The organism is Pseudodesulfovibrio halophilus DSM 5663, from assembly GCF_059568665.1.
In genome coordinates this window covers 113,528-224,451 of record NZ_JCANTV010000009.1, presented here as the reverse complement: position 1 = coordinate 224,451, position 110,924 = coordinate 113,528, and the positions used below count along the sequence as shown (strand labels likewise).

The following is a 110,924-nucleotide window of genomic DNA, read 5'->3' as shown; positions in this document are numbered from 1 at the left end:
CACTCCATGGACTTCCTGCTGCACGTCCTGAAGCGGAGAAATCCCAAGAGTTTGAAAATTTGTGCGCTAATTGATAAGCATGAGAGACGTGAAACAGGCGTTAAGGTGGACTTTTCCGGATTCAACCTTTCGGAAGGGTTCATTGTCGGATACGGTCTGGATTACGCTGAACGCTACCGCGAGCTTGACGGCATCTACGAACTCTCCACCGATGCCGGAAAGTAAACCGATCACCCAGAGGTGCGCGCCATGATCGTTACGTGCCCGAACTGCGAGACGAAATACAATCTGCCCGAGGATCGCATCCCCGCGGGCGGAACCAAGGTCAAGTGCTCCCGATGCAGTCACATTTTCAAGGCGGAGCCGCCCGCTTCCATGCCCGAGGAGGAAGTGGAGAACCTGCTTGATCAGGAGCCCGAAGTCGGGGCCGAAGCAGCCGCTCCGGACACGGACGACGAGTTCGACAAGGCATTCAACGAGGTGGCCGGACAGGGCGAAGCCCCGGACGATGAACCCGCCCCGCAGGAACAGCCCGCCGAAGAACCCGGGGGTGAAGCCGCCGCGGAAACGGAAGAACCCGCCGAGCACGGCGGTGACGTCTTTGCCGACGACGACATGCCTGCGGATGACGACTTCGACAGCCTTTTCGACGAGCCCGTCGGCAGTGCGGACGAAGTCTCTCCGGATGATTTCGCGAGCGAGGATGACGAGCAGCCCGCCGAGCAGCCCGCCGAAGAGCCGGAAGCTCCGGCGGCCTCCGCGCCCGAGGATGATCTGGGCGATCTGTTCGGCGACGACGAGCCGGCTGAGGCTCCAGCCCCCGGTGGTGCGCAGGCTCCCCCGGAAGACGACGATTACGCCGATCTCTTCGGGGACGACGATGAGCCGGAAGCCGAGGAGGAGCCCGCCGAAGCACCCGCCGAGGGCGATGACCTCGAAGGCGGCCTGTTCGACGAGGAACCCGAAGAAGGCGACCTCTTCGAGCAGAAGGGCGAGTCCGACGACTCCGAAGAGGAGCCCGCCGAAGGCCCGTTCGAGACCGACTTCGATCTGGACGAGTCCGAAGCCGAGCGGCAGCCCGGCGGCAAAGGAAAATGGGTCGCCATGGTCGTCATCTTCCTCATCGCAGCCGGACTGGCCGCGGGATGGTATTTCAAGGCGTGGAAGTTCTTCGGCATTGATCCGGCCTCCCTGCTTGCGGACGTACCGGTCATCGGCAGCATGTTCGACGAAGGCGAGGCCGAAGCCCCGCTTTCCCCGGAAGAGAAGATCAAGAACATCGAGCTCAAGAACGTTCGCCAGTATTACGTGCAGAACGAAAAGGCCGGGCTGGTGTTCGTGGTGCAGGGCGAGGCGGTCAACGCCTTCGACACTCCGCGTGAACGCATCGAGGTGGAGGTCTTCCTTTACGATGCCAACGGCAACGTCCTGACCTCTCAGCGGGTCATGGGCGGCAACACGCTCTCCATGTTCCAGCTGCGCGTGCAGTCCAAGCAGGAAATCGAGGAAGGGCTCGCCTCCGAGGTGGGCATCCTCTCCAACAATACGTTCCTGCGCCCCGGGGCATCCACGCCGTTCATGGCGGCCATCTTCGAACCGCCCACCGACAAGGTGAAGGAGTTCGGCGTCAAGGTCGTGGACGTGCAGAAGCCTGAATAACGTCACCCCCCCATACGTGTATCAGCCCCCCGGCCGTTGACGGCCGGGGGGCTTTTCGTGTCGCGCATCCGGTTGACATCCGACGAGATTGCGGGTGCAATCGTGGATGTACGAAAACCAATGCCAAAGGTGGTGTCCATGGCCCGTTCGAGACAGCGGCTCAGTATTCTGGTGGCCCTTGAAGACGACTACGAACGGCAACGGCTCGTGGACATGCTGGGCAGGGCCGTGTCCCGCGTTGCGGCGGCCCCTGACGCAGCCACGGCGGCGGAGCGCTTCCGGGCCGAGTCGCCCGATGTGACGCTGGTGGACATGAACCTTGCTGACAGCCACGGCAACGACCTCGTGACCCTCATCCGGCGCGAGCGTGAGGACGCCCCGCTGATTGTGGTCTACGACAGCTACAACCCCCGGCGGCTGCTGGAGGTGGTGGAGCGCAACGTGGATGCGTTCATCAGAAGCCCGGTGGATCAGGAAAGGCTTCTGAGCGCTTTGCGCCGGTGCGCGCGAAACATTTTCCTGCGGCGCAGGCTGCGTCAGGCGGATCGCGACCTGCATCGCCTGCTCGACGCGTTTCCGGCAATGGCCCTTCTGGAAAAGGAGGGCCGCGTCATTTACTCCAACCGCCCGCTGGCGAACTACTGCGGCTACGAGGACCATGAAGCCATGAGCGCGGATGGGGCCGGCCCCGGCGACTATATGGAACGCCTTGACGGCGCGGTCTACGAGGGAGGTGACGAGCGCTGGATTTCCGCCGTCACGGATGACCGGCTGGATGTGGACCATGTGGCGCACCTGGCGAACCCCGCCAACCCGGATGGGCTGCCCGGCGTGTTCTCCGTGAGTCACAGCTCGCTTCCGGGCTCCGGAATACGCCTGATAAGTTTTCACGACGTGAGCGCGCTTGAGGATGAACGGCGGCATCTGGCGGACGAGGCCTCCACCGACCCGCTGACCCGCGCCCTGAACCGACGCAGCTTCCTGCGGATTCTGGAAGAGAGCTCGGTGCGCGACAGCAACCTCTCGCTGGTCATGTTCGACATAGACCACTTCAAGTCCATCAACGATACCTACGGTCACGACGTGGGCGACAGCGTGCTGCGGGAGATATCGGCGCTGGTGCGTTCCGATATTCGCCGCTCGGACTTTTTCGCCCGCTGGGGCGGGGAGGAATTCATGGTGCTACTCCCGGCCTCGGACATGGACCGCGCGGTGGAGGCGGCCGAGCGGCTTCGCGAAGCGGTCGAGGCAACGGACTTCACCGATGTTCCACGGCGGATAACTTCCAGCTTCGGCGTTGCCATGCGCCGCCAGGGCGAGTCGTCGGACGACTTCGTCAAGCGCGTGGATCAGGCCTTGTACGACGCCAAGGAAGGCGGCCGGAACCGGGTGGTCGTGGGCTGAAGCCGAAAGGAGGACGGTGTGTTCGGCCGGAACGCCGTTTGCCGCGAAACGTACCCGCTCTGCGGAGATTGCATGGAGGGTTGAGCTTTATCGGGCGCGCAGACGGGCTGTCGGGGGTGCCCGTGAAACCGGTGTCGGCCGTTCGGCAGGTCCGCCACTCGTGCTGACGGAGGGGGCCACCGCAACGTCTCCATGAGGGGCTTCTATAAAAACCGCCGGAAGCAGGGCTCCCGGCGGTTCGTGTTTTTGCATTCTCTCTCGTCGCTATTCCGGTGCGACCCACCCCCGATACTCGCCGCTTTCGCGGTCGGGGTCAACGGACCAGCCGCGGTAGTCCTGTTCCGGGACCAGCCCCTCGAAGCGTTCCTCCTGCCCGTAAATGGGCGCTGAGAACGGGGAGCCGATGCGCAGGATGTTGCGCTGGGTGACCAGAAGCGCCTCGTCGCCGCCCACCACGCCTTGCGCCGTGGCGGTGTGTCCGCCGAGCCGGATGGGTTCCGGCAGGTCGACAAACCCCGTCAGGCAGTATGCCACGGCCAGCCCGAAGGCGAAGGGGCGGAACAGGGCGAAGAACGTGGGCATGCGCATCAGGCGGCTCCTAGCAGGCGGTCTTCAGTGCGGTGACGATGGTTTCCTGCTGCTCGGCCGTGAGGTACGGGTGCATCGGCAGGCTGAAGATGCGGTCTGCGATGCCTTCGCACACGGGCAGGTCGCCGCGCTGGTAGCCCAGCGACTTGTAGGCGGTCTGCAGGTGCAGCGGGATCGGGTAGTAGATCACGGACGGGATGTCCGCGGCCTTGAGCCTGCCCATGAGCTCGTCGCGGTGCTCTGCGGATTCGGCAAGAAGCGAATACTGGGCCCAGACCGACTCAAGTCCTTCCGGGACCGTGGGCGGAGTGACGCCCGGCACGTCGGCGAGCAGCTCGTTGTAGCGGGTCGCGATTTCGTTGCGCTTCTCGATTTCGCCGGGGAAGATGGCGAACTTCGCAAGCAGCACGGCGGCCTGCATGGAGTCGAGGCGGCCGTTGATGCCGAGGCGCACGTTGTCGTACTTGTCCTCGCCCATGCCGTGCACGCGGATGGAGCGCAGGAGCTTGTCCATCTCGTCGCTGTTGGCGAAGCACATGCCGCCGTCGCCATAGCAGCCGAGCGGCTTGGCCGGGAAAAAGGAGGTGCAGGCCACGTCGCCGTATGCCGTGGTGCGCTTGCCGTGGTAGGTGGCGCCAAAGGACTGGGCCGCATCCACGATGAGGAACATGCCGTTGTTGCGGGCGCGCTGCTGGATGGCCTCGTACTCGGCGGAAAGGCCGAACAGGTCCACGGCGATGACGCCCTTGCAGCGCAGCTTGCCTTCGTCCTTGACCTTGGCGATCTTTCGCTTGAGGTCGGCGGGGTCCATGTTGAAGGTGACGGGATCGATGTCCACGAAGACCGGGGTCGCGCCCAGCAGGGATACGGTCTCGGCAGTGGCCATGAAGGTGAACGGGGTGGTGAACACCGCGTCGCCCGGTCCGGCGCCGAGCGCCATCAGACCCATCATGAGGGCGTCGGTCCCCGATGCGCAGCCCACGGCGTGTCTGGTTCCGGCGAAGTCGGCCAGCTTGGATTCGAGCTCGGTGATTTCCGGGCCCATGATGTATTTACCGTGTTCGAGAACCGCGTCGATGCCGCTTCTCACGGCGTCTTCGACTTCGCGGTACTGCGTCTTGAGGTCAATGAAAGGGATTGACATGGATTCGGTCTCCTATTGCTTATCCGGGGTGACCAGCTTGTAGATGCGCACAAAGGGCAGTCCATCGGCCACCAGTCGGAAGTGTTTGCGTATTGAGGGGCTCTCGGGGTCGTCGCGCAGCAGCCTGACCAGCATGCTGTCGTAGGCGTCTCTGCTGAGCAGGAACGGCTTGCCCATGAGTCCGTTGATGACGAGGTGCGGCGTCTTGCGCAGCAGTCGCGACGACTGTGCGTTCATGGGATAGTAGCGGTTCTTGACCTCGCCGTCGCCCAGGATGTCGACGCTCTCGATGCGCATCCGCTGGCCGGATGCGTTGGCGATCATGCCTTGCTGGACGTTGTATCGGAACTGCGACGGGTTCGGGTTGAACAGCTCGTACTCGGTGGTTTTTCCTGTTTCGAGGTTCCAGTTGCCGAAGTGGGAGATCCAGCGCGTGAGCCGGACGTTCTTCCAGGTGACCACGAGGTACTGCGGCCGTTTCACGTCGAACTCTGCGTCGGTCTTGCCGAGTGACTCGACCATGGCCTGCGCTTCGTCCGCGCTCATGCCCTTGAAGGGCTCGAAATTTCTGGACGCGGCAAGGCGGAGCATCTGGTTGGCGCGCTTGGGGGAGGTGCTCGCCAGCGCGTAAGCGGCCGGGAAGACGTCCTCGCCTGCATGTTTGCCGCCGTCAATGGGCGGCCGGATGCCGGAGTAGTACCATGTGGCGTATCCCCAGTCCCACCATGTCCAGACGATGGCCTCCGGGTCGATGCGTTCGCGCAGGCCCATGAGCGCTTCGGCGTGAGGCTTGGTCACTACCGGAGTGGGCGGCAGGGAGCGGTAGTCCGTGTAGACCATGGCCAGCAGCGCCAATCCGACCACGGCCTGAAGGGCGGGCTGCCCCCATTTGCGGAGCCGGTGTCCGCCGAAAAGCAGGTTCCCCGCCGTGTTGGCGGCCAGTCCGATGAAGACGGCGGAGGCCGCGCCGCCGAACATGGCGAAGCGGGAGCCGAGCTGCAGCCCCATGAGCGCGATGATCAGCATCGGCAGCAGCAGGGCGGTCTCGGGGCGGAAAATGACGAAGAATACGGCGCACAGCAGAGACAGGGCGCCGATCCAGACGCTGTTGATCGAAATCTTGACGAGCACATCCGAGAGGCTGACGTCGGAGGCTTCGACAACGCTCGACATGACGGAAGGGAACTTTGCGGCCGCCGCGCCTGACGCGCCGTCGACGCTGGACACCGCCCCGAGGTAGGTGGCGACCTTGTCCAGCAGCATGATAACCGGATTGAGCGCCACGTTGGTGAGAAGCAGTGTCGTAAACACGATGAGGCCGAGGCCGAACCACCAGCGGCTGCCGAATTCCCTGAGCCGCTCCGGGATGCGGTTCGCGCGGATCATCCAGAGGACGGCGCAGGCGAGAAGAATGGAAATGACGGCCCGGGCGTAGACGGGTGACGGGGTGACAGGCGGAATCATCGGTAGCAGAGTGAGCTTTCCGAGGCCCATGCCCGGCAGTGAGGCGAGCAGGATCGCGCTCCACTCGAGCATGCCGCGCAGCCTGCGTTCGCGAACGCCCAGAACGACGACCATGATGCCGGCGCCAATGACCAGCACCGAATTCAGGAAGGCGAGGTCCTGATGCCACCAGCTTGCCATGCGCAGGAGCAGTCCCACGGCCAGCGCCGTCCAGGGAGAGGACATGGTCTCCCGCATGGGCTCCGCGTCCGCGGGCAGCCAGCTGCGGCGGAAGAAGGAGCGCCCCCACCACGCGAGGGCGAGGCCCCCCAGCAGGGGCATGAGCATGGTAAAGAGGTCGGTGTCGTAGTAGCCGAGCTTGCTGCGTTGAAAAAATCCGAAGCTCATGGCGCCGATGCAGCCCGCAACGATCCCGCCGGTGCGCCCACCGGCAAGCCATCCCCAGAGGAAGCAGACCGGGGCCACGAGGCTGGCCAGGAAAGCCGGCCCCCAGAACCCTATGTCGCCCAGCCCGATCCCCGTGATCTCGTGGATCATCCGGGTCAGCCACGCCATGTGCTCCGGTTCGTGAAAGGACACGTCGCGGGCCTTGGCGAGCCAGAAATACGAGTCGTGTGTGGAGAGCAGAAATTCCCCGTTGACCTGAAGCAAGGGGTGATCCCACATGGTCCAGAAACTGAGGCGGAGGGCGAGGGTGAGCAGGTAAAGGCCCATGCACCAGCATGTGGCCCAGAGCGCGTCGCGTTTCCAGGGGGATCGTCCGCTTATCGCGGTGTCGATGGAATGCAAGAAGCCGTTTTCCATGGGTTATCTTCCGCGTTGTTGCTGTTGGGTCGCCGGAATGTGGCGCGAGATGGGAACATTAGCCAAAAAAAACGGGTACCGCAAATCCTCTATTCCATGTCGAAAAGGCTGCGCAGGCTTGCTTCCATGCGGAAGGGCAGCTTGCCGTCCGGGGTCTCTCGCGTGCCCTCCACCTGAAAGATTGTGCCGGGAATGTCGGCCGGGTCGGCCAGCGCCGTGCCCTCTGCCCGGATGCCTACGGGCTCGCCGAGGGAAAACTCGCGGATCTGCACCATCCTGCCTTCGAATTCCCCCATGAAGGCCACGTCCCCGTATGCTCTCCCGCCCACGTTCACGGCCTGCGTGCGCACGTCCACCCAGCCCGAGGGCTTGCTGCTGCCGTCGCTCCGGATCTTGCCGGCCACGCGCACCTGCCCCTTGAGGTCGTCGGAGAGCAGGTAGCTCAGGTTCATGTCGCCTTCGAACGCGACCTTTCCTTTTTCTTCGAGCGTCAGGAAGCACTCCGCGCCGCCGGTGTCCAGCCGGACATTCCATTCGTTCAGCCCCACGCGCACGTCGGCGTGGTTGAAGCGCAGCTCGCCGGGGGACTGCACGAGGCCCACGTTCAGGCCCACGACGCGAAAGCCGGAGAGTCCGGCGCGGTCAATGGACTGCCATGACAGACGGACGTTGGGTGCCTGCTCGTCAACGGAGACGAGCGCCCGCGCCCAGATGCTCTGCCACGGGGTGAAGAGGGCGACGCCGGCGGCAAGGCCGAGAAAGGCGCAGATGAACCAACCCAGTCCCTTGAGTTCGCGGGTGCGCTTTTTCATGTGCCCCTCGCAAGGATCATGCGCGCCCGGGCAAGACCCCGCCCGCTGGAAGAGGCCTCGACTTCGAAAAACCTCGTCTGCAGGTTGGCGCGGCTGCGAATGTCGCTGAGAAATGTCGCCAGATCGGAAACCGGGATGCCGGGGAAGAAGACTTCCACGCCGTTTTCGCGTTGCAGGAGCATGGACGGGGCGAACTCGCCGTAGCCGCTCAGGATGGCGCGCACGGCCTGCGCTGGCTCGGTCCGCGCCAGCTCGCCCATGGAAGCGCGCAGCACCCGGACCTCGCGCACGATGTCAACCACGCGCTCGTACTCGGCGCGCCGCTTTTCGATGGTCTTGCCTTCAGCCCGGGCCATGTAGTTGAGCCCGGCCCACAGCATGACGAACAACACGGCCAGTCCGCAGAGCGTCATGCGGAAAAAGCGCTTCTGCGAGGCCGGGTCCCGGGTTTCCCAGAAATATTCGCGGCGGGGCATGCTATCGCCTCCCCACGGTCATGGCGAAGCGCACGGCTCCGGCGACAGGAGTCGTCCGTTCCAGTTCGAAGGTGAAGGAATCCTCTTCCTCGAGGAGTTTCATGAAACGGTCGAGGGCCTTCCTGTCGGGGATCATCTCCCCTTCGACCCGCCCTTCAAGGCCGTCCACGGTGATGGAGTAGACCTGCAGGCCGAGGGTGTCGTTGCGGCTCAGGGCGGCCATGAGGCGCAGGGGATCCAGCCCGATCTTGCGTTCGGCCTGAAGTTTTCCGGCCTCGAACTGCAGCCTGCCGAAGGGCTCGCTGCCCATGTCGTCGCCGAGCACGGAGCGGTACTCCCGTTCCAGGGCGACGTCTATGGTCGCTGACTGCGCGTTCAGGTGAAACCAGCGCACGGCCTGCCCGCCCGCGAAGAGAAGTCCCACGAGGCACAGCCACGCGAGATTGCGCAGAAATCTTCTGCTCATGGCGGCCTGCGAGACGGCCTTCCGGTGGGGGGAACTGCTCATGCTGGGGATCCGGATGCTTGTGGTTCAGCCGCCTTGCTGCGCGGCGCATGGCGGGAACATACTCCAAACACCACCGGATGGGCAAGGAACCCCTTGTGACACCGGGGAAAAACATTGCCGGACACGGGTGGCCCTGCTATGTGACGGGCATGTGCGGAATAGCCGGAATCCTCGACATCGCCCGCCGGACAGGGGCAGACGAATTGCGGGCCCGGGCGCGGCGCATGGCCGATTCCCTCGTCCATAGGGGCCCCGACGGCCATGGCCTGCATGTGGACGAGCTGCAGGGGCTGGCCCTGGCCCACAGGCGGCTCGCCATCATCGACCTGAGCGAAGCAGGGGCGCAGCCGATGCTCTCGCGCTCCGGCCGCTTCGCGCTGGTGCTCAACGGAGAGATTTACAATTTTCACCAACTCCGGGCCGACCTTGAGGCGGAGGGGGGGGCCTTCCTGCCGTGGCGAAGCGCGTCGGACACCGAAGTGCTGCTTGCGGCCATCGAGGCGTGGGGCGTGGAAGACGCGTTGCGTCGCGTGATAGGCATGTTCGCCTTCGCGGTGTGGGATACCCGCGAGCGGCAGCTGATTCTCGCTCGGGACCGCATGGGGGAAAAACCCCTGTACTGGTCCCTCGAGGGCAACCGCTTCCTGTTCGCCTCCGAACTCAAGGCGCTGACGGCGCATCCCGAGTTCTCCCGGCAGGTGAACCCGGAGGCCGTTTCTCTTTTTCTGCGCTACCAGTATGTGCCGGCCCCGCACTGCATCTGGGAGGGCGTGCACAAGGTCGAGCCGGGAACCATGCTCACGGTGTTGCCGTATGGGCAGGTGCGCACAAAGGCCTACTGGCGCCTGCACGACGTGGTTTCGCATGGCGGTCTGGAGCCGTTCGACGGGAGCAGGGAGCTGGCCGCCGCCGAGCTGGAGGAGTTGCTGACCGAAGCCGTGGGCATGCAGCTCGAATCGGACGTGCCTCTCGGCGCGCTGCTCTCGGGCGGTATCGACTCCAGCCTGATAACCGCGCTGGCCTGCAAGGTCTCCGACAGGCCGGTGCGCACGTTCACCATCGGCTACGACGACCCGGCCTTCGACGAGTCGGCGCAGGCAAGAAGGATCGCGCAGCATCTGGGGACGGAGCACACTGAGCTGATCGTTTCGCCCGACGAGGCGCTCGAGCTTCTGCCGAGTCTGCCGGAGGTGTGGGACGAGCCGTTCGCGGACGCCTCCATGCTGCCTGGCGCGCTGGTGTCCCGGCTCACCCGCGAGCATGTCACGGTCTGTCTCTCCGGAGACGGGGGAGACGAAACCTTCGGCGGCTACAACCGGCACGTCACGGCGCCGAGGCTCTGGAGCCGGTTGTCCGGACTCCCCCTGCCGCTTCGTAGGGCCGCATCGCGGGCCATCCGTTCCGTTTCGCCCCGAAAGCTCGACGGGCTCTATCATTTCTGGGAACCCCTGGTGCCCGCGTCGCGTCGCATGAACAATCCGGGCTTCAAGCTGCACAAGCTGGCGCGGGTCATGGTGCAGCCGCACCGCGAGGGGCTGTATGCCGCGCTGTGCTCCACGTGGGATCACCCCGAGGAGCTGACGGGCGTGCCCGGGCCGCCCCTTCAGGCGCAGGCCCCGGAGGGGCTCTCGTTCCGGGAGTGGATGCAGTATCAGGACTCCCTGAGCTATCTCCCCGGCGACATCCTGACCAAGGTGGACCGCGCCGCCATGGCGGTGGGACTGGAGAGCCGCGCTCCGTACCTCGATCACCGCGTGGTCGAGTTCGCATGGCGGCTGCCGGAATCCTTCAAGGTGGCGCACGGCAGGGGAAAACTGGTGCTGCGCGACATTCTGGATGCGCATGTGCCGCGAGAGCTGACGGACCGGCCCAAGATGGGCTTTGGCGTGCCGCTGGGCGAATGGCTGCGCGGTCCGCTGCACGACTGGGCGCGCGACATGCTGCACCCGAAGAGGTTGGAGCAGGGCGTGGTGGAAAACGGCGTGCCCGTGGCGCGAGCCCTGAACGAGCACATGTCCGGACGGCGCGACAACGAACACGCCCTCTGGAGCGTGCTCATGCTGCAGGCATGGCTGGACCGCTGGAACTGAATCGAACCCGTACCGAACATGCACCCATGAAGATAGCCCTCCTCGGCGGGTACGCCCCGTCCCTCATCAATTTTCGCGGTCCGCTGGTGCGGGCCATGCTGGAGCGGGGTCACGAGGTCGTGGCCATGGCCCCGCCGTATTCACCTTCCCCGGGACCGCAACTGGAAGCAATGGGAGCGAGCTATCGGGAAATCCCGCTGAACCGACGCGGCCTCAATCCCCTGAGCGACCTCGGCTCGCTGCTGGCTCTCAAGCGGGTGTTCCGGGATCTGGCACCGGACGCGGTGCTGTCCTACACCATCAAGCCCGTGGTCTACGGCTCCTTCGCCGCCAGGCTGGCGGGCGTCCCGGCCATATACTCCATGATTACCGGCCTCGGATACGCCTTCACCGAGGACGAGGGCATGAAGCGGCGGCTCATATTCAACCTTGTGCGCGGCCTTTACGCGGCCGGGCTTCGCACCAACGACGCCGTCTTCTTCCAGAACCCGGACGATCTGGCCTTTTTCCAAAAGCTCGGGGTGGTCCCTGACGCCATACGTGCCGAAGTGACCAACGGCACCGGCGTTGATCTGGAACACTATGCCTTTTCCGAGCCTCCCGCGGGTCCGCCGGTCTTTCTGTGTCTGTCTCGGCTCATCCGGTCCAAGGGCGTCAGCCTTTTCGCGGAGGCCGCGGCACGACTCAAGAAACGATTCCCGGATGCGGTGTTCCGGATCGCCGGTGCCGTGGAGCAGGGGGAGGACGGCGTCGGGCCGGAGGAGTTGCGTCGCTGGAAAGAGGCCGGAGCCGTGGAGCTGCTCGACCCCGTGGAGGACGTGCGGCCTCTGCTGACCGGCTGCACCGCCTATGTGCTGCCCACCTACTATCGCGAAGGCGTGCCGCGCTCCGTGCTCGAAGCCATGAGCACCGGCAGGGCGATCGTCACCACGGACGCGCCCGGCTGCCGTCTCACGGTGGAGGAGGGCGCCAACGGCTATCTGATCCCTCCAAAAGATGTCGACGCGCTGGAGCTGGCCATTCAGCGGATGATCGAAGCCCCGGACGCCGTGCGCGAGATGGGCCGCAAGAGCCGTGAGATGGCCGAAGACCGATTCGACGTGAACCGCGTCAACGAACACATACTCAAGACCATGGGGGCCGCATGAAGCGGGTGATGGATATCCTCGTCTCGCTGGCGGCGCTGGTCGTGTTTTCGCCCGTGCTGCTTGCCGTGGCGGTTCTGGTGCGACTGAAGCTCGGCGCCCCGGTCCTGTTTCGCCAGCAGCGTCCCGGTCTGAACGGCAGACCGTTCACCATCCTCAAGTTTCGCACCATGCTCGACGCCGAGGCCCCGGACGGCTCCATGCTGCCCGACGAGCAACGGCTGACACCCTTCGGGAAGGCGTTGCGAGCCAGTTCGCTCGATGAGTTGCCCGAACTGTTCAATGTGTTAAAAGGGGACATGAGCCTCGTAGGCCCGCGCCCCCTGCTCATGCAGTACCTGCCGCTCTACAGCCCGAGGCAGGCCAGAAGACACGAGGTGCGCCCCGGCATTACCGGCTGGGCGCAGGTCAACGGCCGCAACGCCGTGCAGTGGCCGGAACGCTTCGAGCTCGACGTCTGGTATGTCGACAACAGGACGCTGCCGCTGGACCTGAAGATACTGCTCATGACCGTTACCGGCGTGCTCCGACGCGAGGGTATCTCGCAGGAAGGGCACGCCACGGTGGAACCGTTTACCGGCAACGAACAAGCCCGCAACAAAGGAGATTCGCCATGAACGTGAAAAGAATCCTGCTCCCCGTCGACGGCTCCCGCCACTCCGACGCCGCCGCAACCAGCGCCGTGGACATGGCCAAAAGCTCCAACGCCGAAATCCTGCTGCTCGTGTGCCGCAAACCCGTCCCCAACGAACTTGGCGAGCCCAACGTGCAGTGGGTGCTCAACCACTACACGCAGGATGCGGAAAACGTGCTCTCCGCCTATCGCGAACGCCTCGACAGACAGGACGTCGTCTACCGCGACCGCATCGTCGGCGGACGACCGGGCGAAGTCATCGCCGACGTCGCCAAGGCCGAAGACTGCGACATCATCGTCATGGGCTCCAAAGGGAAGTCCGACCTTGAAGGACTCCTGCTCGGCAGCGTAACCCACAAAGTGCTCCACACCGCGCATTGCCCCGTGTTGGTTGTGAAGTGACAGGTGCAACCCCTTGTGCACGCATTTCGTGCAGAAAGTGACCCCTCTTGCACATTGCGGCAAGAGGGGTTTCTTTTATCAGTCTGAAATAATTGGCTTTGTATTTTTGGCACGCGGCGTGCTTAGTCTCAAGTAACGCGCAATCGAAGCAGGAGGTAGTATTCATGGACATGCTGAGCGCACTCGGAAACTGGTTCTGCAACGGCGGACACGGCTACGGCCATTGGGGAGGCGGCGGATTCATGTCGTCCGGCTGGCTTCCCTTTCACATGCCCTTCGGCGGCCTGATCGGTCTGTTGCTCCTTGGAACCCTGATTTTCATGGGAGTGCGCCTGTTCCGCAGTCGACAGCCTTCGCATCAGACAATCGCAATGGACGTGATCAAGCGTCGCTATGCGGAAGGCGAGATCGACGACGCCACCTACGAAAAACTTCGAGCCGCGATGAGACGATAGTTCCGTACAGAAAGACCTCTTGAGACAAGCATCCTCCTCCCGACGCCCCCGCCTGACCAGCGGGGGCGTTCCTTTTAAGGAACTACTGATCCTGCCAGACGTCTTTGACGGCTTGGGCGAGCGCGGTGACGGCGGGGTCGTCCTGTCTGTTTTTGAGGTAGGTGAAGAGAATATTGGTGGTGAAGTCGCGGTCTTCGAGGCAGAGGATGACTTTTCCGGCCTTGACTGCTGCGCGGGCTTCGTCTTCTCGCATGATGGAGAGGCCTTTTCCTGCTGCGACAAGTTGTCGGATGATGTCTTCGGAGTCGACTTCGATTCGGTTGGCCGGGTCCGTATGAAAGAGGTCCGCATTTTCGGCCAGAATGTTGCGAAACGGGCAGTGGGTGGCGGGCCAGACCCATGGGAGCTCGAGCAGTTTTTCCGCAGGGAGGCCTTCGACGCGATCTTTCCAGTGGGCGGGTGCCACGATCTGCAGGCGTGATTTCGCGAGCGATTCGGTGGCCAGGTCGTTGACGGGCAGGCCGTAGAAGACGAAGCCGGCATCGAGTCTTCTGGCGCGGACTTCCCGCAGGATGCCTTCGGTGGAGCTTTGCACGAGGTGCAGCTTCAGCTCTGGATGGCGCTCGGCCAGCAGTTCCAGAAGTTCGGTGATGCGAAGGAATTCGGAGTCGGTGTTGAGGCCTACCCTCAGTTCTCCGGATACCTCGCCGGAGAGCTGTTTGGCTTCTGCCAGCAGAACGTCTGTCTGATGCAGGATGGTGTCGGCCCGTTTGCGCAGGACGGTTCCGGCCTCGGTGAGGACCATTCCGCGCGGGGTGCGCCTGAACAGGGCTATGCCGAGTTCGTCCTCAAGGGCCTTGATGTGCGCGCTGACCGCGGGCTGGCTGGCGTATAGACGCGATGCCGCGCGGGTCAGGCTGCCCTCTTCGGCCACGGTGACGAACGTCCTGAGTTGATACAGTTCCATATTTTCTCGAAGTGTATTTTTTAGGCATCAGTTTTTCTGAAACCGTACTTCACGCATTGTAAATAGATCAAAACGTGGGTGATGCGTACTGTGCACTCGTTCTCGCTGAGGAATACAGTTGAACATACGCCGCAGCCCATTACCCTCTCCGTGGGCATACGGCAAGCTTCAAGGGAGCCGCGAACCCCTGCGAAGCGATGAAGTGGAAGCCCGTCCGGGCTTCCACTTTTCGTTTATGCCATTTACGATGCCGCTTCCACGGCTTTCTTGAAGCCATCGGCGCTGCGGCGGATGACGTCTTCACCCACGCAGAACGTCAGGCGGAAGTAGCCGGGGAACCCGAATCCCTTGCCGGGAACGGCGAGGATGCGCTCTTTGAGCAACAGTTCGGTGAAGGCCACGTCGTCGCCGCCGGGCGCTTCTGGGAAGAAATAGAACGCGCCCTTGGGCATGGTATAGCGCAGGCCCGCGTTATCGAGCACTTCGGCCATGGCCTTGCGGCGTTCGTCGTAGACGGAGATGTCCACCCCGGACCCGAGGGAGCGGTGCAGCAGACGCTGACCGATGGCCGGTGCGTTCACGAAGCCGAGGATGCGGTTGGACATGACCAGTCCGGCCAGCAGCGCTTCGGAGTCGGGCATGGCCGGGTTCACCAGTGCATAACCGATGCGTGCTCCGGCCAGACTCAGGTTCTTGGAGAACGAGGAGCAGACCACTGTGTACGGATAGAGCGGCAACAGGCTCGGCACGTCGGTATCGTCGTATGCGAGGAAACGGTAGGGCTCGTCGGAAAGCAGGAAGATGGGCCGTTCGCGGCCCTCATTGTGCTTTTCGAGCACGGCTGCCAGCTCCTTGAGGCTTTCTTCGGAGTAGACGGCGCCGCTGGGGTTGTTGGGCGAGTTGACGAGCACGGCGCGGGTCTTGGGCGTGATGGCCTTGTCGATCGCGTCGATGTCGAGCTCGAAGGTCAGGGGTTTGGCCGGGACCGGCTTGAGCACGCCGCCGTGGTTTTCGCAGTAGAAGCCGTACTCAACGAAGAAGGGCGCGGGCACGACCACTTCCTCGCCGGGGTCGAGCACGGTGCGCAGAAAGGCGTTGATCGCGCCTGCCGCACCGCAGGTGATGATGAGGTTTTCGGCCGGGACCTCGGTTCCCTGTTCGCGAGAGACGTGCTCCGCGAGGGATTCGCGGACGTCGGGATACCCGAAATTCGGCATGTAGCCGAAGGCGAAAGGCTTGTCCGCCTGATCGGCCATTTCCTTCAATCCCTGCCCCACGCTCGGCGGCGGCGGCAGGTCTGGGTTGCCGAGGCTGAAGTCGCACACGTTGTCAGCGCCGAATTCTGCCTTGAGTTCGGCACCTTTCTCAAACATTTTCCGAATCCAGGACGCCTTGTCCATGTATTCGCCTATCTGTCCGGAAACCAGTTGCATAGTTTCTCCTTCCTAGTGTTTTTTGCGTCACGGGAGGATACGGCAATTCATTTCCGGAATAAAGTGAGATTGTGCTTCTTCCTGAGGCGGAGTGGAGCGAGCCGCTCCGGAAGCGGGTCAGACGAAAAAAAGCCCCCGTCAAAGCGGGGGCTTGAATCTCGACTGGAGAGGTGAGCGGTGATTACAGCAGTACGGAAAGATCGTATGTGGAGGCGCTCTCCACTTCCGCGGTGACGAAGGTGCCGGGAGTGAGCTCTGCGCCTTCGGGAACGCTGATGTAGGTCTTGCCGTCCACCTCCGGAGCCTGAAACCATGCGCGCCCTTCATAAAGGCCCGGCCACTCGGGAGAGGCGCGCTCCACGAGGATCTCGAGTTCCTGCCCCACATATTCTTCCATCAGTTCGGCCGATATCTCCGCCTGAAGCTCCATGAGGGCGTCGCGCCGGGCTGCCTTGATCTCGTCCGGGACCTGATCCGGCATTTCCGCCGCGGGGGTGCCTTCCTCCGGCCAGTACGGAAACACTCCGACGTGATGCAGCCGGTGTTCCCGGACAAAGTCCATGAGATAATGAAAATGTTCCTCTGTCTCGCCCGGAAAGCCCACGATGAACGTGGTGCGGATGGCCGCGTCCGGGAAGAACCGCTTTACGCGCTCAAGCACCTTCTGGGGATCGCGCGAGAAGGGGCGCCCCATTCTCTTCAGAATCTCCGGATGAGCGTGCTGCAGCGGGATGTCGAAGTAGGGCACGAACGGGCGGCCCATGGTGGCAAGATATTCGAGGTTGGATTCCGTAAGCCCGGCGGGATACAGATACATGACGCGCAGCCAGTGCAACCCCTCGATGATAAGCAGCTCGTCCATCAGGTCGCGGAAGCCGTCCTTCAGCCCCAGGTCCGAGCCGTAGGCCGTGGAGTCCTGACCGACCACCACCAGCTCCGGCACGCCGGACGCCACCAGCAGGCGAGCTTCGGCGGAGAGGGTCTCGAGCGGAAAGCTGTGCTGCGGGCCGCGTATGGACGGGATGGTGCAGAACCGGCAGTTGTGCGAGCACCCTTCCCCGACCTTGAGGTAGGCGAACGAAGGCGCCGTGGAGACCCTGCGCGGCATGGTCCTGTCGGTCTCCGCCCCCAGCGCGTCGCGGATCATGTCGGACCAGCAGTCGAGCTCGTCCGTGGAGAGCCACAGCGATACCTCGGGCATCTCGTTGCGCAGCGCGTCGCGGAAGCGGCTGACGAGGCAGCCCGCGACCACCATGACCGGCTGGCGCTTTCCGGACTCGCGCGCCTCGCGCACTTCCTCCACCAGATCAAGTATTGTCTCCACCGACTCTTCGATGGCAGGCTGGATGAAACCGCAGGTGTTGACCAGAACAAGGTCGGCCTCCTTCGGTTCATCAACGGGAGTCATGGCTCCGCCGAGAGCGCCGAGCAGCCGTTCGGTATCGACGAGGTTCTTGGGACAGCCGAGGCTGACGGTATGGACGCGAACGGGTTCGCTCATGTTTCCTCCGATGGATCGCGAGTTGCGACAGGGGGTTCAGTTAAGCATTGCGCTTTCGGATACGCCGTGTAGAATGAATGCTAGAATTCTGTCAAACAGGCGGGTGCCGATGCTGGACGATACGATAACCAAAGATCTCTCTGCGGACAAACAATACTCCATAGGAGTCATTGGTGACATCCCCGCACTTCTGGCCTTCTGGGAGATGTTCCGCGATCAGGCCAACGACGCTGTGCTGCGCGAAATCGGCATAGTTGCCGCTGCCCTGCCGGGGCAGAGCGCGCTTCCGGGCATCTACGAGCAGTCTCACGGAATCCCCCTGCACAAGACATGGCAGGGCATGCTGGAAGACCATCCCGAAATCAACATGGTCATCGAGGCCACCGGCCGCCAGACCCTGCAGTCCGAGCTTCGTTCCAACCTCCCGGCCCATGTCACGCTGGTCGAACGCGACTGCGCCAACTTTTTCATCCGGCTGCTGACCTCCGACAAGATCTGGGTCGCCTGCAAGCTCGACCTCATGCACACCCAGACCATGCTCAAGACCATCATAGACCAGCTCGACGAGGAAATACTCTTTCTCGATCTGGAAGGGACCATCCTCGGCTGCAACAAGACCGTCGCCGACAGGCTGGGAAGCCCCAAGAAGGCCATCGTGGGCGGTTCCGTGGAAAAGGTCTTCGGCAAGGACGAGGCCAACGCACTCGAGAGGACGATCAAGACCGGCCAGTCCTCGGAAGCCACCGCCACGAGCGTGGACCACGAAGGCCGGGCCCATTATCACCGGATATACACATACCCGATTTCCAGCGAAGAAGGGTACGTGACCCACATTGTGGCCATGCGCCGGGACATAACGCGCCGCACTCATCTCGAGCAGCGCCTGCAGCAGTCCGAAAAGCTGGCGTCCATCGGCGAACTCTCCACCTACATCGCCCACGAAATCCGGAACCCGCTCTTCACCATCTCCGGCTTCGCCAACTCCCTGATGCGCGCCGAAGGGCTTGATGAGAAGCTTACGGAAAAGATCGAGATCATCCTCGAAGAGTCCAAACGGCTCGACAAGATTCTCAAAAGCATCATGAACTTCACGCGCCCCACCGATGCGGACGCAGAGGAGATGAACCTCAACGACGCGGTGCACAACACCATGAACGTCATGGGAATCGGTTTCGATGAAAAGAACATTCGGCTCATTCTCGACCTGCAACCGAATGTGGCCAAGGTCAAAACCAATGAGGACCAGATCCGCCAGAGCCTGATCAACCTCGTCAAAAATGCCGTGGAGGCCATGCCCGAAGGCGGAGAGCTGCGCATAGAAACAGGCATGAACAACGGCTTCGTCCGCCTGACCGTCAGAGACACCGGCGTCGGCATCCCGCCCGACAAGCGAGACAAGCTCTTCAGCCCTTTCTACAGCACCAAGGGCAAGGGCTCCGGCCTCGGGCTGGCCATGATTCGGAAGATCATGGACGAGCTGGGCGGCGAAGTGGAGCTCGTCAGCCACGAAGGCGTCGGCACCAGCGTGACCCTCAACCTTCCTCCGGTGGCCGCCGTCCCCACTGTTGCGCAAGACGACGCCTCCTAGTATGTAGGGCTCCCCTGAAACGAAGCAATCAAGGAAGCCTACACCATGGACGCAATCGTTCTCGCCACCAGAAACAAGGGCAAGATTCGCGAATTCAACATCCTGCTGGAGCCCTTCGGCCTCACCGTTCGCAGCCTCGACGAATTTCCCGAAATCGGTGAGATCCCCGAAACCGGAGACACCTTTCAGGAAAACGCCCTCATCAAGGCCCGCACCGTGGCCAATGCCACCGGCCTTGTCGCCGTCGCCGACGACTCCGGCATAGAAGTGGACGCCCTCGGCGGAGCCCCCGGCGTCTATTCCGCCCGCTTCGCCGGTCCCCAATGCGACGACCACGCCAACAACGAAAAGCTCCTCGCCGAACTCAAGGACGTCCCCGACGAGAAACGCACCGCGCGCTACCGTTGCGTCATGGCAGCCGTGGCCCCCAACGGTACCGAGGCCACCACCGACGGCTCCTACGAAGGACACATCGCTCACGAATACAAGGGCTCCGGCGGTTTCGGCTACGACGTCATCTTCATCGATCCCGAATCAAAACTGCACGCGGCCGAACTCACTCCGGAAAAGAAGCACGCCCGATCGCACCGAGGCAAAGCCATCAGAAAACTTCTCGAAGTCTGGCCCGGCTTTTGGGAGAAGGCACAGGCCTAACAGTGCCTCCGGCGGGCAGGGGCGGGAGAGGGGTAATGGGACGGACCCATCCCTTTATTTCTTGAAGCCAGATCAACCAAGGACACGGAAACGATACATCGCTTTTCCCTTGTCACCTTGCATCATAATTATGTTTTCCATTTAAGACGTCTGTAGGTATAGCCGGTGCCCCAGCAGTCCGGCCGTCGCTACACTGCTTGCCCGGTGGCACAGCCGCATCGCTGCTTTTGCAATTTATGAGAGATGGCCGTTGCAATTTCGGGCGTACGGTTTCCGCGGAGGCCTCTTCTCCGGAATAATTGCCTCAAAACAGGAAAAGCCGCCCCCAGACCGTGAACACGGCATGAGGGCGGCATCAAAGCGGCAAAAAAACGGAGTCGGAATTTGATAGGCTATTCAGCTTTCCAGTCGAATTCTTCGATGCGCTCCACGCTTTCATGAATGTGAATGTCACGGGCCTTCAACTCGCGGAACACATCCTGCGGATCAAAGGCGTACTCGGGGATAACGGCTCCGATGTTCCGGGAGCGGCCTTCGGCAATAAGTTTGACACCGATGCCCATGGGAATGCCCACGTTGCGGGTGTAGGCGCGAAGCCCCTCCCATCCCGGAACAGAACCGTCTGAGGCCGGGTGCGTATGCGTGAGGGTGTGGCGGACCTTTTCACCGTCGAGCTCTCCCTCAACCTCCACGTGCAGGGCGTACCCGTAAAGCTCGGTGGTCGTTCCCTGTTCGCTTCTCTGAAGGTAGGTGCCGATGACATCCATGACGCCGACCTCTGCATCATTGACTTTCACGGGGTCGTTTTTCATGAAACCCCACTCATACAGCGCCTTGACCAGCAGCATGTTCTTCGGGGGCCAGGTTCCGCGCACCTCGATAAGCTGCACGCCTTTGTCCTTGAGATACTCGGCCAGGGTCACGGTTTCCGAGTGGGGGATGATGTACTGCGGGTGTGTGCCATAGGGCTCCGGCAGGGCGATGTCCCTTGGTCTGGCAAACGGCGGGACCTGCTTGAATTCCCCGCCCTCGTATACGACGCGCCCCGGCAGCTCGGGATCGTACTCGTAAGTGGTGGTTTCGGTTATGGACGCCGAGAACGCAATGGGTCGGAACGCGCCGTGGCTCACGCGCACGGAGTGCACCGTATCGATGGCGTCGCAGGCGTGTTTGGCCATCATGTTGGTGGTGCCCGGCGTCATGCCGAATCCCGGCACGTGGATTTTCCCCTTCATGCGGAAAACCTCGTCGTATTCGTATTCGTCGCCGAAGCCGTTGAGGTTGATCCCGTGACAGCCCGCGCGGGCGATGCAGCGGGTGGAACGGTCGTTCAACGAGATGGTGGTGCCGTCCATGACCACGTCATAGGCGGACATGATCTCGACGGCGGCTTCTTCGTCGAAAAGGTCGACCTGCACGAAATCGGCCCGGCCGTCTCCCATGGCGGCCGCGACGTCGCGTCCGGCAGCTTCGTCGATGTCAGCTATCGTCAGTTGGAAGTCGGTATGTTCGGCTACGTCCAGCGCGGCCTCCCGGCAGATGCGGCCCGCGCCGCCGAGACAGAGAATCTTCATGCTTGCTCCTGATGGTTCCAGTACATTGAGTCCTCGACGGCACGGATCAGCGTTTTCATGCCGTCAGGGTCCACGTCGCCGATATTGCCGATGCGGAAGGTGTCCGCCGAGGTGACCTTGCCGGGATAGATGACCCAGCCGCGGTTTTTTAGTTCCCCGTAGAATCGGCGAAAATCATAGTCCGGATGTTCCGGGTTCCTGAACGAGGTGATGACGGGCGACTGCCACTGATTCGGCAGGAGGCAGAAGAAACCCAGGCGCCGCATGCCGTCCACCAGCGTCCGATGGTTTTGCGAATAGCGCTCGAACCTCGCCTGCACGCCACCCTCCGCATCCAGCTCGTCCAGCGCCTGCGAGAAGGCGCGCACCACGTGCGTGGGCGAGGTGTAGCGCCACTTGCCGTTTTTTTGCTCCATCTCGTGCCACTGGTGATACAGGTCGAGACTCAGCGACCGGGCGTTGCTCGCGCACTGTTCCAGCTTGCTCCTGCGGGCCACCACGAACCCGAAACCCGGAACGCCCTGAATGCACTTGTTCGCGCTCGAGATGAGATAGTCACAGTGCAGGTCGTCCATGTTCATGGGGATGCCGCCGAAGCTGCTCATGGCGTCGATAATGTAGCTTTTGCCGCGCTTCGCGACCTCGACACCTATCTCCTTTACCGGGTTGAGCATGCCGGTGGTGGTTTCGCAGTGCACCGCCGCCACGTGGGTGATGTCGGGGTCCGCGTCGAGAGCCTCGGCCACGGCGTGCGGCTCGGCACGCCCCGTTTCGCCCAGATCGAGCAGCCGCAGGTTCATGCCGAGGCGCTCAGCGATAAGAGCGATGCGTCTCCCGTAGTGTCCGTTGGCCACGACCAGCAGCTTGCCGTCCTTCGGCACGACCGTGCCGACGGTCGCCTCGACGGAAAATGTGCCGCTTCCCTGCATGAGCACCGCGGTAAGCCCTTCGCCGCCCGCCAGCTCCACGAGACGGGCGCGGATGTCCTGTACGATGGCGTTATAGTCATCATCCCAGGTGCACCAGTCGCGCAGCATCACGGACTTGACGCTCTTGGTGGTGGACAGGGGGCCGGGGGTCAGCAGCACGTAGGGATTGTCAGGCAGATTCTTCACGTTCATGATTCAGTCCTCATAACGGTTGGTGTCTCGTTCCGCCCCGACTTCGGCGAGGGATTCGTCGAGCGCGGCGAGGGCGCGGCGCATCTCTGCGTCACTGATCGTCAGCGGCGGGGTCAGGGTCAGGAAATTGCCTCCGGAAACCTTGAAACTCAGGCCCCGCCGCAGGCAGGCGTACAGCACGCGGTCGGCCTCATCCTCGGCAGGAGAACCGTCCTCGCGAGCCAGCTCCATCCCCATGGCGAGGCCGACACCCCGTACGTCCGCCACCAACGAGTGGCGGTCCGCGAGGGTCCCGAGCGCGGCAAGCGTTTCGGTTCCAAGGTGGCGGGTGCGCTCCAGCAGCCCGTGGTTCTCGATGTATTCCACGGCTGCAAGGCCAGCGGCACAGGCGACGGGATTCTTTTCATGGGTGTAGTGTCCCAGCGACACATCCCCGGCGCAGTCGAGTCCGCGCCGGGCCACAATCGCCGCCAGCGGGAAAACGCCCCCTCCCAGACCCTTGCCAAGGGTCACGATGTCCGGGACCGCCCCGAAATTCTCGAAGGCGTACATGGTGCCTGTGCGGCCAAGGCACACAGCGGTCTCGTCGAAGACGAGCAACGCACCGTGACGGTCGCAAGCCTCCCGCACCAGCCGCCAGTACCCCGGCGGAGGCGGATTGATAGTGGTGCAGCGCACAGGCTCCGCGATGACGCAGGCCACGTCTCCCTCTTTCTCCAGCACATAGTCCACGTACCGGGCGCAGCGCAGGTCGCATGCGGCGCAGTCGCCGCCGGGGTTCCAGATGCAGTTTCGCGGTTCTGCAGGCGGGACGTGTTCCGTCCCTGGCAACAAGGGCCCGATTCCGGAGCGGAAAAGGGCCTCACCGCCCACCGAGACGGCGTCGAGAGACGCGCCGTGGAAGGAGTCCCACATGGAGATGGTCTTGAACCTGCCGGTGGCCTTGCGCGCCAGCTTGAGGGCCATGCCAACCGCTGACGTGCCACCCGGGGCAAACAGCACCTTATCCAGATCCTCCGGGGCCAGCGCACCGAGTTTCTCGGCCAGTTCCACGGCGGGACGGTTCGTGAACCGGCGCGGGGAGAACGGCAGGCTCTCAAGCTGATGGCGCACCGCGGCCATGACATGCTCATTGGCATATCCGACCTGATGGACCGAGTTCCCGTGGAAGTCCAGAAACTCCCGACCGTCAATATCTCTCACGGTGCTGCGGGAGCACGACTCGAGAACGTCGAGGCAGGGCGTGGAGAGGGACTGGTGCAGAAAACAGTCTGCATCCCGTTCCAGCAGGTCTCTTGTCTCCGGGCCGAGCTCCTCCCGCCACCTGCGACGGTTCGGGGAGAGGTTCACGTCGCCTTCGGTGAGGCGCGGCGCATCCCTGTGTCGCATCCGATCTCCTAGGGTGCGGGGGTTTCGCCGAGGGACAGGCGCTCGTTGATGACGCGCACCAGCGCAGGGACCTCGGCCAGCGTCTGGGCCGTATAGTGGGCGCCGCCCCGCATGAAGGTTTCTTCGACCGCCTTGATGCGCTGCTGCATTTCGCCCTCAGTCATTGCGCGGTCTTCTTCGAGGGTGAGGCCCATGGCGTTTCCGGAGCGAGTCAGGCCGATGGTCCACATGCCTGCGTTGAGTCCCTCCTGTATGTCGCTAAGGGAGTCGCCCACCTTGACCATGGCTTCCATGGGGTAGACTTCGAGGTTGATGGCGTTTTGCAGGCACATCCACGGAAACGGACGGCCCCGCGGAACGTCGGTGGAAGTCACGATGGTGTCCGGAATGTAGCCTTTCTCCGCTGCCACGGGAGCGAGGACGTCCATCATGGGGCCGGTGTAGCCGGTGCACGAGCCGATTTTGAGCCCCATTTCACGAAGCTCTTTCACGGCGTCCAGCACGCCCGGTATGGGGTCGGAGTGACGCGCGATGCACTCCACCATGAGCCGCTCGGTATTGTGGTACATGACGTCGATATCAGCCTCGGTTGGGCCTGCGCCCTTGGTGAAACGCCATTTCTCCAACACTGACGGGTCCTCGCACATGGCCACGATGTGATCGCGTTTCATCAGTCCCATGGGCTTGCGGGCCTCGGCCCAGCTCACGTCCACGCCCTGATCGGCGAAGACCTGCACGAACACGGCGACCGGTCCTACGGAGCCGTAATCCACGGCGGTCCCGGCCCAGTCGAGCACAACGGCCTGGAGAGGGTCGGTATACGTTTTGTTTCGGATGAAGGTCTGCATCTGGTCTTGCTCCAGTGTCATCCCGGCAAGGCCGGGGCGAAGGTTTTAGAACATGGGCGGCCGTTTTCCACCGCCATGGAAATCATACTCCCCCCTGCGAGGAGTCGAACGGACAAATTCCCGGATTTGTCCGTACAAGCTGTTACATTTGTGCGTCTTTGACGGCTTCAGATCACCGCACGGTCCAGCGCTGGGTCCGGCGCTTCATTCCTTTGGTCAGTACGCCGTAAAGCAGCCGCACCACGATGTTGATGAATACAACCAGCACGCTCATGGCGCAGGCCGGGGCGATGTCACCCGCGTCGTCCATATTGGCGATGGCAACCGAGGCCAGCGGCGTATCCGCGGAATACAGGAAGATTACCGCAGAGACCGTGGCCATGGAGTTGACGAAGTAGTACATGGCGACCTCCAGCATGGCGGGCAGGCAGACCGGCACCGTCACCCTGAAGAACGTGACGTAGAATGGCACGCCGAGGGATTCCGATACCGTTTCGAATTCATTGTCGAGCTGTTTGAGGGCGGTGGTGGCTGTGAGAAAACTCACTGAATAGAAGTGGACGATGTTGGAAAGCACCAGAATGGCCATGGTGCCGTACAACCAGTTGAACGGATTGGGGACGGTCAGGCCGAAGACGTCCCAGCCCGGCGCGTTGAAGAAGAAGATGTAGGACAGCCCGATAACCAGCCCCGGCAGGGCCAGCGGCATGATGGACAGGAAGTAGTTCGCCTGCCGCAGGGAGCGCATGCCCCGCGTTTTTTCGATGAGGTACGCGCTGGCGAAGGTGACCGCGGTTCCGGCAAGGGCAGAGTATACGGCCATGCGGACGGAATTGAAAAGCGCCTCGTACCCGCCGCCCCCGGTGCCTCTGAATTCATAATGCCAGAACCCGAGGTCGAGCGTGTAAGGCCAGACCTTGACCAGTGAGGCGTAGATGGCCGTTCCGAAGAACCCGAGGATCAGCGCCGCGACCAACAGGCAATAGCCGAGGTACACCCCGTCCACGACCTTGTCCCGCTTCGGCACCAGCGGCACGGATTTGGCCTGAATGAGAGCCACCTGCCTGCGCTGGGCGATACGGTCCACCACGAACGCCAGCACCGTGGGCACCAGCAGCACCACGGAAACCACCGCGCCCATGACGAAGTTCTGCTGCCCGATGACCTGTTTGTAGATGTCCGTGGCGAGGATGTTGAAGTTGCCGCCCACCACCTTGGGCGCTCCGAAGTCCGTGAAGGCAAGGATGAAGCACACGAAGACAGCGCTGATCAGCCCGTACTTGATGCCAGGAATGGTTACGGTGAAGAATGTCCGCACCTTGGAGGCGCCGAGGGAATCTGACGCTTCGTACAGCCGCGCGTCGGTCATCCGCAGGGCCACCGAGAGGATCAGCATGGCCTGCGGGAAGGTGAAGATCACCTCGGAGATGATGATGCCCGTGGCTCCGTACAGGCCGATGTCGAATCCGGGGATGGCCCCAAAAAAGCCCTGCGTTATCAGCCCCTTTCTGCCGAAGAGATAGATGAGCACGATGCCGTTGAGCAGGGTCGGGGCGAACAGGGGCATCATGGAGATGCCCCTGAACGCGCCTTTGAACGGGACGTTCGTTCGCGTCAAGGCATAAGCGAAAAGAAAACCCAGACTCACCGATATGGCCGTGGTGGTCAGGGAAACGAACAGCGAATTGCCGATGGAATCTCTGAGTGATGGAGTGCTGAAGTATTCAAAATAGTTCATCAGCCCAACGAAATTCCCTTCGTTGTCCAGCAAACTTTTGGAGAGCAGCTGGAACAGTGGCAGGATCACCACCGCCACGAGCCACGCCGAAACCAGAAGGATCAATGCGCGTTTGAGCCACGTCTCGGCATCGAAGGCGACCGGAGCCAATGATTCTTTCATGGTCACGCCCGCCATGGCTACGCCTGCTCCGCATCGAAAAGGCGAACTCGCTCGGCCGGGAGCACGACCTTCACTCGCGTGTCTGGGGTCATGTTCAGCCGCCTGACCTTTTCCGCAGGCATCTCGGCGATGATGGGTGCAAACTCGGCCTGGCCGAGCGGCAGGTCCAGCGAGAGCCTGTAGATCGGTCCCCTGTATTCCACGTGCCTGACGTGAACTTCGAAGACGTTGGAGCCACTCTCACCGTTGGTGCTCACGAGCACGTCCTCGGGGCGGATGGCAGCAACGACCTCTCCTTTGGAGGAGGCCGGCGCTCTCACACGCATGTTCACCGAGCCTTTGGAGAACATCCCGCGTTCGCGGTTGTACCTGCCACTGATGAAATTCATGGAGCCGATGAACGACGCCACAAAGGGCGACTCGGGAGCTTCGTAAATCTCCGCCGGGCTGCCGTTCTGAACCAGCTCGCCGTCCTTCATCACGAGGATGCGGTCAGCCATGGTCAAGGCCTCTTCCTGGTCGTGAGTGACCATGATGGTCGTCAGGCCGAGCCGCTGCGTCAGGGCCCGGATTTCGGTCCGGAGCATGACACGAACCTGTGCGTCGAGAGCGGAGAGCGGTTCGTCGAGAAGCAGCAGGTTGGGAGACAGGGCCATGGCGCGGGCCAATGCCACGCGCTGCTGCTGTCCGCCGGAAAGCTGGCCGGGGTATTTGCTGCCCAGCCCTTTCAGGCCGACCAGCTTCAGCAGCTCGTCAACCCGCGTGTTGACCGCACGGCCGCTCTTGACGCTGCGCACAAGACCGTAGGAAATGTTGTCCCGGGCCGAAAGATTGGGAAAAAGCGCGTAGGACTGGAAGACGATGCCCACATGGCGTTTGGAGACGGGCAGATGGGAAACGTCCTGTCCGGAAATCAACACCCGTCCTTCGTCCTGTCGCTCCAAACCCGCCACCGCCCGGAGCATGGTCGTCTTGCCGCAACCGCTGGGGCCGAGAATGGAAATGAATTCGCCCTTGCCTGCGCAGAAGCTGACGTTGCTCAGGGCGGTAAACGAGCCGAAGCGCTTGGTAACGCCTTCGACGCGTAAGTAGTCTTGATTGCCGGTGGTCATGATTATCGTCACCCTTGCAGCGCCCGGCCCGGCTGAACCGCCCCGGGCGCTGCGTTTATCTTTGTCTTGTTACTTGGGGTCGCTCTTGCCGTCGTAGCGGCGGCTCCACTCCTTGAGGATCCGCTGACGGTTCTTGGCTGCCCACTCGAAGTCGTTCTTGATCATCTGGGCTTCGGGGTTGGCCGGGTACCCGTCCGGGACCGGATTGCCGCTGGGGTAGGCGGTGACCGGATAGATCTTGCCGTAGGCGTTCATCACTTCCGGGCTGATGGCCCAGTCGAGGAAGGTCTTGGCATCGGCCTTGATGGAATCTTTTTTGATCAACGCGTTGGCTTCCACGTCCCAGCCGGAACCTTCCTCGGGGAAGGTGGTTGTCACGGGCTCGCCCTTGTCCTTCTGCATGAAACCGCGATACCCGAAGGAAACTCCGATGGGGGCCTCGCCGGCGCCGGCAAGTTTGGCGGGCTTGGAGCCGGAGTGGGTGTAGCGCAGAATGTTCTCGTGCAGTTTGTCGAGGTAGCCCCAGCCCTTTTCCTCGCCCATAAGCTGGAGGATGGCCGAGACGGTCAGAAAGCCGGTGCCGGAGGATGCCGGATTGGGCATTATGATCTGCCCCTCGTATTCGGGCTTGATCAGGTCGGCGAAAGACTGCGGCACGGACAGCCCGAGGTTCTCGGCTTCGATGGTGTTGGTTACGAAACCGGTCATCCACGCCTTGATGCCTACCCAGTGCGGCACCTTGCGGCTGTCGCGCATGGAGGGGACAACCTTGTCGATGTATTTGGGAGCGTAAGGCTCCACCATGCCCGCCTGATTGCAGAGCATCAAAGAGGTGGCGGCAGTGCCCCAGACCACGTCGGCCTGCGGGTTGTCCTTCTCCGCCAACAGCTTCGCCGTGATGATCCCGGTGGAATCACGCACGATGTTGACTTCGATATCCGGGTGCGCCTTCTTGAAAAGGTCCATGTAGACGGGAATCTCGTCATCCTCGAGGGCAGTATAGACCAGAATCTCTCCGGCCAGCGCCGCGGTGGCGGTCAATGTCATCAGGGTCGCCAGTACAGCGGCGAAGATCGTTTTACAGCGGTTCATGTCCGAGCCTCCTTCGGTTGCGTATCCTTGTACTCCGCCGGACAGGGGTCCGGCTCCGTCGTGATTCCATGCATGCAGGGTCTCCCGGTCCGTCCGGAAGTTCGGCCCATGATATGCCCTCGAAAGGTTTTCAGAACAGACAACCCACGGCACTTGTCTACGCTTTCCGTAACGGTTGCGTTAACCTCGGTTTCGTCCCGGTGACGCGACGAAGAGCCCCCGTCAGAGTCCCTGATTCCCTTGGACCACGATCTCCAGCCGGTCGCCCAGAAACCGGGTGATGCCGAACTCTATGGGCTTGCCCCTGCGGTCCACGTTTACGTATTCCACAACCAAAAGCGGCTGCTTCTGGCGTAGTTTGAGATGGGCCGTTTCCTCGGCGTTGGCCATGCGGGTGCTGATGCGGCTGACTTTTCGGAAATAGTCGTGAATCCCGTACCGAGCGTAGGAGCGCGTCATGGAGCCGGTCTCCTTGAAAACGCGGATGAGGTCCTCCATGTCGGGATACGGCACGTACTGCGAGGCCACGAAGACGCGCTTGCCCTCGGCCTCACCGTACATCTCTATGTAGTTGACCTTGCTTCCTGGCGATATCTCCAGCCGGTCAGCCACGATCTCCGAGGCGGAAACAACGTCGCCATAAAGGAAGTGGCTTCGCGCTTGAAGGCTGTTCAGGCTCATGTTCTCGCTGAAACGGGTGCGGCGGCCCATCTTGTATTCGAACGGCTGCTCCAGGACCACGGTTCCGCGGCCCTGATCCGTTCGGACCAGCCCCAACTCCCGCAGCTCCTGAAGCGCGCGGCGTATGGTGTGGCGATGCACCTCGAACCGCTCGGAAAGCTTCTTTTCGGTTGGCAGAAGTTCGCCCGGATACAGCGTGCCGTGCCGTATGTCCCGGACCAGTTCCTCGCGAACCCTTTTCCAGAGCGGCTGTCTGTCTTTTGTCATTGCGTCCCTCCTTGAGCATACAAATTGCCACGATTGGTATGCCGACGAGTCATGAGAACCTGTCCCCCACGTTACAAGTCTGCGAGTATTTGCCGAACGGCTTGGCGGAATCGTCGAGACGGCATATGGGTCCCGATTCGGAGGAAGCATGATTCAGAAGACTTACACCAACGCCCGCATCGTCACCGAAAACGAAATCATCCACGGTTCGGTCCGCGTTGCGGACGGCGTCATAACAGCGATTGACAGCGGCCCATGCCGGGCTAGCGGCAGCCACACGGTAGACATGGCGGGCGATTACCTCATTCCCGGTCTGGTTGATGTCCACACCGACAGCCTCGAGCGGCAGTTCACCCCGCGCCACGGCGTCTACTGGCCCTCCGCGCTCTCCGCGGCCATGGCCAATGACGCCCTGCTCTGCGGATGCGGCATCACTACGGCGCTCGACTCCATCTGTGCCGAGGCTTTTCCGGAGGAAGAGACCCGGCGTCGAATGTTCAACGACTGCATTGCAGCGGTGACGGAAGGAGAACGGGAGGGGCTTTTCTGCTCACGTCACCTGCTGCATCTGCGCTGTGAAACCGCCGACCCTAAAACTCCCGGCATTCTCGACCGTCACCTCGACAATCCCTTGGTGAAGCTCGCTTCCCTCATGGACCACACCCCCGGGCAGCGGCAGTTTCGCGACGAAGGAAAATTCCGGGAATACCATTCGGATCAGGGCTGGAACGATGAAGAGTTTGCGGAGGTGGTCGAGAGACTCAAGCGGGAGCAGGGGAGGCATGCGCAGGAACAGCGCGCGGCGATCGTGGACAGGTGCGGCAAACTTGGTATCCCTATGGCATCCCATGACGACGCTTTCGACAGCCATGTCCGGCAGGCACTGGGCGAGGGGATCGCCATTTGCGAATTTCCCACCACAAAAGCGGCGGCCGCCACAGCCCGAGCGGCGGGCATGGATGTCGTGATGGGAGCGCCCAATGTGATTCTCGGCGGGTCTCATTCCGGCAATGTTTCCGCGCTGGCGGTATTTCAGGCGGGCCATCTGACTGTACTGGCTTCGGATTATGTCCCGGGAAGCCTGCTCCTCGCCCCTTTTCATTTGCATAGGACTCAGCGGGTTTCTCTTCCAGAGTGCATCGCCCTCGTTACTGCAAATCCGGCCCGCATGCTTGGCCTTCATGACCGCGGACGCATTGAAATTGGGCTGATGGCCGACTTCGTCCGGGTCCGGGAATACGAGAGGCATCCGATCGCACTGGAAACCATCGTCTCCGGCAAAGCCGTTCTTACACAGAGAATCTGAAAGGGGGCCAGCCAGTCACTCAGTCTCTCTGGCCGGGCCATTCTGCGGACGGGCAATGGCGGCAATAAGACACTGTCAGAAAGCCGTGGCCGTGACAGGAGTCAAAAAAAGTGCCGTGGCCCGGGTTGTCAGAGTGGTTGCGGCATGAACCGTGCGCTGTAATCCCGCTGATGGATTCATATGTGCATTTCTAGGATGATCTGTTCTAAACTCCTAAGGGCTTCCCGTCGCTTATGACCAACAACCGCCGTTTGCCGCTCCCCGCGAAGCCGCCTATGAGCTTAGGCTTTCAGAGAGGCAAATGCGGCTTGGCAGGCCAAAGGCTTTTGGGAGATTTTTAAGAACCCTTTTGCAAAAGGGTTCTCAAGCCCACGGAGGGCTCCCGGATGGCGGACAAAAAAAGCGGGAACCTTTCGGTTCCCGCTGGGATTCCACTTGTACTGCCGTCAGGTTTAGACGCAGCCGGTGGGCTTGGGCAGGCCTGCCATCTTGCAGGCTCCCTTGCCGGGTCCGGAGGGGAACAGCTCGTAGATCTGCTTCAGCTTGAAGCCGGTGACCTTGGAGAGGATGCGGACCATCGGAGCGATGCCGTTCTTCTTGTAGTAGTCCTGCAGGAAGTCGATGACCTTCTGGTGGTCTTCGGTCAGTTCCTTGATGCCTTCGGTGTCCTTGACGTAGTCCACCCATTCGGGGGTCCAGTCTTCGAAGCGCTGCAGGAAGCCGTCTTCGTCCACTTCGAAAGTCTTGCCCTGAAATTCGACAACAGCCATTTTTTCCTCCTAAAGGTTGTTACCTCGAAACAAAACCACGGGTACAACGAATAAGTCCCATGGCCGACTCCCCATGTAAACCCCGGTGAGGAAAATTTCAAGAGGAAAATGGCTATAACCCGCTCACTCCAACGAAATTGAGAGATTTCGGCATGGGGGAGTCCGGAAGGAATTCATGGTTTCGGCATGTTGTGAATCTTGCGGAATCGACCTGCGTTCGGGGTGTTGCGGAATGAGTCTTTATTTTTCGCCCGGCGGCTGATAGCTTGAGTCAAACCTGAACAGCGACGGATTTCTGCAGATGAAAGGCGTCAAGAACAAGTACAGTTTTCCTCCGGGGCGCGAGCTGCCGGTCCCGCCCGGGGCCGACTGCGGCCAGCTGCCTGTGCCCGATGATGCGGCGTGTTTCGCGATCTGGGATCGCACCGACATGCTGGAGAACATCCGCGAGCACAGCATGGCGGTGGCCGGTGTGGCGACGTTTCTTGCGCGTCGCGCCCGTGATGTCGGCATGGAGGCGAATGTCGAGGCGGTGCGCGCTTCGGCGCTCCTGCACGACATCGCCAAGACGTACTGCATCGTCCATGGCGGCAACCACAGCCAGCTCGGCGGCGCGTGGGCGGCGGAGATGACGGGCAACCCGTACATCGCATCCGGCGTCACGCATCACGTCTTCTGGCCTTTCGATCTGGACCTTGGCCGCTATTTCCTGCAACTTGCGGTGCTTTACGGTGACAAGCGGGTCACGCACGACCGTCTGGTGGACATCGACGACCGTTTCGAGGACCTGCTCGACCGTTACGGAAAATCCGATCTGATTCGTCAGCGCATGCACATCATGCACGATCAGGTCGTTGCCGTTGAGAACATGTTTTCCACCAAACTCAAGGTTGATCTGAATGAACTTACTCTTGATAGCCGGGGGCTGGTCCAGCGAGCGTGAAGTCTCGCTCTCAGGCGCCCGCAAGATACACACCGCAATGGAGAATCTCGGGCACTCGGTTCGCTTTCTCGACCCTGCACTCGAATTCGACACCATCACCGAGGCCGCCGAAGAGGCGGAATTCGCCTTCATCAACATGCACGGCTCCCCCGGCGAGGACGGGCTGGTGCAGGCCATGCTCGACGCCGTGGGCTGCCCGTATCAGGGAGCCGGGGCGGCCGAATCCTTCATGGCACTGAACAAGGCCGCCTCCAAGCAGCTGTTCCGTCGCGCCGGGATTCTCACGCCGGACTGGCAGCTGGTGACGTCGCGTCCCGACGAGTCGTGGCAATGCGAGCTTGAGCTGCCGGTATTCGTCAAGCCGAACTGCGGCGGCTCCAGCGTGGGAATGGGGCTGGTGCGCGATCCGGAGCAGCTGCTGCCCGCGGTCAACGGTGTGTTCGACCTGTGTGACGAGGCGATCATTGAGCCGTACATGCCGGGCGTGGAGCTGACCTGTGGAATGCTGGGCGGCCGCGCGCTGCCGTTGATCATGATCAACCCCAAGCCGGGGTCCGAATTTTTCGACTACGCGAACAAATACGACGCGGACGGGGCCGAGGAAATCTGTCCCGCGCCCGTGGACGACGAGGTGACCGAAGCCGTTCAGGGCATGACGCTTGTGGCCAATGAGGCCCTCGGGCTCACGGGATACAGCCGTGCGGATTTCATCCTGAGCGACGGGCAGCCCTGGCTGTTGGAGGTCAACACGCTTCCGGGCATGACGCCCACGAGCCTCCTGCCGCAGGCCGCGGCCGAGCTCGGCCTGACTTTCGAGGGACTCATCGCCGAGCTGATCCGCACCGGGATGCGGGAGCGCGGCTGATGCGGCGCAGTGTCCGGGCCGCCATGAGGGCCTATTCGCTGCTGTGGAAGGCCGCGGTTCCGTTGCTGCGCTCCAACGGCCGCCTGCGCGACGGTTGGGACGAACGCACGCTTCAGGCAGGCGCCCCCGCCCGTGCCGACGTCTGGATTCAGGCCGCCAGCGCGGGCGAGGCATATCTGGCGCGGGAGATCCTTTCGGGCATGAAGAGCCCGTGGGCCGACAGACCGCTTCGCGTGTTGTGCACCACCAACACCCGTCAGGGCCGCGACATCCTCGCCAAGCTGGCGGACGACGTGCACGGCTCCGGCGCCGGGCTCTCCGTGCAGGTGCGCATGTTCCCGTTCGATGCGCCCCGGGTCATGGGGAAGGCGCTTGACGCGGTGCGGCCGAAACTGGCGCTGTTGCTGGAGACCGAAATATGGCCGGGCTTTCTCGCGGAATGTCGCAGCCGAGGCGTGCCGGTGCTTCTCGCCAACGGGCGCATGAACCCGCGCAGTCTGGCGGGATACCTGACGTGGCCGGGCCTGTTCCGGGACCTTGCGCCGGACGCGGTCATGGCGGTCTCCGACCGGGACGCGTCGCGTTTCGGCACCCTCTTCGGCCATGGGCGGGTCTCGGTCATGCCGAACATCAAGTTCGACCGCATGGTCGGAGCGGGGTTTTCCTGTCCGGACGGCGGCGGACTGCCGGACCTGTTGCCGAAGGACGCGCCGTTCGTGGTGCTCGGCTCTGTGCGGGAGCAGGAGGAAGAGCGCATCGACGCCCTTCTGGACGGGCTGCGGCGCAGGGCTCCCCAAGCCGTGACAGGGCTGTTCCCGCGTCACATGGAGCGGCTGGAGCGCTGGCGGGAGCGGCTGGACGAGCTCGGGGCCGAATGGGTCGCCCGCTCGGAGGCGGACGGGCCGGTGAAGCCGGGGACGGTGATTCTCTGGGACACCTTCGGGGAGCTGATTCCGGCTTACTCCCGGGCAAGCGCGGTGTTCGTCGGCGGCAGCCTCGACCCGCGCCTGAAGGGGCAGAATTTTCTGGAGCCGCTGACCTGCGGGCTGCGTCCGGTGACAGGGCCATACTGGAGCAGCTTTCACTGGGTGGGCGGCGAAATCGTCGAATCCGGCCTTGTGAGTGTTGCGGGGGACGAAAACGAGGTTCTGAAACTGCTTCTGGAGGCGATTTCGGCTCCGGATGATCGTGAAGGCACGGCAAAAGCCGCGGCAGAGTACATTCGATCACGCACGGGCGGCGCGGAGGCCGTCCGCAAACGGCTTGCCCAATTCCTCATTAACGAGTAAACGGGCATCGCGCGGATGGAACCATGAGCACCTTTCCCGAATGTCACGCCATAATTCCCGCACGCTATGAATCGTCGCGGTTTCCGGGAAAACCCCTTGCGGAGATTCTCGGAAAACCGATGTTCTGGCACGTCTGGAGTCGGGCGCGGCGGTGCGAAGCCCTGACCAGCGTCACGCTGGCCACGGACGATGAGCGCATCTTCGAGGCTGCGACGCGGCACGAGGTGCCGGTGGTCATGACTGCTTCCGAGCACGCCAGCGGCACGGACCGAGTGCTGGAGGCGGCGAGAAAGATCGAGGCCGACCCGGAGTCCGTGGTCGTGAACATCCAGGGGGACGAGCCGTGCCTCAATCCGGGCATGATCGACGACCTGCTGCGTCCCTTCGGCCGCTGCCGCGCCATGGTCACCACGCTGGCCGCCCGCATGGCGCCGGATGAGGCCGACAGCCCGGACCGCGTCAAGGCGGTGGTCTCGGCGGACGGACGCGCACTGTATTTCTCGCGGGCGAAGGTTCCTTTCGACCGCGACGGTGCCGGAGGGGACTACCATCTGCACATCGGCCTGTACGCCTTCAGGATGCAGGCGCTGATGCGCTTCGGCGAGCTGAGGCCGAGTCCGCTGGAAAGACGGGAGCGGCTTGAGCAGCTGCGTTTTCTCGAGAACGGCATAGACATCCACGTGACCGAAACCGCACACGCCTGCCACGGCGTGGACCGGCCCGAAGACCTTGAGACAGTAACCGCAATCCTTGAGAGGGAATAGATGAAAGCTATCCTTGCCCTTGAAGACGGCACCATTTTTCACGGGACCTCCTTCACCGGCGAAGGCGAAACCGGCGGCGAAGTGATCTTCAACACCGGCATGACCGGGTATCAGGAGATTCTCACCGACCCGTCCTACAACGGACAGCTCGTCTGCATGACCTATCCCCTCATAGGCAACTACGGGGTGAACGATGTGGACGTCGAGTCGCTGTCCGTCAAGGCGGCGGGACTCATCGTCAAGGAGTGCTGCAAGGTCCCGAGCAACTGGCGCGCCACCTCGTCGCTGCCGGACTACCTGCGCGAAAACGGCGTGACGGGCATCGAGGGCATCGACACCCGCGCCCTGACGCGTCACCTGCGTCTGAACGGGGCCATGCGCGGCTACATCACCACCGAAGACATCACGGAAGAGGAAGCGGTGCGCCGCGCCCAGGGCCAGCCCGACATGGAAGGCCTGAACCTCGCCGACGGCGTCTCCTCCGACCGCCCCTTCGCGTGGGTGGACGGACGGCCCAGATTCTTCGAGTCCATCGATCAGGCCGAATGGCAGGGCAGCGGCCCGCGCCTCGCGGTCTACGACTTCGGGGTCAAGTTCAACATTCTACGTCTGCTGGCCGAGCAGGGCTTCGATCTCCTCGTGGTGCCCTCCAGCGCCCGCGCCGCCGAAGTGCGCAACCTGAGCCCGGACGCCATCTTCCTCTCCAACGGCCCCGGCGACCCGGCCGCAGTGGAGACCGCGGTGGAAGCGGCAAGGGATCTCACCGAAGACCACCCCGTGGCAGGCATCTGCCTCGGGCATCAGATTCTCGGCCTCGCCATGGGCGCCAAGAGCTACAAGCTCAAATTCGGCCATCACGGGTGCAACCATCCGGTTATGGACCTGACCACGCGAAAAATTGAAATATCTTCCCAAAACCATGGTTTTTGCGTAGATATAGCCGGACTGGATTTCCTTGAACCCACCCACCGGAACCTCAACGACGATACTCTTGAGGGATTCGCGCACAAGGAAAAGCCGATTCTGGCCATCCAGTATCATCCGGAAGCGGCGCCGGGCCCGCACGACAGCCGCTACTTCTTCAGCCGTTTCCGGGAAATGGTGCGCGAAAAGACGGGCAAATAGCCCGCAAGGGTCAAACAGAGGCTGGAGCCGCTCATGTCCAATTCGCTCATCAACAGCAGAAAGAAGCTGCACTCGGTCAGTTCGTCCCTGAAAAAGGGCAAGTACATGCCCGCGGTGCAGGCCGTTCGCGACGCCGTGCTCGGCATGCTCAAGGAATCCCTCATGAAGGGGGAGCGTCAGGAATTCGAACACATGATCCGTGAGGCGACCTACGCGCTGAACGCCGACGCGAACCTGCGCAAGGTCTACCCGCTGGTCATCAAGTACGAGCCGGGCAACGAGAAGGCGCTCCTGAACTCCATGAACGAGCTGCTCAAGGCGCTTCAGGAGCAGGTGACGGACGAGGCCAAGGAAGATCTCGCCGCCATGCAGAAGCGCAAGGAGAACGAGCTTCAGAAGGGGCAGGATCACCTCGACAAGGAAGAGTACGACGAGGCGCAGGCGGTTTTCGAGCAGCTGGTGAAGGAGTTCGGCACGGACTCCGACCTCAAGGCGGACATTGCCGACCGCTACCTGAAGGCCGAACGGTATCAGGACGCCTTCAAGCTGTTGGACGAGGCCCTTCGCGACGATCCCAACGCCATCTTCCTGTACAACCGCATCGGCATGGTGCTGCGTAAGATGGGCGATTTCGAGACCGCTGAAAAGTACTACCTCAAGGCGCTGGCCATCGTTTCCGACGACGAGTATCTGCATTTCAACGTGGGCAGACTCTATTACGACTGGAAGAAGTGGAAGAAGATGGGACAGGCCGCACAGCGAGCGCTGGAAATCAATCCGAACTTCAAGGAAGCGTCCAAGATGCTCCAGTTCGCCAAGAAAAAAATGGCCTAGACGGCCTTTGCCTTTCATATCGAGCAAGCGGCCGGGTCGGTTTTTTCCGATCCGGCCTTTTTCTTTTCCTTCGCGCCCCGGCTTGAGCGAATGACCGTCACAGGATACTGTGAGCCTTTGCTACAACCCGAACCACGGAGCATGACCAATGCCTGACATTCTTGCCGTGAGCGCCACGCCCAGACGGGGCGGCAACAGCGATCGCATGGCCGAGGCCATGGTGGAGCAGGCCCGCAAGGCCGGGGCAGAGGCAGAGCTGATCCGGCTGCGCGACTATTCCTTCGACTCCTGCATCGGCTGTGAAGCCTGCCGCAAGGACAAGGCCTGTACCGGCCTCAAGGACGGGTTCCAGCTCATCTACCCGCTCATTGAAGAGGCCAGAGGGCTGATTCTTGTCACCCCGGTGCATACCTACAACGTCACTGCCATGATGAAGGCATTCATCGACCGCATGTACTGTTATTACAATTTTTCCGACGGCTTCCCGCGCGAATGGTCCAGCCGTCTGGCGGGACAGGGGCGCAAGGCGGTCATTTCCTGCATCGGCGAGCAGGTGGAGGAAGAAAACCTCGGTCTTGCCATGCCCGCCATGCGCATGCCGCTGGAATCCCACGATTACGAGATCGTCGGCGAGCTGCCCGTGCTGGAAGTCTTCAAGGCCGGAAAGGTACGCGAGCGCGAGGACGTCATGGGCCGCTGCGCCCAGCTTGGCGAAACGCTTGCCAAGTCGGTTCTGGGATGATCCGCACCGAGACCGATGTCCTCGTGCTCGGGGCGGGCCTCGCCGGACTCCGCGCTGCGCAGGCGGCGCGGGAGGTCGCGCCCGAGCTTTCCGTCCTTTCGGCTTGCCTGCGCCCCGGCCCTGCGGGGTCGTCTTTTGCCAATCGCAACGATTCGCTGGGCATTCAGGTTCCGTTGACGGACGAAGAGCGCGACGCCTTTGTCGACGAGGCTTTGGCGCTCGGGGAACCCGGGTTCGTGCGGCCCGAGCTGGTGCGCATCATGGCCGACGAGGCGCGGGAGCGGTTCCGCGAACTCTGGGCCGCGTCCCTTGACTTCCGCCGCAGCGAGGGAACCCTGCAACGGTTTCCCGGCTGCGGCAGCGGCTGCCCGCGCTCCTTTGTGTTCGACGGCCTCCGGCAGGCGCACGCCAAGCTGGAGGACCGGGTGCGGATGCTCGGCGGCATGATCGACGCGGACCTCGACATCCGCGGCCTCACCGTGGAGGACGGCGTCTGCACGGGGGCATGGGGCCTCAGCGGGGAAGGTCGCACCGTCGCCATTCGCGCCCGCAGCGTGGTCATGACCCTGGGCGGATCGGCGCCGCTGTACGAACATCGCGTCTGCGGCCCGGCCAACCGGGGAATCTCGCTGGCCCTGCTCGATGGCGCGGGGTGCGACATCGCCAATGCCGGGTACGTGCAGTTTCTCTGGCATGACCGGCAGGGCGGGTACGTCAACCCTGCCGGACTCGTGAAGAACGGGCGGATCGTTCTGCATCAGGGCGCGGAGCATCATCCGGAATTCCCGGCAGAGCTGCTCGAGACCCGCTACGGCCATTGTCCCGTGTTCCCGTTCCATGCCGATGCGGCCATCGACCGCTGGCTGCTGGAGCGAGCCGAAGACGACGGATTCGTCAGGGTTCGCACACCCGAGGGAACGGTCGAGGCCGCGCCCATGGCCCATGCCGGAAACGGCGGCGCAGTCGTGGACGAGCACGGAGCCACAACGGTATCGAACCTCTACGCCGCCGGAGAGTGCGCCACCGGGATGCACGGTGCGCAGCGGCTCGGCGGCGCCATGGTGCTGGCGTGCCTCGTCTTCGGCAGGCGCGCGGGGATCGCCGCGGCGCAGCGGGCTCGTGAAAGCCGCATGCCGCAGGGGTTGCCGTCTGTGCATGCCTCGGGTCAGGATCGCGACGAGGCCGCGGAGCGGGCGGTTCGTGAAGTCATGCGCCGTCACCTCGGCCCGTTCCCCGACGGCGTGCGGGAGCTTCTTGAGACGCTCGGCAACATGCAGGCCTCCGGCGGCATGCTGGCCCGGCTCATGGCCCGCTCGGCCGGGATCATGGCGAAAAGCTACTTGACCGATGCGGTATAGTTCGGGTATCGCTCAGGCATGGCAACCAACGAGTCCCGCAGTCTCCGGTTCAGCACCTTCCAGCTACCCGAATTTTTCGGTTTCTTTTTCTTTTTTTTCTTTACCGGCACCTGCGGACCGGAGGTTGCGACTCAGGCGTAAAGACCTGAACATGACGCAAACAACGGGCCGCAGGCGACAAGCCGGCGGCCCGTTTCTTTTTGCCCCCGGCACCGCCAAGGCCCTCAAAGTACGAGGAGACTCCGATGCTGGGATTCGACACCATTGAACCCGCCGCCGCGCTCTGGCTGTGCCTTGCCGCATCCGTCTGGTGCGTGGGCTACGGAATCAGGAACTGGAACAACAAGGGGTATGAAGCCAAACCCCGAAAGCAGGAGGATTAGCATGATCTCCAAAATCATCGCCATCCTGCTGTATCTGGCCGTGGTCATGTACCTCGGCTACAAGGGATGGAAGACCACGCAGCGGCCCACGGACTACATGCTGGCCGGCCGCCGCATGTCGCCCTGGGTCATGGCCCTGTCCTACGGCGCGACCTTCGTCTCCACCTCCGCCATCGTCGGCTTCGGCGGCGCGGCCGGACTGTTCGGCTTCCCGCTGCTCTGGCTGACCTTTCTGACCATCTTCGTGGGCGTGTTCATCGCCATGGTCGGCTTCGGCAAGCGCACCCGGCGCATGGGTCTGTCCCTGAACAGTCACACCTTCCCCGAGCTGCTCGGGCGGCGTTACCGCTCCGGTTTCATCCAGCGCTTCGCGGGCGGAATCATTTTTCTCTTCATCCCCATCTACGCCGCGGCCGTGCTCATCGGCATCTCCCGGATTCTGGAGATATCCCTCGGCGTGCCGTACGAGGCCGCGCTGGTGTTCATGACCGTGCTGTTGGCGGCCTACGTCATCACCGGCGGCCTCAAGGCGGTCATGTATACGGATGCGTTCCAGGCGCTCATCATGGGAATGATGATGCTGATGCTGCTGGGAGGCACCTACTACATGCTCGGCGGCGTGACCGAAGCCCATTCCACCCTTGCCTCCATGGCGCACCTCATGCCTTCCAAGCTCCAGATAGGCGGTATGGAAGGGTGGACGCAGGGCGCGCGCTTCGGGACACCGCTGTGGCTGGTGATCTACACCACCATCGTCTACGGGGTGGGCATCGGCGTGCTGGCCCAGCCGCAGCTCGCGGTCCGGTTCATGACCGTGCACAGCGACAGGGAACTGAACCGCGCCGTGCTGGTGGGCGGCATCTTCATCCCCATCATGACCGGGGTGGCCTTCACCGTGGGCGCGCTCTCCAACGCCGTGTTCATGGAGAAGTTCGGCAAGATTTCCATCGCCATGGCAGCGGGAAACATGGACAAAATCATCCCGCTGTACATCGAGAAGGTCATGCCGCCGTGGTTCGCCGGGCTGTTTCTGCTGGGCATGTTCGCCGCGGCCATGAGCACGCTTTCCTCGCAGTACCACGTGGGCGGCACCTCCCTGTCTCGCGATATATGGGAGAACATCCGCGGGAAAGAGGCGTCCGTGGCCGCCTCGCGCTTTGGCGTGGCCGCCACGGTGCTTGCGGCGCTGATCTGGGCGTGGGTGCTGCCGCCCTCCGTCATTGCCCGGGCCACGGCCTTCTTCTTCGGCCTGTGCGCGGCGTCGTTCCTGCCCGCCTACCTGCTGGGGCTGTACTGGAAACGCATGACCAGGGGGGCGGCCGTCATCTCCATGGTGGGCGGTTTTGCCACCTCCATGTTCTGGCTGCTGTTCGTGCACCTCAAGGAGGCCAAGGTTATCGGCCTGAGCAAGTCCCTGTTCGGCGTGGATTCGCTGGCGGCGCTCGCTCCCAAGGGCTCGACCATGTGGCTCATGCAGTGGGTCGACCCCAACGTGGTCGCCCTGCCCGTGGCCATGCTGCTGGCGGTTGGCGCGGCATACGCCACACAGACAATGCAGCGAGAGCACGTGGAGCTGTGTTTCGAGAACATCCGCTAGAGATAGAGCATGCATCGGAGGGGCCGGGGTCGAAAGATCCCGGTCTTTTTCGGCCGGAATACAGCCTACGGCTTGATGCCGTTGGCGCGGTTCAGCGCCGCCACCCGCGCCAGAATGCCGAACCCGACCAGCAGGCACAGGGCCAGCACCGCACGCGTCCACAGGGCCCAGAACGCAAAGGTCGCCGCAAAGATCAGCCCCGAAAGGATCAGCCATTTTCGCCAGCCGCGCGGCATGGCGCGCAGGGCGTCTTCCAGATTCAGGCCGGCCTGCGCCAGCTTGATGAAGGCATTGTCGGCTCCGGGCGGCAGATGCAGGTTCAGAAACCCGACTCCACCGAGCCCCAGCGCGAGCCCGAACAGGGTGGATGAATGAAAGAGCAGCGCCAGCAGGAAAAAAACGCCGCCGAGCAGGTGCAGCAGCCAGTTCCACGGATTGCGGCGGTTGGCGAAGGCTCTATTCAATAACTGACGCGGCGTGAACATGTGTGGAAATGTATCGGCACGCCGTGCGTATTGCAACAGCGCGCTCCATTTTGTAGAGCATGGAAAACGCGGAGGTTCCGATGGATAAGACACTGATTTTGCGGGCCGTGTCCGAAGTGGGCGAGCTGCTCGGACTGGAAGGCGATACGCTGGCCACGGCGGAGTCCTGCACCGGGGGGCTGCTCTCCAGCACGCTGACGGATGTTTCCGGTAGCTCCCAATGGTTTCGGGGCGGCGTGGTGGCCTACGCCAACGAGGTCAAACGCGACCTGCTCGGCGTCCCCGGGGAAGTACTGGATGCCCACGGCGCGGTGAGCGAAGAGGTCGTGAAGGTCATGGCGCAGGGCGTGCAGAAGGCGGTCGGCGCAAGCGTCTCGGTTGCCGTTTCCGGCGTGGCGGGGCCCACCGGCGGCACGCCGGACAAGCCGGTCGGCACGGTCTGGATGGCGTGGTGCATCAACGGCACCGTGGTGCGCACCAAGCTCAACCAGTTCGAGGGTTCGCGCGACGAAGTCAAGGAACAGACCGTCATGCACGCCGTCAACGGCCTCATGGGCATTCTGAGGTAGCCGTGTCCGGTCAGCGAGCGTTCGTGGCCGTGGAGGTCTCCGAAAAATGCCGGGCGAGGCTGGAAAAGCTGTTGCCGGGGCTCGGCCGCGAGGTGAAGTCCCGCATGACGTGGACACGGCCGGAGAACTGGCATCTCACCCTGAAATTTCTCGGCCAGCTTGAACCGGACCGCATCACCGCCGCAAAGGACGCTCTGAAGGACGTGCCTTTCTCGCCGTTCACCGTCCAACCCGGCGGTGGCGGCGTGTTTCCCGGCATGAAGAAGCCCAACGTGCTCTGGGTCGGCCTGAATGCCGGAGGTCCAGAATGCGCCGCGCTGGCCCGTGGCATCAACGAGGCCCTTTCTCCGCTGGGATTCCCAGAAGGCAGGCCGTTCATGCCGCATCTCACGCTGGGACGCGTCAAGCTGGAGAAAGGGGATGACTGGCGCAAGCTGCTCAAGGAAGTGCGCAAGGTGGAGTGGCCGCCCTTCACCGTGCGACGGTTTTGCCTGTTCCGGAGCGTGTTGCGGCAGAACGGCCCTCAATATACCGAACTGGCCGCCTACGGTCCGGGGGGCCTCGGATGAACAACGCGCGTCTGGACGACTACGAACGCCTCGCACTGCTGGAGCACTGCTGTCAGTGGCAGCATGAGCGATACGGCGTCCGGCGCGTCCCCGCCACCATCGAGCAGATTCATTTTTATGAGCACCCCGTGCCGGAGCTGCTGGAAGACAATGTGGACTGTCTGCGAGGTCCCGGCGCTGGCGAATGCGCCCTGCGAAGCATCGCGGCGGGCGCGGTCTGGACGCTGCTGCTCGGGTTGTGGGCCGGATCGTTCGACCCGTGGCTCCTGTTCTGGGTAGGATTTTGCGTGGCGTTTCTGGTGGTGTTTCCCGTCGCCCTGATCTTTCATCGCAGGAAAATCGTTGAGGTTCGGGAGACCGACAGCTCGCCGGAGGTCGCCGCCGCGCTGGGAATGGCCTGTTTCGACTCTGGCCTGCTCCGAAGCGGCCTGCACCGGCTGGCGGACCTGCTCCTGCTGCCCGTCTGGATGTCCTACGCCGGAGCGCTGCGGATGCGCCTTGAACGCGAATACGCCGAGGCCCACGGCATGGCCCCGAGCCCGGAGACATCGCTGCCGCTGCGCTGGAGGCGGGGCAGGGAGCTGATACGGTTTCTTGAAGAGCGCCTCGGGCCGGACGGCCTGAGCATCATTGTGCGGCGTCTCTAGCCGGAAAAGAGCAATCCCGGCCGGGCTTTCGCCGAGCCGGGATTAGCTTTGCCCGCTGGGGTGACTGCTACTGGTAGTCGCCCCGGTTGAATTTGAACTGCTCCGTCGCGGCCAGGGCGTCCATTTCGTCCACCACGGCACTGAGGCCGGGTGCCTTTTCGCCCAGGTCCGGGAGCTGCTCCCTGATCCGGTCCACGCCTTGCGAGAGCTGCTCCAGTTCGCCGTACGCGTCCTTCAGGGATGCGGACGGGTCGCCGAGCGTCGCTGCGTAGCGCTCCATCTGGTCCACCAGCCCGTCCACCTGTCTGGCGGCGGTCTGGTCTACGGCGGAAACAGAGGATACGGGAGCGGCCTGCCCGACTCCTAACAGGGGATTCATGATGGGGGGCGCCGCTGCCTGCGACTTCTGCGCCTGCTCGCTCCCCTGCATCTCCTTGTTCAGAATATCCCCGAAATCGGTGCCGGGCTTCCTGATCCGGTTCGTCTTGTCCTGCTGGTCCTGACGAACCCCGTCGATCATGTCGGGACGGATCTTCATGATATCACTCCTCAACGCTGCGGTTTGCCTATTTGATGCAAACCGTTTGCCAACTCGGCATCAATGCGTTTTTAGTCTTTCATTACGAGAGGTTGGGCGAAAAATGGCTGCGGAAAAAACTGCCTAGCGCGCCTCTTCGTCTTTCATAAGGTAAGAAATCACAAAACCCTTGTCCATACCAGACATGTTTGGCATAAAATGGAGTCGGAATACCCGTTCGCAGGGTTGCGAACATAATATTAAGTCAGGAGGTAGCATCATGGCGGAAATCAAGAAGATTCTCTGCGCTGTCGACTTTTCCGACTACAGCTCGGTCGTGGCTGACTACGCCAAGACCGTAGCCAAGTGCTCGGGAGCGAAAATCCTGTGCCTGTACGTGGCGCCGTCCATGAGCCAGTATGTCGGATTCCACGTGCCGCCGAGTTCCATCGAGAACTTCGTCGGCGAGATCGTCACCGGCGCGGAGGACACCATGAACGACTTTATCAACACCAACTTCGGCGATCTGGACACGGAAGGACGCGTGGTGACCGGATACCCCGCCGAAGAAGTCCTTGAGGCCGCAAGTGACGAGAAAGTGGACATGATCGTCATGGGTACTCACGGGCGGAAGGGAATCGACCGCATCCTCTTCGGCTCCGTGGCGGAGAAGGTCGTCAAGACCGCCAAGTGCCCCGTGCTCACCGTGCGGCCGGAATAACCCTTTACCTCCGCAAGGCGAGACAGTACAAGGAACGGCCTCAAGGCCGTTCTTTTTTTCAGAAAAGCACAGGAGACCTGTTCATGCGCGAATTCTCCATGCGCCCGGAGATCCTCGACTTCGACCCCTACAAGCCGGGGCTGTCGGTGGAGGAAATCAAGGAGCGCTACGGCATCGCCAACGTCGTCAAGCTCGCCAGCAACGAAAACCCCCTCGGTACGTCCCCGAGGGTCCAGAAGGTCATCGCCCGCGAAGGCGCGCGAACCTTCCGCTATCCCCAGAACCACACCCCGCGGCTCACCACCGCGCTCGCCAAGCACCTCGGCGTGCCGGAGGCCAATATCGTCACGGGCCACGGTTCCGACGAAATCATCGACATGCTCATCCGTATGCGCTGCGTCCCGGGCGAGGACAATATCCTGTGCTACTCCAACAGCTTCAGCATGTATCGACACACCGCAAAGCTCTGCGGCGTGGAATACCGCGAAGTGAAGCGGGACGAAAACTTCGAGCTGCCGTTGGACAGACTTGCCGAAGCCGCTGACGAAAACACCCGCTTCGTGTTCGTCACCAGCCCGGACAATCCCACCGGCCTCGCCGCCGGGGTGGAGGAACTCTCCGTGCTCGCGGGCGTGCTCCCCAAGGACTGTCTGCTCGTGGTGGATGAGGCCTACATCGACTTCGTCTGGCCGCCCGAGTCCTATACGCCGCTTCAGGCCTTCGAGAAATTCGAGAACCTCGTGGTCCTGCGCACCTTTTCCAAGGCCTACGGTCTGGCCGGGCTGAGAGTGGGGTACGGCGTCATGCCCGAAAAGGTCGCCGAATATCTGCGGCGGGCCCGGATTCCCTTCACGGTGAACCTGTTGGCCGAAGAAGCCGCCATTACCGCGCTCGAGGACGAGGATTTCTACAACGCCACTCTCGCCACGGTCATGTCCGGGCGCGACTACATGCGTTCCGAGCTGGAAAAACTCGGCTGTGAGGTGCTGCCGAGCCAGGCAAACTTCCTGATGTTCCTGCCGCCCACCTCGGCGCAGCGACTGTTCCGCGAGCTGCTGCGGCGCGGCATCATCGTGCGGCCGCTGGCCAGCTTCGGCTTCGGCCGCTACATCCGCGTGAACATGGGCACAGAGAAGGAAAACCGGACATTCATCAAGGCCATGCAGGAGATTCTCGATGGCGCCTAACAGAATCGTGACCATCGACGGCCCCGCAGGCGTCGGCAAATCCACCATGGCCAAGCTGTTGGCGGCAAGGCTGGACATAGCCTATCTGGATACCGGGGCCATGTTTCGCGCGACAGCCCTCTTTCTGGGCGAAAACGGCTGGGAACTATCCGCCGACGAAATCGAGCGGAAGCTGGAAGGTCTGCGTTTCGCCCTGTCCGGCTCCGGCGGCGAGACCGTCCTGCACATGAACAACCGCCCGATCGGTGATGAAATCCGTACCGAAAAGGTGGGCATGTGGGCCTCGAACGTGGCCGTTCTGCCGGTTGTCCGTACCTTTCTGAAACAGTCGCAGCAGGATCTCGGCGCCCGATTCGACCTCGTGGCCGAGGGCCGCGACATGGGAACCGTGGTGTTCCCGGACGCCACCGACAAGTTCTTCCTCGACGCCACCGTGGCCGTTCGAGCCAAACGGCGCTATGACCAGCTCGTGGACATGAACTCCCCCGCAAATCTTGAAGAACTCAAGGAACAGATCGCCGCTCGGGACGAACAGGACCGCAACCGTCCCGTCGCCCCCCTGCGCCCGGCGGACGACGCAGTGGTGGTGGACACGTCCGACCTGAGCCGCGAAGATGTGTTTCAGGTCATGCTGGACAACCTCAAATGCTGTTGAAGCAAGAGGTACAGAGGCTCTCTTGATCGGTCACTCAGGTTCAGGCGATGTCTGTAGCGACAGACGTTTCACCCGGAGCTGTGGCCGCGTGATACCCTCCCGCCGGAAACGGCAGCACAGTCCATAGACGCAGTTTTTGCCTTGATTTTGCTACGCAGCATACAAGAAGGACGGCCAAGAGGTCGGAACTGCAACCCATGCGGAAAAGGCGGCCTCCGGCGGGCCCTTCTGTCGTACGCGGGAGCAGGCTGAAAAAGCGGAGACCGCCGGCAGTCAGGGTGGGCGCGTTCCGTGTCGTTGCGCGCTTTATGGCGATCTGGTATTGACCGATGGTTGCTCAACGCTTGACGCCGCAAACGGTTCGAATAGGACCGCATCAAGGAGATATCATGGCGAGGAAACCGACACTCAGTCCCGAGGAAATGCGCAAAGAGGCGCTCGGGACCGCTATTACCACGATTGAGCGCAAGTATGGCAAGGGTGCCATCATGCGTCTTGATGACGATGCCATCCCCGAGGTCCCCACGATTCCGACGGGGTCGATCGGTCTGGACATGGCTCTGGGTGTGGGCGGCGTTCCCAAGGGCCGCGTGATCGAGGTCTACGGTCCGGAATCTTCCGGTAAGACGACGTTGTCCTTGCACCTTGTTGCCGAGACCCAGAAGGGCGGCGGCACGGCGGCGTTCGTGGATGCCGAGCACGCTCTTGACATGAACTATGCGAAGCGTCTGGGTGTGAACACCGAGGACCTCCTCATTTCCCAGCCCGACTACGGCGAGCAGGCACTGGAGATTGCGGACCTGCTGGTTCGTTCCAACGCCGTGGACATAGTGGTCATCGACTCGGTGGCGGCGCTCATTCCCCAGTCCGAGCTTGAAGGGCAGATGGGTGAAACCCAGGTGGGCAGTCAGGCGCGCCTGATGTCGCACGCGCTTCGCAAGCTCACCGGCTCCATCCACAAATCCAAGTGCGCGGTGGTTTTCATCAACCAGATCCGTATGAAAATCGGCATGACGGGCTACGGCAGCCCCGAGACCACCACGGGCGGCAACGCGCTCAAGTTCTACTCCTCGGTGCGCATGGACATCCGGCGCATCCAGACGCTCAAGGACAAGGAAGAAGCCTACGGCATCCGGGCGCGGGTCCGGGTCATCAAGAACAAGGTGGCCCCGCCGTTCAGGGAGGCGCAGATGGACATCCTCTATGGCACGGGCATATCGCGCGAGGGCGAGCTGCTCGACATGGGGGTGGAGGCCAAGGTCGTGGACAAGTCCGGGGCATGGTACGCCTTCGGATCGGAGCGTCTCGGTCAGGGCAAGGAAAACGTGCGCCAGTACCTTCAGGAAAATCCGGATATCGCCCAGCGCATCGAGCAGAAGCTCAAGGAACACCTCGGCATTCTCCCGGTGACGGAAGAGGCCGAAGCGAGCGAAGGCGAGTCCTAGACGACATATACCGTGTGGAAAAGCGCCCCGGCATGGCTGTTGGGGCGTTTCGCCGTATCGGAGAGAACCTTATTCTTCGGAGTGACCGATAATGAAAGCCCAAGAAATCCGTGAACGTTTCCTCAAATATTTCGAGAGCAAGGGCCACGCCATCGTGGAATCCTCGCCGCTGATTCCCAAGGACGACCCGACGCTTCTGTTCACCAACGCGGGCATGGTGCAGTTCAAGCGCCTGTTCCTCGGACAGGAGAAGCGCGCCTATTCCCGCGCCACCACCTCGCAGAAGTGTCTGCGCGTGGGCGGCAAGCACAACGACCTTGAGAATGTTGGCCGCACCGCCCGGCACCACACCTTCTTCGAAATGCTCGGCAACTTCTCGTTCGGCGACTACTTCAAGGAAGACGCCATCAAGTTCTGCTGGGAGTTTCTGACCGAAGAGCTGGGGCTGCCCAAAGAGAAACTGTATATTACCATCTACAAGGATGACGACGAAGCGGGCGAAATGTGGAAGCGCCTGTGCGACGTTCCTTCCGAGCGCATCTATCGTCTGGGCGAGAAGGACAACTTCTGGTCCATGGGCGACACCGGCCCCTGCGGTCCCTGCTCGGAGGTGCATATCGATCAGGGCGAGCACATGTGCTGCGGTCCTGATTGCGGCATCGGCCAGTGCGACTGCGACCGGTATCTGGAAATCTGGAACCTCGTGTTCATGCAGTATGATCAGGCCGAGGACGGCACCCGCACGGATCTGCCGCGCCCGTCCATCGACACCGGCATGGGGCTGGAGCGCATCGCCGCGGTTTGTCAGGGCGTGTACTCCAACTACGACACCGACCTGTTCCTCTCGATCATCAATCACACCGCGGACATGGCGGGCGTGAAGTATGGCGACGACTGCGACAAGGACACCGCGCTGCGCGTCATTGCCGACCACTCCCGCGCTATAGCCTTCCTGATTCCGGATCAGGTCCTGCCGTCCAACGAAGGCCGGGGCTACGTGCTGCGCCGTCTGATACGTCGCGCGTACCGCTTCGGCCGTATGCTCGGCTTCGACGAGTCCTTCCTGTTCAAGACCGCTTCCAAGGTCTGCGACGACATGGGCGGGCACTACCCCGAGCTGAACGAGCACCGCGACTTCATGGTCAAGGTGGTCAGGGAGGAAGAGGAGCGTTTCGCCAAGACCCTCGACAAGGGACTGGAAATGCTTGAGACCGACCTTGACCGGCTCGTGGCGCAGAAGGCGTCCATCGTCCCCGGCGAAGTGGTCTTCCAGCTGTATGATACTTACGGATTTCCCATCGACATCGTGAACGACGTGGCCGAAAAGCGCGGCCTCGGCGTTGACGAAGCCGGCTTCAACAAGCTGATGGACGAGCAGAAGGAGCGTTCCAAGAAGGCCTGGAAAGGCTCCGGCGAGAAGGACGTGGCCTCCACGTTCCAGACGCTGCTCGAAGAGTCCCTGACCTGCGACTTTACCGGCTACGACGCTCTCGCGGCCGAATCCACCGTTGTGGCGCTGCTCGGCGAAGGCGGCGAACGCGTTGAGTCCCTCAAGGCCGGAGAGTCCGGCTGGATGGTCACGCAGCTGACCCCGTTCTACGGTGAATCCGGCGGACAGCTTGGCGATCAGGGACTCGTGGAGACTCCTTCAGGCAAGGCCGAAGTGGCGGACACCGTGAAGCCCGGGCCTGCGCTGACCGGCCACCGCCTGCTCGTGGACGAAGGCGAGATCAAGATCGGCGAGACCGCCGTGATGACCGTGAACCGCGAGCAGCGTCTGGCGTCCGCGCGCAACCACACGGCCACGCACCTGCTGCACGCCGCACTCAAGGCCGTGCTGGGCGATCACGCCAATCAGGCAGGCTCGCTGGTCGGCCCGGATCGCCTGCGGTTCGACTTCACGCATATCAAGGCGCTCACTCCCGAGGAGATCGCTGACATCGAGGAGCGCGTGAACCGCGCCATTCTCGAAGCCAACCCGGTGGTGCGGGAGGTCATGAGCATCGAGTCCGCTCGCGAGAAGGGCGCCACCGCTCTGTTCGGCGAGAAGTACGAAGCCGAGGTGAGCGTCGTGGAAGTGCCGGGCGTGTCCATGGAGCTTTGCGGCGGTACGCACCTTGAGAACACCGGGCAGATCGGTACCTTTGCCATCCTGTCCGAGAGCGGGGTGGCCGCCGGGATTCGTCGCATCGAGGCCGCCACCGGCGCCAATGCGCTCGAATACTTCAACGGCCGCCGCAAGGCCGCCGAGGAAGCCGCAAGAATGCTCAAGGCCAAGCCCGAGGACCTGCCCGAGAAACTCTCCGCGCTGCAGAAGCAGGTCAAGGATATGACCAAGGAGATGGAAAAACTTCAGGCCAAGCTGGCATCCGGCGCAGGCCGCGACCTCATGTCCGAAACCGAGGAGATCGGCGGCGTGAAGGTGCTCGCCGCGCGCATCGAGGCCCCCAACATGAAGGTCATCCTCGACCAGCTCGACGACCTGCGCTCGCGCATGGACTCCGGCATCATCGCCCTGACGGCCGAGCATGAGGGCGGCAAGGTGTCGCTGGCCATCGCGGTCACCAAGGACCTGCACGACCGCTTCAAGGCGGGCGAACTCATCAAGCCCGTGGCGGCGGAAGTCGGTGGCTCGGGCGGCGGCCGTCCGGACCTGGCCCGCGCGGGCGGTTCGAACCCCGCAGGCATCGACGCCGCGCTGGCCAAGCTCAGAGAACTGGTCGGCTAGGCATCCGCGAAAAGAGAAAACAAAACCCCCGCCCGGTTCGCCGGACGGGGGTTCTTTTATAATCGGTAACTGTGGATCAGCCTTCCTCGGCGCCTTCGATGAGCTTGGCGGCGCGCAGGGCGAGCTGGGTGATCTCGGGCTTGGATATCTGATCGTCCGCCCCCACGGATTCACCCTTGTGGCGAAGCCGCTCCGTGATGAGGGACGAGAAGAGAATGACCGGAAGCTCGCGCAGGGCCAGATCTTCCTTGATGTGCTTGGTCAGGCTGTGTCCGTCCATGACCGGCATTTCGATGTCGGAGATGACCACCTGCACGTAGTCCGTAATGGGACGGCCGTCGGCCTTTGCGGAGTCCTTGATCTCCTGAAGGCGGTCCCAGCACTCTTTGCCGTTGTTGGTCTTTTCCACTTTGTACCCGGCCTGCACGAGCAGGTCCCGGATCATCTCGCGGATGAGCGGGGAGTCGTCGGAGATAAGGGCGCGGTATCCGGTCTCCTCGTCGAAGCTGACGTTGTCGTCCAGCTTGAGGGAGAGGTCCGGGTTCAGCTCGGCCACGATGCGTTCCAGGTCGAGGATGAAGACCATGCGGTCCTGAAATTTGACCACGCCGGTGATGGAATCGCTGGAAAGAGCGGAAACATACTTGTTGGGGGCTTCCACATCCTCCCAGCTGATGCGGTGGATGCGGGTCACGCCGGAGACCATGAAGGCCGAAGTCACGTTGTTGAACTCCGTGACAATGACCTTGGGAGGCTCGTTTTCCACGCGCTTCTTCTTGAGCCATGAAGCCAGATCCAGAAGCGGGATGATGCGCGAGCGCAGGTTGAAGGCGCCGAGCACCGCGGGGTGTGAGACCTCTGGCATTTCGGTGACTTCGGGCATGCGGATGATTTCAAGCACCTTTGCCACGTTCACGCCGTAGAAGGCCTTGTATGACTCCCCGTCCTTTTCCTCGCGGGGCTCTTCCTCGAGGTAGAACTCGACGATTTCCAGTTCGTTGGTTCCGGCCTCAAGAAGAATGTCGGTGGTCTGGGGCATGGCGCTTCCTTGATTCGGGGTGGTTGCAGTCGCACGTCTGCAAATAGTTAAACGCAGTGACAGGTGTTCGTCAATACGAGGTTTTTTCAGCGCTCTGCGGGACGCATGTCCTTGATGGTCCGGACGACACGGTCGAGCTCTTCCCAATCCTCGCAGGCCACCAGCGCGTTGCGGAAGGCGCGGATGCCTTCGAGGCCTTTGGCATAACGGGGAATTATGGAGCGGATTTTCCGCAGGGAGCGTTCCGTTCCCTCGTGTTCACGGGTCAGCCGGATGTGTTCGCGCACGATCTCGGTGAGCTGTTCGCCGTCCATAGGCGTGACCGGACGTCCTGCGAAGGCATCGCGGAAGCGGTTGAATATCGCCGGGTCGAACATGGCGCCCCGGGCAAACATGATAGCATCTATGCCGGTCTGCTCCAAGCAGCGAACGCCGTCATGCGCGGTATACAGATCCCCGGAGCCGACCACGGGGATCGAGACGGCGTCCTTGAGTTCCTTGAGTCGGGTCCAGTCCGCGTTTCCGGAGAACATCTGCTTGCCGTATCTGGGATGCATGGTCACCCAGTCGACGCCGATGTCCTCAAGCCGCCGGGCGAGGTCCAGAAAGCGGTCGTCGCCGTTTTCGAAGCCAAGTCGAAACTTGACGCCGACGCGACCGCCTTCGGGGTGGGCCGAAGCCTTCTCGACCATGACCTTTGCGATGGATACGAGCAGGTCGAGATCGCGCATGAGGCCGCAGCCCGAACCGGATTTGAGGACCTTGCGCACCGGGCAGCCGGCGTTGAGATCGAAATTGCGGAACCCCTGGTCAACGAGCTGTTCCATGACCGGCCCGAACAGTTCCGGTTCCGAGCCGAAGAGCTGAAGAATCATCGGGCTGTCTTCTGGACACGTCTGCAGGAGGCGGACGGTGCCTGAACTTTTGAAGTGCAGGCCCTTGACGCTGACCATCTCGGAGTTGGTGACCGCGCATCCGTATTGCTGGCAGAGCAGCCGGAAGGGCAGGTCTGAGTACCCGGCGAGCGGGGCCAGCCACGGTTCGGAAGGGGTGATGCTGAATGCGTTCATGACGGAATGCTCATAAGCCGACCCGGCCGGGGTGTAAAGCGCGAGAACGCGAAAAAATTGCGTCTGGGCGCGCTGAACGACGGGGTCGTCATATATATAATGATATGATAGGGGGAGAGGAATCGGCGGACACGCCTGGGTCGAATAGTGGGATTACACGAAAAAATGGGGGTTTTTTCAAAAAAATGGTGGTGAAGGGTTGACAAGTTCGGAGTTCTCTAAGTAAAGAGCCACGTCCTCGGGCGAAACGGGGCACCCGCGCAAAGGGTTGTTGAAAATAATCCTTGCGTTCTACCAAATGAGCGGATATAGGTCATCGCTCGCGAGCTGGCGTAGCTCAATTGGTAGAGCAGCTGACTTGTAATCAGCAGGTTGCGGGTTCAAGTCCCATCGCCAGCTCCAGTACAGTGGTGGGGTTCCCGAGTGGCCAAAGGGAACAGACTGTAAATCTGTCGGCATTCGCCTTCGGAGGTTCGAATCCTCCCCCCACCACCACTTTTGAAAGCCACGCTGTAGGAGGCATGGATTTGCTGACGGACTACAGGAGTGAGCGGGAATAGCTCAATTGGCTAGAGCATCAGCCTTCCAAGCTGAGGGTTGCGAGTTCGAGTCTCGTTTCCCGCTCCACCCGCATATTGTCACCCCGTCCAATCCATCATCTCCCAAAGCGAAGCTGAAAGGCCCACATAGCTCAGGCGGTAGAGCGCGTCCTTGGTAAGGACGAGGTCGGCAGTTCAAGTCTGCCTGTGGGCTCCATACATTTTATAAACTGAGAGAAACCTAAACGAGACTTTCAGGGGGAAACTACCATGGGAAAGGCTAAATTCGAGCGGAGTAAGCCGCACGTAAACGTTGGCACCGTCGGCCACATCGACCACGGCAAGACCACTCTGACCGCTGCCGTGACCAAGCTGGCCGCCATGGCCGGACACGGCGAGTACGTGGCCTTCGACGAGATCGACAAGGCTCCGGAAGAAAAAGAGCGCGGCATCACCATCGCCACCGCTCACGTCGAGTACGAAACCGCTACCCGTCACTACGCTCACGTGGACTGCCCGGGTCACGCGGACTACGTTAAGAACATGATCACCGGTGCAGCGCAGATGGACGGCGCCATCCTCGTCGTCGCCGCCACCGACGGTCCCATGCCGCAGACTCGCGAGCACATCCTGCTCGGTCGTCAGGTCGGCGTGCCGGCCATGGTCGTGTTCCTGAACAAGTGCGACATGGTCGACGACGAAGAGCTGCTCGAACTCGTGGAACTCGAAGTTCGTGAACTGCTCTCCAAATACGACTTCCCCGGCGACGACTGCCCGGTCATTCAGGGCTCCGCTCTGAAGGCTCTGGAAGCCGACTCCGCCGACTCCGAAGACGCCAAGCCGATCTACGAACTGCTTGACGCTCTGGACAGCTACATCCCCGAGCCCGAGCGCGACGTCGACAAGCCGTTCCTGATGCCCATTGAAGACGTGTTCTCCATCTCTGGTCGCGGCACCGTCGTCACCGGTCGTGTTGAGCGCGGTGTCATCAATGTTGGCGAGGAAATCGCGATCATCGGCATCAAGGACACCCAGAAGACCACCTGCACCGGCGTGGAAATGTTCCGCAAGATCCTCGACCAGGGTCAGGCTGGTGACAACGTTGGTCTGCTGCTTCGCGGCATCAAGCGTGACGAAGTCGAGCGCGGTCAGGTTGCTGCCCGTCCCGGCTCCATCACTCCGCACACCAAGTTCAAGGCCGAAGTGTTCGTCATGTCCAAGGACGAAGGCGGACGTCACACTCCGTTCTTCTCCGGCTACCGTCCGCAGTTCTACTTCCGTACGACCGACGTCACCGGCGTTGTCGCTCTGGAAGACGGAGTCGAGATGGTCATGCCCGGCGACAACGCGACCTTCACCGTCGAACTGATCGCCCCCATCGCCATGGAGCAGGGCCTGCGTTTCGCCATCCGCGAAGGCGGCCGTACCGTCGGCGCGGGTGTCGTGACCGAAATCCTGGAGTAAGGCATGCGCGTCAACATTCAGTTGCAGTGCACCGAGTGCAAGCGTAAGAACTACGCTACTCGGAAGAACAAGAAGAACACTACTGGACGTATCGAACTGAAGAAGTACTGCCCTTGGGACAGGAAACACACGGTTCACAAAGAGTCCAAGTAGTCTTCGATAGAGCAGGGGTGTAACTCGAACGGCTAGAGTGCCGGTCTCCAAAACCGGAGGTTGGGGGTTCGAATCCCTCCACCCCTGCCACTCAATTTTACTGGGATAGATATCGTTATGGCCAAGAAAAAGGGCAAAAATTCCGCCGCGCAGCAGGCCGAAAAGCCGGCTGGCGGCGGCCTTGTGGAGAAGGGCAGGGAACTGCGGAACTTCTTCGAGGAATCCAAGGTCGAGATAAAGAAGGTGGTCTGGCCCTCCCGCAAGGAGACAACCACTACCTGTATCGCCGTCCTCGTCGTTACCCTGGTCATAGCGTTGTACCTGGGCATCGTTGACTTCGGCCTCAACAAGCTGGTCGAAGCAATCCTGTCCTAAAGTCCCACAGGAAGACTGAAGTCATGAGCACAGAAGACAGGACAGAATCCACAGGTAACGGGCGGTGGTATATCGTTCACACCTATTCCGGATTCGAACAGCGCGTCGAGCAGACCATCCGCGAAATGATGCGGACCGGGCAGGACAAGGGCCTCATCGAGGAGGTCGTCATGCCCACCGAAAAGGTCGTGGAGATGGTCAAGGGCGAGAAGCGCACGTCCACCCGGAAGTTTTATCCCGGGTACGTCATGATCAAGATGGTCCTGACGGATGACTCCTGGCATCTGATCCAGTCTATTCCCCGGGTGACCGGGTTTGTGGGCGGCAAGAACCGACCCACTCCGATGCGGGACAGCGAGGCCAAGAACATTCTTTCCATGATGGAATCCCGTCAGGAGAAGCCTCGTCCCAAGTACAACTTTGAGCGCGGCGACGACGTGCGCGTCATCGACGGCCCCTTCAGCGGCTTCAACGGCGTGGTCGAGGAAGTCAACTACGACAAGGGCAAACTCCGCGTCTCCGTGTCCATATTCGGTCGTCAGACTCCCGTTGAGCTGGACTTCGTCCAGGTCGACAAGGGATAACGACCGTTCCAATCGCTACCACCATAGCGAATTTATTCATTAAGGAACGATACGATGGCCAAGAAAGAAATCGGAAAGATCAAGCTGCAGATTCCCGCCGGCTCGGCGAACCCGTCGCCTCCGGTTGGTCCGGCTCTGGGCCAGCACGGCGTGAACATAATGGAATTCTGCAAGGCATTCAATGCCAAGACGCAGGATCAGAAGGGCATGATCATCCCGGTGATCATCACCGTCTTTGCGGACCGCTCCTTCACCTTCATCACCAAGACTCCCCCGGCGGCGGTTCTGCTGCGCAAGGCTGCCAAGATCGAAAAGGGATCCGGTGAGCCCAACAAGAAAAAGGTCGGCAAGGTCACCAAGGCTCAGATTCGCGAAATCGCCGAGCTGAAAATGCCCGATCTGAACGCCCGCGATGTCGAGGCCGCCATGATCACCATCGAAGGCACCGCCCGCAGCATGGGCCTCGAAGTCAAGGGTTAGTGAGGATACAAGCAATGCCCAAGCACGGAAAGAATTACCGCAACGCTGTGGAAGGCACCGACACCGCCGCGAAGCACGACGTCGAAGCAGGTCTCAAGCTCGCTCTCGACAAGGCTTTCGCCAAGTTCGACGAGACGGTGGACGTCGCCATCAACCTTGGTGTTGATCCGAAGTATTCCGATCAGATGGTCCGTGGCGCAGTCAGCCTGCCTCACGGCCTCGGCAAGGACGTCCGCGTCGCCGCCTTCTGTAAGGGCGACAAGGAAGCCGAAGCCAAGGAAGCCGGAGCCGACATCGTCGGTGCCGAAGACCTGGTCGAGAAGATTCAGGGCGGATGGCTCGAGTTCGACAAGGCCGTCGCCACTCCGGACATGATGGCTCTGGTCGGTCGCATCGGTAAGGTCCTTGGCCCCCGCGGCATGATGCCCAACGCCAAGACCGGAACCGTCACTTTCGAAATCGGCAACGCCATCTCCGAACTCAAGGCCGGTAAGGTCGAGTTCAAGGTGGACAAGGCGGGCGTCCTGCACGCACCCATCGGCAAGGTCTCCTTCGGCGCTGAAAAGCTCCAGGACAACCTTCGCACGCTGCTCGACACCGTCAACCGCATGAAGCCGTCCTCCGCCAAGGGCACCTACATGAAGGCCGTGGCCATCGCCACGACCATGGGTCCCGGCGTCAAGGTCGACCCCCTGTCGGTTCGCCGTTTCATCGGCGCGTAAATAGTGGACCTCCCGGCCGGATTTTCGGTCGGGAATGAATACAGCACGGGAAGTTGTGTCAGAGAAAGCAGGTGGGGCGACCCTTAAATTCCTGCCGAGACAAACTGACTCGCTTTCCGGGCCGAACGACTAGGAGTTGGGATGAATAGGCAAGAGAAAGCTCAGATCATCGAGAGCCTCAACGAGAGGGCCTCGAAGGCGAGTATTGCCGTCGTCTCCGATTTCAAGGGCATGAGCGTCGAAGAGACCAACATCCTTCGCGACAAGCTCAATGAAGTCGGCGTAGACTACCAGGTCGTCAAGAATACCCTGGCCCGGTTGGCTCTGGAAGGTACCGATCACGAACACCTCTCGGAGCAGTTCAAGGAAAACTGCGCAGTTGCGCTGGGCTACGATGATCCCGTAGCAGCAGCCAAGGCGCTTGCGGATTTCGCCAAAACCTCGAAGAAATTCGAGCTGAAGTTCGCATCCCTTGAGGGCAAGTATCTTGACGAAGCGGCGGTGAAAGAGCTCGCCAAGATGCCCAGCAGGCCGGAGCTCCTCAGCTCCATGCTCGGCACCATGCAGGCTGTCCCGAGAAACTTCGTGTGCCTGTTTGCCAATGTGCAGCGCAAGCTCCTCTGGGCCCTTACTGCTATTAAGGACCAGCAGGAAACCGCGTAACCGGAACCAAAAAAAGCGAATCGATTTCCCAGGAGGAAAACAATGGCTGACATCACCAAAGAGCAGGTTGTCGAGTTCATCGGCAACATGACCGTTCTGGAACTTTCCGAGTTCATCAGCGAGCTGGAAGAGAAGTTCGGCGTTGAAGCCGCCGCCCCCGCAGCCGCCGTCATGGCCGCTCCGGCCGCCGGTGCCGCAGAAGGCGCTGAAGAAGAAGAACAGACCGAATTCGACGTGGTCCTGAAGAGCCCCGGCGGCAACAAGATCGCCGTCATCAAGGCTGTTCGCGCCATCACCGGTCTGGGCCTCAAGGAAGCCAAGGCCATCGTCGACGAAGCTCCGAAGCCGCTCAAGGAAGGCGCTTCCAAGGACGAAGCCGAAGAAGCCAAAAAGCAGCTTGAAGAAGCTGGCGCTGAAGTTGAAGTCAAGTAAGCTCAGCGATTTCAATATACAGAACAAAGAGCGCAAGCCCTTTGTAAGGGTCTTGCGCTCTTTGTCCTGTCTGTGTATATACTGTCAGAATTCGCTTTGACTTTTGGTTATGAAGAGACCGGTCACCGGGTGACCGGGGTCTTCGTTTTTCGTGCACAGTGTGCGCGAGGACTGCACTGCCACCCGATTTCCATAAGTCGTTTCGGCGTCCTAGGCTGAAACCGGCCGTTGAGGGCCAGCGTCCAAGCCGAGCATCCATCCCAACAGCAAACGTACGGCATGAGGGTACAATGGGTCAGCTCAGAAAGTATTTCGGTAAGATCGAAAATACCTTGCCTTTTCCCCACCTGCTTGAATTGCAGGTGGATTCCTACAAACGATTCCTTCAAGACGAAGTTCCTCCGGCCAGCCGGGGCGACCTCGGTCTCGAAGGTGTTTTTCGTTCGGTTTTTCCCATCGAGGATTTCAACCGTACGGCGAGTCTCGAGTTCGTCAGTTATGAAATTGGCGAACCCAAGTACGACGTCGACGAGTGCATCTCGAAGGGCCTCACCTACGAAACCCCGCTGCGGATCAAGGTCCGTCTTGTGGTTTTCGACGTGGACGAGGAAACCGAGAATCGCACCATTCGCGACATCAAGGAACAGGACATCTACTTCGGCACCCTGCCGCTGATGACCGAGAAGGGAACGTTTGTCATAAACGGTACCGAGCGCGTCATCGTCAACCAGCTGCAGCGCAGCCCCGGCATCATCTTCGAGCATGATTCCGGCAAGTCGCACTCCAGCCGCAAGATTCTGTATTCCGCCCGCGTCATCCCCATGAGGGGATCGTGGCTCGACTTCGACTTCGACCACAAGGACATCCTGCACGTGCGCATCGACCGTCGTCGCAAGATGCCCTGCACGGTGCTGCTCAAGGCCATGGGCATGACCAGCGCCGACATTCTCAACTTCTTCTACGATGTCGAAGAATACAGCATCGCCAACGGCAAGGTCGAACGCAAGGTCGTCGAAAACCAGTTCCGCAAGGAACCGGCATACACCGACCTCGAAGCAGGCGACAAGGTGGTCACCAAGAAGGGCGCCCTCATCACGAAGGGTGCCTGGCGCAAGCTCATCCGTGCCGGCGTCGAGTGGATCGAAGTCGATCCCGACGCGCCCATCGGCATGTTCGCCGCTCGCGACATCGTTGACAGCAACGGTGAAGTGCTGGTGCAGGCCGCCGAGGAAATCAGCGCCGAATCCCTGACCAAGCTGATCGAAGCAGGCGTTACGGATCTGCCCGTTCTGCACACCAAGGGTTCCGGTGTCTCCTCGTCCCTGCGCGACAGCCTCATGCTGGACAAGACTACGGACACCGAGAGTGCCCAGATCGAGATATACCGCCGTCTGCGGCCCAGCTCGCCGCCGACGCCCGAAGTCGCTTCCAGCTTCTTCGAGAACCTCTTCCGCAGCTCCGACTACTACGACCTCTCCACCGTCGGACGCTACAAGCTCAATTCGCGCCTCGGCGTGGATGAGGACAAGGATCTGCGGACCCTGAGCAACAACGACATCCTCCAGGCCATCAGAGAGCTCATCCGTCTCAAGGACGAGCACGGCCCGGCCGACGACATCGACCACCTCGGCAACCGCCGCGTGCGTCCCGTCGGCGAACTGGTGGAAAATCAGTATCGCATCGGCCTTGTCCGCATGGAGCGCGCCATCAAGGAGCGCATGAGCCTGCAGGAAGTCGCCACGCTCATGCCCCACGACCTCATCAACCCCAAGCCTGTGGCCGCGGTGCTCAAGGAGTTCTTCGGAACCTCCCAGCTCTCGCAGTTCATGGACCAGACCAACCCGCTTTCCGAGGTCACTCACAAGCGCCGCCTGTCCGCACTGGGCCCCGGCGGCCTGACCCGTGAACGCGCAGGGTTCGAGGTTCGCGACGTGCATACGTCGCACTACGGACGCATCTGCCCGATTGAAACGCCGGAAGGCCCGAACATCGGTCTGATCGTCTCCCTGACCTGCTATGCAAAGGTCAACGACTATGGATTCATCGAAACTCCGTACCGCGTGGTCCAGGACCACCAGGTCACGGACGATGTCATATATATGGACGCATCCCGCGAAGCGGGCGAGGTGGTGGCGCAGGCCAACTCCATCATCGCCGACGACCGTACCTTCGCGAACCCCCGCGTCCAGACCCGCATCACCGGCGACGTCCAGATGTCGCTTCGTGAAGACGTGACTCTCATGGACATCAGCCCGTCCCAGATCGTTTCGATCTCCGCCGCGCTGATTCCCTTCCTTGAGCACGACGACGCGAACCGCGCACTCATGGGTTCCAACATGCAGCGTCAGGCGGTGCCTCTGCTACGTGCCGAGGAGCCGCTGGTCGGCACCGGCATGGAGGGCATCGTCGCCCGCGACTCCGGAGCCTGCATCCTTGCCGAGGAAGACGGCCTCGTTCACTACGTGGACGCCGAGCGCCTGATCCTCAACTACGGCAACGGGTTCTCTCCGGCCACGGGCGGCACCAAGCACTACGAGCTGCAGAAGTGGCACAAGTCCAACCAGAACTCCTGCTTCGGCCAGCGCTCCCGCGTTCAGGTGGGGCAGAAGGTCAAGAAGGGCGACGTGCTGGCCGACGGCCCGTCCATCGAGGACGGGGAACTTGCCATCGGCAAGAACCTGCTCGTGGCGTTCATGCCCTGGTGCGGTTACAACTTCGAGGACTCCATCCTTATCTCCGAGCGCATGGTCAAGGAAGACGTCTACACCTCGATCCACATCGAGGAGTTTGAAGTCGTCGCCCGCGACACCAAGCTCGGACCCGAAGAAATCACCCGCGACATCTCGAACGTTTCCGAAGAGATGCTGCGGAACCTCGACGATTGCGGCATCATCCGCATCGGCGCGCGCGTCAAGGCCGACGATATCATGGTCGGCAAGATCACGCCCAAGGGCGAGACGCAGCTCACCCCCGAGGAAAAGCTGCTGCGCGCGATATTCGGCGACAAGGCCCGGGACGTGAAAAACACGTCCCTCAAGGTCCCGCCGGGAATCGACGGCACCGTCGTCGACGTCAAGGTCTTCAACCGCCGCTCCGGCGAGAAGGACGAGCGCACCAAGTCCATCGAGGAATGGGAGCTGTCCAAGTTCGACGCCAAGGAAAGCAAGCACATTGCCGCGCTTTCCGACGAGACGCGCGAGAAGATCTGGCAGGCCGCCGAAGGCACCACCTTCTCCAGAGAAGTCAGCGGTGCCCGAAAGGCCGTGCTCGGTAAGCCCGGCGAGCCCGTGACCCGCGAAGCCGTTTACGGCGTCCCGGTCAAAAAGCTCATCGGCGTGTTCGACTCCGAGGTCAATGATCAGGTCAAGCAGCTGGTTGCCGATTACGAAAACCAGGTGCGCGCCATCAAGAACATCTATGACGTCAAGCGCGAGAAAGTCACCGAAGGGGACGATCTGCCTCCGGGCGTCATCAAGATGGTCAAGGTCTACGTCGCCGTTAAGCGCAAGCTCAACGTGGGTGACAAGATGGCGGGCCGCCACGGTAACAAGGGTGTCGTCTCCAGCATTCTGCCGGAAGAGGACATGCCTTTCTTCGCCGACGGCACGCCGATGGACATCGTGCTCAACCCGCTGGGCGTTCCCTCCCGAATGAACATCGGGCAGATCATGGAAACCCATCTGGGCTGGGCCGGATACGAACTCGGCCGTCAGATCAACCGTTATCTGGACGAGCACGACCAGCTCTCCGAAGTGCGCAACGAGGTCAAGGACATCTTCAAGTCCGATGAAATCTCCTCCCTCGTGGACGAGATGGACGACGAGGAATTCGTCAAGGCCGTCCGCCGCGTCCGCCGCGGCATCGTGGCCAAGACCCCGGTCTTCGACGGCGCGCTGGAAGAGGAAATCTGGGACTGGCTGGACCGCGCCCGCGTGCCTCGCGACGGCAAGATGGTCCTGTACGACGGACGTACCGGCGAGCCGTTCCACAACAGGGTGACCGTGGGCATCATGTACATGCTCAAGCTGCATCACCTTGTTGACGAAAAGATACACGCCCGTTCCACCGGCCCGTACTCGCTGGTTACCCAGCAGCCTCTGGGCGGTAAGGCCCAGTTCGGCGGACAGCGGCTCGGTGAAATGGAAGTATGGGCTCTCGAAGCCTACGGCGCGGCCTATCTCCTGCAGGAGTTCCTCACCGTCAAGTCCGACGATGTGCAGGGCCGCGTGAAGATGTACGAGAAGATCGTCAAGGGTGACAACTTCCTCGAAGCGGGACTCCCCGAGTCCTTCAACGTTCTGGTCAAGGAACTCATGTCCCTCGGCCTCGACGTTACCCTGAAGCACGAGGAAAAACCCGTGAAGCAGGCCGACCGCAGGATTCCTTACGAGGAAACCCGCAACGGCTAAGCACAATATATATACCCGGCCCCCTCAGCGGGGGCCGGGTCAAGATAACTTTTAGATCAAGAGGGTTATCAGATGACGTTGGACGACCTGTTCACCCTGCGCGGAGCCCCTAACGCCACCATGGACGGCAAGGGACTCAAGGCGATCCAGATATCAATAGCCGCCCCTGAGAGCATCAGGGAGTGGTCCTTCGGCGAAGTCAAGAAGCCGGAGACCATCAACTACCGCACCTTCAAGCCGGAGCGCGACGGCCTCTTCTGCGCCAAGATCTTCGGCCCCGTGAAGGACTACGAGTGTAACTGCGGCAAATACAAACGCATGAAGCACCGCGGCATCGTGTGCGAAAAATGCGGTGTCGAGGTCATTGCCTCCAAGGTGAGGCGCGAGCGCATGGGCCACGTCGAGCTTGCCGCTCCCGTGGCGCACATCTGGTTTCTGAAGACCCTGCCTTCCAAGATCGGTACCCTGCTGGATATCACCATGGCCGATCTGGAGAAGGTTCTGTACTTCGATTCCTATCTCGTGCTCGATCCCGGCGAGACCCCGCTCAAGAAGCTGCAGGTCATCTCCGAGGATCAGTTCCTTCAGGTCATCGACCACTTCGGCGAAGACGCCATCGAAGTGGGCATGGGCGCCGAGACCATCAAGGGTCTTCTGGAGCAGCTCGACCTGGAGACCCTGCGCGTGGAGCTCCGCGAGGAATCCCGCAGCACCCGTTCGCAGACCAAGAAGAAGAAACTTACCAAGCGGCTCAAGATCGTCGAGGCTTTCCTCGAGTCCGGCAACAAGCCCGAGTGGATGATCATGGAAGTCATTCCGGTCATTCCGCCCGAGCTGCGCCCGCTCGTCCCTCTGGACGGCGGCCGCTTCGCCACCTCGGACCTCAACGACCTGTACCGCAGGGTCATCAACCGGAACAACCGCCTGCGCAGGCTGCTGGAACTCGGCGCGCCCGAGATCATCATCCGCAACGAAAAGCGCATGCTTCAGGAGTCCGTTGACGCCCTGTTCGACAACGGCCGCCGTGGTCGGGCCATCACCGGCACCAACGGCCGTCCGCTCAAGTCGCTTTCTGACATGATCAAGGGCAAGCAGGGCCGCTTCCGCCAGAACCTGCTCGGCAAGCGCGTCGACTACTCCGGCCGTTCGGTCATCGTGGTCGGCCCCAAGCTGAAGCTGCACCAGTGCGGTCTGCCCAAGAAGATGGCGTTGGAGCTGTTCAAGCCGTTCATCTATTCCGAGCTTGAAAAACGCGAAATCGCCACCACCATCAAGAGCGCAAAGAAGATGGTCGAGCGTGAAGACCTCGTGGTCTGGGACATCCTGGAAGACGTGGTCCGGGAATACCCCATCATGCTCAACCGCGCCCCGACGCTGCACCGCCTCGGCATTCAGGCTTTCGAGCCGCTGCTTGTCGAAGGCAAGGCCATCCAGCTTCACCCGCTCGTCTGTTCCGCATACAACGCGGACTTCGACGGTGACCAGATGGCCGTGCACGTGCCTCTCTCCGTGGAGGCGCAGATCGAGTGCCGCGTGCTGATGATGAGCTCCAACAACATCATGAGCCCCTCCAACGGCTCGCCGGTCATCAACCCCTCGCAGGACATCGTGCTCGGTCTGTACTACCTGACCAGCCCCCGTTCCTTCGAGCCGGGCGAAGGGATGATCTTCTCCGATCCGGACGAAGTCATCCGCGCCAACGACGCCGGCGTCATCAGCCTGCACTCGCGCATCAAGGTGCGCATTGACGGGAAGCTGGAGGAGACCACCTGCGGTCGCATCCTCGTGCACGCGATCATCCCGGGCAAGCTGCCCTTCGATCTGGTCAACTGCACGCTGAACAAGAAGAACATCGGCCGTCTGGTCGGCGGCGCCTACCGTCTGGCGGGCACCAAGGCCTCGGTCATTCTCTGCGACAAGCTCAAGGACCTCGGTTACGAGTACGCCACCCGCGCGGGCGTGACCATCGCGGTGCAGGACCTGAAGATTCCGGACAACAAGCCGGAGCTCATCGGCACTGCCACCGCCGAGGTTGAGACCATCGAAAATCAGTTCCGGGACGGCATCATCACCCGTACCGAGAAATACAACAAGGTCGTCGACGTCTGGACCAAGACCACCAACGACGTCTCCAACGAAATGATGCAGGAGATGTCCATCGACGTGATCTCGGACCCGAAGACCGGCAAGACCGAAGAGAACCCGAGCTTCAACCCCATCTACATGATGGCGACCTCGGGCGCTCGAGGCAACCAGGACCAGATGCGCCAGCTCGCGGGCATGCGCGGTCTCATGGCAAAGCCCTCCGGCGAGATCATCGAGACTCCGATTACCGCTTCGTTCCGCGAAGGCCTGTCCATTCTGCAGTACTTCATCTCGACTCACGGCGCTCGTAAGGGTCTCGCGGATACCGCGCTCAAGACCGCGAACTCCGGTTACCTGACCCGTCGCCTCGTGGACGTGGTGCAGGACGTGACCATCGCGGAAAAGGACTGCGGCACCGTGGACGGACTCGAACTCACCCACTACATCAAGGGCGGTGAGATCAAGCAGCGGCTGGCGGAGCGCGTGCTCGGCCGCGTCACCATGTTCGACGTGTACGACGAAGGCACCGGCGAGCTGGTCATTCCGGCCAATACGCTCATCGACGAAGCCTACGCCGACAAATTGGACAACGCGGGCATCAACTCCATTCTGATCCGCTCCGCGCTGACCTGTCGCAGCAAGCGTGGCGTCTGCGCCTACTGCTACGGACGCGACCTCGCCCGGGGCCATCTGGTCAACGTCGGCGAGACCGTCGGCATCATCGCCGCACAGTCCATCGGCGAGCCCGGCACCCAGCTGACCATGCGTACCTTCCACATCGGCGGTACCGCGTCCAAGGAGATCGAGCAGTCCACCATCGAAGCCCAGCATCAGGGCCGGGTGACCTTCTCCCGCATGCGCACCGTCAGCAACTCCGAGGGCCAGGTCATGGTGCTCGGCAAGAGCTGCCAGGTCGGCATCGTGGACGAGCAGGGCCGCGAGCGTGAAAAGTACGTGCTGCCTTCCGGCGCGCGTCTCATGGTCGAGGAAGGGCAGGAAGTCAAGAAGGGCACCCTCATGGCCGAGTGGGAACCGTTCATCGAACCGTTCATCACCGACGTGGCGGGTTACATCCGCTTCCACGACATCATCGAAGGAAAGACCGTGCAGGAGGACCGCACTTCAAGATCCTCCTACACCGTCATGGAATACCGCACCACCAGCTATCGTCCCGCACTGTCCATCGTGGACAAGGACGGCAAGGTGCTCACTCGTCCCGGCTCCGCGACCCCGGCGCATTTCTCCATGCCCGTTGGCGCGATCCTCATGGCCAAGGACGGGGACGAGGTCCGCGCGGGCGACGTCATTGCACGTAAGCCGCGTGAGTCCTCCAAGACCAAGGACATCGTCGGTGGTCTGCCGCGCGTCGCAGAGCTCTTCGAAGTCCGCAAGCCCAAGGACATGGGCGTCGTCTCCGAAATTGACGGCGTGGTGACCTTCGGCCCGGACACCAAGGGCAAGCGCAAGCTCATCGTCACCCCCGAAACCGGCGAGCCCCGCGAATACCTCATTCCGAAGGGCAAGCACATCACGGTGACGGACGGCGACTTTGTCGAGTCGGGCGACCTCATGACGGAAGGCAGCCCGGAGCTGCACGACATCCTGAAGATCAAGGGCGAAAAGCATCTCGCCCGCTACCTCGTGGAGGAAATTCAGGACGTGTACCGCTTCCAGGGCGTCAACATCAACGACAAGCACATCGAGATCATCGTTCGCCAGATGCTGAAGAAGGTGAGCATCGTCGATCCCGGCGACACCAGCTTCCTCATGGGCGAGCAGGTGGACAAGCAGCGCTTCCAGGAAGAGAACCAGAAAATCCTCGCCGAAGAGGGTGCTCCCGCTGTGGCGCAGAATCTGGTGCTCGGAATAACGCAGGCCTCCCTGTCCACCGACTCCTTCATCTCCGCGGCCTCCTTCCAGGAGACCACCAAGGTGCTGACCGAAGCCGCGCTGCGCGGCAAGTCCGACTACCTGCGCGGCCTGAAGGAAAACGTGATCGTCGGCCGTCTGGTTCCGGCTGGTACCGGCTACCGCCGCTACGCCAACACCGACATCGTTGTGCCCGAACAGCCCGAACGTTCCGACAAGTTCCTCGAAGAACTGGAGGAAAACCCGCTGCTCGTCTAGATCGAGCAGGGCCCGGGCCCATCATAATCCACCCGGCCGGAGGAGCCCGACTCCTCCGGCCTTTTTTATGGAAGGCGGCTGTCAAGGAGAAAATCCTTGACAAGCTGTTTGTTTTGAGAATACAGACGGTCCTCTTTGCCCTCGTTGGCAGGGAAGTCTGGAATCAAAATTGGAGGAAGAATGCCCACCATCAATCAGTTGATCCGCAACAAGCGGAACAAGATGGTCAAGCGCAAAAAGACCCCCGCACTGCATGAGTGCCCGCAGCGCCGCGGCGTCTGCACCAGGGTCTACACCACGACGCCCAAGAAGCCGAACTCCGCGCTTCGCAAGGTCGCCCGTGTGCGTCTGACCAACGGTATCGAAGTGACCGCCTACATCGGCGGCGAAGGTCACAACCTTCAGGAACACTCCGTGGTTCTGATCCGCGGCGGTCGTGTAAAGGACCTTCCCGGTGTGCGTTACCACATCGTTCGCGGTTCCCTCGACACCTCCGGCGTTGCCGATCGTCGCCGCGGCCGTTCCAAGTACGGCGCCAAGCGTCCCAAGTAGATTCATTCGTTCGTAATGCCCAGGGTGTGACGACAAAGTAGGATGAGGCATCCGAAATAATGTCCCCCCGGCCAAAATTCAGGAGAAGGCTATGCCTCGTAAAGGCCCAGTCCCCAAGCGGCAGATTCTGCCGGATCCGGTGTACGGCAGCAAGCTGATCACCAGGTTCATCAACCGCCTCATGCTCGACGGTAAGAAGAGCACCGCGGAAAGAATTTTCTACCAGGCTCTCGAAGTCCTCGGCGAAAAGACCAACGAAGAACCCGTCAAGGCTTTCGAGAAGGCCCTGGACAACGTCAAGCCGTCCCTGGAAGTCAAGTCCAGACGTGTTGGCGGTGCGACGTATCAGGTTCCCATGGAAGTGCGCCCCGACCGTCAGGTCGCCCTCGCGATCCGCTGGCTCATCGCCTATGCGCGCGGCCGTGGAGAGAAGGGCATGATTTCCCGCCTTTCCGGTGAACTGCTCGACGCTTTCAATAACCGTGGTGGTGCCGTCAAAAAGCGTGAAGACACGCTCAAGATGGCCGAGGCCAACAAGGCCTTCGCCCACTACCGCTGGTAGCTTCAGAGAGGAATAGTACAGTGCCTAGACAGGTCCCCAGACATAGACAGCGCAATATTGGTATCATGGCCCACATCGATGCGGGCAAGACTACCACCACTGAGCGTATCCTCTTCTACACGGGTGTGTCTCACAAGATCGGTGAAACGCATGACGGCGAGTCCACCATGGACTGGATGGCCCAGGAGCAGGAGCGCGGCATTACCATTACCTCTGCTGCCACCCAGTGCTTCTGGCGTGATCACCGCGTCAACATCATCGACACTCCCGGCCACGTGGACTTCACCATGGAAGTCGAACGTGCTCTGCGCGTTCTCGACGGCGCCGTGGCTGTGTTCGACTCCGTTGCCGGTGTTGAGCCGCAGTCCGAAACCGTTTGGCGTCAGGCGGACCGTTACGGCGTTCCCCGCATCGCATTCGTCAACAAGATGGACCGCATCGGCGCCAACTTCTTCCGCGCCTGCGACATGATCAAGAACCGCCTCGGCTCCAAGGCCGTCCCCCTGCAGATCCCCATGGGCGCAGAGGACGAGTTCGTCGGCGTCGTCGACCTGATCGAAGGCAAGGCCTTCATCTATGCCGACAACCGCGCCATGGGCAAGGAGTACCTCACCGAGGAGATTCCGGCCGAATACCAGGAGAAGTACGAAGAGCTCCGCGGTGAAATGATCGAAGCCATCGCCGAAGAAGACGAGGAACTGCTCGACAAGTACCTCTCCGGCGACGAACTGACCGCAGCCGAACTACGCGAAGGCGTTCGCAAGGCGACCAACGCCCTTGCCATCTGCCCCGTGCTCTGCGGCAGCGCCTTCAAGAACAAGGGCGTGCAGATGCTCCTCGACGCAGTCGTGGATTACCTGCCTTCCCCGCTGGACGTTAAGGCCATTGTCGGCCTGAACCCGGACACCGGTGAAGACGTCCCCTGCGAATGCGATGACGACAAGCCCCTCGCGGCTCTGGCGTTCAAGCTCATGACCGACCCCTTCGTCGGCCACCTGAGCTTCCTGCGCATCTACTCCGGCAAGATCGTCTCCGGCGACAGCGTCATGAACGGCGCTTCCGGCAAGAAGGAGCGCATCGGTCGCCTGCTGAAGATGCACGCGGACAAGCGTGAGGAGATCAAGGAAGCCTACGCCGGTGACATCGTCGCCGCCGTCGGTCTGAAGCACGTCGCCACCGGCGACACCCTGGCCGACCTCAAGAACCCGATCGTTCTGGAATCCCTCGAGGTTCCCGAGCCGGTCATCGAGGTCGCCATCGAGCCCAAGACCAAGGCCGACCGCGATCAGCTCACCAACGCCCTTGCCAAGCTCGCCAAGGAAGACCCCAGTTTCCGCGTCAAGAGCGACGACGACACCGGTCAGACTCTGGTCGCCGGTATGGGCGAGCTGCACCTTGAAATCATCGTTGACCGCCTGCTGCGCGAATTCAACGTCAACGCGAACGTGGGCGCCCCTCAGGTTGCCTACCGCGAAACCATCACCAAGCCGGTGAAGGTTGACGTGAAGCACGCCAAGCAGTCCGGTGGTCGCGGTCAGTACGGTCACGTCGTTCTCGAAGTGGAGCCGAATTCCGAAGAGGGATACGCGTTCTCCGACGAGATCAAGGGCGGCGTGATTCCGAAAGAATATATTCCGGCCGTCGACAAGGGTATTCAGGATGCCCTGAAAACCGGTGTTTACGCCGGCTTCCCGGTCGTCGACCTGAAAGTTAAGCTGGTGTTCGGTTCGTACCACGATGTCGACTCCAGTGAGCAGGCCTTCTACATCGCCGGTTCCATGGCGATCAAAGAGGCTTGCAGCAAGGCTGCTCCGGCACTGCTCGAGCCGATCATGGCAGTTGAAGTGGTCACCCCCGAGGAATACCTCGGCGATGTGATGGGTGACCTGAACGGCCGCCGCGGTCGGGTGGGCGAAATGGAAGCCCGTCCCGGCGTGCAGGCTGTTCGCGCCAACGTCCCTCTGTCCGAAATGTTCGGTTATGCAACCGACCTTCGCTCCAAGACGCAGGGCCGCGCGACCTTCACCATGCAGTTCGATCATTACGAGAAAGTGCCCGCCAGCTTGGCAGAGGAAATAATCAAGAAGAACTGATCGCTGAGTCTTCAAGCATAAGTCGGGCTTCCTTGACGTAGGCACCTGTCTTCAGATAGGTTGCCCGACCGCTTTGACTCCAGCAGTCATTCGGAGACCACCATTTAGGAGAAACTAGTTATGGCTTCCATGACAAGCGATCGCATCAGGATCAAACTGAAGGCGTACGATTACCGCATTCTCGACAAAGCGGTGACCGAGATCGTCGATACCGCCCGGAATACCGGCGCGGCTATTGCCGGTCCCATTCCGCTTCCGACCGAGATTCACCGTACCACGGTGCAGAAGTCGGTGCACGTTGACAAAAAGGCCCGCGAACAATTCGAGATGCGGATTCATAAACGCCTGCTGGACATCCTTGAGCCAACCCAGCAGACCGTCGATTCTCTCGGCAAGCTCTCCCTGCCTGCCGGCGTCGACGTGGAAATTAAGCTTTAGAGAGGATATCATGCCGAAAACGCTTGGAATTCTCGGAAAGAAGCTGGGGATGACCCGTATCTTCAAGGATGACGGCACCGTTTGTCCTGTCACTGTCATTCAGGCGGGTCCGTGCCCGGTGACGCAGATCAAGACTAACGACAACGAAGGGTATAGCGCGGTCCAGCTCGGCTACGACGAACTGCCCGAGAGACTGACCAACAAGCCCCAGCGCGGCCACCACGAAAAGGCCGGCAAGGGCGTGTTCCGTCACCTCAAGGAGTTCCGCATCGCGAACCCTGAAGAATATGAACTCGGCCAGGAGCTGTCCGTCGACCTGTTCACCCTCGGTGAGAAGGTCAAGGTGTCCGGCCGCAGCAAGGGTAAAGGCTTCCAGGGCGCCATGAAGCGCTGGAACTTCGCCGGTCAGCGTGCGTCGCACGGTGCCGAGAAGGTCCACCGCGCCACTGGTTCCGTTGGTAACGCGACGTTCCCCGGTCGCATCTGGAAGGGCAAGAAAATGCCCGGTCAGATGGGCAACAAGAACGTCACCGTTCCCAGCGTTGAAATCGTGGACATCCGTCCCGAAGAAAACATCCTTGTGGTGAAGGGTCAGATTCCGGGTCCGAAAGACGGCTTGGTTGTGATCCGCAAAATCGGCTAGCGAGCTAGAGGTAAATGATCATGGCAAACGTAAAAGTTTTCGATCAGAGTAAGAAAGAAGTGGGCGCCATCGAGCTGGCTCCGGAAATCTTCGAGGTTGAAATCCGCCCCGAGATTCTGCAGCTCGTTGTTCGTTCGCAGCTCGCCGCCCGCAGGAGTGGAACCCACGCGACCAAGACCCGTTCTACGATCCGCGGCGGCGGCCGCAAGCCCTGGCGCCAGAAAGGCACCGGACGCGCACGCGCCGGTACCATGCGCTCCCCGCTGTGGCGTGGCGGTGCGACCACCTTCGGTCCGCAGCCCCGCGACTACAGCTTCAAAGTAAACAAGAAGATCCGCAGGCTTGCCATGCGTATGGCCCTCTCCTCCCGTCTGGGCGAAGAGAAGCTCACGGTTCTCAACACCATTGATCTTCCCGAGATCAAGACCAAGGGTTTCGTCGAGGTCGTCAAAAGCCTCGGCCTGGAAAAGGCCTTGATAGTCGTCTCGGAAGCTGATAAGAATCTCGTCCTTTCTGCCCGGAATGTTCCCGGCATCAAGATTCTCGAAGCCGAGAAGCTCAATGTCTACGACGTGCTGCGTTACCCCGAACTGGTTATGTTCGAGGGCGCGGCCAAAGACGTGCAGGAGAGGTTGAAGTAATGGATTACACACAAGTTCTCATCAAGCCCGTCATTTCCGAGAAGGCTACCGAAGCCAAGGAAGCCGGGAACTGCGTCTCCTTCTACGTCCACCCCGATTCGAACAAGATCGAGGTGAAGAAAGCCGTCGAAGAGGCATTCAGCGTCAAGGTCGAATCCGTGAACATCGTCAAGAAAAGGCCTTCCGAGCGCAAGCGCTTCGGCCGGGTGATGGGTCGCATCTCCGGTTCCAAGAAAGCTTACGTGAAGCTGGCCGAGGGCGAAAAAATCGAATTCTTCGAGGGAGTGTAACAAATGGCAACCCGTAAGATGAAGCCTACTTCTCCGGGCCGGCGGTTCCAGACCGTCTCCGAATTCTCGGAGATTACGAGAACCACTCCCGAGAAGTCCCTTACCGTAGGCCTGACCAAGAAATCCGGCAGGAACAACTACGGACGCGTGACCTCCCGCCGCCGCGGCGGAGGACACAAGCGTCTTTATCGCGTTATCGACTTCAAGCGGGCCAAGGTAGGCATCCCCGCAAAGGTCACCGAGATCGAATACGATCCGAACCGCAGCGCACGCATCGCGCTGCTGACCTATGCAGACGGCGAAAAGCGGTACATCATCGCACCCGTCGGTCTGAAGCAGGGTGATTCCGTCCTGTCCGGGAAGGGCGCTGATATCAAGCCGGGCAACGCCCTGCGCATCAGCGACATCCCGACTGGTACCGTGCTGCACAACATCGAGCTGCAGCCCGGTCGCGGCGGTCAGTTCTGCCGCGCTGCCGGAACGTACGCGCAGCTCGTGGCGAAGGAAGGCAAGTACGGCCTGCTTCGCATGCCCTCCGGTGAAGTCCGCAAGGTGCTCGTCACCTGTATGGCCACCGTTGGTCAGGTCGGCAACGTGCACCATGAGAGCATCAGACTGGGCAAGGCCGGCCGCAATCGCTGGCAGGGCCGCCGTCCCCAGGTTCGCGGCGTGGCAATGAACCCGATCGACCACCCCCTCGGCGGTGGTGAAGGCAGAAGCTCCGGTGGACGTCACCCCGTCTCGCCGTGGGGCATGCCTGCCAAGGGTTACCGTACTCGCAACAAGAAGAAGGCCTCTTCCAAGCTTATCGTTAAGCGCCGCGGCCAGAAGTAGGAGTTTAGATCATGCCTAGGTCTCTTAAGAAAGGTCCCTTTGTAGACGGACACCTGCTCAAGAAGGTCGACAAGGCCTCCGAGTCCGGCGACCGCCGCGTCATCAAGACCTGGTCCCGTCGGTCCACGATCATCCCCGAGATGGTCGGAATGACTTTCGCCGTTCACAACGGTCGTAAGTTCATCCCGGTGTTCGTTACTGAAAATATGGTCGGTCACAAGTTTGGCGAGTTCTCCCCGACCCGTACCTACTACGGCCACGTGGCCGACAAGAAGAAGGGTAAGTAGGGGGTAGAATATGGAAGCCAAAGCTGTTGCCAAATTCATCCGTGTGTCTCCGCGCAAGACTCGTCTTGTGGCCGAGACCGTAAAAGGTAAGCCGGTGGAGGACGCTCTGAACGTCCTGCGCTTCACCCCGAAGAAGCCGGCCCGCATCCTGAGCAAAGTCCTGTACTCTGCCATTGCTAATGCGGAACAAAAGCCCGGTGTGGACGTCGACGCCCTTGTCATCGACAAGATCATCGTCAATGAAGGTCCCACTTGGAAGCGCATCAAGCCCCGTGCAATGGGTCGTGCCTACCGCATCCGCAAACGTACGAGCCACATCACCGTTGTGGTCAAGGAAGCTTAGCTATGGGTCAGAAAGTACATCCTTACGGTTTCAGGCTGGGATACAACAAGAACTGGCAGTCCCGCTGGTTCAGCAAGAAGGATTATCCCGCGTACGTCCTGCAGGACGACAAGGTCCGCAAGTACGTGAAGAAAAAACTGTATCAGGCCGGCGTCGCGCGCATCGAGATCGAACGCGCCGGCGGCAAGATCCGCCTGATCATCTCCACCGCCCGCCCCGGTATTGTCATCGGGCGCAAGGGCGTTGAAATTGAGAAACTCCGGGAGGACCTTCGCAGGAAGTTCCAGACCGAGTTCACGATAGAGGTTAGCGAGATCCGCAGGCCCGAAATTGAAGCACAGCTCGTTGCCGAGAACATCGCGCAGCAGCTGGAGCGCCGGATTGCCTTCCGCCGTGCCATGAAGCGTACGGTGGGCCTTGCCAGGAAATTCGGTGCCGAGGGCATCAAGGTCGCTTGTTCCGGTCGTCTGGCCGGTGCAGAAATCGCGCGTTCCGAATGGTACCGCGATGGCCGCGTGCCCCTGCACACTCTTCGCGCCGACATTGACTACGGCTACGCCACCGCGTCCACGACGTACGGTGTGATCGGGGTCCGTGTGTGGGTCTTCAAGGGTGAAATCCTTGACAAAGAGGTCGAACAGTAATGCTTGCTCCGAAGAAGGTTAAACACCGCAAGCGGCAAAAAGGCCGCGTCAGAGGCAAGGCCCAAAGGGGTAACAGCGTGTCCTTCGGCGATATCGGGCTGAAGGCACTGGAGCATGGAAAACTGACCAGCCAGCAGATCGAGTCCGCACGTGTCGCGATCATGCGCCACATCAAGCGTGGCGGTAAGGTTTGGATCCGCGTTTTCCCTGACTTCCCCATCACGTCCAAGCCCGCGGAAGTCCGCATGGGTAAGGGTAAAGGCGCCCCGGAAGGCTGGTGCGCCCCCGTGAGACCGGGCCGTATCATGTATGAGGTAAAAGGCGTGAACATCGAGCTGGCACGCGAAGCGCTCAAGCGCGCTTCCTACAAGCTCCCTGTCAAGTGCGCCATCGTCGTTAAGGAGGGAACGGAGTAATGACCGTTAAAGAACTTCGTGAACTTGACGACACCCAGCTGGTCGAAAAGCTGGTCGAATTCCGCAAGGAACTCTTCGACCTGCGCTTCAAGCACGCCACCGCGCAGCTTGAGAACATCCGCCAGCTCAATGACGTGAAACGTACCATAGCCCGCATCCTGACGATTCAGCGGGAAAGGCAGGGAGCGTAGCCAATGGCTGAGCTGAATAATCAAGGCAACCGGCGCATGCTGACCGGTCTCGTCATCAGCGACAAGGCCGATAAGACCGTTGTCGTCCGTGTTGAGACTCTGGTCAAGCATCCGCTTCTGAAGAAGTATATTCGTCGGCGCAAGAAAGTCATGGCGCATGATCCGGCCAACGACTGCAACACCGGTGATAAGGTCCAGATCGTGGAATCGAGGCCCCTCAGCCGCCGCAAGCGGTGGCACCTCGTGCAAATTGTCGAAAAAGCCAAGTAGGGTAGAGAGATGATTCAGGTTGAATCCAAGCTCGACGTGGCTGACAACTCGGGGGCCAAGAAAGTATCCTGTCTTAAGGTGCTTGGCGGTTCCCGTCGTCGTTACGCCAGTGTCGGAGACATCATCGTCGTTTCCGTGAAGGAGGCCATGCCCCATTCCAAGGTGAAGAAGGGCGCGGTCATGAAGGCTGTCGTTGTCCGGACCAAGAAGGAAATCGCCCGCCCGGACGGTTCCTTCATCAAGTTCGACAACAACTCCGCCGTATTGCTGAACAACAACATGGAGCCCGTCGGAACCCGTATTTTCGGACCCGTCGCACGCGAACTGCGTGCCGCCGGCTTCATGAAGATCGTTTCCCTCGCTCCCGAGGTTCTCTAAGAGGTAACCATGAAAATCCGCAAAGATGACAAGGTCATGGTGATCGCCGGGAAGGACAAGGGAAAAATCGGCAAGGTCCTGAAGATCCTCCGCAAGAAGGACAAGGTCCTGGTTGAGAAGGTGAATATGGTCAAGCGCCACACCAAGCCCAACCCGTACGTCAACCAGCCCGGCGGTATTGTTGAAAAGGAAGCTCCGATCAACGTGTCGAATGTGGCCGTCGTTTGCGACGCCTGCACCAAGCCGACTCGCATCGGGTACAAGAAGACCGAAGACGGCAAGAAGGTCCGTTACTGCAAGAAATGCAGTGAGACCTTCAAGTAAGGTGGCGTTATGACTCGTCTGGAAAGCGTATATAAAGAAAAGGTCGTGCCTGAACTGCAGAAGGAGTTCGGGTACAAGAGCCCCATGGAAATCCCCAGACTGCAGAAGATTTCTCTGAACATCGGTCTGGGCGAGGGCAGCCAGAACAACAAGCTGATTGAAGACGCAGTGGAGGAACTCTCCCGCATCGCTGGCCAGCGCGCCGTGGTGACCCGGGCCAAGAAGTCCATCGCAGCGTTCAAGCTTCGTGAAGGCATGCCTGTCGGCGTCCGCGTCACCGTCCGCGAGGACAGGATGTGGGACTTCTACGACAAGCTTGTCAATTTCGCCCTTCCGCGCGTCCGCGACTTCCGCGGCGTGCCGGACAGAGGGTTTGACGGTCGTGGCAATTTCACCCTGGGCGTGAAGGAACACACGATCTTCCCTGAACTGGAGATCGACGGTGTGGAACGAGTCAAGGGCATGAACATCACCGTGGTGACGTCGGCCAAGACTGACAAGGAAGGCAAGAAGCTTCTTGACCTTCTCGGAATGCCCTTCAAAAAGTAGGAGAAATACCATGGCCAGAACTGCTCTGAAAGTGAAGGCACAGCGCAAGCCCAAATTCAAGGTGCGCGCTTACAACCGCTGCCCCATTTGCGGACGTCCCCGGGCCTTCCTGCGCCGCTACGGCATCTGCCGTATCTGCTTCAGGAACAAGGCCCTGGCCGGCGAACTGCCCGGCGTGCGCAAGTCGAGCTGGTAATTTCCAAGGAGAATATAATGGCTGTTGTTGATCCCATAGCCGATATGCTGACCCGTGTCAGGAACGCTTACGGTGCATACCACACCAGCGTTGCGGTGCCTGCTTCCAAGATCAAGGAAGGCATCGCCGGCATCCTGAAAGAGGAAGGCTACATCGCCGATTACACTGTCGAGGGCGGGGATATCGTCATCACCCTGAAGTACGCAAACGGCAAACCCCTTGTCACCGGAATGAAGAAGGTGAGCACCCCGGGGCGCCGTCGCTACGTGGGCGTCGAGGACATCCCTCGCGTGCAGAACGGCATTGGTATCTGCATCGTCTCCACGTCCAAGGGCGTGCTCGAGGGTGCAAAAGCTCACGAAGCCAACGTGGGCGGCGAACTGCTCTGCGAAATCTGGTAACGAGGTACACATGTCCAGAATCGGTAAAAAACCAATAGAGATTCCTTCGGGCGTCGACGTTCAGGTTGGCGCGGAGGAGATCACGGTCAAGGGCCCCAAGGGGACCCTGACCACTCCGGTGCACCCGAAGGTCGTCTATACCGTTGAAGGCGGCGTGATCAATGTCGGTCGCGCTGATGAGTCCCGTATCGCCCGTAGCCAGCACGGACTTCGCCGCACCCTCCTCGCCAACTGCGTGGAAGGTGTCACCAAGGGCTTCCAGAAGGGTCTGGAAGTCATCGGTGTTGGTTACAAGGTGTCTGTGCAGGGCAAGAAAGTCGTCCTGAACGTCGGCTACTCCCATCCGGTCGAGTTTGATCTCCCCGCCGGAATCGAGGCCGCTGCCGAAGGCAGCAAGCTGACCATCTCCGGCTCTGACAAGCAGCTCGTTGGCGAGACTGCGGCTCAGATCCGTCGCGTGCGTCCGCCGGAACCCTACAAGGGCAAGGGCATCAAGTACGCTGACGAAATCATCAAGCGCAAGGCTGGCAAGTCCGGCTCCAAGTAGGATGGGTAAAAAATGAAAAACATGAACGCAAGACACCGCAGGAAGATCCGCATTCGCAAGAAGATCTTCGGTACCGCCGAAAGGCCGAGGCTGGTCGTCTTCCGCTCCAACCGGCACATTTACGCCCAGCTCGTGGACGACAATGCCGGCAAGACCCTGTGCAGCGCTTCCACGCAGGTGCTGGGCAAGGACGACACCGAGATGAAGGCCAACCGCGACAGCGCCGCAAAAGTCGGCAAGGACATCGCGGTCAAGGCCATTGAGCAGAAGATTGAATCGGTCGTTTTCGACCGCAACGGCTTCATCTATCACGGCAAAGTCAAGGCTCTGGCCGACGGCGCTCGTGAAGGTGGCCTGAAGTTCTAGGGGTTGACGCCATGATGGAACAGAACGAATCCGGTCTCATCGAGAAGATCGTCTACCTCAATCGCGTTGCCAAGGTCGTCAAGGGCGGCCGCCGCTTCAGCTTCAGCTGCCTTGTGGTTGTCGGCGATGGCGAAGGTAGTGTCGGATACGGACTCGGAAAGGCCAACGAGGTCCCCGAGGCCATCCGTAAGGCTTCCGACAGAGCCAAGAAAACTATGATCTCCGTGCCGCTGCTCGAGGGAACCCTGCCTTACCAGGTTCTGGGTCACTACGGCGCCGGCCGGGTGCTGATGAAGCCCGCAAGCCGCGGTACCGGTATCATCGCCGGCGGCCCGGTGCGTGCTGTCATGGAGGCCGTGGGCGTCCATGATATCCTGACCAAGGCAATCGGAACCAACAACCCGCACAACGTGCTTCGTGCCACCGTGGAAGGCCTGGCCTCCCTGCGCAGCGCCGAGGACGTTTCCAAGCTGCGCGGTTGCCCGGTTTCCACGCCCAGGAAGTAAGGAGACGGACATGCTTAAGGTTAAGCTCATCAGAAGCAAATGCGGAAACAAGCCCAAACAGGTGGCCACTCTGGACGCTCTGGGCCTGCGCAAGATCCGCCAGGAGAAGACCTTTGAGGACCGTCCCGAAATCCGGGGCATGATCGAAAAAGTGAAGCACCTGGTGGAGGTTACGGAACAATGAGACTTCATGAACTCTACCCGTTCCCGGAAGAATACAAGAACCGCCGTCGCATAGGCCGCGGTTCGGGTTCCGGCTGGGGCAAGACCAGTGCCAAGGGCCACAAGGGTCAGAACAGTCGCGCAGGCGGCGGTGTTCGCCCCGGCTTCGAGGGCGGTCAGATGCCTCTTGCCCGCCGCCTGCCCAAGCGCGGCTTCAAGAACATCTTCCGTGCGGAATACGAAGTCGTGAACGTGGGCCAGCTGCTGGCCATGTTCGAAGGCAAGGAAGAAATCACTCTGGTCGACATCTACGACCGCGGTCTCGCCAAGCGCGGCGCCCCGGTCAAGGTTCTCGGCATGGGTGAGGTCGATCGCAAGGTTACCGTGGAAGCGCACCGTTTCAGCGCCTCCGCAGCCGACAAGATCGTCAAGGCCGGCGGCAACGCCAAGGCCATCGAAGGCGAAAACTCGCCTGAATAGATAAAACGGAAGGGGTACCCGTGGCACTGTCTGGAGTGGAAAACCTGGCCCGCCTGCCCGAGCTGAAGAAGAAGCTCTTGTGGACGTTTGTGCTGCTCGCCGTCTATCGCATGGGAATTCATATTCCCGTGCCGGGCGTCGACAGCAGCGCTCTCGCCGACTTCTTTGCGAACGCGCAGAACACCCTGTTCGGCCTGTTCGACATGTTCTCCGGCGGCGGCCTGAAGAATCTGTCCATATTCGCGTTGGGCATCATGCCCTACATCTCCGCCTCGATTATCCTTCAGCTGCTGACCGTTGTCAGCCCCGAGCTGAAGCGCATGCAGAAGGAGGAGGGCGAAGCAGGACGCAAGAAGATCACCCAGTATACCCGCTACGGCACCGTGCTCATCACGATCGTTCAGGGTTTCGGCATCGCCGTTGGCCTCGAAGGCATGACCTCTCCCTCCGGTTCTCCGGTGGTGATGCATGTCGGTTGGAGCTTCAAGCTGATGACCATCCTGACCCTGACGACGGGAACCGTCTTCCTTATGTGGCTGGGTGAACAGATGACGGAAAAAGGGATCGGCAACGGAATATCCCTGATCATTTTCGCAGGTATCGTTGCCGGTCTTCCTTCCGCCATCTTCAACACCTTCCGCCTCATGACCGTTGGTGAAATCAGCCTGTTCCTGTTGCTGCTCATCATGGCGGTCATGGTGGCAACGCTGGCGTTCATCGTGTTCATGGAACGCGGCCAGCGTCGGATTCCCATTCACTACGCGAAGCGGCAGATGGGTCGCAAAATGTTCGGCGGACAGACCACGCATCTGCCGCTGCGCATCAACACCGCAGGTGTCATTCCGCCCATCTTCGCCTCCTCGATCCTGATGTTCCCGGCCACCGTCGCGAACTTCTCCAGCGTTGAGTGGCTCCAGTCGATCAGCCAGATGCTGACCCCGACCTCGGTGCTCTACAACGTACTGTATGTGGCGATCATCATCTTCTTCTGCTACTTCTACACGGCGATCATCTTCGATCCGAAGGGCATCTCCGAGAATATCCAGAAGCAGGGCGGCTTCATCCCGGGCATCCGTCCGGGCGCCAAGACCCGCGAGTACATTGACCGGGTCCTTGCCCGCATCACCCTGTGGGGCTCGCTCTACGTGGCCGCCATCTGCGTGCTGCCGATGCTCATGATCGCCCAACTCAACGTGCCGTTCTACTTCGGCGGTACGGCTCTGCTCATTGTCGTCGGCGTGGCCATGGACTTCATGGGCCAGGTGGAATCTCACCTGATTTCCCGCCAGTACGAAGGTCTGATGGGCAAGGGCGCCAAAGTGAAAGGAAGGCAATAGCCTTGAAGAAATACAGAGGAATTTTCCTCAAGAACGATAAAGAGATTGGCCTCATGCGTGAGGCCAATCGCATTGTTTCGACGATCCTCGATGAACTGGGCCGGAATGTTGAGCCAGGCGTTCCCACCATTCACTTCGAGGAAATCTGCCGGGCACGGTGCGAAGAGCACGGCGTCCGTCCGGCATTTTTGGGCTATCAGGGCTTTCCCTTCGCCCTGTGTTGCTCCGTCAACGAGGAGATAGTGCACGGCTTTCCTTCCAAGGATCGCATCCTGAAGGAAGGAGATATAGTCAGCTTCGACATGGGCGTCGTGTACGAAGGATTCTGCGGCGATTCCGCCCGGACGTTTCCGGTGGGCCGGGTGACTGATGAGGCCCGTCAGCTTATGGATGTCACCAGAGAATCGCTGATGAAGGGAATAGAACAGGCCTGTCCCGGCAACAACCTTCTCGACGTCTCCGCGGCAATACAGACGTATGTGGAAGGTTTCGACTTCGGGATCGTCCGGCGTTTCGTCGGACACGGGATCGGCGCGCGGCTTCACGAAAAGCCCGAGATCCCCAACTTCGTGCCCCACGGTGTCACCGGCGTTCCGCTCAAGGCGGGCATGGTGATCGCCATCGAACCGATGGTCACCGCGGGAACGCACGAAGTGGAGGTCCTCGACGACGATTGGACCGCCGTTACCAAGGACAGAAAACTGTCAGCTCACTTCGAGCACACGGTGGCGATAACGTCTTCAGGACCGCAAATACTGAGCCTTTCCGACTAGGAAGGGACCATAACTAAAATACTTGCTCTTTTGCAGCCGCTGCTGTAGAAGTGACAGCTTCGTTTTCAAGTTGGCCGCATATGGCCGAATAAGCATTCACTGGAGACGGTCATGAAAGTCAGACCTTCTGTGAAAAAAATGTGTCCTAAGTGCAAAATCATCAGGCGCAATGGCGTGCTGCGGGTCATCTGTGACAACCCCCGGCACAAACAGCGTCAAGGTTAAGAGGGGTATTAGCTGTGGCACGTATCGCTGGTGTAGACCTGCCTAGGAACAAGCGCATGGATATTGCGCTGACCTACATCTATGGAATCGGCCGCACCACGGCCCTGGAGATTCTCGACGCGGTCAAGATTGACTGGCAGAAGAAGTCCGACGACCTCTCTGCCGAAGAAGTCAACTCCATCCGTAACGAGATCGAAGCCAACTACAAGGTTGAAGGCGACCTCCGTCGTGAAGTCTCCTCCAATATCAAGCGCCTGATGGATATCGGCTGCTATCGTGGGCTTCGCCACCGTCGTGGGCTGCCCTGTCACGGACAGCGCACCCACACCAACGCACGCACCCGCAAGGGTCCGCGTCGTTCCGTGGTCGGCAGGAAGAAGAAATAGCGCTATACATGGACGCCGTCGGCCCTTGGCCTGCGGCGTGCAAGCAAATACTTACTATAGGGAGAGTCAGCAATGGCTAGACCCCGCCGTACCGGCAAGAAGAAAGAGAAAAAGAACGTCCCTGTTGGCGTGGCCCACATCAAGGCCACGTTCAACAACACCATCATTACCTTCACCGACGCGAAGGGCAATGTGGTGAGCTGGGCCTCTGCCGGCGCCCATTTCAAGGGCTCCCGCAAGAGCACTCCGTTCGCCGCCCAGATAGCAGCCGAATCCGCAGCGCGCCGCGCTCAGGAACACGGCATGCGCACTGTCGGCGTGATGGTCAAGGGCCCCGGCTCCGGTCGTGAAGCCGCCATGCGCGCGATCAATGCCGTGGGCTTCAAGGTCGCGTACATTCGGGACATCACCCCGATTCCGCACAACGGCTGCCGTCCGCCCAAACGCCGCAGGGTTTAAGTTCCAAGGAGTTCAGTCGTGGCAAGATATACCGAAGCCAAATGCAAGCTCTGCCGCCGCGAGGGTGGCAAGCTGTTTCTCAAGGGCGACCGCTGCTACACGGACAAGTGCGCTTACGACAAGCGCCCCTACGCTCCGGGTCACGCAGGTCGCATGCGCAAGAAGCTCAGCGACTACGCCGTTCAGCTGCGGGAAAAGCAGAAGGTTCGCCGTATGTACGGCGTGCTGGAAGGCCAGTTCCGCACCTACTATCAGCGCGCTGACGCAATGAAGGGCCACACGGGTCACAACCTGCTCACCCTTCTCGAACGTCGTCTCGACAACGTGGTCTATCGCATGGGTTACGCAAACTCCCGCGACCAGGCCCGTCAGCTCGTGCTGCACGGCATCTTCGTCCTCAACGGGCGTCGCGTGAACATCCCGTCCATGCTCGTCAAGACGGAGGACGTTATCACCGTCCGCGAAGAGTCCCGCAAGATTCCCGTCATCGGCGAGGCTCAGGAAGTCATCGGCCGCCGCGGCTGCCCCGAGTGGCTGGAAGTGGACGCCGACAACTTCAAGGGCGTTGTGAAGGCCCTGCCCAAGAGGGAAGACATCACGTTCCCCATCAACGAGCAGCTCATCGTCGAGCTTTACTCCAAATAACAGGTGGGATGAATGCTTATTCAGAACGACGACAAACTGGTTAACACCAGAAACTGGACCCTGCTGGAAAAGCCCGAGAAGGTGGTGCGCGACCCCAAGTCCTCTCAGACTTACGGGAAGTTCATCTGCGAACCGCTTGAGCGCGGTTACGCTACCACCATCGGGAATGCGCTCCGCCGTGTGCTCCTCTCCTCCATGCAGGGAGCGGCCATCGTGGCGGCGCGTATTGAAGGCGTTCAGCACGAGTTCACCACCCTGCCCGGGATCATGGAGGACATGACCGAGGTCGTTCTGAACCTCAAGCAGGTCCGTTTGGCCATGACCACCGACGAGGCGCAGATTCTGACCCTCGAGGCGGACAAGCAGGGCCAGGTCACTGCCGGCATGATTCAGGAGAACCAGAACGTCTCGGTTCTCAATCCCGATCAGGTTATCTGCACCCTGTCCGAAGACAGGGCGCTGAAGATGGAACTGGAAGTCCGCATGGGCAAGGGGTACATCCCCGCCGAAATGCACGAAGGGCTCGCCGATGAGATCGGGCTCATCATCTTGGACGCCAGTTACTCGCCCATCACCAAGGTCGCCTATTCCGTAGAGCAGGCGCGTGTTGGCCAGATGACCAACTATGACAAATTGATCCTCGAGGTCTGGACCGATGGATCCGTCATTCCCGAAGATGCTTGCGCCTACGCCGCAAAAATCATCAAGGACCAGATTTCCGTGTTCATCAATTTCGATGAAGTGAACACCGAATCTTCCAAGGAAGACGAAGAGACCATCGACCTCAATCCGAACCTCTTCAAGAGCATCGACGAGCTTGAGCTCTCCGTGCGCGCCACCAACTGCCTCAAGGCCGCCAACATCCAGCTCGTGGGCGAACTGGTGCAGCGCACCGAAGCCCAGATGCTCAAGACCAAGAACTTCGGGCGCAAGTCTCTCGACGAGATTCGCCGTGTCCTGGACAGCATGAACCTGAAGTTCGGCATGACCGTCGAGGATTTCGACAAGAAATATCAGGAATGGCTGAAGAGGAAGGAAAAAAATGAGGCATAGAAAATCCGGACGCAAGCTCAACAGGAGCGACTCCCACCGCAGGGCCATGTTCCGCAACATGGCAAAGGCCCTGCTGACCTACGAGCGGATTCGCACCACCGAGGCCAAGGCCAAGGAACTTCGCAGGGTCGTTGAAAAGCTCATCACCCTGGCCCTGAAGAACGACCTGCACGCTCGCCGTCAGGCATACAAGACGCTCAACAACCACAAGCTGGTGCAGCGTCTGTTCGACGAAGTCGCTCCGCGTTTCGAGGGCGGTCAGGGCGGATACACCCGTATCGTCAAGCTCTCCACCCCTCGCCGCGGCGACTGCGCTCCCATGGTCATCATCGAGCTGACCAAGCGCGCCAACGCCGAAGCCGAAGCTCCCGAAGCCCCCAAGGCTGAAGAAGCCGAAGCATAAACGGCGCCAGAACGAGTTCAAAAAGGCAGGTCACTTGACCTGCCTTTTTTTTGCGGCTATCCATAGACCTCGTCTATCATTTTCTATAGAGGGGTTGCACATGGATATCCGAAAGCTGGAGGCGTTTTGCAAGGTCTTTGAGCTAAGAAGCTTTTCCAAGGCCGGGCAGGAGCTGTTTCTCTCTCAGCCAACCATCAGTTCTCACATTTCGCATCTCGAGGAAGAGCTGGGCGTTCTCCTTTTTGACCGACTCGGCAAACGCACGGTCCCAACTCAACCTGCCGATCTCCTTTACCGCACCGCCAAGGAGCTGTTTCAGAGCCTCGCCGACGTACAGTCCGAAATTCACATGCTGCGCGACAAAGTGGTCGGTGAGTTGCAGGTGGGGGGGAGCACCATCCCCGCCAACCTCATCCTGCCGCGGCTCATTTCCGGGTTCATGCGGATGCACCCCGGCGTCACGTTCTCCGTGGATGTCTCGGACACGCTGGAGATTCTGAAGCGCGTCCACAACGGCGATCTGTCGCTGGGCCTCGTCGGCTCCAAGCCCGACCTGACGGGACTGGCTTCAAGCCTGCTTATGGAGGATGACATGGTCGTGGTGGCTTCGCCCGCGCTGGTGAACGGGAACGTCAGCAGCACGGAGACGCCGTTGGAAGAGGTGCTTTCTCTGCCGTGGATCATGCGTGAGAAGGGCTCGGGTACCCGAAAGTCGCTTGAAGACGCGCTGGACGCCTGTGGAGGACTCAGGGGGCTCAACGTGGTCTCCCATGTGGGGAGCACCACGGCGGTCATCGAGTGCGTCCTCGCCGGGGTCGGCGTCAGCGCCACCTCGCAGCTTGCGGTGCAGCGATACGTGGAGAGCGGCGATCTGATCGTGCTCGACATTCCCGAGCTGCGCAAGCGCCGCCGGTTCTATCTGACGTATCTGAGCGAAAGGAAGCTGTACCCGGCCATGCGGGCCTTTCTGGCATATGTGGAGAGCGCGCGGGAGACGCTGCCTCAGCAGCTCATGCCGGGCAGGAAGGCCAGCTCGGGCTCGGCTTCAATCAGGCTCGTGGAGGCCAGCTCCGCATAGAAACGGCGCAACCCCTCACGTTCGGCGTGGCCGATGTCGTAGACGAGTCCGTCGAAATAGGAGCGCATCTCGTCCATGTCGAGACAGCTGTTCTCGCAAGCGAGCTCGCAGATGGTCTCGATGTGCGCGCTACCCCACTCCTTGGAACGCAACAGCACGTCGCAGGCCTGCCTGACCTCGTCCGGGCGGGCTTCGAAAACCTCTCGCTGTACGACCCAGACGCCGAAGACGAAGGGCAGGCCGGTCATATCGCGCCATGCCTCTCCCATATCGACACGAACAGGGTAGTCGGGGTGATAGCGCAGGTTCAGCGCCTCGTCGCCTATCGCCAGAATCGCTTCGGGGCGTTCGCCGGACGACAGGACGTTGCTGGCGTCGCCGGTGACGTATTCGGGCTCAATGTTCCAGTAACGGGTCAGAATTTTGAGCATGGCCGCCGACGTGTGAGTCTGGGAGCTCACGAGAATCGTCTCGCCATCCAGTTCCTCCACCGGGCGGCGTGAAAGTAGCAGGACGCTCTGAACCGGACCGCAGCTGCCGATGGCCAGATTCGGCACCAGATAATAGCGTTCCGGGTTTCGCGCGTACTCAATGCTGGAGGTGGATGACACATCCAGTTGTCCGCGGGACATCAAGTCATTGAGTTCCGCAGGCGGACCGGACACGATCTCGTATCCGTTTCCCATGCTCCCGGATTCAATGGGGTGGTATATCGGCAGGACATTCAGGTAGCCGATTCTGCCGAGGCGGATCATCTGCCCTCCAGCACGGTGTAGTCCATGCTGCGCTGGCGCGGCTCAAATCCTGCATCCCGCACCAGACGGTGTATCTCCTCGCGTGAGAGCCTGAAGGACACCCCGGCAGCCTTGACCACGTTTTCCTCGATCATGGTGGAGCCGAAGTCGTTTCCGCCGAAGAACAGGGCCAGCTGCGAGATGTCCGGCCCCATGGTCACCCACGAAACCTGCACGTTGTCCACATTGTCGAGCACGATGCGCGATACGGCGAGCATGCGGAGATATTCGATGCTCGTGAACTTTCGGCAGTGCGACAGGGCGGTATGGTCGGGCTGGAAGGTCCATGGAATGAACGCCGTGAACCCTCCGGTGCGATCCTGAAGCTCGCGAACGGCGAAGAGATGTTCGAGCCGCTGGCGTTCGGACTCCACATGGCCGAACATCATGGTGGCGGTGGTCTTCAGGCCCAGGTTGTGAGCCTCTTCCATCACACCGAGCCATTCGCCGGAAGGGCACTTCCGCGGAGCTATCTCGCTGCGGACGGAGTCCACAAGAATCTCGGCGCCGCCGCCGGGGATGGAGTCCAGCCCCGCCTCGTGCAGTCTGCGGATGACCTCGCGCGGCGAAATGTCGTTCAGCTCGCTGAAGTAGACGATCTCCGGCGGAGAGAACGCGTGAACGTGAACGGCGTGGTTGGCCTTGATGTGCCGCAGCATGTTCTCGTACCAGGACAGGGGCAGGTCGGGGTGGTGCCCCCCCTGCATGAGTATCTGGGTACCGCCGAGGGCAAGCGTCTCCTCGATCTTGCGGTCGAGCTCGTCGAAGTCCAGCACGTAGCCGCCTTCGGCGTCAGGGGCCTTGTAGAACGCGCAGAACTTGCAGCCGCAGGTGCAGACGTTGGAGTAGTTGATATTCCGGTCCACCACGTAGGTGACGGTCTTTGCGGGGTGCTTGCGCATGCGGACGGCGTGGGCCAGCGTCCCCAGCTCGTGGAAATCGGCTTCGCAGTAAAGCAGCTCGGCCTCGTCGAAGCCGATGCGCTCCCCGGCGATCACTTTCTCGAAAATGCGGTTCAGCACAGCGCCTCCACGGAGTTGAAGTAGGAATCGCGCTCCACCGGAGTGAAGCCCGCTCCTTCGATCATTTCGCGGATGCCCTCGCGGGTCATGCCCTGCGAGGTAGAGGCCCCGGCCTCGTGGCCGATCTTTTCCTCGACCACGGTGCCGTCGAAGTCGTCGGCACCGAACTTGAGCGCGGCCTGCGCTTCCTTGACGCCAAGCATCACCCAGTAGGCTTTGATGTGGGGGATGTTGTCGAGCATGAGCCTGCTGACGGCGATGGTTCGCAGCTTCTCCAGTCCGGTGAGGGGCTGGTCGATGCGAAGGGCGCTGTTCTCAGTGAGGAAGGGCAGGGGGATGAAGCATACGAAGCCGTCGTGCTCGTCCTGCAGCTCGCGCAGGCGGATGAGGTGGTCCAGCCGCTCCTCGCGGGTCTCGATGTGGCCGAAAAGCATGGTGCAGTTGGTCTTCATGCCGAGCGCGTGCGCCTTGTGGTGTACGTCCAGCCACTGGGCGCCGGTCAGCTTGCGCGGGCACACCTGCTCGCGGACGCGGGGAGCGAAGATCTCGGCCCCGCCGCCGGGGAGCATGTCGAGTCCGGCGCGCTGAAGACGTTCGAGCACTTCGCCGGAGTCGATGCCTTCAAGCTGTGCGAAGTGGCCGATTTCCACGGCGGTGAAGCACTTCAGGACCGTTTGCGGATATGCTGCGCGAATGGCGGAGAGCATCTCCTCGAAGTAGGAAAGCGGCAGTTTGGGGTGGCAGCCGCCAACGATGTGCACCTCGCGCGGCACCACCGGGCTTGCTGCGAGCTTTTGCAGCACGTCCTCCGTGGTCAGGCGGAACGCGCCGGCCTGTTCCTCCTCTTCGCGCTGATAGGCGCAGAAGGTGCAGGCGTTGACGCATACGTTGGTGTAGTTCACGTGGCGGTTGACCACGAAATAGGCGCGCTGGCCGTGCATGCGGCTGCGCGCGAAGTTGGCGAGCGCGCCCACGGCCAAGGGCTCGGGGCATTCGAAGAGCCGGAGGCCTTCCTCGGCGCTCAGGCGCTCGCCACGTGCCACCTTCTCGCGAATGTCAGCGAGACCGATGCTTTCGAAATATTCCGTCTTGAAGATCATTGTTGCTCCTTTGCGGCAAGGCCGTGGCGGATGATGCAGAGCTGTTCGTCGAGCCTGTCGGCCAGCGAGCCGGGGGCCGAGAAGTCCAGCCCGCCGTCGAGGCCGGGGACCTGCGCTCCCTGCAGCAGGCGGTCGATGACGGCCTGAATATGGAAGACAACGGCGTCGCGGGGCACGTCCGCGCGAAGCTCTCCGGCTTCGACCGCGGCGTCCACCATGGGGCCGAGGAAATCGGCGAACTCGTCGCGCAGGGCCTGCAGCACCCGGTCGCGAAGCGGAAAGTCTTCCTGAAAGAGCATCTTGAGGTAGATGCGGTAGGCTCTGGGATGGTTCACCGCAAATCCCGCGGCGGCGTGCGCAACGGCGTGCAGGCGCAGGAAGAAGTCCTGCCCCTCGGTCTGCGTGCGGACCTCCTTGAGAGGGGCCTTCACACGTTCCAGAGCGCGTTCGAAGAGGTACTCGAACAGCCCCTGCTTGGTGCCGAAGTACTTGAAAAGCGAGCCCTTGGCGATACCTATGGCGCCCACCATGCGATTGACGCTCGCTTTGTGGAAGCCGTGGCAGGCAAACTCGCCCGCTGCAGCGTCGAGAATGCGTTCGCGTTTTTCAACGTCGAGACGCTTGAAGGTGTCCATGCCGTTTCCGCCCATATCGTCCTTGCCTTTGCCGGTCCGCGAAGGTATTCGGTGACCGGGTGGTCATCACCAATAGACATGACCGCGTTCCGTGTCAAACCGGAAAAAGGCTTCTTGGAGAAATAATTATGACAAAAATACTCCGGATTGGGATATCTCCCTGTCCCAACGACACATTTATTTTCCACGCCCTGCTGCATGGTCTCGTGGAAGCCCCGGCGCGTTTCGATCCGGTGCTGGCTGATGTGGAAGTGCTCAACGGCATGGCGGGGCGCGGCGAGGCCGACGTGTGCAAGCTCTCGGTGGCGGCCGCCGCCGGGGTGCTGGACGAATATGTGCTGTTGCGTTCCGGCGGAGCCATGGGCTACGGCGTGGGGCCGATCCTCGTGGCAAGGGAGGGCGTGCGTCTTGACACGTTGGATCGGCGCAGGGTGGCCATCCCGGGCCGCATGACCACCGCGAACCTGCTGTTCGGACTGTGCTGCCGGGAAAAAGGCGTGGAGCCTGAGCGGGTGGAGATGGTTTTCGACGAGGTCATGCCTGCGGTGAACCGCGGCGACGTGGCGGCCGGGCTCGTCATCCATGAAGGGCGCTTCACCTTTGCCGAGCATGGACTGACCAGACTTCTGGACCTTGGCGACTGGTGGGAGCGGAGCCGTGGCCTGCCCATTCCGCTCGGGGCCATCGCCGTGCGACGCAGCCTCGGGCTGGAGCTGATACGCGAACTGGACGAGGCCGTGCGCAGGAGCATCCTGCACGCAAGAGAGAACCCCGGAGCCGGCCGCGAGTGGATACGCTCTCACGCTCAGGAGATGGACGAGCGCGTCATCGCTCGTCACATCGAGACCTTCGTGACCGACTACAGCCTCGACGTGGGCGAGGAAGGCGAGCGGGCGGTGACGGCCCTGTTGCGCGAGGCCTGCCGCGAGGCGGGGCGCAGACCGCCGCAGGGTGGCGCCTTCGACTGAGGCCGGAGATTTGTTTAGCGACTTTTCTTGCGTCGTTTTTCCCGGTATGCTTGCGAGACATTCACAAAAGGGACCGAAGACGAGGTACACGCATGGCAACGCTTCCTCATGTTGACGAAGACAACTACATAAAGGGTGTCTTTTCCATTGAAAAGACGGGGAAAATCGGCACCGGAGCAACGGCGCGGCGCGTCAAACAGCAGGTGTATTTCTTTGCCGAACAGGTGGACGAGAGCACGGTGCTGCTTCAGGGGCTGAATCCGGACAAGGTGCCTTCGGGCGTCAAGACGGAGATAACCAAGGACGACCTGCTGCAGGACTATCTTCCGGAGCCCTCGCTCTACAACGAGGTGATGAGCAAGCTCCGCGAGGTTCAGAAGGCCGTGGCGCGCGGCGAGAAGCGGCGCAAGCGCGGCGAGACCTTCACGGCGGAGTTCGAGTTCAGCAAGGCGCTTCAGCTCGACGAGCAGAACGTGCGCGCCAATTTCGGCATCGGCATGTGCTACATGCAGCGCGGTGAAAAGGACAAGGCCAAGGAGGTCTTCGACCGCATCATCAAGCTGGACGCCGCCTTTGAGGACGAGCATAAGCACCTGTTCAACGAATACGGCATCGAGCTGCGCAAGAAGAAGATGTTCGAAGAAGCCGTGGACTACTACCAGCGCGCGCTGGAGCTGACCCGCGACGACGAGAATCTTTTCTACAACCTCTCGCGGGCCGAATTCGAAAGCGGCAACTACAGGCAGGCGCTTGAGGCCGCGAACGAATGCCTCGCGCTGGCCCCGGACCACCCCGAGGGGCTCAAGATCAAGGCCTACATCGAGAAGAAGGGGTTGGCCTAGCCGCAGGAGGGCGCATGTGCCGGGGATTCGTCATAGCCGGAACGCACAGCGGGTGCGGCAAGTCTTCGGTCTCGCTCGGGCTGATGAAGGCCCTTGCGCGCAGGGACCATGCCGTGCAGCCCTTCAAATGCGGTCCCGACTTCATTGATCCCGGCCACCACGCTCGTGCCTGCGGGCGCCCCTCGGTGACGCTCGACGGCTGGATGCAGGCTCCCGCCATCATCCCCGATATCTTCGCCCGCCGAGCCGGTGACGCCCGTGTCGCCGTGGTTGAAGGCGTCATGGGCCTGTACGACGGCGCGTCCGGCAGCGACGAGATCGGCTCCACGGCCCAGCTCGCCAAGATTCTGAACCTCCCGGTGGTATTGGTAGCCGACGTGCGCAGCATGGCCCGGTCCGCGGCCGCCCTTGTTTCCGGCTACGTGAATTTCGACCCTGACGTGAACGTGGTGGGGGTGGTGCTCAATCGCGTGGGCAGCGCCAACCATGAAGATCTGCTGCGTGAGGCCATGGAAACGTCCGGGATTCCGGTGCTCGGTTGTCTGGACCGTGACGAGGACATCGCCGTGCCATCAAGACATCTCGGCCTTCGAACTGCCGACGAGGAAGACGAGGGCGTGTACGACCGTCTCGCGGACTGGGTGGAGCGCGGCATAGACGTGGACGGGCTGCTGGAGCGGATGCCCGAACGCTCCTTCGCTCCGGTCGAGGACGTTGCGCCGCCGGCGCCCTCGGTGCGCATCGGCGTGGCCCGCGACGAAGCCTTCTGTTTCTACTACGCCGAAAACCTGCGCATGCTCAGGCTGGCCGGCGCCGAGCTGGTGGAGTTCTCCCCGCTGCACGACAAGCGCCTGCCCACGGAGCTCGACGCTCTGTACATCGGCGGCGGCTACCCGGAGCTCTACGGGTTCGAGCTGGGCCAGAACTCCAGGATGCGCAAGGACGTCCGCGCCTTTTCGGAAAAGGGAGGCGTAATCTACGCCGAATGCGGCGGGTTCATGTATCTCATGAACGATCTGGTGACCGAACGCGGGCGCTTCGCCATGTGCGGCGTGTTTCCTGTGCGGGCCGCCATGAACGATCGCCGCAAGGCCCTCGGCTACCGGGAGATAACCGCCCTCAAGGACTGTCCGCTCGGCCCGCGGGGCACCGTGGTCCGGGGGCACGAATTTCACTACTCCTCCATCGAGACGGCGTTTCTGCCGGACGCCATGCCAGCGATTTACGCCACCGTGGACCGCAAGGGGCACGCCGCCGGGTGCGAGGGCTTTCTCATCAACAACACGCTCGGCTCGTACGTCCATCTGCACTTTGCCAGCAATCCGGACATTGCCGGGCACCTCGTGGCCGCCGCGCGCGGCTGATCGCGACCCATGCAGCAGTGGATCATGCACATCGACATGGACGCCTTCTTCGCGTCCGTGGAGCAGCAGGACAATCCGGCGCTCCGGGGGCTGCCCGTGGCAGTGGGCGGTGACTCGGACCGGGGCGTGGTCTCGGCCGCCTCCTACGAGGCGCGCAAATTCGGTGTGCGCTCGGCCATGAGCGTTGTCCAGGCCAAGCGGCTGTGTCCGCATTTGAAACTCGTGAGCGGCAGCCGGGGGCGGTACAAGGAGATCTCCGGGCAGGTCATGGGCGTTCTCGGCGAGTTCTCGCCGCTAGTGGAGCCCGCGAGCATCGACGAGGCCTATGTGGACGCCACGGGGCTGGAGCGGCTGTTCGGTCCGGTGGAGGACATCGGCAGGCGCATCAAGCAGCGCGTGCGGGAGGAAACCTCTCTGACCTGCTCCGTGGGCATCGCGCCGATCCGCTTTCTCGCCAAGATTGCCTCAGACCTCGACAAGCCCGACGGCCTTTCCGTGATCCGTCCTGAACAGATGGAGCAGTTTCTGCGGGAGCTGCCCGTGGGCAAGGTGCCGGGCGTGGGCAAGCGCGGGCTGGAAACCCTGCGGCGCATGAACGTGCATCACTGCGGCGATCTGCTCAGGCAGCCGCGCGAATACTGGGAGGAGCGGCTCGGCAAGTGGGGCGGCGTACTGCATGACCGTGCGCGCGGGTATGACCCCAACGGCGTGCAGCGGCCCGGGGCGGCCAAGTCCAGCAGCGCGGAGAACACCTTCGAGAAGGACACCACCGACCGCGAGACCTTGCGCAAGTGGCTGTTGGCCCAGTCCGAGCGAGTGGGCGCGGACCTGCGGGCGCACGGCTACAGGGGACGTACCGTGACCATCAAGGTCAAGTTCTCCGACTACCGCAGCGTGACCCGCAGCAAGAGTCTGAACAAGGCCACCGATCACACCAAGACCATCTACGACGTTGCCGTGGAGCTGCTGGACGCGCTGACCCTGCGCCTTCCCGTGCGGCTGATCGGCGTAGGCGTCTCCAACTTCGGGGACAAACCGAGGCAGCTTTCCCTGTTCGACGAACCGGAAGAGGAAGCGACCGGAGGCGGTCTGGACAAGGCCGTGGATTCCATACGCAAACGGTTTGGAAAGGAGGCGCTGCTGCGCGGCGACCTGCTCGATTATCGCAGGCGCGACAAGGAATAGCGCCATGCTGCATCTTGCCAAGCTACAGGAAGATGCATATTGTCTCAGGTGTCCATCAAACCCGGAGACGAGAATGAACGTAAAAAGCCTTCTTCCGGCCATGCGCCGGTTTTTCTTTTATTCGGCGCTTTGTTGCGCCGCTCTCCTGAGTCTTCCCGCAACGGGCGCTGCCGAACCCCGCGACGTCAAGCTGGAGAAGTACGGTGAGGACCTCGCTCCCGAGATCAACGCCGGGCTGGAGCATCTCTTTCAGGTGCTCAACGACCCTGCGGTGAAGCTCGACGAGGCGAGGGTGGCGCCGCTGGCCCAGTATGTTCTGGACTGCGACGAGGACCCGAGGGCCTACGAACCCGATGAGCGCACCGGACAGGGCATCGTCTACAAGACCGATCTGGACCAGCCCATGGAGAAGGTCATCCGCTACCTGTACGACCCGGAAATCCCCAACTACGTGATGGTGCCGAGCGTGCTGCGCGTGTCCGGCTGGTATCCCGACAGCGAGATATTCGACCTCCGGGAGGGCGTCTGGAGCCGCCTCGACAGCGACGAGCCGTTCATGGTGCGCGGTCGCGAGTTCGAGGAGTGCACCCCGGACTCCTTTGCCGGGGCCTACTACCGCTACGACCTCAAGCGGATGATCGTGGTCTTTCCGTATGAAGGACGCCGCGTGCTGTTTTCCATCTCCGAGCAGGACGGCAAGTCCGCGCCCGGCAAGAAGGGGGCCATCATCGACGACTCCCAGTGGCGGTATTTCTACTCCGGCATCGAGGGCATCGACAAGGGGCTCATGAGTTGGATGGACACCTACATGTACGGCTCCTCCTCGATTCAGGTCTTTACGGATCTTCCGGACGGCGGCACGCGAAACGTGCTCTTCAAGTGGCTCGACGCCGGTTGGAGCGGAATAAACGTGGTGCGCCGGACACACATTTTCGAGGGGAGCATGCGTTTTTCCGAGGCGTTTCAGTCGGTGATGGAGTCCGAGAGGCTGCCGGACTCCGAGGCGCTCGCCGGACTGATCCGCGACGTTCACGAGATGCCCGAGGCGCGCATGGATTCGCTCGTGGCTCAGTATGCGGTCAATTTCGAAAAGGCCTGCGCCGACCATGAAAAGATGGACGGCGGCGACTTCGAGGACATCATCAGCGGCGGAACCTATGCCGAGGTGCTGGACCGCGAGGCCCGGATCGGTATACTGGTGCTGGAGAAGCTCAAATCCGCGCTGGGCATGAAGACCCTCGTGGACGTGGGCGCCACGCCGACAACCGCCGAGGCCGAGGGCGGCGAAAGCGTCGCCGAGCCTGTTGCCGCCGTGCCGGAGGTCGTGCCGGAAGGGTAGCGTCCCTGTCGGACGAATTTTGACGGCGGCGCGGACTCCTTGCGGAGAACGCGCCGCTTTTTTCAAGAAAGGGGGAAGCCATGCTGCTGCCGGAAAGCGAAGCAAAGTTCAAATTCTGTCCGCTGCTGAAGACCAGCGACGACAAGCTCAAGATGTGCATGGGCTCTCAGTGCATGATGTGGCGCTGGGGCGACAACGACAGGCAGAGCGGCTACTGCGGCGTTTCGGGAAAGCCCGTGGCCGGGAGCTAACGGCTCATGGCGAAGAAGTTTTCCTTCAGGCTGGAGCGGGTGCTCGACCTGCGCGCGCAGCTTGAGGATCAGGCCCGCATGGCCCTTGCCAACGCGCAGGCCGAATACGATGAAGGGCAGCGCAACCTTGAAATGTTGCAGGAGCGCCTTTCGGGGCACATGGCCAAGCAGGCGGAATCCCGCAAGTCCAGCGGCGACATGTGGCTGTGGGAGAATTACCGCAGGGCGCTTGAAAACGATGTGGCCGAGGCCCGCGTCAGAATGAAGAGCTTGGCCCGCGCCTTGCAAAAGGCCCGGCAGGATGTGGTGGACCGCTCCCGCGACAAGAAGCTGCTCGAGAAACTCAAGGAAACACAGGCCAGGAAGCATGATGAAGAAGAAAGTAGCCGAGAACAAAAAGAAAACGAAGAAATGTCAACGCTTCGGTTCCAACCTTCGGATTTCGAAAATTCTTCTTAGCCTGATCTTTCTGGCGCTCATCAAGCTGGCCGTGTTCGGTCTCATGGGCGTCGACTCTCTGACGGCTCGCGTCACCGAGGCCGTCATTCCGTCGCCGGCACCCACCGAGGCCATGGCCGCCGAGGACGAGGACAACGCCGACGAAGAACAGCCCGCCGAGGGAAGCGGCCAGTCCGAAACATCCTCGGACAAGCCCGCCGACATGAGCGTTACCGACTGGAAGACCCTGAAGCGCAAGGAAGAGGAACTCGCCAACCGCGAGCGCGAATTGCGCGAGCTGGAGGCCGGAATCAAGGCCCAGATGGCCGAGCTCAAGGAACTGCGCAAGCAGATCGGCGACATGCTCGACGAGGCCAAGAACCTCAAGAACAAGAAGGTCCGCCAGCTCGTGGACATGATCTCCAACACCAAGGCCAAGAAGGCCGCCAAGATTTTGGAGAACATGGAGGAAGACCTTGCGGTCAAGGTGCTCTCAGGGATGCGCGGACGGCAGGCGGGCGAGATACTGTCCTACGTGGAGACCAAGAAGGCCGCCACGCTCTCGGAGCGGCTGACCAATCTCCAGATTCCGTTCGAGGACAACTAGCGGTGACGAGAATCCGTCTGGTCGTGGCCTACGACGGCGGCGGGTTCTGCGGCTGGCAGCTCCAGCCTGAGGACCGCACCGTTCAGGGCGAACTGGAGGAGGCGGTGGCCCGCCTGGTCGGCGAACCGGTGCGCCTGCACGCTTCCGGCCGCACCGACAGCGGGGTGCACGCCACGGCGCAGGTGGTGCACTTCGACGTCCCGGATTCACGGGCCGACCTGCCGTGGACTCGCGCTCTCAACAGTCTCACCGCCGATGATGTGGCCGTGCTGAGCCACGAGACGGTGGCCCCCGATTTTCATGCGCGCTTCGGCGCGGTCTCCAAGACCTACGAGTATACCCTGTGGCACCGGCGGCGGTTCCTGCTGCCCCAGCGCCGCCGCTTTGTCTGGGACTGCGGCCCGCTGGACTTCAACGCCCTCGGCATGGCCGCCGAAGTCCTTCAGGGGCGACACGACTTCAGCGCTTTCCAGAACGTGGGCACCCCGGTCAAGGACACGGTGCGCACCCTCGAACCGCTGGAACTGCTCCCCGGCATCACCCCGCACGAGACCGTGCTCCGGTTCACGGCCGACGGCTTCCTGAAACAGATGGTCCGCAACCTTGTGGGCTGTCTGGTGGAGGCGGGCAGGGGTAAACTTTCCCCGCGGGACGTCCGATCAGTCCTGTACGAAAGGGACAGAAAGGCGGCCCCGGCAACGGCCCCGGCGCAGGGGTTGTCGCTGGTGCGCGTGCTCTATCCCGGATTCGACAGCGGGGAGGCGGCAGGTGTCGGAAACGACCATCATATGGGGCCCGGCGAAGCCCATCGATCAGGACAGGTTCGGCACTGACCGGCTGCGCCCGACCACGCCCTCGTCCGAAGCCTTCGACACCTACCAGCAGGCGGACTTCGCCTCCCGCTACGAGCGCCTCTCCCCGGTGCTCGGAAAAAGCCTGACCAACCGGCTGTTGGCCTTCCGTGACGCCATCGACGCCTTTGCCTATCCCAAGGACGACATGCCCCTGTTCAAGGGACGGCTCGCCGTGCGCGGCGAGGATGTTCAGGACAAATATTCGGTAGACCTGCCCAAGGACGGCGAAGCGCTCTCCTATTACAAATATCTTTCGTGGGGACTGGACAAAAACGCCGCCACCGACCTCGCGGCGGGCGAATATCAGGTGGACCTGAAGCTCGGTGACGAAGAACAGCGCCTGACCTTCAACGTGGGCGAGGACTGGACCAACGCGGATCTGGCGCAGGCCTTCGCTGACGGAGTCAACGGCTCCACACTGGGCGTTCGCGCGCACCTGTTGGATCAGTCCTACCCCGGACAGGAGGTGCCGGGACAGCTCGCCACCGGGCTTTCCGTTGCGCTATCGGTCAATGCCGCGCGGGAGGAGCAGGACGTCTCCCTTGCCAACGCCAAGGGGCTCATGCTTCAGGAATTCGACTTCCGCGCCGTGAATGATCCGGTTGGACCGGCGGATACGGGGCGGTATCAGCTCTCGGAGGCCACACCCGGACGTGAGTCGGTTTTTCGCACGGCAGTGTTCGACCCGGGTGCGGACAATACCATGAATCCGGGCGAATATTCCTTTGACTGGTCGCTCGGGGAGGAGTCGGGCACGTTCTCCGTTGCTGTCTCGGACGGAGACACGTGGCAGGACGTTCTGGACAGGCTCGTGTCCGAAGCCAACGGTTCGCAGGAACAGTTCACGGCCGAGAAAAAGACCGTGGACGCCCCAGTGTATCAGGACGGGCGGACTCTGAGCCGCGAAGAGCAGCTTGTGGAGTTCTCCGCGCTGAACCCCAAGGTGGAGGAGCGGCTTTCCATCAGCGGCGGCGGGCATCTGCTCGATGGAGAATTCTCGGTCTCCGAGACCTTCGAGGGCGGCTATGCGGCTACGGTGAGCGAAGACCAGTACGATGCATACAGCACCGGCACCCGGCTTCGGGTGTCATCTTCAGATACCCTGCCGGGCGGCCTCTCGGCCGACACCGACTACTACGCCGTGCGACTGGATCCGGACCAGTACGGATTTCGCATCGGCTTTGCCGCCAGCCTTGCCGACGCCGAGGCCGGGAATACCATCGGCCTGACTTCGGAAGGGACTGGCGATCTGAGCATCGAAACGCAGGGAACAGGCACCGAGATTTTCGACATCGCCACGGCGTGGCCCGGGACCGACACGCGCATTCGCGCTGAAGGCACCGAGCGGACGCTGGAGGCGGGCGGGCTGTTGTCGTTGGACGACGGGCGCGTCACCGTGGATGTGGCGGATTCCTTTTCCGGCACCCTGCCGTTTTCCGTGGTGGAGCCCATGGAACGCATGGAGCGCACGCTGGGGGACGCGGTCTCGGAGTACAACAACCTGCGTTCGTTCATCCTTTCCAATCAGGACCTTTTCCGCGACACGCTGGCGGAGCAGTGGCGCGGTCCGTTGCAGTCCCGCATGGACGTGCTGCAGCACGCCGGGTTCTCCGAGCTCGGGGAGCGCAAGCTGCTTCAGGTGGCGTTCGACGACCTGTTCGCCCGAATTACGGCCGATCCGCAGGAGATGCGCGAAACACTGGTGGGCGAGGACGGGCTGCTGCCCGCATGGCACTCCGAGGTGGAGTCGGTGTTGCAGGACCCGGATTCGTGGCTCGTGCCCGAGACCTCGGTCACGGACGACCTCTATCCGCCCCCGGAGCCGCTGACGGAGATCGCGCTGGAGACCAAGAGCCGGCTGGTGGACACGCTGGACGATCTCGGTACCGAGCCGACTTCGCCCTTCGGAGGCGGGCTGGTAAACATGAAGGGCTAGCTACTTGAAGGCCAGCGGGATGGACGCGTTCTCGAATGCGTCGAGGATGCGCTCCAGCAGTTCGTTTTCGCTGTCGCGCCGGGAGCGGGGCTTGCAGAGGTAACGCAGGGTCAGCTCGTATCCCGCATCGGTGACTTTCAAGTAGACCTTGGGCGTGAGCCGCCGGAAGATCATGAACTCGTCGTCACCCACCGGATCGGGCGGTTCGGGCTGTTCCAGAGTCGCTGCGTAGGCTTCTGCCGCGCCGGTCATCAGCTCGCGGGCGCGTTTCCAGTCGCCCTCCGGCGCAACGGTGAGCGTCAGCTCGTTCCAGATGAAACGAAAGCCCTTGAAGTAATTGAGAACCGGCGTCGTGAGCACCAGCGCGTTGGGAATCCTCGCCATGCGGCCGGTGCTCTGGTCCGCCTTGACCCAGTTGCCCACCTCCACCACGGAGAAATACAGGATGCCTTTTCGGGTGACGTCGCCCACCACGTCGCCCACCTGCACCCGGTCGCCGATGCTGAACAGCTCACGCCAGATGATGACCCAGAAGGCCACGAAGTTGAGGATTATCTCCTTGCTGACGATGGTCAGGCCCACGGCGATGATGCCGAGGAAGGTCAGGAAGTTGTGCAGTCCCTCGAACCAGATGCGAATGACGGCGATGCCGATGATGAGGTAGGCGAAAAGGCCGACCCACCCGGCCAGCACCGTGAGCCGCTGGTGATTGTTCAGCAGCCGCGCCGCCGCGGCCAGCAGGATGCGCTTGAGTCCGAACACCACGACCACCGCCAACGCCGTGGCCGCGAGTTTGGCCATGGAATCCGGGAGGGTGCTGCCGTGAACGCCCAGGTTCAACTGCAGGTGATGGAAGAACTGGTTCAGGTCCATGAAGGGACCATACTACTCAAGGCCGCTTATTTCCACCTGTTCGATGTGCTCTCCGAGCTCGCGGACCTCGCCGATCTGCCACGCGTCAGCGCCGGTCTCGCCCAGACGGTCCAGCACCGCGTCGGCTTCGTGCTCGGGCACCACGAAGATGTAGCCGATGCCGCAGTTGAAGATCTGCAGCATTTCGGGCCACGACAGGCCGCCTTCCTCGCGGAGCCAGTCGAAGACCGGAAGCATGGGCCAGGAGCCGAACTCGATGACCGCGCGGGTCTTTTCCGGCAGCACGCGGGGCACGTTGTCGTAGAAACCGCCGCCGGTGACGTGCACCATGCCCTTGACGTCGGCCATGCCGAGCACTTCGAGCACGGCGGGAGTGTAAATACGGGTGGGCTCCAGAAGCACCTCGGCCACGGTCTTGCCGTTGCCGGGGAAGGTGTCTTCCGGCTTGAGGGCGGAAGCGTCAAAGAGCTTGCGAACGAGGGAGAAACCGTTGGAATGCACGCCGCTGGAGGCCAGCCCGATGAGTACGTCGCCGGGCTCGATGCGTTCGCCGGTGACCAGCCTGGGCTGATCCACCATGCCCACGGCAAAGCCGGAGAGGTCGTACTCGCCGTCGGGGTAGAAGCCGGGCATCTCCGCGGTTTCCCCGCCCAGCAGGGCGCAGCGGGACTGCTTGCAGCCCTCGGCAACGCCTTCCACCACCTTCTCCGCCACGCCGGAGTCGAGCTTGCCCGTGGCGAAGTAGTCGAGGAAGAACAGCGGGGTCGCGCCCTGAACCAGCACGTCGTTGACGCTCATGGCCACCAGGTCGATGCCCACGGTGTCGTGCTTGTCGAAGTCGAAGGCCAGCTTGAGCTTGGTGCCCACGCCGTCCGCGCCGGAGACGAGGATGGGGGCCTCCATGCCCGCGATGTCCGGACGGAACAGGCCGCCGAAGCCGCCGATGCCCGTGAGAACGCCGGGAGTGTGCGTCGCGGCAACGAGGTCCTTGATGCGTTTGACGAATCGGTTCCCCTCTTCGATGTCCACCCCTGCTGCGGTGTAGGCTTCGCTTCGCTTGGCGCTGTCGCTCATTGCTCGTGCTCTCCGTTTGCTGATTGTTGGCGTTGCCGAGGGTTATAGGGATTTGCGGCCCGCTTCGCAAGGCCCGGGTACGGTTCGTGCAATGATTTTCCCGGGCGTCGGAAAACCGTCCGGGTTGTCTCACGCCGCAAAAGGCGTATCATGGAGCAAATCAAGGCAGGCCATGCTGTCCGGGAGGAATCATGCGCAGGTTCATTTTGGTGTGGATCGTTGTTCTGAGTGTCGCGGGCGCAGCCTACGCGCAAGGGAAATTTCCCAATAAGGATACGGCGAAGGACCGCCGCGACCATGCGTGGGGGACGAGCAGGAGCCACACGGGCTCCACCATCGGCTTCGGCAAGGACGATCAGGGCGACGACACCACCGTACTCGACTCCGGCCCGAAAAAGGAACCCGTGGACTGGTACGACAAGATCATCATCACGGTGAATCCCGATACCAAATGGCCCCAGAGCGGCACCGAGAACTCCACTACCACCACCTACGACAACTCCACGGACACCGAAACCACCACAACCACGACAAAAAGCTGGTAGGTGCCAGATGACCGAAGCAAGACTGTGGAAAGCGCTGGACGACGGACGGGTGCAGTGTCGACTGTGCTCGCATTTCTGTCTCATCGAAGACGGCAGGCGCGGCCTCTGCGGCGTGCGCGCCAACCGGGGAGGGGCGCTCGAAACCCTTGTCTACGACCATGTGGCCGCGCTGGGCGTGGACCCGGTGGAGAAAAAGCCCCTGTATCACTACAAGCCCGGCACCACCACGCTCTCTTTCGCCACGCAGGGGTGCAACTTCTCCTGTACGTTCTGCCAGAACGCGACCCTTTCGCAGGCTCCCAAGTCCGGCGCCGAGCCGCGCGGGGAGCGCGCCACGCCGGAGCAGCTGGTTCAGGCCGCCGTGGACAACGGTTGCGAGAGCATCTCCTATACCTACTCCGAGCCGACGGTCTTTTTCGAGCTCATGCAGGACACCGCGCGGCTGGCACACGAGCGAGGCCTCGCGAACATCATGGTCTCCAACGGATTCCAGAGTCCGGAGTGCCTTGTCGAGCTCGACGGGCTCATCGACGCGGCAAACATCGACCTCAAGGCGTTTTCGGAGCCGTTCTACCGGGACATCGTGGGCGCCAAGCTGAAGCCGGTGCTCAAGAACGCCAAGCGCATCAAGGAGATGGGCTGGTGGCTTGAAGTGACCACGCTGCTGATTCCGGGCAAGAATGACGACGAAGAGGAACTCAAGGGGCTTGCCCGCTACATCGCCAACGACCTCGGCACGGATACCCCCTGGCACCTGTCGCGGTTCCACCCGGACTACCACATGCGCGACGTGGCTCCCACTTCGGTGCCGGGTCTGGAAAAGGCATGGAGCTTCGGGCGCGATGCAGGGCTGAAGTACATCTACATCGGTAACGTCCCGGGGCACGATTACGCCAAGACGCGGTGTCCGGGCTGCGGCGAGGTGGTGCTGAATCGTGCGGGCTTTTCGCTTTCGTTCAGCGCCGTGAACGACGGACGGTGCAGCGCCTGCGGCGAACGCATAGAGGGCGTGGATATGCCATGACGCTTGCGCTTCCTTCAGGTTTCGCGTAGGAACACCACCGCTCGGGGCGTGGCGCAGTTTGGTAGCGCGCCAGTTTTGGGAACTGGATGCCGGGAGTTCAAATCTCTCCGCCCCGACCATAATAAAAAATAGCCTTTGATCTTGGTAATGTACTGAGTTCAAAGGCTTTCTTTTTGCCTTTGGTACAGACAACTGGTACAGAAAGGCATGGAAGACATGGCAAGACAAACCCACCTCGTCCGGCGTGGAACCAAGTGGTATTTCCGGTGTGCTGTTCCCACTGACATCATCGACACCTTCGGTAGGAAAGAGCTGAAGAAGTCCCTTGGAACCTCTGACTACAGCGAAGCCCTGAAGTTGGTACGCGCTGCCTCTGCTGAAGCTGAAAGAATGTTTGAAGAGCATCGTCGTATGCTCAAGGCACAGTCACTACCACCTCTCAAGGAACTCTCCAAAGAAGACATAAGAAAAGTGGCGGATACTTATTACGCCTTTCTACTTCAGGAGGACGAGGAGACACGCAACGATGATGCTCCATTTGAAGGTTTTTATGAAGGTGAGGAACTGGAATACCCTGCCAAGACTTTTGAGGAACATGTAGAAGACACAGAGATTACTGAGTCTATGAACAGATACTACCAACAGCGAGGGAAGGTAAACCCGTTCTACATGGATGAAGCTGAGGAGGTATTGTCTTGGTCTGGCATTCGTCTGGAAAAGAACTCACCAAGCCTGAAGGCAGTAGCCAGACAGCTTCAAGCAGCATCTCTGAAAGCTATCAAAGCGATCAAAGAAAGGAACGAAGGCGGTGTGGTAGAAACTCCTGCTACCGAAGTCCTGTCTCCATACTCACTTGCTCCACCGCTTTCTCAGGCAAGGGACGAGTGGTTCAAGGTAAAAGCAAGGGAAGGCTCATGGAGTAACCCACGGACCAAGGACCAGCATCTTACATGGACCAATCGTTTCATAGGCATCATTGGTGACAAGCCCATTGACCAGTACACAAAAGCTGATGGTCGAAAGTTCAGGGATATTGTTTCCAGCCTTCCCAAGAACATGGAGAAGTACAATGTCCTGAAGGGGTTGCCATTAACGGCGATTCCTAAGAAGGCGAAAACTCTTGGCTTGGAACCTATGTCGAGGGCCAACGTCAACAAATATATCACTGGCGTATCGGCTCTATGGAAGTGGATCAGCAAGAACTACGACGAGAGTCCTTCAAATCCTCTTGAGGGGATGGAGTACAGAATCAAGACCAACCCGAGGAAGGAGCGTGATCCGTTTACCACTGAAGAGTTAAACACCATTTTCCGGTCTCCTGTGTTCACTGGGGCCAAATCCTACAAGCAATGGAGGAAGCCGGGAGAGTTTGTGATGGATGGTTCATACCGCTACTGGATTCCTTTGATAGGACTGTTTACTGGTATGCGGCTTGGTGAGATATGCCAGATGGGTGTAGAGGATATTCGTGAGGAAGATGGTATCCACTACTTCGACATCCACAAAAGAAGGGAAGGTATGAGCTTGAAGACTCCTCATTCTGAGCGACAGATACCTGTCCATCCTGATTTGGTGAAGATGGGCTTCATGGAATACGTCCAAAAGCTGGAAGCAGAGGGGCAAGAAAGGCTTTTCCCTGACTTGAAGATAAGTAGCGAAGGATATTACTCCAAGAACGCTTCTATGCACTTTCAACGCTTCTTCAAGTCCATAGGAGTGAAGCACCGTAAGAACTGCTTCCATAGTTTCCGGCACTGCTTTGAGGACGCTTGTCGTGACTCAGATATTCCGGGAGAACAAATGGATTCCTTGCAGGGCCATACGCAGGCAGGCCAGCGAAAGAGGTATGGCGATGGCTACCATCTCCAAAAACTCAACGAGAGCATGCAGAAGCTTCGCTACCGTGATCTGGATTTGAGTCATTTACACCGGAAATAAGGGATGATGGCTATCTTGTAAGCTCTACAACTACCATCTCAGGCTTCCATATTTGGCTTCTGACGCATTCTAACAGTGCGAGGCTACCCATGGTTCATCTGAGATGGTACGGTCAGCAATCTTCAAGGCCTTTGCCATGATGGTCATTTCATCATCACCACCATCTTTGCTGACAGGGATGTAGCCACCCGTTTTACGAATGGCAGGAAGGACTTCAGAGGTAATCCATTTCTTGAAGCGTTTGGCTTCAGGCTTGCGAGAGCGCAGGATCAGAGAGTACAGGCCGGATTCGTTGATGATGAGGGACGGACGACCTCCACGATTCCCAATGTGGATAGTATCCACCTCATCAGCATCAAGCACCTTGCGAACATCACGGGTTTCAGTCCCAAGCACATCACACACATCCTTGGCAACGAACCACGGCTCACCCTTCTCATCACGAAGAGTCCGTACTTGCCCCAGTGTGTCATTGGTAAAGACAGTTATTTCATTCATTTTCTTCTTTTTCTTTTTCTTGGTTATTGGTTATTGGGGAACGAAGGAAGTAGTTCAGGATGTTCCACCTGTTCCAAGACTTCCTCACAGAACTCACGCCACAGCTTCCAACGATGATTCCACCGCTGAAGAATGATGTTCCGCAGAGTCTTGTAGTCTACACGCCAGACTTCGGGTTGCATTGCTTGTCATGAGTCGTTTTTGAAAAACTGATTTGTAGGACTTTCCCAAGTACTCCCCTACATGGAGAGTGTAAAAGTGTTAAAGTTTTAACACTCAAACCTTCAGCATTTACACCCTCACAGAGGTATGGAATAGAAAAAAAGCAGGAGGGTGGCTACTCATTTCTCTCTCCCTTCTCTCACCCAACTCAGGTAAATTGAAGGAAAGAAAGATAGGCGGTCCTGCTTCGTCGTGTGATCTGTCTTTGAATTACTGAGGGTGTAGAGGAGGAATAAGGGAATATGAGTAGATAGAATGAAGGGAATGTAGACAGAATGTTAATAAGGGATAGTTGCTATACTGAATAAGGGAGTGATAACAGGGAATGTAGGCATATGTAGACAGGGAGTGTAAACAGGAGTGTAGACATATGTAGATATACTGTTAACATATGCAGCATTCCTTTCTCCCATCCCTTTCCACTCCGTCCTATAGTGAAGGGGTCACCTTAATCCATTGAGATAATGAAGATTTCTCTGATGGTGAAGTGTAGGCTTGAGAGGGGGCGGCTGAAGCATGTTTGCCGTGATGTGGCCAAAAACCCTCAACCACCCTCTCAGACTTCCATATTTAGCTTCTAAAGCATTTTAAGCTCTTCGGCTACACATTGGTCAGAGTGGGTAGGCAAAATCCCTTAGAAGCCAAATATGAGCGAATTGCAGCAAGGTAATCTGTAGTGACTACCTCCGTAGAACCTACACTTCCTTTCCTTCAAGAATCTGGACTGCCCGTTGAATGTAGTTGCTCATGGTTTCAGTCATCTCCCTGTCCAGTTGCACAAGCTGCTTCCATTGATTCTCTGTCAGCTTGTCAGATTCGTAGCATACATCTCCACCAGCTTTTGAATTGATGACTACGCAGCCTTCACTTGATTCGTAGTCGATGAAGGTTTCCATGTGGTCATAGAACAAGCGGCTGCTGGTGCAAGGGCCATGTGAATCAGTGTCGATGGTAACAAGCATTTGAACAAGTCTCCCTGAGTGAATGTTAAACGTACAATATGAAGAACCTCAGACAAGAGTGGTGCTTGTATCACAAGATTTTCTCTACGTCTCGTTGGTTTCTACTTGGATACTCAGGTTTCTACTTGGATACTCAACCTCTCTTGATCCCTTCACCATCTACAAAGCAGCTTTCTTGATACGCTGTACAGTCTTGGTTGAGCATCCGAGCTTACGGGCAATGGAAGCATGGCTCATACCCTCAGCAAGCAATCCCTTGATGGTATCCTTGTCGTAGCTGGGCTTGCGTCCGGCGTACTTCTCAGGGGATTCCTGTTTGGCCTTGGCAATTCCTGCAAGCTGCCTTTCTTTCCTGAGATTGGTTTCAAACTCTGCGAACACGCCAAGCATCTGAAGAAAAGCCTTGCCGCTTGCTGTACTGGTATCAATGCGCTGATCCAACACCTCAAGGTCTGCTCCCTTGGCCTTCAGGAAATCCACAATGCTCAGGAGATCACGCATGTCACGGGCCAGACGATCAAGCTTCCAGACTACCAGCTTGTCACCTTCCCCTATCATCTCAAGGATTAGCTCCAGCTTCTCCCTTCCTTTGCGTGTAGTCCCGCTGCCTTTCTCTGAGCGTATGACAGCGTTAGGGTATGCTTTCCTCAGTGCTTCCTCTTGCATAGTGGTATCTTGGTCGAGCGTAGAGACACGGCAGTAGGCGAAGATCGTACCTGATTTGGACATTACGGATAAGCTCCTGCTGAGGTTGTACCAACGTCCATATGTGGACATTACGGTTTAGACCCTAACAGCAGACATGGACATTTGCAAGACAAAACAACCCTAATGTCTATGCCTTGTCCACTGGTCATGAGGGTGTACCCAAATGTCCACCATGGGCAGTAGCTTGGAAGGATCAGGTGGAGGCATGAACGGCTAAAGACTCTGCGAGTAACAGCCGTGGGGGGATACTATGCCGAGGGCCGAACAGTAGGAAAGATGACAGACGAAGAGCGGAGCAAAGGAAGTAGTGTAGCAAGCACCCAATGGGGGGAAGTCAGGGCAGACGAATAACGTACATACCCTCTCACATTTTTTTGTGTTTGTTTTTAGTGGGTCAGGGAGAGAATGAGGAGGCAGAAGCTATGAAATATCATACGTATTTGCCCTGACCGTATCCTACATTAAATCTGAATCCATTGGTCGTCCGAGCGTGGGAGTGAGTGCAAAAAAAGATGTGTATTTCAACTTTAAATCAAGCTACTCCGTCTTGCCCTTCAGAATCCCTTAAGCCTTCTATCGGGAGAGGGATTTCCTTAGCAGGAACAGTAGGCATATCAGGAGCTATTAAATACCGACCAGCCAATTTTTGGAACTTGTTGTCGTAGGTGTAAAGCTTGTTGGCTTTAGTTGCGAGGGCAGTACCCAATATCGTACAGTCAGCCTTGACTGGCTGTTGAAAAAGTCCATCAAATCGACGACAATCTCCCGAAGCGAAGGGGGGCTCATGGCTTTGGGGAAACAGGGTGATCGCGGTGGGAAAATGTTCTTGTCTTGGGATGAGATTCCCAAGTCACCCGGACATGTCTTTTATGACCGCCTACAGTCGGTTTTGAATAAGGCTGGATTCGATAGCTTTGCAGAAGAGCTCTGTGCCCCGCTATACGCCTCGCGCAGAGGTCGCCCTTCGATTCCTCCAGGACGTTATTTTCGCATGCACTTGGTCGGCTACTTCGAGGGCATCGACTCTGAACGTGGAATTGAATGGCGTTGTACCGATTCGCTTTCCCTTCGCGAGTTTCTTCTTTTGGAGACAGGTCAGTCAGTGCCGGATCATTCAAGTCTGAGTCGAATTCGTTCCCGTCTTCCTTTGGAGCTGCATCAAGAGATTTTCACATGGGTTCTCGACGCTATTACCCAAGCTGGCTTGGTTCAGGGTGAGCGCATCGGCGTGGATGCCTCCACGATGGAGGCAAATGCAGCCATGCGAACCATCGTCCGCAAGGACACAGGCGAAGGCTACCGTCAGATGCTGCATCGTATGGCCAAAGAAAGCGGCATGGATACCCCGACAAACGAAGACCTGTCCCGCATGGACCGTCAGCGCAAAGGCAAAAAGACTTCCAACAAGGATTGGGAGTCCTCAACCGATCCCGAAGCCAAAGTCGCACGAATGAAAGATGGTCGTACGCGTCTGGCGTACAAGCCGGAACACGCTGTGGACTTGGATACCGGCGCGGTGGTTGGGGTAGATATTCACCCGGCTGACCAAGGCGATACCAAAACTCTGGGTGAAACACTTAAAACCACGAAAGCGAACCTGAAAGCCACCGGAAAAAGCCCGTCTCCCAACAGTCCGGCAGAACTCGTCGCAGACAAAGGATATCATTCTCGTGCTGTTTTAAAGGAACTAAACGACGGCCCTTGGAAGACACGAATCGCCGAACCGAAACGCAAAGGTCTCAACTGGTGGAACGGGGATCATGATGCCCGGCGTGCCGTGTATAACAATCGAATACGTCTTGGTTCTGGCAAGGCGCGCGAGTCAGCGAAGTGCCGAACCGAACTTGCCGAACGAAGCTTTCAACACACCCTTGATCGGGGTGGTATGCGCAAAACATGGCTGCGTGGCCGGGAAAACGTCGAAAAGCGCTACCTGCTCCACGTCGCAGGCTTCAATCTCGGTCTGCTCATGAGAAAGCTGATCGGGTATGGCACCCCGAAAGGGGCAGCAGATGCTTGGGGAGTTGTTTTCTTCGGGTGTTGGGTGAAATCAAGCTGGATATTGGTCGTTTTCGCGGTTCATAAAGATCGCCCCGAAAGCTTTCTGCCGGTTGCTTTAGTCTGCAAATGAGTCCGTGGAAACACAGAAAAATGGATTTTTCAACGAGCTGTTGAACTGCTTACGGACCATACCCATCTCAGTCAGTGCATCATAAAGGCCGTCAGCCTTGGTCTCGCGCCAAATTTTACCGTAATGCTTGGCTGCAAGACTATCAAAAGGAGCAACCTTGATATGACGTTGAATCTCCTTGCGTATGGCGTTGTGAGTACTCTTCGGGACGCCACAGAACATTTCTGCAAGGGTAACGCTTGAAATGTATAGGTCAGCCTTTTGTCTCTCCAGATCAGAAATCAAGTGCTTGGCTTTAGGTACCAGAAACTTCTGACTCTCTTTCGCCTGTCCGAGTATGGCCCAAATCATAATCTGGGTATCAATAAAAACTATCGACATACTCACTCCCGCCGCAAGTCTTCCACAAAGGCGTTTACATCATCAATCTCCTCAAAGAAACCACCTATCTTTTGAGTCAACTGATCGAACGCTTCAGTGAGTGGCATTTGATCGTAGTCCAATATTTCAATAAGCTTGAAGCTCTGTAAGGAGCCATCATCATTTTCCCACTGGGCATATCCGCGTAGTCCCACCCAGGAGTAGATTTTTTTACCGAAATCAGGAGCCATGTCATAGGAAATACTGACTTGAAAGCGCGTACCATCTGATTGTCGCAACCAGACAGCAGGGCTACTGGCACCACCAACACTTTCAACCTTTCCGTAAATGGTGGTTTCGCCTGTTAATGGTGCGTCTTTGACTATTTTGAGTATTGTCGGAGGTCGGACAACAGCATTGGGCCGCTTGTTATCAGAGTGAAGTCTAAACTCGGAATTGCATTCATACTTCAGGGAAAACTCTTCAACCCTCTGTATTGACTTAGCAACCTCACTGGGGAACTCAGAGCGATCCTTAGTTTTAATCGCCCTTAGCATTTCTTTCATGGCTGGCTTCACAGCAGCTTTACCACTCTCACCAATGGGCTTCAGTTCAACGGCAGCACAGCCTTCCTTGATACCTACCAAGCTGATGCCCAACCCATTTTCAAGAATAGGTGTGGACTCTTTCTTGACGATAGCAATCAGCCCCTCCTCAAGTGATTGCAGCACTTGGGCAAGGTCTTTGATTCGGATGTTATCCGGGTGAACGTCTTCACTGTTGAACTTGATCTGGAATCGATCCGAGCGGGGCCGTTTTGCCATCTTTTCACCTAATCCTTGACTGTCCTATTCGATTTTGAATAGCCCAATCCAACATCTATCGCAAGCATCTCTAAAAATAGTAACTCTCCCAAATAGCCTTTTCCCTCTGGCACTTGAGCTACAGCCAATAGGTTGTGACACGTACGGTTCGCACATTATGCTTTGCTGCAAAGTATCCAGTGCCAACAGTAACCGCTTACTATGAATTCCCTTTTTCCTCTTTCACGATTTCAGCAAGCAGGACACGGGCTAGAGTTGAAGCAGACATCCCTCTGACCTGTGTCGATTTACTCCCGAATCCATATGAGACATAGATCATACCGTTATTAACGTAAAAGCTACCGGTATGCTTTTCTCCGTCAACTTCGACTGATACTTCGAATTGCTGGTTGGAAGGTTTAGCTGCCATTAGTCTCTCCTTTTATTTCTTTATGTATGAAGGACATCCAGCAAGCTCATACCACATTCAATATCAATCAGGAATTCACTGACCCTAATCAATAAAAAAAACAGAAGATGAGACACAAGCTCTTGAATCCCACTCAATCCTTACCCAACCGGTACAGGAGACATCCCTTGAAACTGGTACAGAGAGGTGGTACATT

The 110,924-nt window shown here is 60.5% G+C and carries 120 protein-coding genes and 6 tRNA genes (1 of these 126 cut by a window edge); 92 read left to right on the top strand and 34 right to left on the bottom strand.

The features are described from left to right. The 3 genes from hpt to BR24_RS05885 form a co-directional block, all read left to right on the top strand. Positions 1-225: the end of a hypoxanthine phosphoribosyltransferase gene (hpt, locus tag BR24_RS05895; protein WP_496540565.1), read on the top strand. 315 nt of this gene lie to the left of the window's left edge; the window shows 225 of its 540 coding nt (coding positions 316-540); its start codon lies beyond the left edge, outside the window; the stop codon is at positions 223-225. A gap of 24 nt (positions 226-249) precedes the next feature. Further along, on the top strand, positions 250-1,659 hold the full coding sequence (locus BR24_RS05890; RefSeq protein WP_496540564.1) for a DUF3426 domain-containing protein: 1,410 nt from the start codon (positions 250-252) through the stop codon (positions 1,657-1,659). 138 nt (positions 1,660-1,797) lie between these two features. Further along, positions 1,798-3,063: a GGDEF domain-containing protein gene (locus BR24_RS05885; RefSeq protein WP_496540563.1), complete on the top strand. Its 1,266-nt coding sequence runs from the start codon at positions 1,798-1,800 to the stop codon at positions 3,061-3,063. A gap of 264 nt (positions 3,064-3,327) precedes the next feature. Here the strand turns inward: BR24_RS05885 and BR24_RS05880 are convergent, their stop codons facing one another. The 6 genes from BR24_RS05880 to BR24_RS05855 form a co-directional block, all read right to left on the bottom strand. Continuing rightward, positions 3,328-3,651 carry a hypothetical protein gene (locus BR24_RS05880; protein ID WP_496540562.1) on the bottom strand — a complete coding sequence of 108 codons (324 nt, stop codon included), beginning with the start codon at positions 3,649-3,651 and terminating at the stop codon, positions 3,328-3,330. Between the two features lie 10 nt (positions 3,652-3,661). Then, positions 3,662-4,795, bottom strand: a complete 1,134-nt coding sequence (locus BR24_RS05875) for a DegT/DnrJ/EryC1/StrS family aminotransferase (RefSeq protein WP_496540561.1) — start codon at positions 4,793-4,795, stop codon at positions 3,662-3,664. 12 nt (positions 4,796-4,807) lie between these two features. Continuing rightward, positions 4,808-7,063 carry an STT3 domain-containing protein gene (locus BR24_RS05870; RefSeq protein ID WP_496540560.1) on the bottom strand — a complete coding sequence of 752 codons (2,256 nt, stop codon included), beginning with the start codon at positions 7,061-7,063 and terminating at the stop codon, positions 4,808-4,810. An 89-nt stretch (positions 7,064-7,152) separates the two neighbouring features. Continuing rightward, positions 7,153-7,875 (bottom strand): hypothetical protein, encoded by a 723-nt coding sequence (locus BR24_RS05865; RefSeq protein ID WP_496540559.1) that lies wholly within the window; start codon positions 7,873-7,875, stop codon positions 7,153-7,155. Next, positions 7,872-8,351 carry a type II secretion system protein M gene (locus BR24_RS05860; protein WP_496540558.1) on the bottom strand — a complete coding sequence of 160 codons (480 nt, stop codon included), beginning with the start codon at positions 8,349-8,351 and terminating at the stop codon, positions 7,872-7,874. Before BR24_RS05860 ends, BR24_RS05865 begins: the two co-directional genes overlap by 4 nt. Before the next feature lies 1 nt (position 8,352). Continuing rightward, positions 8,353-8,859 carry a hypothetical protein gene (locus BR24_RS05855; protein ID WP_496540557.1) on the bottom strand — a complete coding sequence of 169 codons (507 nt, stop codon included), beginning with the start codon at positions 8,857-8,859 and terminating at the stop codon, positions 8,353-8,355. Between the two features lie 149 nt (positions 8,860-9,008). Here BR24_RS05855 and asnB point away from each other — a divergent pair, with 149 nt between their 5' ends. From asnB to BR24_RS05830, 5 genes are all read left to right on the top strand, one after another. Continuing rightward, positions 9,009-10,949 (top strand): asparagine synthase (glutamine-hydrolyzing), encoded by a 1,941-nt coding sequence (asnB, locus tag BR24_RS05850; RefSeq protein ID WP_496540556.1) that lies wholly within the window; start codon positions 9,009-9,011, stop codon positions 10,947-10,949. Further along, positions 10,928-12,097: a glycosyltransferase family 4 protein gene (locus BR24_RS05845; protein ID WP_496540555.1), complete on the top strand. Its 1,170-nt coding sequence runs from the start codon at positions 10,928-10,930 to the stop codon at positions 12,095-12,097. The genes asnB and BR24_RS05845 overlap by 22 nt, the downstream gene beginning before the upstream one ends. Beyond that, positions 12,094-12,711, top strand: a complete 618-nt coding sequence (locus BR24_RS05840; RefSeq protein ID WP_496540554.1) for a sugar transferase — start codon at positions 12,094-12,096, stop codon at positions 12,709-12,711. The genes BR24_RS05845 and BR24_RS05840 overlap by 4 nt, the downstream gene beginning before the upstream one ends. Further along, on the top strand, positions 12,708-13,130 hold the full coding sequence (locus tag BR24_RS05835) for a universal stress protein (protein ID WP_496540553.1): 423 nt from the start codon (positions 12,708-12,710) through the stop codon (positions 13,128-13,130). The genes BR24_RS05840 and BR24_RS05835 overlap by 4 nt, the downstream gene beginning before the upstream one ends. A 164-nt stretch (positions 13,131-13,294) precedes the next feature. Beyond that, a complete protein-coding gene (locus BR24_RS05830) occupies positions 13,295-13,585 on the top strand; it encodes an SHOCT domain-containing protein (protein WP_496540552.1) in 291 nt (96 codons plus the stop codon). An 82-nt stretch (positions 13,586-13,667) separates the two neighbouring features. Here BR24_RS05830 and BR24_RS05825 read toward each other — a convergent pair whose 3' ends face one another. The 3 genes from BR24_RS05825 to rimO form a co-directional block, all read right to left on the bottom strand. Beyond that, positions 13,668-14,552: a LysR family transcriptional regulator gene (locus tag BR24_RS05825; RefSeq protein WP_496540551.1), complete on the bottom strand. Its 885-nt coding sequence runs from the start codon at positions 14,550-14,552 to the stop codon at positions 13,668-13,670. Positions 14,553-14,794: 242 nt separating this feature from the next. After that, positions 14,795-15,985, bottom strand: a complete 1,191-nt coding sequence (locus BR24_RS05820; RefSeq protein ID WP_496540550.1) for a pyridoxal phosphate-dependent aminotransferase — start codon at positions 15,983-15,985, stop codon at positions 14,795-14,797. A 181-nt stretch (positions 15,986-16,166) separates the two neighbouring features. Beyond that, positions 16,167-17,486 carry a 30S ribosomal protein S12 methylthiotransferase RimO gene (gene rimO / locus BR24_RS05815; RefSeq protein WP_496540549.1) on the bottom strand — a complete coding sequence of 440 codons (1,320 nt, stop codon included), beginning with the start codon at positions 17,484-17,486 and terminating at the stop codon, positions 16,167-16,169. 109 nt (positions 17,487-17,595) lie between these two features. Between rimO and BR24_RS05810 the strand changes: the two genes are divergently transcribed. Together BR24_RS05810 and BR24_RS05805 are read left to right on the top strand one after the other, a co-directional pair. Next, positions 17,596-19,074, top strand: a complete 1,479-nt coding sequence (locus tag BR24_RS05810; RefSeq protein ID WP_496540548.1) for a two-component system sensor histidine kinase NtrB — start codon at positions 17,596-17,598, stop codon at positions 19,072-19,074. 45 nt (positions 19,075-19,119) lie between these two features. After that, the gene (locus BR24_RS05805) at positions 19,120-19,728 is read left to right on the top strand and encodes an XTP/dITP diphosphatase (protein WP_496540547.1); all 609 of its coding nucleotides are present in this window, start codon (positions 19,120-19,122) and stop codon (positions 19,726-19,728) included. A gap of 392 nt (positions 19,729-20,120) precedes the next feature. Here the strand turns inward: BR24_RS05805 and BR24_RS05800 are convergent, their stop codons facing one another. From BR24_RS05800 to phnF, 8 genes are all read right to left on the bottom strand, one after another. Further along, positions 20,121-21,302, bottom strand: a complete 1,182-nt coding sequence (locus BR24_RS05800; RefSeq protein WP_496540546.1) for a saccharopine dehydrogenase family protein — start codon at positions 21,300-21,302, stop codon at positions 20,121-20,123. Next, positions 21,299-22,423 (bottom strand): 2-aminoethylphosphonate--pyruvate transaminase, encoded by a 1,125-nt coding sequence (locus BR24_RS05795; protein WP_496540545.1) that lies wholly within the window; start codon positions 22,421-22,423, stop codon positions 21,299-21,301. The genes BR24_RS05800 and BR24_RS05795 overlap by 4 nt, the downstream gene beginning before the upstream one ends. Positions 22,424-22,426: 3 nt before the next feature. Then, the gene (gene pbfA / locus BR24_RS05790) at positions 22,427-23,812 is read right to left on the bottom strand and encodes a (R)-1-hydroxy-2-aminoethylphosphonate ammonia-lyase (protein WP_496540544.1); all 1,386 of its coding nucleotides are present in this window, start codon (positions 23,810-23,812) and stop codon (positions 22,427-22,429) included. Between the two features lie 8 nt (positions 23,813-23,820). Continuing rightward, the gene (gene phnX, locus BR24_RS05785; protein ID WP_496540543.1) at positions 23,821-24,681 is read right to left on the bottom strand and encodes a phosphonoacetaldehyde hydrolase; all 861 of its coding nucleotides are present in this window, start codon (positions 24,679-24,681) and stop codon (positions 23,821-23,823) included. A 151-nt stretch (positions 24,682-24,832) separates the two neighbouring features. After that, complete coding sequence (locus tag BR24_RS05780; RefSeq protein WP_496540542.1) at positions 24,833-26,560, bottom strand: putative 2-aminoethylphosphonate ABC transporter permease subunit; 1,728 nt, start codon at positions 26,558-26,560, stop codon at positions 24,833-24,835. 17 nt (positions 26,561-26,577) lie between these two features. Continuing rightward, a complete protein-coding gene (locus BR24_RS05775) occupies positions 26,578-27,672 on the bottom strand; it encodes an ABC transporter ATP-binding protein (protein ID WP_496540541.1) in 1,095 nt (364 codons plus the stop codon). Positions 27,673-27,741: 69 nt separating this feature from the next. Next, entirely contained in the window at positions 27,742-28,764 is a 1,023-nt protein-coding gene (locus tag BR24_RS05770; protein WP_496540540.1) for a putative 2-aminoethylphosphonate ABC transporter substrate-binding protein, read from the bottom strand. A 222-nt stretch (positions 28,765-28,986) separates the two neighbouring features. Further along, positions 28,987-29,712 (bottom strand): phosphonate metabolism transcriptional regulator PhnF, encoded by a 726-nt coding sequence (phnF, locus tag BR24_RS05765; RefSeq protein ID WP_496540539.1) that lies wholly within the window; start codon positions 29,710-29,712, stop codon positions 28,987-28,989. Between the two features lie 148 nt (positions 29,713-29,860). Here phnF and BR24_RS05760 point away from each other — a divergent pair, with 148 nt between their 5' ends. Next, positions 29,861-31,018, top strand: coding sequence for an alpha-D-ribose 1-methylphosphonate 5-triphosphate diphosphatase (locus BR24_RS05760; RefSeq protein ID WP_496540538.1), 1,158 nt, complete (start codon positions 29,861-29,863; stop codon positions 31,016-31,018). 452 nt (positions 31,019-31,470) lie between these two features. Here the strand turns inward: BR24_RS05760 and BR24_RS05755 are convergent, their stop codons facing one another. Then, positions 31,471-31,788: a TusE/DsrC/DsvC family sulfur relay protein gene (locus tag BR24_RS05755; RefSeq protein ID WP_018123293.1), complete on the bottom strand. Its 318-nt coding sequence runs from the start codon at positions 31,786-31,788 to the stop codon at positions 31,471-31,473. Between the two features lie 301 nt (positions 31,789-32,089). On the opposite strand from BR24_RS05755, the gene BR24_RS05750 reads away from it, so the two are divergent. The 10 genes from BR24_RS05750 to BR24_RS05705 all read left to right on the top strand — a co-directional run bounded on the left by BR24_RS05750 (position 32,090) and on the right by BR24_RS05705 (position 41,688). Further along, complete coding sequence (locus BR24_RS05750) at positions 32,090-32,731, top strand: HDIG domain-containing metalloprotein (RefSeq protein ID WP_496540537.1); 642 nt, start codon at positions 32,090-32,092, stop codon at positions 32,729-32,731. Next, a complete protein-coding gene (locus tag BR24_RS05745; protein WP_496540536.1) occupies positions 32,688-33,596 on the top strand; it encodes a D-alanine--D-alanine ligase family protein in 909 nt (302 codons plus the stop codon). The genes BR24_RS05750 and BR24_RS05745 overlap by 44 nt, the downstream gene beginning before the upstream one ends. Next, a complete protein-coding gene (locus BR24_RS05740; protein WP_496540535.1) occupies positions 33,596-34,885 on the top strand; it encodes a 3-deoxy-D-manno-octulosonic acid transferase in 1,290 nt (429 codons plus the stop codon). The genes BR24_RS05745 and BR24_RS05740 overlap by 1 nt, the downstream gene beginning before the upstream one ends. 23 nt (positions 34,886-34,908) lie before the next feature. After that, positions 34,909-35,649 (top strand): 3-deoxy-manno-octulosonate cytidylyltransferase, encoded by a 741-nt coding sequence (gene kdsB / locus BR24_RS05735; RefSeq protein WP_496540534.1) that lies wholly within the window; start codon positions 34,909-34,911, stop codon positions 35,647-35,649. After that, on the top strand, positions 35,650-36,774 hold the full coding sequence (gene carA, locus BR24_RS05730; RefSeq protein ID WP_496540533.1) for a glutamine-hydrolyzing carbamoyl-phosphate synthase small subunit: 1,125 nt from the start codon (positions 35,650-35,652) through the stop codon (positions 36,772-36,774). A gap of 33 nt (positions 36,775-36,807) precedes the next feature. Continuing rightward, the gene (locus tag BR24_RS05725) at positions 36,808-37,608 is read left to right on the top strand and encodes a tetratricopeptide repeat protein (RefSeq protein WP_496540532.1); all 801 of its coding nucleotides are present in this window, start codon (positions 36,808-36,810) and stop codon (positions 37,606-37,608) included. Between the two features lie 148 nt (positions 37,609-37,756). Beyond that, positions 37,757-38,350, top strand: coding sequence for a flavodoxin family protein (locus tag BR24_RS05720; RefSeq protein ID WP_496540531.1), 594 nt, complete (start codon positions 37,757-37,759; stop codon positions 38,348-38,350). Further along, on the top strand, positions 38,347-39,708 hold the full coding sequence (locus BR24_RS05715) for an FAD-binding protein (RefSeq protein ID WP_496540530.1): 1,362 nt from the start codon (positions 38,347-38,349) through the stop codon (positions 39,706-39,708). Before BR24_RS05720 ends, BR24_RS05715 begins: the two co-directional genes overlap by 4 nt. 245 nt (positions 39,709-39,953) lie before the next feature. Next, a complete protein-coding gene (locus BR24_RS05710) occupies positions 39,954-40,091 on the top strand; it encodes a symporter small accessory protein (protein WP_496540529.1) in 138 nt (45 codons plus the stop codon). Position 40,092: 1 nt separating this feature from the next. Next, positions 40,093-41,688 (top strand): sodium:solute symporter family protein, encoded by a 1,596-nt coding sequence (locus tag BR24_RS05705; RefSeq protein WP_496540528.1) that lies wholly within the window; start codon positions 40,093-40,095, stop codon positions 41,686-41,688. A 65-nt stretch (positions 41,689-41,753) separates the two neighbouring features. Here the strand turns inward: BR24_RS05705 and BR24_RS05700 are convergent, their stop codons facing one another. Then, positions 41,754-42,152 (bottom strand): hypothetical protein, encoded by a 399-nt coding sequence (locus BR24_RS05700; protein WP_496540527.1) that lies wholly within the window; start codon positions 42,150-42,152, stop codon positions 41,754-41,756. A gap of 101 nt (positions 42,153-42,253) precedes the next feature. Here BR24_RS05700 and BR24_RS05695 point away from each other — a divergent pair, with 101 nt between their 5' ends. From BR24_RS05695 to BR24_RS05685, 3 genes are read left to right on the top strand one after another with little or no spacing between them, the layout of a single operon-like run. Next, complete coding sequence (locus BR24_RS05695; protein WP_496540526.1) at positions 42,254-42,742, top strand: CinA family protein; 489 nt, start codon at positions 42,254-42,256, stop codon at positions 42,740-42,742. A gap of 2 nt (positions 42,743-42,744) precedes the next feature. After that, complete coding sequence (thpR, locus tag BR24_RS05690) at positions 42,745-43,311, top strand: RNA 2',3'-cyclic phosphodiesterase (protein ID WP_496540525.1); 567 nt, start codon at positions 42,745-42,747, stop codon at positions 43,309-43,311. Further along, positions 43,308-43,958 (top strand): hypothetical protein, encoded by a 651-nt coding sequence (locus BR24_RS05685; RefSeq protein ID WP_496540524.1) that lies wholly within the window; start codon positions 43,308-43,310, stop codon positions 43,956-43,958. Before thpR ends, BR24_RS05685 begins: the two co-directional genes overlap by 4 nt. Before the next feature lie 67 nt (positions 43,959-44,025). Here the strand turns inward: BR24_RS05685 and BR24_RS05680 are convergent, their stop codons facing one another. Further along, positions 44,026-44,496 carry a hypothetical protein gene (locus BR24_RS05680; protein WP_496540523.1) on the bottom strand — a complete coding sequence of 157 codons (471 nt, stop codon included), beginning with the start codon at positions 44,494-44,496 and terminating at the stop codon, positions 44,026-44,028. 259 nt (positions 44,497-44,755) lie between these two features. On the opposite strand from BR24_RS05680, the gene BR24_RS05675 reads away from it, so the two are divergent. From BR24_RS05675 to alaS, 5 genes are all read left to right on the top strand, one after another. Next, positions 44,756-45,196 (top strand): universal stress protein, encoded by a 441-nt coding sequence (locus BR24_RS05675; RefSeq protein ID WP_496540522.1) that lies wholly within the window; start codon positions 44,756-44,758, stop codon positions 45,194-45,196. 83 nt (positions 45,197-45,279) lie between these two features. Continuing rightward, positions 45,280-46,383, top strand: coding sequence for a histidinol-phosphate transaminase (gene hisC / locus BR24_RS05670; protein ID WP_496540521.1), 1,104 nt, complete (start codon positions 45,280-45,282; stop codon positions 46,381-46,383). After that, positions 46,373-47,038, top strand: a complete 666-nt coding sequence (cmk, locus tag BR24_RS05665) for a (d)CMP kinase (protein ID WP_496540520.1) — start codon at positions 46,373-46,375, stop codon at positions 47,036-47,038. The genes hisC and cmk overlap by 11 nt, the downstream gene beginning before the upstream one ends. A 389-nt stretch (positions 47,039-47,427) precedes the next feature. Continuing rightward, the gene (gene recA, locus BR24_RS05660) at positions 47,428-48,483 is read left to right on the top strand and encodes a recombinase RecA (RefSeq protein WP_496540519.1); all 1,056 of its coding nucleotides are present in this window, start codon (positions 47,428-47,430) and stop codon (positions 48,481-48,483) included. A 91-nt stretch (positions 48,484-48,574) separates the two neighbouring features. After that, positions 48,575-51,211 carry an alanine--tRNA ligase gene (gene alaS, locus BR24_RS05655; RefSeq protein ID WP_496540518.1) on the top strand — a complete coding sequence of 879 codons (2,637 nt, stop codon included), beginning with the start codon at positions 48,575-48,577 and terminating at the stop codon, positions 51,209-51,211. Positions 51,212-51,287: 76 nt separating this feature from the next. On the opposite strand, the gene BR24_RS05650 is transcribed toward alaS, so the two are convergent. After that, positions 51,288-52,250 (bottom strand): chemotaxis protein, encoded by a 963-nt coding sequence (locus tag BR24_RS05650; protein ID WP_496540517.1) that lies wholly within the window; start codon positions 52,248-52,250, stop codon positions 51,288-51,290. Positions 52,251-52,336: 86 nt separating this feature from the next. Then, on the bottom strand, positions 52,337-53,320 hold the full coding sequence (locus tag BR24_RS05645; protein ID WP_496540516.1) for a tRNA dihydrouridine synthase: 984 nt from the start codon (positions 53,318-53,320) through the stop codon (positions 52,337-52,339). Between the two features lie 326 nt (positions 53,321-53,646). On the opposite strand from BR24_RS05645, the gene BR24_RS05640 reads away from it, so the two are divergent. The 48 genes from BR24_RS05640 (at position 53,647) to BR24_RS05405 (ending at position 85,825) form a co-directional block, all read left to right on the top strand. Continuing rightward, a tRNA-Thr gene (locus BR24_RS05640) sits at positions 53,647-53,722 on the top strand. Positions 53,723-53,729: 7 nt separating this feature from the next. Next, positions 53,730-53,815 (top strand) — tRNA-Tyr (locus BR24_RS05635). A 55-nt stretch (positions 53,816-53,870) separates the two neighbouring features. Beyond that, positions 53,871-53,947, top strand: a tRNA-Gly gene (locus BR24_RS05630). Between the two features lie 53 nt (positions 53,948-54,000). Then, positions 54,001-54,076: transfer RNA gene (locus BR24_RS05625), tRNA-Thr, on the top strand. 53 nt (positions 54,077-54,129) lie between these two features. After that, positions 54,130-55,323, top strand: a complete 1,194-nt coding sequence (tuf, locus tag BR24_RS05620) for an elongation factor Tu (protein WP_496540515.1) — start codon at positions 54,130-54,132, stop codon at positions 55,321-55,323. A gap of 3 nt (positions 55,324-55,326) precedes the next feature. Then, positions 55,327-55,476: a 50S ribosomal protein L33 gene (gene rpmG / locus BR24_RS05615; protein ID WP_054649501.1), complete on the top strand. Its 150-nt coding sequence runs from the start codon at positions 55,327-55,329 to the stop codon at positions 55,474-55,476. 13 nt (positions 55,477-55,489) lie between these two features. Then, a tRNA-Trp gene (locus BR24_RS05610) sits at positions 55,490-55,566 on the top strand. Positions 55,567-55,593: 27 nt separating this feature from the next. Next, complete coding sequence (gene secE / locus BR24_RS05605) at positions 55,594-55,851, top strand: preprotein translocase subunit SecE (protein WP_496540514.1); 258 nt, start codon at positions 55,594-55,596, stop codon at positions 55,849-55,851. 23 nt (positions 55,852-55,874) lie between these two features. Next, entirely contained in the window at positions 55,875-56,435 is a 561-nt protein-coding gene (nusG, locus tag BR24_RS05600; RefSeq protein WP_018124762.1) for a transcription termination/antitermination protein NusG, read from the top strand. Between the two features lie 54 nt (positions 56,436-56,489). Further along, a complete protein-coding gene (gene rplK / locus BR24_RS05595; RefSeq protein ID WP_018124761.1) occupies positions 56,490-56,915 on the top strand; it encodes a 50S ribosomal protein L11 in 426 nt (141 codons plus the stop codon). A 14-nt stretch (positions 56,916-56,929) separates the two neighbouring features. Further along, positions 56,930-57,637, top strand: a complete 708-nt coding sequence (rplA, locus tag BR24_RS05590) for a 50S ribosomal protein L1 (protein ID WP_496540513.1) — start codon at positions 56,930-56,932, stop codon at positions 57,635-57,637. Positions 57,638-57,778: 141 nt separating this feature from the next. Continuing rightward, complete coding sequence (rplJ, locus tag BR24_RS05585; RefSeq protein ID WP_496540512.1) at positions 57,779-58,300, top strand: 50S ribosomal protein L10; 522 nt, start codon at positions 57,779-57,781, stop codon at positions 58,298-58,300. A gap of 42 nt (positions 58,301-58,342) precedes the next feature. Next, complete coding sequence (rplL, locus tag BR24_RS05580) at positions 58,343-58,732, top strand: 50S ribosomal protein L7/L12 (protein WP_496540511.1); 390 nt, start codon at positions 58,343-58,345, stop codon at positions 58,730-58,732. 290 nt (positions 58,733-59,022) lie between these two features. Then, on the top strand, positions 59,023-63,141 hold the full coding sequence (gene rpoB / locus BR24_RS05575; protein ID WP_496540510.1) for a DNA-directed RNA polymerase subunit beta: 4,119 nt from the start codon (positions 59,023-59,025) through the stop codon (positions 63,139-63,141). 72 nt (positions 63,142-63,213) lie between these two features. Then, complete coding sequence (rpoC, locus tag BR24_RS05570) at positions 63,214-67,353, top strand: DNA-directed RNA polymerase subunit beta' (RefSeq protein WP_496540509.1); 4,140 nt, start codon at positions 63,214-63,216, stop codon at positions 67,351-67,353. 180 nt (positions 67,354-67,533) lie between these two features. After that, positions 67,534-67,905 carry a 30S ribosomal protein S12 gene (rpsL, locus tag BR24_RS05565; protein ID WP_018124755.1) on the top strand — a complete coding sequence of 124 codons (372 nt, stop codon included), beginning with the start codon at positions 67,534-67,536 and terminating at the stop codon, positions 67,903-67,905. Positions 67,906-67,996: 91 nt separating this feature from the next. After that, a complete protein-coding gene (gene rpsG / locus BR24_RS05560; protein ID WP_496540508.1) occupies positions 67,997-68,467 on the top strand; it encodes a 30S ribosomal protein S7 in 471 nt (156 codons plus the stop codon). A gap of 65 nt (positions 68,468-68,532) precedes the next feature. Continuing rightward, complete coding sequence (gene fusA, locus BR24_RS05555; protein WP_496540507.1) at positions 68,533-70,560, top strand: elongation factor G; 2,028 nt, start codon at positions 68,533-68,535, stop codon at positions 70,558-70,560. Positions 70,561-70,680: 120 nt separating this feature from the next. Beyond that, entirely contained in the window at positions 70,681-70,998 is a 318-nt protein-coding gene (gene rpsJ / locus BR24_RS05550; protein ID WP_496540506.1) for a 30S ribosomal protein S10, read from the top strand. Positions 70,999-71,008: 10 nt separating this feature from the next. Beyond that, positions 71,009-71,641, top strand: a complete 633-nt coding sequence (rplC, locus tag BR24_RS05545) for a 50S ribosomal protein L3 (RefSeq protein ID WP_496540505.1) — start codon at positions 71,009-71,011, stop codon at positions 71,639-71,641. A 20-nt stretch (positions 71,642-71,661) separates the two neighbouring features. Then, the gene (rplD, locus tag BR24_RS05540) at positions 71,662-72,282 is read left to right on the top strand and encodes a 50S ribosomal protein L4 (protein ID WP_026167532.1); all 621 of its coding nucleotides are present in this window, start codon (positions 71,662-71,664) and stop codon (positions 72,280-72,282) included. Beyond that, complete coding sequence (gene rplW / locus BR24_RS05535) at positions 72,282-72,572, top strand: 50S ribosomal protein L23 (RefSeq protein ID WP_018124749.1); 291 nt, start codon at positions 72,282-72,284, stop codon at positions 72,570-72,572. Before rplD ends, rplW begins: the two co-directional genes overlap by 1 nt. Before the next feature lie 3 nt (positions 72,573-72,575). Then, positions 72,576-73,406, top strand: a complete 831-nt coding sequence (gene rplB / locus BR24_RS05530; RefSeq protein ID WP_496540504.1) for a 50S ribosomal protein L2 — start codon at positions 72,576-72,578, stop codon at positions 73,404-73,406. 11 nt (positions 73,407-73,417) lie between these two features. Continuing rightward, positions 73,418-73,693, top strand: a complete 276-nt coding sequence (gene rpsS / locus BR24_RS05525) for a 30S ribosomal protein S19 (RefSeq protein ID WP_496540503.1) — start codon at positions 73,418-73,420, stop codon at positions 73,691-73,693. 10 nt (positions 73,694-73,703) lie between these two features. Further along, on the top strand, positions 73,704-74,036 hold the full coding sequence (rplV, locus tag BR24_RS05520; protein ID WP_018124746.1) for a 50S ribosomal protein L22: 333 nt from the start codon (positions 73,704-73,706) through the stop codon (positions 74,034-74,036). Between the two features lie 2 nt (positions 74,037-74,038). Continuing rightward, positions 74,039-74,680: a 30S ribosomal protein S3 gene (rpsC, locus tag BR24_RS05515; RefSeq protein ID WP_496540502.1), complete on the top strand. Its 642-nt coding sequence runs from the start codon at positions 74,039-74,041 to the stop codon at positions 74,678-74,680. Beyond that, positions 74,680-75,096 carry a 50S ribosomal protein L16 gene (gene rplP / locus BR24_RS05510; protein ID WP_018124744.1) on the top strand — a complete coding sequence of 139 codons (417 nt, stop codon included), beginning with the start codon at positions 74,680-74,682 and terminating at the stop codon, positions 75,094-75,096. Before rpsC ends, rplP begins: the two co-directional genes overlap by 1 nt. Next, complete coding sequence (gene rpmC / locus BR24_RS05505; RefSeq protein ID WP_496540501.1) at positions 75,096-75,287, top strand: 50S ribosomal protein L29; 192 nt, start codon at positions 75,096-75,098, stop codon at positions 75,285-75,287. Before rplP ends, rpmC begins: the two co-directional genes overlap by 1 nt. Before the next feature lie 3 nt (positions 75,288-75,290). Continuing rightward, a complete protein-coding gene (rpsQ, locus tag BR24_RS05500; RefSeq protein ID WP_018124742.1) occupies positions 75,291-75,557 on the top strand; it encodes a 30S ribosomal protein S17 in 267 nt (88 codons plus the stop codon). Between the two features lie 9 nt (positions 75,558-75,566). After that, positions 75,567-75,935 carry a 50S ribosomal protein L14 gene (gene rplN / locus BR24_RS05495; RefSeq protein WP_018124741.1) on the top strand — a complete coding sequence of 123 codons (369 nt, stop codon included), beginning with the start codon at positions 75,567-75,569 and terminating at the stop codon, positions 75,933-75,935. A 9-nt stretch (positions 75,936-75,944) separates the two neighbouring features. Next, entirely contained in the window at positions 75,945-76,259 is a 315-nt protein-coding gene (gene rplX, locus BR24_RS05490; protein WP_018124740.1) for a 50S ribosomal protein L24, read from the top strand. Positions 76,260-76,268: 9 nt separating this feature from the next. After that, a complete protein-coding gene (gene rplE / locus BR24_RS05485) occupies positions 76,269-76,808 on the top strand; it encodes a 50S ribosomal protein L5 (RefSeq protein WP_496540500.1) in 540 nt (179 codons plus the stop codon). A gap of 10 nt (positions 76,809-76,818) precedes the next feature. Beyond that, positions 76,819-77,004: a type Z 30S ribosomal protein S14 gene (locus tag BR24_RS05480; RefSeq protein ID WP_018124738.1), complete on the top strand. Its 186-nt coding sequence runs from the start codon at positions 76,819-76,821 to the stop codon at positions 77,002-77,004. 17 nt (positions 77,005-77,021) lie between these two features. Beyond that, entirely contained in the window at positions 77,022-77,405 is a 384-nt protein-coding gene (gene rpsH, locus BR24_RS05475; protein WP_018124737.1) for a 30S ribosomal protein S8, read from the top strand. 10 nt (positions 77,406-77,415) lie between these two features. Further along, complete coding sequence (gene rplF / locus BR24_RS05470) at positions 77,416-77,952, top strand: 50S ribosomal protein L6 (protein WP_496540499.1); 537 nt, start codon at positions 77,416-77,418, stop codon at positions 77,950-77,952. Between the two features lie 12 nt (positions 77,953-77,964). Beyond that, the gene (gene rplR / locus BR24_RS05465; protein ID WP_496540498.1) at positions 77,965-78,318 is read left to right on the top strand and encodes a 50S ribosomal protein L18; all 354 of its coding nucleotides are present in this window, start codon (positions 77,965-77,967) and stop codon (positions 78,316-78,318) included. A 14-nt stretch (positions 78,319-78,332) separates the two neighbouring features. Further along, entirely contained in the window at positions 78,333-78,824 is a 492-nt protein-coding gene (rpsE, locus tag BR24_RS05460; protein ID WP_496540759.1) for a 30S ribosomal protein S5, read from the top strand. A gap of 10 nt (positions 78,825-78,834) precedes the next feature. After that, positions 78,835-79,008, top strand: a complete 174-nt coding sequence (gene rpmD / locus BR24_RS05455) for a 50S ribosomal protein L30 (protein ID WP_018124733.1) — start codon at positions 78,835-78,837, stop codon at positions 79,006-79,008. Beyond that, the gene (gene rplO, locus BR24_RS05450) at positions 79,005-79,466 is read left to right on the top strand and encodes a 50S ribosomal protein L15 (protein ID WP_496540497.1); all 462 of its coding nucleotides are present in this window, start codon (positions 79,005-79,007) and stop codon (positions 79,464-79,466) included. Before rpmD ends, rplO begins: the two co-directional genes overlap by 4 nt. 20 nt (positions 79,467-79,486) lie before the next feature. Then, positions 79,487-80,803 carry a preprotein translocase subunit SecY gene (secY, locus tag BR24_RS05445; RefSeq protein ID WP_496540496.1) on the top strand — a complete coding sequence of 439 codons (1,317 nt, stop codon included), beginning with the start codon at positions 79,487-79,489 and terminating at the stop codon, positions 80,801-80,803. Between the two features lie 2 nt (positions 80,804-80,805). Beyond that, positions 80,806-81,576: a type I methionyl aminopeptidase gene (gene map, locus BR24_RS05440; RefSeq protein ID WP_496540495.1), complete on the top strand. Its 771-nt coding sequence runs from the start codon at positions 80,806-80,808 to the stop codon at positions 81,574-81,576. A 111-nt stretch (positions 81,577-81,687) separates the two neighbouring features. After that, entirely contained in the window at positions 81,688-81,801 is a 114-nt protein-coding gene (rpmJ, locus tag BR24_RS05435; protein WP_083909188.1) for a 50S ribosomal protein L36, read from the top strand. Between the two features lie 14 nt (positions 81,802-81,815). Then, a complete protein-coding gene (gene rpsM / locus BR24_RS05430; protein ID WP_496540494.1) occupies positions 81,816-82,187 on the top strand; it encodes a 30S ribosomal protein S13 in 372 nt (123 codons plus the stop codon). A gap of 72 nt (positions 82,188-82,259) precedes the next feature. Further along, positions 82,260-82,646, top strand: a complete 387-nt coding sequence (rpsK, locus tag BR24_RS05425) for a 30S ribosomal protein S11 (RefSeq protein ID WP_496540493.1) — start codon at positions 82,260-82,262, stop codon at positions 82,644-82,646. A gap of 18 nt (positions 82,647-82,664) precedes the next feature. Continuing rightward, positions 82,665-83,291, top strand: coding sequence for a 30S ribosomal protein S4 (gene rpsD / locus BR24_RS05420; RefSeq protein WP_496540492.1), 627 nt, complete (start codon positions 82,665-82,667; stop codon positions 83,289-83,291). A gap of 12 nt (positions 83,292-83,303) precedes the next feature. Then, entirely contained in the window at positions 83,304-84,344 is a 1,041-nt protein-coding gene (locus tag BR24_RS05415; protein WP_496540491.1) for a DNA-directed RNA polymerase subunit alpha, read from the top strand. Continuing rightward, the gene (rplQ, locus tag BR24_RS05410) at positions 84,334-84,747 is read left to right on the top strand and encodes a 50S ribosomal protein L17 (protein WP_496540490.1); all 414 of its coding nucleotides are present in this window, start codon (positions 84,334-84,336) and stop codon (positions 84,745-84,747) included. The genes BR24_RS05415 and rplQ overlap by 11 nt, the downstream gene beginning before the upstream one ends. Positions 84,748-84,847: 100 nt before the next feature. Next, complete coding sequence (locus tag BR24_RS05405; RefSeq protein ID WP_496540489.1) at positions 84,848-85,825, top strand: selenium metabolism-associated LysR family transcriptional regulator; 978 nt, start codon at positions 84,848-84,850, stop codon at positions 85,823-85,825. Here the strand turns inward: BR24_RS05405 and BR24_RS05400 are convergent. Genes BR24_RS05400 through BR24_RS05385 form a run of 4 tightly spaced genes read right to left on the bottom strand, consistent with a single transcriptional unit; the run spans position 85,750 to position 89,376 of the window. Further along, entirely contained in the window at positions 85,750-86,580 is an 831-nt protein-coding gene (locus tag BR24_RS05400) for a menaquinone biosynthetic enzyme MqnA/MqnD family protein (RefSeq protein ID WP_496540488.1), read from the bottom strand. The genes BR24_RS05405 and BR24_RS05400 overlap by 76 nt on opposite strands. Then, positions 86,577-87,641, bottom strand: a complete 1,065-nt coding sequence (gene mqnC, locus BR24_RS05395) for a cyclic dehypoxanthinyl futalosine synthase (RefSeq protein WP_496540487.1) — start codon at positions 87,639-87,641, stop codon at positions 86,577-86,579. Before mqnC ends, BR24_RS05400 begins: the two co-directional genes overlap by 4 nt. Next, positions 87,635-88,741, bottom strand: coding sequence for an aminofutalosine synthase MqnE (gene mqnE, locus BR24_RS05390; protein ID WP_496540486.1), 1,107 nt, complete (start codon positions 88,739-88,741; stop codon positions 87,635-87,637). Before mqnE ends, mqnC begins: the two co-directional genes overlap by 7 nt. Next, positions 88,738-89,376: a TetR/AcrR family transcriptional regulator gene (locus BR24_RS05385; RefSeq protein WP_496540485.1), complete on the bottom strand. Its 639-nt coding sequence runs from the start codon at positions 89,374-89,376 to the stop codon at positions 88,738-88,740. The genes mqnE and BR24_RS05385 overlap by 4 nt, the downstream gene beginning before the upstream one ends. A 128-nt stretch (positions 89,377-89,504) precedes the next feature. On the opposite strand from BR24_RS05385, the gene BR24_RS05380 reads away from it, so the two are divergent. The 10 genes from BR24_RS05380 (at position 89,505) to BR24_RS05335 (ending at position 99,160) form a co-directional block, all read left to right on the top strand. Further along, positions 89,505-90,344, top strand: a complete 840-nt coding sequence (locus tag BR24_RS05380; protein WP_496540484.1) for a 1,4-dihydroxy-6-naphtoate synthase — start codon at positions 89,505-89,507, stop codon at positions 90,342-90,344. A 92-nt stretch (positions 90,345-90,436) separates the two neighbouring features. After that, positions 90,437-91,186: a tetratricopeptide repeat protein gene (locus BR24_RS05375; RefSeq protein ID WP_496540483.1), complete on the top strand. Its 750-nt coding sequence runs from the start codon at positions 90,437-90,439 to the stop codon at positions 91,184-91,186. Positions 91,187-91,200: 14 nt separating this feature from the next. Next, positions 91,201-92,550 carry a cobyrinic acid a,c-diamide synthase CobB gene (locus BR24_RS05370; protein ID WP_496540482.1) on the top strand — a complete coding sequence of 450 codons (1,350 nt, stop codon included), beginning with the start codon at positions 91,201-91,203 and terminating at the stop codon, positions 92,548-92,550. A 9-nt stretch (positions 92,551-92,559) separates the two neighbouring features. Next, entirely contained in the window at positions 92,560-93,735 is a 1,176-nt protein-coding gene (gene dinB / locus BR24_RS05365) for a DNA polymerase IV (protein WP_496540481.1), read from the top strand. 73 nt (positions 93,736-93,808) lie between these two features. Beyond that, positions 93,809-95,074 carry a hypothetical protein gene (locus tag BR24_RS05360; protein WP_496540480.1) on the top strand — a complete coding sequence of 422 codons (1,266 nt, stop codon included), beginning with the start codon at positions 93,809-93,811 and terminating at the stop codon, positions 95,072-95,074. Positions 95,075-95,154: 80 nt separating this feature from the next. Continuing rightward, a complete protein-coding gene (locus tag BR24_RS05355) occupies positions 95,155-95,325 on the top strand; it encodes a hypothetical protein (protein WP_496540479.1) in 171 nt (56 codons plus the stop codon). 6 nt (positions 95,326-95,331) lie between these two features. Beyond that, positions 95,332-95,784 carry a flagellar export protein FliJ gene (fliJ, locus tag BR24_RS05350; protein WP_496540478.1) on the top strand — a complete coding sequence of 151 codons (453 nt, stop codon included), beginning with the start codon at positions 95,332-95,334 and terminating at the stop codon, positions 95,782-95,784. Next, positions 95,696-96,370, top strand: coding sequence for a MotE family protein (locus tag BR24_RS05345; protein ID WP_496540477.1), 675 nt, complete (start codon positions 95,696-95,698; stop codon positions 96,368-96,370). Before fliJ ends, BR24_RS05345 begins: the two co-directional genes overlap by 89 nt. Before the next feature lie 2 nt (positions 96,371-96,372). Further along, positions 96,373-97,203, top strand: a complete 831-nt coding sequence (gene truA, locus BR24_RS05340) for a tRNA pseudouridine(38-40) synthase TruA (protein ID WP_496540476.1) — start codon at positions 96,373-96,375, stop codon at positions 97,201-97,203. Then, positions 97,139-99,160 carry a hypothetical protein gene (locus tag BR24_RS05335; RefSeq protein WP_496540475.1) on the top strand — a complete coding sequence of 674 codons (2,022 nt, stop codon included), beginning with the start codon at positions 97,139-97,141 and terminating at the stop codon, positions 99,158-99,160. The genes truA and BR24_RS05335 overlap by 65 nt, the downstream gene beginning before the upstream one ends. Here BR24_RS05335 and BR24_RS05330 read toward each other — a convergent pair whose 3' ends face one another. Then, entirely contained in the window at positions 99,161-100,033 is an 873-nt protein-coding gene (locus tag BR24_RS05330) for a mechanosensitive ion channel domain-containing protein (RefSeq protein ID WP_496540474.1), read from the bottom strand. Positions 100,034-100,045: 12 nt separating this feature from the next. Beyond that, positions 100,046-101,107 (bottom strand): phosphoribosylformylglycinamidine cyclo-ligase, encoded by a 1,062-nt coding sequence (purM, locus tag BR24_RS05325; RefSeq protein ID WP_496540473.1) that lies wholly within the window; start codon positions 101,105-101,107, stop codon positions 100,046-100,048. Between the two features lie 191 nt (positions 101,108-101,298). On the opposite strand from purM, the gene BR24_RS05320 reads away from it, so the two are divergent. From BR24_RS05320 to BR24_RS05305, 4 genes are all read left to right on the top strand, one after another. After that, complete coding sequence (locus BR24_RS05320) at positions 101,299-101,652, top strand: hypothetical protein (protein ID WP_496540472.1); 354 nt, start codon at positions 101,299-101,301, stop codon at positions 101,650-101,652. Between the two features lie 7 nt (positions 101,653-101,659). Further along, the gene (gene amrS, locus BR24_RS05315) at positions 101,660-102,676 is read left to right on the top strand and encodes an AmmeMemoRadiSam system radical SAM enzyme (protein ID WP_496540471.1); all 1,017 of its coding nucleotides are present in this window, start codon (positions 101,660-101,662) and stop codon (positions 102,674-102,676) included. Positions 102,677-102,718: 42 nt separating this feature from the next. Beyond that, positions 102,719-102,795 (top strand) — tRNA-Pro (locus tag BR24_RS05310). 88 nt (positions 102,796-102,883) lie between these two features. Beyond that, the gene (locus BR24_RS05305) at positions 102,884-104,614 is read left to right on the top strand and encodes a DUF6538 domain-containing protein (protein ID WP_496540470.1); all 1,731 of its coding nucleotides are present in this window, start codon (positions 102,884-102,886) and stop codon (positions 104,612-104,614) included. A gap of 69 nt (positions 104,615-104,683) precedes the next feature. Here the strand turns inward: BR24_RS05305 and BR24_RS05300 are convergent, their stop codons facing one another. The 3 genes from BR24_RS05300 to BR24_RS05290 all read right to left on the bottom strand — a co-directional run bounded on the left by BR24_RS05300 (position 104,684) and on the right by BR24_RS05290 (position 107,025). Continuing rightward, a complete protein-coding gene (locus BR24_RS05300) occupies positions 104,684-105,112 on the bottom strand; it encodes a BRO-N domain-containing protein (protein ID WP_496540469.1) in 429 nt (142 codons plus the stop codon). A 917-nt stretch (positions 105,113-106,029) separates the two neighbouring features. Then, on the bottom strand, positions 106,030-106,296 hold the full coding sequence (locus BR24_RS05295) for a hypothetical protein (protein ID WP_496540468.1): 267 nt from the start codon (positions 106,294-106,296) through the stop codon (positions 106,030-106,032). 159 nt (positions 106,297-106,455) lie between these two features. Further along, positions 106,456-107,025, bottom strand: coding sequence for a recombinase family protein (locus BR24_RS05290; protein WP_496540467.1), 570 nt, complete (start codon positions 107,023-107,025; stop codon positions 106,456-106,458). Positions 107,026-107,788: 763 nt separating this feature from the next. On the opposite strand from BR24_RS05290, the gene BR24_RS05285 reads away from it, so the two are divergent. Continuing rightward, a complete protein-coding gene (locus tag BR24_RS05285; protein WP_496540466.1) occupies positions 107,789-109,135 on the top strand; it encodes a transposase in 1,347 nt (448 codons plus the stop codon). On the opposite strand, the gene BR24_RS05280 is transcribed toward BR24_RS05285, so the two are convergent. The 3 genes from BR24_RS05280 to BR24_RS05270 form a co-directional block, all read right to left on the bottom strand. Next, on the bottom strand, positions 109,121-109,516 hold the full coding sequence (locus BR24_RS05280) for a type II toxin-antitoxin system VapC family toxin (protein WP_496540465.1): 396 nt from the start codon (positions 109,514-109,516) through the stop codon (positions 109,121-109,123). The genes BR24_RS05285 and BR24_RS05280 overlap by 15 nt on opposite strands. Positions 109,517-109,518: 2 nt before the next feature. Further along, positions 109,519-110,319 (bottom strand): hypothetical protein, encoded by an 801-nt coding sequence (locus BR24_RS05275; RefSeq protein WP_496540464.1) that lies wholly within the window; start codon positions 110,317-110,319, stop codon positions 109,519-109,521. A 199-nt stretch (positions 110,320-110,518) separates the two neighbouring features. After that, on the bottom strand, positions 110,519-110,728 hold the full coding sequence (locus BR24_RS05270) for a hypothetical protein (protein ID WP_496540463.1): 210 nt from the start codon (positions 110,726-110,728) through the stop codon (positions 110,519-110,521). Positions 110,729-110,924: the final 196 nt, after the last annotated feature.

Bases quoted from the DNA above. Each gene is read 5' to 3' on its own strand.
- BR24_RS05890 (WP_496540564.1), top strand. From the start codon at position 250: ATGATCGTTACGTGCCCGAACTGCGAGACGAAATACAATCTGCCCGAG.
- BR24_RS05885 (WP_496540563.1), top strand. From the start codon at position 1,798: ATGGCCCGTTCGAGACAGCGGCTCAGTATTCTGGTGGCCCTTGAAGAC.
- BR24_RS05880 (WP_496540562.1), bottom strand. From the start codon at position 3,651: ATGCGCATGCCCACGTTCTTCGCCCTGTTCCGCCCCTTCGCCTTCGGG.
- BR24_RS05875 (WP_496540561.1), bottom strand. From the start codon at position 4,795: ATGTCAATCCCTTTCATTGACCTCAAGACGCAGTACCGCGAAGTCGAA.
- BR24_RS05870 (WP_496540560.1), bottom strand. From the start codon at position 7,063: ATGGAAAACGGCTTCTTGCATTCCATCGACACCGCGATAAGCGGACGA.
- BR24_RS05865 (WP_496540559.1), bottom strand. From the start codon at position 7,875: ATGAAAAAGCGCACCCGCGAACTCAAGGGACTGGGTTGGTTCATCTGC.
- BR24_RS05860 (WP_496540558.1), bottom strand. From the start codon at position 8,351: ATGCCCCGCCGCGAATATTTCTGGGAAACCCGGGACCCGGCCTCGCAG.
- BR24_RS05855 (WP_496540557.1), bottom strand. From the start codon at position 8,859: ATGAGCAGTTCCCCCCACCGGAAGGCCGTCTCGCAGGCCGCCATGAGC.
- asnB (WP_496540556.1), top strand. From the start codon at position 9,009: ATGTGCGGAATAGCCGGAATCCTCGACATCGCCCGCCGGACAGGGGCA.
- BR24_RS05845 (WP_496540555.1), top strand. From the start codon at position 10,928: ATGGCTGGACCGCTGGAACTGAATCGAACCCGTACCGAACATGCACCC.
- BR24_RS05840 (WP_496540554.1), top strand. From the start codon at position 12,094: ATGAAGCGGGTGATGGATATCCTCGTCTCGCTGGCGGCGCTGGTCGTG.
- BR24_RS05835 (WP_496540553.1), top strand. From the start codon at position 12,708: ATGAACGTGAAAAGAATCCTGCTCCCCGTCGACGGCTCCCGCCACTCC.
- BR24_RS05830 (WP_496540552.1), top strand. From the start codon at position 13,295: ATGGACATGCTGAGCGCACTCGGAAACTGGTTCTGCAACGGCGGACAC.
- BR24_RS05825 (WP_496540551.1), bottom strand. From the start codon at position 14,552: ATGGAACTGTATCAACTCAGGACGTTCGTCACCGTGGCCGAAGAGGGC.
- BR24_RS05820 (WP_496540550.1), bottom strand. From the start codon at position 15,985: ATGCAACTGGTTTCCGGACAGATAGGCGAATACATGGACAAGGCGTCC.
- rimO (WP_496540549.1), bottom strand. From the start codon at position 17,486: ATGAGCGAACCCGTTCGCGTCCATACCGTCAGCCTCGGCTGTCCCAAG.
- BR24_RS05810 (WP_496540548.1), top strand. From the start codon at position 17,596: ATGCTGGACGATACGATAACCAAAGATCTCTCTGCGGACAAACAATAC.
- BR24_RS05805 (WP_496540547.1), top strand. From the start codon at position 19,120: ATGGACGCAATCGTTCTCGCCACCAGAAACAAGGGCAAGATTCGCGAA.
- BR24_RS05800 (WP_496540546.1), bottom strand. From the start codon at position 21,302: ATGAAGATTCTCTGTCTCGGCGGCGCGGGCCGCATCTGCCGGGAGGCC.
- BR24_RS05795 (WP_496540545.1), bottom strand. From the start codon at position 22,423: ATGAACGTGAAGAATCTGCCTGACAATCCCTACGTGCTGCTGACCCCC.
- pbfA (WP_496540544.1), bottom strand. From the start codon at position 23,812: ATGCGACACAGGGATGCGCCGCGCCTCACCGAAGGCGACGTGAACCTC.
- phnX (WP_496540543.1), bottom strand. From the start codon at position 24,681: ATGACACTGGAGCAAGACCAGATGCAGACCTTCATCCGAAACAAAACG.
- BR24_RS05780 (WP_496540542.1), bottom strand. From the start codon at position 26,560: ATGAAAGAATCATTGGCTCCGGTCGCCTTCGATGCCGAGACGTGGCTC.
- BR24_RS05775 (WP_496540541.1), bottom strand. From the start codon at position 27,672: ATGACCACCGGCAATCAAGACTACTTACGCGTCGAAGGCGTTACCAAG.
- BR24_RS05770 (WP_496540540.1), bottom strand. From the start codon at position 28,764: ATGAACCGCTGTAAAACGATCTTCGCCGCTGTACTGGCGACCCTGATG.
- phnF (WP_496540539.1), bottom strand. From the start codon at position 29,712: ATGACAAAAGACAGACAGCCGCTCTGGAAAAGGGTTCGCGAGGAACTG.
- BR24_RS05760 (WP_496540538.1), top strand. From the start codon at position 29,861: ATGATTCAGAAGACTTACACCAACGCCCGCATCGTCACCGAAAACGAA.
- BR24_RS05755 (WP_018123293.1), bottom strand. From the start codon at position 31,788: ATGGCTGTTGTCGAATTTCAGGGCAAGACTTTCGAAGTGGACGAAGAC.
- BR24_RS05750 (WP_496540537.1), top strand. From the start codon at position 32,090: ATGAAAGGCGTCAAGAACAAGTACAGTTTTCCTCCGGGGCGCGAGCTG.
- BR24_RS05745 (WP_496540536.1), top strand. From the start codon at position 32,688: ATGAACTTACTCTTGATAGCCGGGGGCTGGTCCAGCGAGCGTGAAGTC.
- BR24_RS05740 (WP_496540535.1), top strand. From the start codon at position 33,596: ATGCGGCGCAGTGTCCGGGCCGCCATGAGGGCCTATTCGCTGCTGTGG.
- kdsB (WP_496540534.1), top strand. From the start codon at position 34,909: ATGAGCACCTTTCCCGAATGTCACGCCATAATTCCCGCACGCTATGAA.
- carA (WP_496540533.1), top strand. From the start codon at position 35,650: ATGAAAGCTATCCTTGCCCTTGAAGACGGCACCATTTTTCACGGGACC.
- BR24_RS05725 (WP_496540532.1), top strand. From the start codon at position 36,808: ATGTCCAATTCGCTCATCAACAGCAGAAAGAAGCTGCACTCGGTCAGT.
- BR24_RS05720 (WP_496540531.1), top strand. From the start codon at position 37,757: ATGCCTGACATTCTTGCCGTGAGCGCCACGCCCAGACGGGGCGGCAAC.
- BR24_RS05715 (WP_496540530.1), top strand. From the start codon at position 38,347: ATGATCCGCACCGAGACCGATGTCCTCGTGCTCGGGGCGGGCCTCGCC.
- BR24_RS05710 (WP_496540529.1), top strand. From the start codon at position 39,954: ATGCTGGGATTCGACACCATTGAACCCGCCGCCGCGCTCTGGCTGTGC.
- BR24_RS05705 (WP_496540528.1), top strand. From the start codon at position 40,093: ATGATCTCCAAAATCATCGCCATCCTGCTGTATCTGGCCGTGGTCATG.
- BR24_RS05695 (WP_496540526.1), top strand. From the start codon at position 42,254: ATGGATAAGACACTGATTTTGCGGGCCGTGTCCGAAGTGGGCGAGCTG.
- BR24_RS05685 (WP_496540524.1), top strand. From the start codon at position 43,308: ATGAACAACGCGCGTCTGGACGACTACGAACGCCTCGCACTGCTGGAG.
- BR24_RS05680 (WP_496540523.1), bottom strand. From the start codon at position 44,496: ATGAAGATCCGTCCCGACATGATCGACGGGGTTCGTCAGGACCAGCAG.
- BR24_RS05675 (WP_496540522.1), top strand. From the start codon at position 44,756: ATGGCGGAAATCAAGAAGATTCTCTGCGCTGTCGACTTTTCCGACTAC.
- hisC (WP_496540521.1), top strand. From the start codon at position 45,280: ATGCGCGAATTCTCCATGCGCCCGGAGATCCTCGACTTCGACCCCTAC.
- cmk (WP_496540520.1), top strand. From the start codon at position 46,373: ATGGCGCCTAACAGAATCGTGACCATCGACGGCCCCGCAGGCGTCGGC.
- recA (WP_496540519.1), top strand. From the start codon at position 47,428: ATGGCGAGGAAACCGACACTCAGTCCCGAGGAAATGCGCAAAGAGGCG.
- alaS (WP_496540518.1), top strand. From the start codon at position 48,575: ATGAAAGCCCAAGAAATCCGTGAACGTTTCCTCAAATATTTCGAGAGC.
- BR24_RS05650 (WP_496540517.1), bottom strand. From the start codon at position 52,250: ATGCCCCAGACCACCGACATTCTTCTTGAGGCCGGAACCAACGAACTG.
- BR24_RS05645 (WP_496540516.1), bottom strand. From the start codon at position 53,320: ATGAACGCATTCAGCATCACCCCTTCCGAACCGTGGCTGGCCCCGCTC.
- tuf (WP_496540515.1), top strand. From the start codon at position 54,130: ATGGGAAAGGCTAAATTCGAGCGGAGTAAGCCGCACGTAAACGTTGGC.
- rpmG (WP_054649501.1), top strand. From the start codon at position 55,327: ATGCGCGTCAACATTCAGTTGCAGTGCACCGAGTGCAAGCGTAAGAAC.
- secE (WP_496540514.1), top strand. From the start codon at position 55,594: ATGGCCAAGAAAAAGGGCAAAAATTCCGCCGCGCAGCAGGCCGAAAAG.
- nusG (WP_018124762.1), top strand. From the start codon at position 55,875: ATGAGCACAGAAGACAGGACAGAATCCACAGGTAACGGGCGGTGGTAT.
- rplK (WP_018124761.1), top strand. From the start codon at position 56,490: ATGGCCAAGAAAGAAATCGGAAAGATCAAGCTGCAGATTCCCGCCGGC.
- rplA (WP_496540513.1), top strand. From the start codon at position 56,930: ATGCCCAAGCACGGAAAGAATTACCGCAACGCTGTGGAAGGCACCGAC.
- rplJ (WP_496540512.1), top strand. From the start codon at position 57,779: ATGAATAGGCAAGAGAAAGCTCAGATCATCGAGAGCCTCAACGAGAGG.
- rplL (WP_496540511.1), top strand. From the start codon at position 58,343: ATGGCTGACATCACCAAAGAGCAGGTTGTCGAGTTCATCGGCAACATG.
- rpoB (WP_496540510.1), top strand. From the start codon at position 59,023: ATGGGTCAGCTCAGAAAGTATTTCGGTAAGATCGAAAATACCTTGCCT.
- rpoC (WP_496540509.1), top strand. From the start codon at position 63,214: ATGACGTTGGACGACCTGTTCACCCTGCGCGGAGCCCCTAACGCCACC.
- rpsL (WP_018124755.1), top strand. From the start codon at position 67,534: ATGCCCACCATCAATCAGTTGATCCGCAACAAGCGGAACAAGATGGTC.
- rpsG (WP_496540508.1), top strand. From the start codon at position 67,997: ATGCCTCGTAAAGGCCCAGTCCCCAAGCGGCAGATTCTGCCGGATCCG.
- fusA (WP_496540507.1), top strand. From the start codon at position 68,533: ATGGCCCACATCGATGCGGGCAAGACTACCACCACTGAGCGTATCCTC.
- rpsJ (WP_496540506.1), top strand. From the start codon at position 70,681: ATGGCTTCCATGACAAGCGATCGCATCAGGATCAAACTGAAGGCGTAC.
- rplC (WP_496540505.1), top strand. From the start codon at position 71,009: ATGCCGAAAACGCTTGGAATTCTCGGAAAGAAGCTGGGGATGACCCGT.
- rplD (WP_026167532.1), top strand. From the start codon at position 71,662: ATGGCAAACGTAAAAGTTTTCGATCAGAGTAAGAAAGAAGTGGGCGCC.
- rplW (WP_018124749.1), top strand. From the start codon at position 72,282: ATGGATTACACACAAGTTCTCATCAAGCCCGTCATTTCCGAGAAGGCT.
- rplB (WP_496540504.1), top strand. From the start codon at position 72,576: ATGGCAACCCGTAAGATGAAGCCTACTTCTCCGGGCCGGCGGTTCCAG.
- rpsS (WP_496540503.1), top strand. From the start codon at position 73,418: ATGCCTAGGTCTCTTAAGAAAGGTCCCTTTGTAGACGGACACCTGCTC.
- rplV (WP_018124746.1), top strand. From the start codon at position 73,704: ATGGAAGCCAAAGCTGTTGCCAAATTCATCCGTGTGTCTCCGCGCAAG.
- rpsC (WP_496540502.1), top strand. From the start codon at position 74,039: ATGGGTCAGAAAGTACATCCTTACGGTTTCAGGCTGGGATACAACAAG.
- rplP (WP_018124744.1), top strand. From the start codon at position 74,680: ATGCTTGCTCCGAAGAAGGTTAAACACCGCAAGCGGCAAAAAGGCCGC.
- rpmC (WP_496540501.1), top strand. From the start codon at position 75,096: ATGACCGTTAAAGAACTTCGTGAACTTGACGACACCCAGCTGGTCGAA.
- rpsQ (WP_018124742.1), top strand. From the start codon at position 75,291: ATGGCTGAGCTGAATAATCAAGGCAACCGGCGCATGCTGACCGGTCTC.
- rplN (WP_018124741.1), top strand. From the start codon at position 75,567: ATGATTCAGGTTGAATCCAAGCTCGACGTGGCTGACAACTCGGGGGCC.
- rplX (WP_018124740.1), top strand. From the start codon at position 75,945: ATGAAAATCCGCAAAGATGACAAGGTCATGGTGATCGCCGGGAAGGAC.
- rplE (WP_496540500.1), top strand. From the start codon at position 76,269: ATGACTCGTCTGGAAAGCGTATATAAAGAAAAGGTCGTGCCTGAACTG.
- BR24_RS05480 (WP_018124738.1), top strand. From the start codon at position 76,819: ATGGCCAGAACTGCTCTGAAAGTGAAGGCACAGCGCAAGCCCAAATTC.
- rpsH (WP_018124737.1), top strand. From the start codon at position 77,022: ATGGCTGTTGTTGATCCCATAGCCGATATGCTGACCCGTGTCAGGAAC.
- rplF (WP_496540499.1), top strand. From the start codon at position 77,416: ATGTCCAGAATCGGTAAAAAACCAATAGAGATTCCTTCGGGCGTCGAC.
- rplR (WP_496540498.1), top strand. From the start codon at position 77,965: ATGAAAAACATGAACGCAAGACACCGCAGGAAGATCCGCATTCGCAAG.
- rpsE (WP_496540759.1), top strand. From the start codon at position 78,333: ATGGAACAGAACGAATCCGGTCTCATCGAGAAGATCGTCTACCTCAAT.
- rpmD (WP_018124733.1), top strand. From the start codon at position 78,835: ATGCTTAAGGTTAAGCTCATCAGAAGCAAATGCGGAAACAAGCCCAAA.
- rplO (WP_496540497.1), top strand. From the start codon at position 79,005: ATGAGACTTCATGAACTCTACCCGTTCCCGGAAGAATACAAGAACCGC.
- rpmJ (WP_083909188.1), top strand. From the start codon at position 81,688: ATGAAAGTCAGACCTTCTGTGAAAAAAATGTGTCCTAAGTGCAAAATC.
- rpsK (WP_496540493.1), top strand. From the start codon at position 82,260: ATGGCTAGACCCCGCCGTACCGGCAAGAAGAAAGAGAAAAAGAACGTC.
- BR24_RS05415 (WP_496540491.1), top strand. From the start codon at position 83,304: ATGCTTATTCAGAACGACGACAAACTGGTTAACACCAGAAACTGGACC.
- rplQ (WP_496540490.1), top strand. From the start codon at position 84,334: ATGAGGCATAGAAAATCCGGACGCAAGCTCAACAGGAGCGACTCCCAC.
- BR24_RS05405 (WP_496540489.1), top strand. From the start codon at position 84,848: ATGGATATCCGAAAGCTGGAGGCGTTTTGCAAGGTCTTTGAGCTAAGA.
- BR24_RS05400 (WP_496540488.1), bottom strand. From the start codon at position 86,580: ATGATCCGCCTCGGCAGAATCGGCTACCTGAATGTCCTGCCGATATAC.
- mqnE (WP_496540486.1), bottom strand. From the start codon at position 88,741: ATGATCTTCAAGACGGAATATTTCGAAAGCATCGGTCTCGCTGACATT.
- BR24_RS05385 (WP_496540485.1), bottom strand. From the start codon at position 89,376: ATGGACACCTTCAAGCGTCTCGACGTTGAAAAACGCGAACGCATTCTC.
- BR24_RS05380 (WP_496540484.1), top strand. From the start codon at position 89,505: ATGACAAAAATACTCCGGATTGGGATATCTCCCTGTCCCAACGACACA.
- BR24_RS05375 (WP_496540483.1), top strand. From the start codon at position 90,437: ATGGCAACGCTTCCTCATGTTGACGAAGACAACTACATAAAGGGTGTC.
- BR24_RS05370 (WP_496540482.1), top strand. From the start codon at position 91,201: ATGTGCCGGGGATTCGTCATAGCCGGAACGCACAGCGGGTGCGGCAAG.
- dinB (WP_496540481.1), top strand. From the start codon at position 92,560: ATGCAGCAGTGGATCATGCACATCGACATGGACGCCTTCTTCGCGTCC.
- BR24_RS05360 (WP_496540480.1), top strand. From the start codon at position 93,809: ATGAACGTAAAAAGCCTTCTTCCGGCCATGCGCCGGTTTTTCTTTTAT.
- BR24_RS05355 (WP_496540479.1), top strand. From the start codon at position 95,155: ATGCTGCTGCCGGAAAGCGAAGCAAAGTTCAAATTCTGTCCGCTGCTG.
- fliJ (WP_496540478.1), top strand. From the start codon at position 95,332: ATGGCGAAGAAGTTTTCCTTCAGGCTGGAGCGGGTGCTCGACCTGCGC.
- BR24_RS05345 (WP_496540477.1), top strand. From the start codon at position 95,696: ATGAAGAAGAAAGTAGCCGAGAACAAAAAGAAAACGAAGAAATGTCAA.
- BR24_RS05330 (WP_496540474.1), bottom strand. From the start codon at position 100,033: ATGGACCTGAACCAGTTCTTCCATCACCTGCAGTTGAACCTGGGCGTT.
- purM (WP_496540473.1), bottom strand. From the start codon at position 101,107: ATGAGCGACAGCGCCAAGCGAAGCGAAGCCTACACCGCAGCAGGGGTG.
- BR24_RS05320 (WP_496540472.1), top strand. From the start codon at position 101,299: ATGCGCAGGTTCATTTTGGTGTGGATCGTTGTTCTGAGTGTCGCGGGC.
- amrS (WP_496540471.1), top strand. From the start codon at position 101,660: ATGACCGAAGCAAGACTGTGGAAAGCGCTGGACGACGGACGGGTGCAG.
- BR24_RS05305 (WP_496540470.1), top strand. From the start codon at position 102,884: ATGGAAGACATGGCAAGACAAACCCACCTCGTCCGGCGTGGAACCAAG.
- BR24_RS05300 (WP_496540469.1), bottom strand. From the start codon at position 105,112: ATGAATGAAATAACTGTCTTTACCAATGACACACTGGGGCAAGTACGG.
- BR24_RS05295 (WP_496540468.1), bottom strand. From the start codon at position 106,296: ATGCTTGTTACCATCGACACTGATTCACATGGCCCTTGCACCAGCAGC.
- BR24_RS05290 (WP_496540467.1), bottom strand. From the start codon at position 107,025: ATGTCCAAATCAGGTACGATCTTCGCCTACTGCCGTGTCTCTACGCTC.
- BR24_RS05285 (WP_496540466.1), top strand. From the start codon at position 107,789: ATGGCTTTGGGGAAACAGGGTGATCGCGGTGGGAAAATGTTCTTGTCT.
- BR24_RS05280 (WP_496540465.1), bottom strand. From the start codon at position 109,516: ATGTCGATAGTTTTTATTGATACCCAGATTATGATTTGGGCCATACTC.
- BR24_RS05275 (WP_496540464.1), bottom strand. From the start codon at position 110,319: ATGGCAAAACGGCCCCGCTCGGATCGATTCCAGATCAAGTTCAACAGT.
- BR24_RS05270 (WP_496540463.1), bottom strand. From the start codon at position 110,728: ATGGCAGCTAAACCTTCCAACCAGCAATTCGAAGTATCAGTCGAAGTT.